106 protein-coding genes, 3 tRNA genes, 1 other RNA gene and 1 pseudogene are annotated in these 106,451 nt (G+C 39.5%); 47 read left to right on the forward strand and 64 right to left on the reverse strand.

The features are described 5' to 3' along the window. Positions 1 to 16: 16 nt before the first annotated feature. The 5 genes from GQR55_RS02495 to GQR55_RS02515 form a co-directional block, all read right to left on the reverse strand. Positions 17 to 745, reverse strand: a complete 729-nt coding sequence (locus GQR55_RS02495) for a restriction endonuclease (RefSeq protein ID WP_166419327.1) — start codon at positions 743 to 745, stop codon at positions 17 to 19. 335 nt (positions 746 to 1,080) lie between these two features. Continuing rightward, on the reverse strand, positions 1,081 to 3,972 hold the full coding sequence (gene gcvP, locus GQR55_RS02500; RefSeq protein WP_166419328.1) for an aminomethyl-transferring glycine dehydrogenase: 2,892 nt from the start codon (positions 3,970 to 3,972) through the stop codon (positions 1,081 to 1,083). 161 nt (positions 3,973 to 4,133) lie between these two features. After that, the gene (gene gcvH, locus GQR55_RS02505) at positions 4,134 to 4,523 is read right to left on the reverse strand and encodes a glycine cleavage system protein GcvH (RefSeq protein WP_165727660.1); all 390 of its coding nucleotides are present in this window, start codon (positions 4,521 to 4,523) and stop codon (positions 4,134 to 4,136) included. Between the two features lie 73 nt (positions 4,524 to 4,596). After that, the gene (gcvT, locus tag GQR55_RS02510) at positions 4,597 to 5,679 is read right to left on the reverse strand and encodes a glycine cleavage system aminomethyltransferase GcvT (RefSeq protein WP_166419329.1); all 1,083 of its coding nucleotides are present in this window, start codon (positions 5,677 to 5,679) and stop codon (positions 4,597 to 4,599) included. A 117-nt stretch (positions 5,680 to 5,796) separates the two neighbouring features. Beyond that, the gene (locus tag GQR55_RS02515; RefSeq protein WP_002958026.1) at positions 5,797 to 6,396 is read right to left on the reverse strand and encodes a hypothetical protein; all 600 of its coding nucleotides are present in this window, start codon (positions 6,394 to 6,396) and stop codon (positions 5,797 to 5,799) included. Positions 6,397 to 6,522: 126 nt separating this feature from the next. Between GQR55_RS02515 and GQR55_RS02520 the strand changes: the two genes are divergently transcribed. Next, entirely contained in the window at positions 6,523 to 7,374 is an 852-nt protein-coding gene (locus GQR55_RS02520) for a LysR family transcriptional regulator (RefSeq protein WP_024607170.1), read from the forward strand. Positions 7,375 to 7,562: 188 nt separating this feature from the next. Continuing rightward, a complete protein-coding gene (locus GQR55_RS02525) occupies positions 7,563 to 9,719 on the forward strand; it encodes a TonB-dependent receptor (protein ID WP_166419330.1) in 2,157 nt (718 codons plus the stop codon). A gap of 521 nt (positions 9,720 to 10,240) precedes the next feature. Here GQR55_RS02525 and rlmB read toward each other — a convergent pair. The 5 genes from rlmB to GQR55_RS02550 all read right to left on the reverse strand — a co-directional run bounded on the left by rlmB (position 10,241) and on the right by GQR55_RS02550 (position 16,611). Continuing rightward, complete coding sequence (rlmB, locus tag GQR55_RS02530; protein ID WP_166419331.1) at positions 10,241 to 10,984, reverse strand: 23S rRNA (guanosine(2251)-2'-O)-methyltransferase RlmB; 744 nt, start codon at positions 10,982 to 10,984, stop codon at positions 10,241 to 10,243. After that, the gene (rnr, locus tag GQR55_RS02535; protein ID WP_166419332.1) at positions 10,981 to 13,476 is read right to left on the reverse strand and encodes a ribonuclease R; all 2,496 of its coding nucleotides are present in this window, start codon (positions 13,474 to 13,476) and stop codon (positions 10,981 to 10,983) included. Before rnr ends, rlmB begins: the two co-directional genes overlap by 4 nt. Positions 13,477 to 13,899: 423 nt before the next feature. After that, positions 13,900 to 14,634, reverse strand: a complete 735-nt coding sequence (locus GQR55_RS02540) for an enoyl-CoA hydratase/isomerase family protein (protein ID WP_166419333.1) — start codon at positions 14,632 to 14,634, stop codon at positions 13,900 to 13,902. Positions 14,635 to 14,896: 262 nt separating this feature from the next. After that, complete coding sequence (locus GQR55_RS02545; protein WP_166419334.1) at positions 14,897 to 15,511, reverse strand: response regulator transcription factor; 615 nt, start codon at positions 15,509 to 15,511, stop codon at positions 14,897 to 14,899. Beyond that, on the reverse strand, positions 15,508 to 16,611 hold the full coding sequence (locus GQR55_RS02550; RefSeq protein WP_166419335.1) for a sensor histidine kinase: 1,104 nt from the start codon (positions 16,609 to 16,611) through the stop codon (positions 15,508 to 15,510). The genes GQR55_RS02545 and GQR55_RS02550 overlap by 4 nt, the downstream gene beginning before the upstream one ends. Positions 16,612 to 16,935: 324 nt before the next feature. On the opposite strand from GQR55_RS02550, the gene GQR55_RS02555 reads away from it, so the two are divergent. From GQR55_RS02555 to queG, 4 genes are all read left to right on the forward strand, one after another. After that, positions 16,936 to 17,802, forward strand: a complete 867-nt coding sequence (locus GQR55_RS02555; protein WP_166419336.1) for a DMT family transporter — start codon at positions 16,936 to 16,938, stop codon at positions 17,800 to 17,802. After that, positions 17,799 to 18,503 (forward strand): glycerophosphodiester phosphodiesterase family protein, encoded by a 705-nt coding sequence (locus tag GQR55_RS02560; RefSeq protein ID WP_166419337.1) that lies wholly within the window; start codon positions 17,799 to 17,801, stop codon positions 18,501 to 18,503. The genes GQR55_RS02555 and GQR55_RS02560 overlap by 4 nt, the downstream gene beginning before the upstream one ends. Positions 18,504 to 18,548: 45 nt before the next feature. Further along, on the forward strand, positions 18,549 to 19,769 hold the full coding sequence (locus GQR55_RS02565) for a methyl-accepting chemotaxis protein (RefSeq protein ID WP_166419338.1): 1,221 nt from the start codon (positions 18,549 to 18,551) through the stop codon (positions 19,767 to 19,769). 66 nt (positions 19,770 to 19,835) lie between these two features. Then, positions 19,836 to 20,969, forward strand: a complete 1,134-nt coding sequence (queG, locus tag GQR55_RS02570) for a tRNA epoxyqueuosine(34) reductase QueG (protein WP_166419339.1) — start codon at positions 19,836 to 19,838, stop codon at positions 20,967 to 20,969. A gap of 47 nt (positions 20,970 to 21,016) precedes the next feature. Here the strand turns inward: queG and GQR55_RS02575 are convergent, their stop codons facing one another. From GQR55_RS02575 to GQR55_RS02585, 3 genes are all read right to left on the reverse strand, one after another. Further along, on the reverse strand, positions 21,017 to 22,144 hold the full coding sequence (locus tag GQR55_RS02575) for a response regulator (RefSeq protein ID WP_166419340.1): 1,128 nt from the start codon (positions 22,142 to 22,144) through the stop codon (positions 21,017 to 21,019). A gap of 132 nt (positions 22,145 to 22,276) precedes the next feature. Continuing rightward, the gene (locus GQR55_RS02580; RefSeq protein ID WP_166419341.1) at positions 22,277 to 24,271 is read right to left on the reverse strand and encodes an ATP-binding protein; all 1,995 of its coding nucleotides are present in this window, start codon (positions 24,269 to 24,271) and stop codon (positions 22,277 to 22,279) included. A 119-nt stretch (positions 24,272 to 24,390) separates the two neighbouring features. Further along, the gene (locus tag GQR55_RS02585; protein ID WP_166419342.1) at positions 24,391 to 24,879 is read right to left on the reverse strand and encodes a GNAT family N-acetyltransferase; all 489 of its coding nucleotides are present in this window, start codon (positions 24,877 to 24,879) and stop codon (positions 24,391 to 24,393) included. Between the two features lie 81 nt (positions 24,880 to 24,960). Here GQR55_RS02585 and GQR55_RS02590 point away from each other — a divergent pair, with 81 nt between their 5' ends. The 6 genes from GQR55_RS02590 to GQR55_RS02615 all read left to right on the forward strand — a co-directional run bounded on the left by GQR55_RS02590 (position 24,961) and on the right by GQR55_RS02615 (position 30,417). Next, the gene (locus GQR55_RS02590) at positions 24,961 to 25,536 is read left to right on the forward strand and encodes a glutathione peroxidase (RefSeq protein WP_166419343.1); all 576 of its coding nucleotides are present in this window, start codon (positions 24,961 to 24,963) and stop codon (positions 25,534 to 25,536) included. Positions 25,537 to 25,622: 86 nt separating this feature from the next. Then, a complete protein-coding gene (locus GQR55_RS02595) occupies positions 25,623 to 25,904 on the forward strand; it encodes a peptidylprolyl isomerase (protein WP_002958009.1) in 282 nt (93 codons plus the stop codon). A gap of 64 nt (positions 25,905 to 25,968) precedes the next feature. Next, complete coding sequence (locus tag GQR55_RS02600; RefSeq protein ID WP_166419344.1) at positions 25,969 to 26,547, forward strand: glutathione S-transferase family protein; 579 nt, start codon at positions 25,969 to 25,971, stop codon at positions 26,545 to 26,547. 17 nt (positions 26,548 to 26,564) lie between these two features. Beyond that, positions 26,565 to 26,915: a DUF2750 domain-containing protein gene (locus GQR55_RS02605; protein WP_024599302.1), complete on the forward strand. Its 351-nt coding sequence runs from the start codon at positions 26,565 to 26,567 to the stop codon at positions 26,913 to 26,915. Between the two features lie 99 nt (positions 26,916 to 27,014). Further along, complete coding sequence (locus GQR55_RS02610; RefSeq protein WP_166419345.1) at positions 27,015 to 27,695, forward strand: hypothetical protein; 681 nt, start codon at positions 27,015 to 27,017, stop codon at positions 27,693 to 27,695. A gap of 148 nt (positions 27,696 to 27,843) precedes the next feature. Further along, positions 27,844 to 30,417, forward strand: a complete 2,574-nt coding sequence (locus GQR55_RS02615; protein WP_166419346.1) for a M1 family metallopeptidase — start codon at positions 27,844 to 27,846, stop codon at positions 30,415 to 30,417. An 80-nt stretch (positions 30,418 to 30,497) separates the two neighbouring features. Here the strand turns inward: GQR55_RS02615 and GQR55_RS02620 are convergent, their stop codons facing one another. Together GQR55_RS02620 and GQR55_RS02625 are read right to left on the reverse strand one after the other, a co-directional pair. Next, positions 30,498 to 30,863, reverse strand: coding sequence for a hypothetical protein (locus GQR55_RS02620; protein ID WP_007579906.1), 366 nt, complete (start codon positions 30,861 to 30,863; stop codon positions 30,498 to 30,500). 76 nt (positions 30,864 to 30,939) lie between these two features. Continuing rightward, positions 30,940 to 31,815 carry a hypothetical protein gene (locus GQR55_RS02625; RefSeq protein ID WP_166419347.1) on the reverse strand — a complete coding sequence of 292 codons (876 nt, stop codon included), beginning with the start codon at positions 31,813 to 31,815 and terminating at the stop codon, positions 30,940 to 30,942. Between the two features lie 157 nt (positions 31,816 to 31,972). On the opposite strand from GQR55_RS02625, the gene GQR55_RS02630 reads away from it, so the two are divergent. The 3 genes from GQR55_RS02630 (at position 31,973) to yjjG (ending at position 34,184) form a co-directional block, all read left to right on the forward strand. Continuing rightward, positions 31,973 to 32,872 (forward strand): phosphoribulokinase, encoded by a 900-nt coding sequence (locus tag GQR55_RS02630; protein ID WP_166419348.1) that lies wholly within the window; start codon positions 31,973 to 31,975, stop codon positions 32,870 to 32,872. Positions 32,873 to 32,950: 78 nt separating this feature from the next. Beyond that, positions 32,951 to 33,496, forward strand: a complete 546-nt coding sequence (gene yjjX / locus GQR55_RS02635; RefSeq protein ID WP_166419349.1) for an inosine/xanthosine triphosphatase — start codon at positions 32,951 to 32,953, stop codon at positions 33,494 to 33,496. A gap of 13 nt (positions 33,497 to 33,509) precedes the next feature. After that, positions 33,510 to 34,184 (forward strand): pyrimidine 5'-nucleotidase, encoded by a 675-nt coding sequence (gene yjjG / locus GQR55_RS02640; protein ID WP_166419350.1) that lies wholly within the window; start codon positions 33,510 to 33,512, stop codon positions 34,182 to 34,184. A gap of 92 nt (positions 34,185 to 34,276) precedes the next feature. Here the strand turns inward: yjjG and lpxC are convergent, their stop codons facing one another. From lpxC to mraZ, 16 genes are all read right to left on the reverse strand, one after another. Continuing rightward, positions 34,277 to 35,188, reverse strand: a complete 912-nt coding sequence (lpxC, locus tag GQR55_RS02645; protein WP_007582940.1) for a UDP-3-O-acyl-N-acetylglucosamine deacetylase — start codon at positions 35,186 to 35,188, stop codon at positions 34,277 to 34,279. A gap of 106 nt (positions 35,189 to 35,294) precedes the next feature. Continuing rightward, a complete protein-coding gene (gene ftsZ, locus GQR55_RS02650) occupies positions 35,295 to 36,542 on the reverse strand; it encodes a cell division protein FtsZ (RefSeq protein ID WP_007582938.1) in 1,248 nt (415 codons plus the stop codon). A gap of 21 nt (positions 36,543 to 36,563) precedes the next feature. Then, positions 36,564 to 37,796, reverse strand: a complete 1,233-nt coding sequence (ftsA, locus tag GQR55_RS02655; protein ID WP_165727677.1) for a cell division protein FtsA — start codon at positions 37,794 to 37,796, stop codon at positions 36,564 to 36,566. Next, positions 37,793 to 38,572, reverse strand: a complete 780-nt coding sequence (locus GQR55_RS02660; protein ID WP_007582934.1) for a cell division protein FtsQ/DivIB — start codon at positions 38,570 to 38,572, stop codon at positions 37,793 to 37,795. The genes ftsA and GQR55_RS02660 overlap by 4 nt, the downstream gene beginning before the upstream one ends. 1 nt (position 38,573) lies before the next feature. Further along, the gene (locus tag GQR55_RS02665) at positions 38,574 to 39,494 is read right to left on the reverse strand and encodes a D-alanine--D-alanine ligase (protein ID WP_024592944.1); all 921 of its coding nucleotides are present in this window, start codon (positions 39,492 to 39,494) and stop codon (positions 38,574 to 38,576) included. After that, positions 39,491 to 40,942 carry a UDP-N-acetylmuramate--L-alanine ligase gene (gene murC / locus GQR55_RS02670; RefSeq protein ID WP_002957994.1) on the reverse strand — a complete coding sequence of 484 codons (1,452 nt, stop codon included), beginning with the start codon at positions 40,940 to 40,942 and terminating at the stop codon, positions 39,491 to 39,493. Before murC ends, GQR55_RS02665 begins: the two co-directional genes overlap by 4 nt. Beyond that, on the reverse strand, positions 40,943 to 42,019 hold the full coding sequence (gene murG, locus GQR55_RS02675) for an undecaprenyldiphospho-muramoylpentapeptide beta-N-acetylglucosaminyltransferase (protein WP_166419351.1): 1,077 nt from the start codon (positions 42,017 to 42,019) through the stop codon (positions 40,943 to 40,945). Beyond that, a complete protein-coding gene (gene ftsW / locus GQR55_RS02680; protein WP_007582927.1) occupies positions 42,016 to 43,191 on the reverse strand; it encodes a cell division protein FtsW in 1,176 nt (391 codons plus the stop codon). Before ftsW ends, murG begins: the two co-directional genes overlap by 4 nt. Then, positions 43,188 to 44,522, reverse strand: a complete 1,335-nt coding sequence (gene murD, locus GQR55_RS02685; protein ID WP_166419352.1) for a UDP-N-acetylmuramoyl-L-alanine--D-glutamate ligase — start codon at positions 44,520 to 44,522, stop codon at positions 43,188 to 43,190. Before murD ends, ftsW begins: the two co-directional genes overlap by 4 nt. Beyond that, positions 44,523 to 45,605, reverse strand: a complete 1,083-nt coding sequence (gene mraY, locus GQR55_RS02690) for a phospho-N-acetylmuramoyl-pentapeptide-transferase (protein ID WP_166377013.1) — start codon at positions 45,603 to 45,605, stop codon at positions 44,523 to 44,525. Further along, entirely contained in the window at positions 45,599 to 46,987 is a 1,389-nt protein-coding gene (murF, locus tag GQR55_RS02695; protein WP_166419353.1) for a UDP-N-acetylmuramoyl-tripeptide--D-alanyl-D-alanine ligase, read from the reverse strand. Before murF ends, mraY begins: the two co-directional genes overlap by 7 nt. Continuing rightward, on the reverse strand, positions 46,984 to 48,462 hold the full coding sequence (gene murE / locus GQR55_RS02700; protein WP_166419354.1) for a UDP-N-acetylmuramoyl-L-alanyl-D-glutamate--2,6-diaminopimelate ligase: 1,479 nt from the start codon (positions 48,460 to 48,462) through the stop codon (positions 46,984 to 46,986). Before murE ends, murF begins: the two co-directional genes overlap by 4 nt. Next, positions 48,455 to 50,272, reverse strand: coding sequence for a penicillin-binding transpeptidase domain-containing protein (locus GQR55_RS02705; RefSeq protein WP_166419355.1), 1,818 nt, complete (start codon positions 50,270 to 50,272; stop codon positions 48,455 to 48,457). The genes murE and GQR55_RS02705 overlap by 8 nt, the downstream gene beginning before the upstream one ends. Beyond that, complete coding sequence (gene ftsL, locus GQR55_RS02710; protein WP_007582915.1) at positions 50,269 to 50,595, reverse strand: cell division protein FtsL; 327 nt, start codon at positions 50,593 to 50,595, stop codon at positions 50,269 to 50,271. Before ftsL ends, GQR55_RS02705 begins: the two co-directional genes overlap by 4 nt. Beyond that, complete coding sequence (gene rsmH / locus GQR55_RS02715) at positions 50,592 to 51,530, reverse strand: 16S rRNA (cytosine(1402)-N(4))-methyltransferase RsmH (RefSeq protein WP_008167099.1); 939 nt, start codon at positions 51,528 to 51,530, stop codon at positions 50,592 to 50,594. Before rsmH ends, ftsL begins: the two co-directional genes overlap by 4 nt. A 28-nt stretch (positions 51,531 to 51,558) precedes the next feature. Beyond that, positions 51,559 to 52,017 (reverse strand): division/cell wall cluster transcriptional repressor MraZ, encoded by a 459-nt coding sequence (mraZ, locus tag GQR55_RS02720; protein WP_007582904.1) that lies wholly within the window; start codon positions 52,015 to 52,017, stop codon positions 51,559 to 51,561. Between the two features lie 496 nt (positions 52,018 to 52,513). Between mraZ and GQR55_RS02725 the strand changes: the two genes are divergently transcribed. From GQR55_RS02725 to GQR55_RS02735, 3 genes are read left to right on the forward strand one after another with little or no spacing between them, the layout of a single operon-like run. Then, positions 52,514 to 52,852 (forward strand): hypothetical protein, encoded by a 339-nt coding sequence (locus GQR55_RS02725; protein ID WP_010554292.1) that lies wholly within the window; start codon positions 52,514 to 52,516, stop codon positions 52,850 to 52,852. Between the two features lie 6 nt (positions 52,853 to 52,858). After that, a complete protein-coding gene (locus GQR55_RS02730) occupies positions 52,859 to 53,305 on the forward strand; it encodes a hypothetical protein (RefSeq protein WP_024590208.1) in 447 nt (148 codons plus the stop codon). Between the two features lie 10 nt (positions 53,306 to 53,315). Then, entirely contained in the window at positions 53,316 to 53,558 is a 243-nt protein-coding gene (locus GQR55_RS02735; RefSeq protein ID WP_007582895.1) for a hypothetical protein, read from the forward strand. A gap of 3 nt (positions 53,559 to 53,561) precedes the next feature. Here the strand turns inward: GQR55_RS02735 and GQR55_RS02740 are convergent, their stop codons facing one another. Continuing rightward, complete coding sequence (locus tag GQR55_RS02740) at positions 53,562 to 54,536, reverse strand: glutathione S-transferase family protein (protein WP_166419356.1); 975 nt, start codon at positions 54,534 to 54,536, stop codon at positions 53,562 to 53,564. A 21-nt stretch (positions 54,537 to 54,557) separates the two neighbouring features. Next, positions 54,558 to 55,400: a pirin family protein gene (locus tag GQR55_RS02745; protein WP_166419357.1), complete on the reverse strand. Its 843-nt coding sequence runs from the start codon at positions 55,398 to 55,400 to the stop codon at positions 54,558 to 54,560. A gap of 355 nt (positions 55,401 to 55,755) precedes the next feature. Between GQR55_RS02745 and GQR55_RS02750 the strand changes: the two genes are divergently transcribed. Both GQR55_RS02750 and GQR55_RS02755 read left to right on the forward strand, forming a co-directional pair. Then, complete coding sequence (locus GQR55_RS02750; protein ID WP_346774250.1) at positions 55,756 to 58,770, forward strand: EAL domain-containing protein; 3,015 nt, start codon at positions 55,756 to 55,758, stop codon at positions 58,768 to 58,770. A 73-nt stretch (positions 58,771 to 58,843) separates the two neighbouring features. Next, positions 58,844 to 59,731 (forward strand): LysR family transcriptional regulator, encoded by an 888-nt coding sequence (locus tag GQR55_RS02755; protein WP_166419359.1) that lies wholly within the window; start codon positions 58,844 to 58,846, stop codon positions 59,729 to 59,731. Between the two features lie 8 nt (positions 59,732 to 59,739). Here GQR55_RS02755 and GQR55_RS02760 read toward each other — a convergent pair whose 3' ends face one another. Beyond that, positions 59,740 to 60,693, reverse strand: coding sequence for a YihY/virulence factor BrkB family protein (locus tag GQR55_RS02760; protein ID WP_007582878.1), 954 nt, complete (start codon positions 60,691 to 60,693; stop codon positions 59,740 to 59,742). A 117-nt stretch (positions 60,694 to 60,810) separates the two neighbouring features. Between GQR55_RS02760 and GQR55_RS02765 the strand changes: the two genes are divergently transcribed. Both GQR55_RS02765 and GQR55_RS02770 read left to right on the forward strand, forming a co-directional pair. Next, positions 60,811 to 61,890, forward strand: coding sequence for a mechanosensitive ion channel family protein (locus GQR55_RS02765; RefSeq protein WP_166419360.1), 1,080 nt, complete (start codon positions 60,811 to 60,813; stop codon positions 61,888 to 61,890). A gap of 593 nt (positions 61,891 to 62,483) precedes the next feature. Further along, on the forward strand, positions 62,484 to 64,283 hold the full coding sequence (locus GQR55_RS02770) for an ATP-binding protein (RefSeq protein ID WP_166419361.1): 1,800 nt from the start codon (positions 62,484 to 62,486) through the stop codon (positions 64,281 to 64,283). Between the two features lie 68 nt (positions 64,284 to 64,351). Here GQR55_RS02770 and GQR55_RS02775 read toward each other — a convergent pair. From GQR55_RS02775 to rsmI, 3 genes and pseudogenes are all read right to left on the reverse strand, one after another. Further along, positions 64,352 to 64,537: pseudogene (locus GQR55_RS02775) on the reverse strand (transposase domain-containing protein); the annotation flags it as partial. Positions 64,538 to 64,741: 204 nt separating this feature from the next. Then, positions 64,742 to 65,106: RNase P RNA component class A (gene rnpB / locus GQR55_RS02780), an RNA gene on the reverse strand. A 42-nt stretch (positions 65,107 to 65,148) separates the two neighbouring features. Next, positions 65,149 to 66,006, reverse strand: a complete 858-nt coding sequence (gene rsmI / locus GQR55_RS02785; protein WP_166419362.1) for a 16S rRNA (cytidine(1402)-2'-O)-methyltransferase — start codon at positions 66,004 to 66,006, stop codon at positions 65,149 to 65,151. 61 nt (positions 66,007 to 66,067) lie between these two features. Here rsmI and GQR55_RS02790 point away from each other — a divergent pair, with 61 nt between their 5' ends. From GQR55_RS02790 to dolP, 4 genes are read left to right on the forward strand one after another with little or no spacing between them, the layout of a single operon-like run. After that, the gene (locus tag GQR55_RS02790) at positions 66,068 to 67,945 is read left to right on the forward strand and encodes a penicillin-binding protein activator (protein ID WP_166419363.1); all 1,878 of its coding nucleotides are present in this window, start codon (positions 66,068 to 66,070) and stop codon (positions 67,943 to 67,945) included. A gap of 24 nt (positions 67,946 to 67,969) precedes the next feature. Continuing rightward, positions 67,970 to 68,341 carry a YraN family protein gene (locus GQR55_RS02795; RefSeq protein ID WP_166419364.1) on the forward strand — a complete coding sequence of 124 codons (372 nt, stop codon included), beginning with the start codon at positions 67,970 to 67,972 and terminating at the stop codon, positions 68,339 to 68,341. A gap of 32 nt (positions 68,342 to 68,373) precedes the next feature. Then, complete coding sequence (locus GQR55_RS02800; RefSeq protein WP_002957968.1) at positions 68,374 to 68,967, forward strand: SIS domain-containing protein; 594 nt, start codon at positions 68,374 to 68,376, stop codon at positions 68,965 to 68,967. Beyond that, positions 68,960 to 69,526 (forward strand): division/outer membrane stress-associated lipid-binding lipoprotein, encoded by a 567-nt coding sequence (dolP, locus tag GQR55_RS02805; protein ID WP_166419365.1) that lies wholly within the window; start codon positions 68,960 to 68,962, stop codon positions 69,524 to 69,526. The genes GQR55_RS02800 and dolP overlap by 8 nt, the downstream gene beginning before the upstream one ends. Before the next feature lie 58 nt (positions 69,527 to 69,584). Here dolP and GQR55_RS02810 read toward each other — a convergent pair whose 3' ends face one another. The 8 genes from GQR55_RS02810 to zapE all read right to left on the reverse strand — a co-directional run bounded on the left by GQR55_RS02810 (position 69,585) and on the right by zapE (position 76,110). Beyond that, positions 69,585 to 70,022 carry a ClpXP protease specificity-enhancing factor gene (locus tag GQR55_RS02810; protein ID WP_166419366.1) on the reverse strand — a complete coding sequence of 146 codons (438 nt, stop codon included), beginning with the start codon at positions 70,020 to 70,022 and terminating at the stop codon, positions 69,585 to 69,587. Continuing rightward, on the reverse strand, positions 70,022 to 70,648 hold the full coding sequence (gene sspA, locus GQR55_RS02815; RefSeq protein WP_165741632.1) for a stringent starvation protein SspA: 627 nt from the start codon (positions 70,646 to 70,648) through the stop codon (positions 70,022 to 70,024). The genes GQR55_RS02810 and sspA overlap by 1 nt, the downstream gene beginning before the upstream one ends. 80 nt (positions 70,649 to 70,728) lie before the next feature. Further along, positions 70,729 to 71,478: a cytochrome c1 gene (locus GQR55_RS02820; RefSeq protein ID WP_166419367.1), complete on the reverse strand. Its 750-nt coding sequence runs from the start codon at positions 71,476 to 71,478 to the stop codon at positions 70,729 to 70,731. Then, entirely contained in the window at positions 71,475 to 72,740 is a 1,266-nt protein-coding gene (locus tag GQR55_RS02825) for a cytochrome b N-terminal domain-containing protein (RefSeq protein WP_165741628.1), read from the reverse strand. Before GQR55_RS02825 ends, GQR55_RS02820 begins: the two co-directional genes overlap by 4 nt. After that, complete coding sequence (gene petA, locus GQR55_RS02830) at positions 72,740 to 73,330, reverse strand: ubiquinol-cytochrome c reductase iron-sulfur subunit (RefSeq protein ID WP_007580333.1); 591 nt, start codon at positions 73,328 to 73,330, stop codon at positions 72,740 to 72,742. The genes GQR55_RS02825 and petA overlap by 1 nt, the downstream gene beginning before the upstream one ends. Before the next feature lie 578 nt (positions 73,331 to 73,908). Then, positions 73,909 to 74,301, reverse strand: a complete 393-nt coding sequence (gene rpsI, locus GQR55_RS02835) for a 30S ribosomal protein S9 (RefSeq protein WP_024595789.1) — start codon at positions 74,299 to 74,301, stop codon at positions 73,909 to 73,911. A gap of 8 nt (positions 74,302 to 74,309) precedes the next feature. Next, the gene (rplM, locus tag GQR55_RS02840; protein ID WP_007378318.1) at positions 74,310 to 74,738 is read right to left on the reverse strand and encodes a 50S ribosomal protein L13; all 429 of its coding nucleotides are present in this window, start codon (positions 74,736 to 74,738) and stop codon (positions 74,310 to 74,312) included. A 283-nt stretch (positions 74,739 to 75,021) separates the two neighbouring features. Next, on the reverse strand, positions 75,022 to 76,110 hold the full coding sequence (gene zapE, locus GQR55_RS02845; RefSeq protein ID WP_166419368.1) for a cell division protein ZapE: 1,089 nt from the start codon (positions 76,108 to 76,110) through the stop codon (positions 75,022 to 75,024). Positions 76,111 to 76,245: 135 nt separating this feature from the next. Between zapE and GQR55_RS02850 the strand changes: the two genes are divergently transcribed. From GQR55_RS02850 to GQR55_RS02860, 3 genes are all read left to right on the forward strand, one after another. Next, complete coding sequence (locus GQR55_RS02850) at positions 76,246 to 76,689, forward strand: YhcB family protein (protein WP_165739989.1); 444 nt, start codon at positions 76,246 to 76,248, stop codon at positions 76,687 to 76,689. A gap of 131 nt (positions 76,690 to 76,820) precedes the next feature. Beyond that, positions 76,821 to 78,173 (forward strand): Do family serine endopeptidase, encoded by a 1,353-nt coding sequence (locus GQR55_RS02855; protein ID WP_165739991.1) that lies wholly within the window; start codon positions 76,821 to 76,823, stop codon positions 78,171 to 78,173. Between the two features lie 102 nt (positions 78,174 to 78,275). Next, positions 78,276 to 79,358, forward strand: coding sequence for a trypsin-like peptidase domain-containing protein (locus tag GQR55_RS02860; RefSeq protein ID WP_166419369.1), 1,083 nt, complete (start codon positions 78,276 to 78,278; stop codon positions 79,356 to 79,358). Positions 79,359 to 79,617: 259 nt separating this feature from the next. Here the strand turns inward: GQR55_RS02860 and murA are convergent, their stop codons facing one another. From murA to GQR55_RS02895, 7 genes are read right to left on the reverse strand one after another with little or no spacing between them, the layout of a single operon-like run. Further along, positions 79,618 to 80,877, reverse strand: a complete 1,260-nt coding sequence (murA, locus tag GQR55_RS02865) for a UDP-N-acetylglucosamine 1-carboxyvinyltransferase (protein WP_166419370.1) — start codon at positions 80,875 to 80,877, stop codon at positions 79,618 to 79,620. 13 nt (positions 80,878 to 80,890) lie between these two features. Further along, the gene (locus GQR55_RS02870) at positions 80,891 to 81,148 is read right to left on the reverse strand and encodes a BolA family protein (RefSeq protein ID WP_002957953.1); all 258 of its coding nucleotides are present in this window, start codon (positions 81,146 to 81,148) and stop codon (positions 80,891 to 80,893) included. 5 nt (positions 81,149 to 81,153) lie between these two features. Then, a complete protein-coding gene (locus GQR55_RS02875; protein WP_166419371.1) occupies positions 81,154 to 81,447 on the reverse strand; it encodes an STAS domain-containing protein in 294 nt (97 codons plus the stop codon). Then, complete coding sequence (locus tag GQR55_RS02880; protein ID WP_166419372.1) at positions 81,440 to 82,120, reverse strand: ABC transporter substrate-binding protein; 681 nt, start codon at positions 82,118 to 82,120, stop codon at positions 81,440 to 81,442. Before GQR55_RS02880 ends, GQR55_RS02875 begins: the two co-directional genes overlap by 8 nt. Before the next feature lie 5 nt (positions 82,121 to 82,125). After that, positions 82,126 to 82,674: an outer membrane lipid asymmetry maintenance protein MlaD gene (gene mlaD / locus GQR55_RS02885; RefSeq protein WP_002957950.1), complete on the reverse strand. Its 549-nt coding sequence runs from the start codon at positions 82,672 to 82,674 to the stop codon at positions 82,126 to 82,128. A gap of 13 nt (positions 82,675 to 82,687) precedes the next feature. Further along, positions 82,688 to 83,467 (reverse strand): lipid asymmetry maintenance ABC transporter permease subunit MlaE, encoded by a 780-nt coding sequence (gene mlaE / locus GQR55_RS02890; protein ID WP_002957949.1) that lies wholly within the window; start codon positions 83,465 to 83,467, stop codon positions 82,688 to 82,690. Beyond that, a complete protein-coding gene (locus GQR55_RS02895; protein ID WP_076915496.1) occupies positions 83,467 to 84,282 on the reverse strand; it encodes an ATP-binding cassette domain-containing protein in 816 nt (271 codons plus the stop codon). Before GQR55_RS02895 ends, mlaE begins: the two co-directional genes overlap by 1 nt. Before the next feature lie 255 nt (positions 84,283 to 84,537). Here GQR55_RS02895 and GQR55_RS02900 point away from each other — a divergent pair, with 255 nt between their 5' ends. From GQR55_RS02900 to GQR55_RS02960, 13 genes are all read left to right on the forward strand, one after another. After that, on the forward strand, positions 84,538 to 85,506 hold the full coding sequence (locus GQR55_RS02900) for a calcium/sodium antiporter (RefSeq protein ID WP_166419373.1): 969 nt from the start codon (positions 84,538 to 84,540) through the stop codon (positions 85,504 to 85,506). Between the two features lie 3 nt (positions 85,507 to 85,509). Beyond that, positions 85,510 to 86,481: a KpsF/GutQ family sugar-phosphate isomerase gene (locus GQR55_RS02905; protein WP_166377045.1), complete on the forward strand. Its 972-nt coding sequence runs from the start codon at positions 85,510 to 85,512 to the stop codon at positions 86,479 to 86,481. Further along, entirely contained in the window at positions 86,482 to 87,033 is a 552-nt protein-coding gene (gene kdsC, locus GQR55_RS02910; RefSeq protein WP_007580311.1) for a 3-deoxy-manno-octulosonate-8-phosphatase KdsC, read from the forward strand. Then, positions 87,030 to 87,584: an LPS export ABC transporter periplasmic protein LptC gene (lptC, locus tag GQR55_RS02915; RefSeq protein ID WP_149593485.1), complete on the forward strand. Its 555-nt coding sequence runs from the start codon at positions 87,030 to 87,032 to the stop codon at positions 87,582 to 87,584. Before kdsC ends, lptC begins: the two co-directional genes overlap by 4 nt. After that, entirely contained in the window at positions 87,574 to 88,119 is a 546-nt protein-coding gene (lptA, locus tag GQR55_RS02920) for a lipopolysaccharide transport periplasmic protein LptA (protein WP_166419374.1), read from the forward strand. The genes lptC and lptA overlap by 11 nt, the downstream gene beginning before the upstream one ends. Continuing rightward, complete coding sequence (lptB, locus tag GQR55_RS02925; protein WP_007580304.1) at positions 88,116 to 88,841, forward strand: LPS export ABC transporter ATP-binding protein; 726 nt, start codon at positions 88,116 to 88,118, stop codon at positions 88,839 to 88,841. The genes lptA and lptB overlap by 4 nt, the downstream gene beginning before the upstream one ends. A gap of 69 nt (positions 88,842 to 88,910) precedes the next feature. Further along, positions 88,911 to 90,410, forward strand: a complete 1,500-nt coding sequence (locus GQR55_RS02930; RefSeq protein WP_165739998.1) for an RNA polymerase factor sigma-54 — start codon at positions 88,911 to 88,913, stop codon at positions 90,408 to 90,410. A 26-nt stretch (positions 90,411 to 90,436) separates the two neighbouring features. Next, positions 90,437 to 90,724: a ribosome hibernation promoting factor gene (gene hpf / locus GQR55_RS02935; protein ID WP_007580301.1), complete on the forward strand. Its 288-nt coding sequence runs from the start codon at positions 90,437 to 90,439 to the stop codon at positions 90,722 to 90,724. A gap of 4 nt (positions 90,725 to 90,728) precedes the next feature. Beyond that, positions 90,729 to 91,181, forward strand: a complete 453-nt coding sequence (ptsN, locus tag GQR55_RS02940) for a PTS IIA-like nitrogen regulatory protein PtsN (RefSeq protein WP_165740002.1) — start codon at positions 90,729 to 90,731, stop codon at positions 91,179 to 91,181. A 19-nt stretch (positions 91,182 to 91,200) separates the two neighbouring features. Next, on the forward strand, positions 91,201 to 92,046 hold the full coding sequence (rapZ, locus tag GQR55_RS02945) for an RNase adapter RapZ (RefSeq protein WP_166419375.1): 846 nt from the start codon (positions 91,201 to 91,203) through the stop codon (positions 92,044 to 92,046). A gap of 42 nt (positions 92,047 to 92,088) precedes the next feature. Then, positions 92,089 to 92,361: an HPr family phosphocarrier protein gene (locus tag GQR55_RS02950; protein WP_166419376.1), complete on the forward strand. Its 273-nt coding sequence runs from the start codon at positions 92,089 to 92,091 to the stop codon at positions 92,359 to 92,361. A 132-nt stretch (positions 92,362 to 92,493) separates the two neighbouring features. Continuing rightward, positions 92,494 to 93,852, forward strand: a complete 1,359-nt coding sequence (gene mgtE / locus GQR55_RS02955; protein ID WP_010554268.1) for a magnesium transporter — start codon at positions 92,494 to 92,496, stop codon at positions 93,850 to 93,852. Positions 93,853 to 93,908: 56 nt separating this feature from the next. Next, a complete protein-coding gene (locus GQR55_RS02960; RefSeq protein WP_166419377.1) occupies positions 93,909 to 94,460 on the forward strand; it encodes a protein disulfide oxidoreductase in 552 nt (183 codons plus the stop codon). A 191-nt stretch (positions 94,461 to 94,651) separates the two neighbouring features. On the opposite strand, the gene GQR55_RS02965 is transcribed toward GQR55_RS02960, so the two are convergent. Next, the gene (locus tag GQR55_RS02965) at positions 94,652 to 96,829 is read right to left on the reverse strand and encodes a YgiQ family radical SAM protein (RefSeq protein WP_007580292.1); all 2,178 of its coding nucleotides are present in this window, start codon (positions 96,827 to 96,829) and stop codon (positions 94,652 to 94,654) included. Positions 96,830 to 97,277: 448 nt separating this feature from the next. Here GQR55_RS02965 and GQR55_RS02970 point away from each other — a divergent pair, with 448 nt between their 5' ends. Continuing rightward, a complete protein-coding gene (locus GQR55_RS02970) occupies positions 97,278 to 97,859 on the forward strand; it encodes an SRPBCC family protein (RefSeq protein WP_166419378.1) in 582 nt (193 codons plus the stop codon). Next, a complete protein-coding gene (locus GQR55_RS02975) occupies positions 97,828 to 98,715 on the forward strand; it encodes a TIGR03899 family protein (protein WP_166419379.1) in 888 nt (295 codons plus the stop codon). The genes GQR55_RS02970 and GQR55_RS02975 overlap by 32 nt, the downstream gene beginning before the upstream one ends. A gap of 33 nt (positions 98,716 to 98,748) precedes the next feature. Here the strand turns inward: GQR55_RS02975 and GQR55_RS02980 are convergent, their stop codons facing one another. The 8 genes from GQR55_RS02980 to GQR55_RS03015 all read right to left on the reverse strand — a co-directional run bounded on the left by GQR55_RS02980 (position 98,749) and on the right by GQR55_RS03015 (position 104,264). Beyond that, positions 98,749 to 99,519, reverse strand: a complete 771-nt coding sequence (locus GQR55_RS02980; protein WP_166419380.1) for a TIGR04219 family outer membrane beta-barrel protein — start codon at positions 99,517 to 99,519, stop codon at positions 98,749 to 98,751. A gap of 3 nt (positions 99,520 to 99,522) precedes the next feature. After that, positions 99,523 to 100,509, reverse strand: a complete 987-nt coding sequence (locus GQR55_RS02985) for a DUF2333 family protein (RefSeq protein WP_166419381.1) — start codon at positions 100,507 to 100,509, stop codon at positions 99,523 to 99,525. A gap of 8 nt (positions 100,510 to 100,517) precedes the next feature. After that, on the reverse strand, positions 100,518 to 101,030 hold the full coding sequence (locus GQR55_RS02990; RefSeq protein ID WP_081709148.1) for a copper chaperone PCu(A)C: 513 nt from the start codon (positions 101,028 to 101,030) through the stop codon (positions 100,518 to 100,520). A 76-nt stretch (positions 101,031 to 101,106) separates the two neighbouring features. Beyond that, positions 101,107 to 101,433: a hypothetical protein gene (locus GQR55_RS02995; protein WP_010554260.1), complete on the reverse strand. Its 327-nt coding sequence runs from the start codon at positions 101,431 to 101,433 to the stop codon at positions 101,107 to 101,109. Between the two features lie 11 nt (positions 101,434 to 101,444). Next, positions 101,445 to 101,651, reverse strand: coding sequence for a PspC domain-containing protein (locus tag GQR55_RS03000; RefSeq protein ID WP_166419382.1), 207 nt, complete (start codon positions 101,649 to 101,651; stop codon positions 101,445 to 101,447). Between the two features lie 10 nt (positions 101,652 to 101,661). Further along, positions 101,662 to 102,342 carry a PspA/IM30 family protein gene (locus GQR55_RS03005; protein WP_166419383.1) on the reverse strand — a complete coding sequence of 227 codons (681 nt, stop codon included), beginning with the start codon at positions 102,340 to 102,342 and terminating at the stop codon, positions 101,662 to 101,664. 245 nt (positions 102,343 to 102,587) lie between these two features. After that, positions 102,588 to 103,520 (reverse strand): tRNA dihydrouridine(20/20a) synthase DusA, encoded by a 933-nt coding sequence (dusA, locus tag GQR55_RS03010; protein WP_231615058.1) that lies wholly within the window; start codon positions 103,518 to 103,520, stop codon positions 102,588 to 102,590. Between the two features lie 123 nt (positions 103,521 to 103,643). Next, on the reverse strand, positions 103,644 to 104,264 hold the full coding sequence (locus GQR55_RS03015) for a MarC family protein (protein WP_166419385.1): 621 nt from the start codon (positions 104,262 to 104,264) through the stop codon (positions 103,644 to 103,646). A 95-nt stretch (positions 104,265 to 104,359) separates the two neighbouring features. Here GQR55_RS03015 and GQR55_RS03020 point away from each other — a divergent pair, with 95 nt between their 5' ends. From GQR55_RS03020 to GQR55_RS03030, 3 genes are all read left to right on the forward strand, one after another. After that, on the forward strand, positions 104,360 to 104,797 hold the full coding sequence (locus GQR55_RS03020; protein ID WP_024599240.1) for a transcriptional repressor: 438 nt from the start codon (positions 104,360 to 104,362) through the stop codon (positions 104,795 to 104,797). A gap of 75 nt (positions 104,798 to 104,872) precedes the next feature. Continuing rightward, complete coding sequence (locus GQR55_RS03025) at positions 104,873 to 105,340, forward strand: chemotaxis protein CheX (RefSeq protein ID WP_166419386.1); 468 nt, start codon at positions 104,873 to 104,875, stop codon at positions 105,338 to 105,340. Next, the gene (locus GQR55_RS03030; RefSeq protein WP_166419387.1) at positions 105,337 to 105,765 is read left to right on the forward strand and encodes a secondary thiamine-phosphate synthase enzyme YjbQ; all 429 of its coding nucleotides are present in this window, start codon (positions 105,337 to 105,339) and stop codon (positions 105,763 to 105,765) included. The genes GQR55_RS03025 and GQR55_RS03030 overlap by 4 nt, the downstream gene beginning before the upstream one ends. A 241-nt stretch (positions 105,766 to 106,006) precedes the next feature. On the opposite strand, the gene GQR55_RS03035 is transcribed toward GQR55_RS03030, so the two are convergent. The 3 genes from GQR55_RS03035 to GQR55_RS03045 all read right to left on the reverse strand — a co-directional run bounded on the left by GQR55_RS03035 (position 106,007) and on the right by GQR55_RS03045 (position 106,450). After that, positions 106,007 to 106,082: transfer RNA gene (locus GQR55_RS03035), tRNA-Gly, on the reverse strand. Positions 106,083 to 106,202: 120 nt separating this feature from the next. Further along, positions 106,203 to 106,278 (reverse strand) — tRNA-Gly (locus tag GQR55_RS03040). Positions 106,279 to 106,374: 96 nt separating this feature from the next. Beyond that, a tRNA-Gly gene (locus tag GQR55_RS03045) sits at positions 106,375 to 106,450 on the reverse strand. Between the last annotated feature and the right edge of the window lies 1 nt (position 106,451).

Genomic DNA, 106,451 nt, shown 5'->3' on the forward strand with positions numbered 1-106,451 from the left:
ATTCACTTACTTTAACTTACCGCGCCCTGTTTATTTGTAAATTAATTGAGGCGACAACTATCCTGACACAGGGGGTATCTTTAGGGGGTGTTGCACGGTATGGTCTATCAAATTCTAATATTCCAAATCTTCTTATGTAATAAGGAGTATGGTTTTTATGTAATTCGATTAGCTTCAACGATGGGATTTGATCAAAAATAGTGAAATCAACATTATGCTCAACAAATTTAAGAAAATCACCTTCTAGACTTACACTCTTCTTTTTGGTGATTTTGTCTTTACACTTTTTATCCCAACCAGAAATAAGGTCTGCTTTCAGCTTATTAGAATCTTTAAGGGCATTAAGGCTAGCACCATTTAAGCCACTTTTAGCAACAAAATAATATTTTACAGGCATTGAAAAATGCCCTTGATGTGAGTGGTAACAAAGCTTACCAATTTCTAAAAGAACATCTGACAAATTTAATGGTGAGCTGTAGTATTTGCACTGAAAATTTTCCCAATTTTCATCTGGGGTATAAGCAATAACATCACGCCCCATATCACCAGCCCCACCAACCCGATTGACTCGCGAATACTGTGTTTTCCAATATGTTGCTAGTTCACAAGTAAACTCTTCCCAATCGTCTGCGTCCATTTGCTGTAAACGCTTTAATGGCGATATGACTTCGCCAGCTAAAGCTGATACTGCCGATAAAGGAACATGGGCGCTTTTTGGGGAGGGGATCTCCGTTTCTAGTTCCATCTATATAAATCTTCCAAATGTAATACTATTTATTATTTTTATTGAGAGAATATAGCATCAAGACAAATATTCAACTCTAAACATTTTCTTACTTAAAAGTTAAATATAGCATTAATATCTTAATTACCAGCATCTCAATAAAGCTAAACGCTCATAGTATTGAATAATAGGAAAAAACCTCATGCTGCGTATTCACATACAAAAAAGGTGAGCTAATTTGCTCACCTTTTTCAATAATTATAGTTTGGGAATAGAGGTTGGATTCCCAATCTATAATAAAATTCCCAATCTATAATTTCATTCCCAAACTATAATGACTTTGATCATCTCAGCTCTTAATCGCGGTATGTCTCAACCGGTGGGCAAGCACACACTAAGTTACGGTCGCCGTATACGTCATCTATACGTGTAACGGTTGGCCAAAACTTGTTTTTAGCTACTGCAGGCACTGGGAATGCAGCGTAAAAACGGTCGTACGCGCGGTCCCATTCGTTACCTAACACGTCGCCTTGTGTATGCGGTGCAAATACTAGCGGGTTGTTTTCGATTGACCATTCGCCAGAGATTACTTTTTCAATTTCGCCTTTAATTGACACCATTGCTTCGATAAAGCGGTCAATCTCACCTTTAGATTCAGACTCAGTTGGCTCAATCATTAATGTACCAGCTACTGGGAACGACATCGTTGGTGAATGAAAGCCGTAATCTTGCAAGCGCTTAGCTACGTCCATTTCAGTAATGCCTGATTGCTCTTTTAGCGGGCGCAAGTCAACAATACATTCGTGAGCAACACGGTTGTTACGACCACGGTATAAAATTGGGAAGTGCTTGCTTAGCTCATGCGTTAAGTAGTTAGCATTAACAATTGCCATTTCAGTGGCTTGTTTTAAGCCCTCTGAACCCATCATGGTGATGTAAGCCCATGAAATAGGTAAAATAGCGGCTGAGCCGTAAGGCGCGGCCGATACCGCACCATTACCAATGTTAGTACCTGGTACGTTAATTACGCTGTGGTTTGGCATAAATGGCGCAAGGTGCGATTTAACACCAATTGGGCCAACACCTGGACCACCGCCACCGTGTGGAATACAAAACGTTTTATGCAAGTTTAAGTGCGATACATCTGAGCCAATAAAGCCTGGGCTTGTTACGCCAACTTGCGCGTTCATGTTTGCGCCGTCCATGTAAACTTGGCCGCCGTGCTCATGAATAATGTCACAAATTTCGCGAATTGTTTCTTCGTATACGCCGTGCGTAGACGGGTATGTGATCATGATGCACGATAAGTTTTCAGCAACTTCTTCAGCTTTCGCTTTAAGGTCGGCCATGTCTACGTTACCGTTTTTGTCGCAGTTAACTACCACAATTTTCATGCTCGCCATTTGCGCTGATGCAGGGTTAGTACCGTGCGCAGAGCTTGGAATTAAACATACATTACGGTGTGCATCCCCTCGTGACTCGTGGTATTTACGAATCGCGATTAAGCCTGCGTATTCACCTTGCGCACCAGAGTTTGGCTGAAGTGATACTGCATCGTAACCGGTAATGTTTACTAGCCAGTCGTGTAGCTCGCCAATCATTATTTGGTAACCCTCTGCTTGATCTAGCGGGCAGAATGGGTGAAGGTTTGCAAATTCAGGCCACGTAATTGGGATCATCTCTGCGGTCGCGTTTAGTTTCATGGTACATGAGCCTAACGAGATCATTGAGTGATTAAGCGATAAGTCTTTGCTTTCTAGTCGCTTAATGTAGCGAAGCATGTCTGTTTCGCTGTGGTAGCTGTTAAAGTTTGGATGCGTTAGTACTTCGTCGTCACGTACTAAACTTGCAGGAATTGACTCGCTGCCATTTGCTTCAACGTCGGCTGCAATAGCGTCAACACTTAGGCCATGGCCTTCGCCTAAAATAATATCGAATAACTCAGCTACATTGGCACGTGTTGTTGTCTCTGATACCGAAATTGAGTACTCGCCTTCGTGGTTTGTTGCAAAGTTTACGCCTTTTGCAATTGCACGCGCTATTATGTCGTCTTTGCTGTCGCTTACTACTGTTAGCGTATCAAACCAAGTGCTGTGCTTAAGTGCGATGCCTTTAGCTTTTAGGCCAGTTGCTAAAATATCAGCAAAGCGATGTATACGCTGCGCGATAGTTTTTAAGCCTTGTGGGCCGTGATACACAGCGTAAAACGCTGCCATGTTGGCAAGTAATACTTGCGCTGTACAAATGTTTGAATTGGCTTTGTCGCGGCGAATGTGTTGTTCGCGCGTTTGCATTGCCATACGTAGTGCGTCGTTACCTAAACGGTCTTTAGATACACCAATAATACGACCAGGTAATGAACGTTTGTATGCGTCACGTGTTGCAAAAAATGCAGCATGAGGACCGCCGTAACCCATAGGTACGCCAAAACGCTGAGCCGAACCAAGTACTACATCTGCGCCTAGTTTACCCGGTGCTTTTAATAGTAATAAACTCATTATGTCGGCAGCAACACAGGCAATGGCCTTTTTGCTTTGTACGCCAGCAATTAGGTCAGTTATGTCTACCACTTCGCCTGATGTAGTTGGGTATTGGAACAATGCGCCAAAAATGTCGTGGTTAACGGCATCTTCTGCTTTACCTACAATTATTTCAAAACCAAACTGCTCGGCACGCGTTGTTACTACGTCGATTGTTTGTGTGTGTACGTCGTCGGCGATAAAAAATGCATTGGCTTTTTTAGCTTTTGATACGCGTTTTGCAAGGCCCATAGCTTCTGCAGCCGCTGTTGATTCGTCAAGCAGTGATGCGCTTGCTAAATCAAGACCGGTTAAATCTAGGGTCATAGTTTGGAAGTTTAATAATGATTCTAAACGCCCTTGAGCAATCTCTGGCTGATACGGTGTGTACGCTGTATACCAACCTGGATTTTCTAGTACGTTACGTAAAATTACGTGCGGTACGTTAGTTGGGTGGTAGCCTTGGCCAATGTACGATTTGAAAACTTTATTTTTGCTTGCTACTGATTTTAGGTAGCTTAGTGTTTCAACTTCAGTACGGCTTTCGCCAACTGTTAGCGGTTGCTCTAGACGAATGCTAGCCGGTACAGTTTGGTCAATGAGCTCTTGCACACTCGATACTTCTAAAGCACTTAGCATATCGCTTACTTGTGCTGGGCTTGGCCCAATATGGCGGCGAATAAAATCTTGCTTTTGCTCTAGTTCTTCAAGAGATTTGGCGTTTGACATGAATCCAGATTCCTATGATCCTAAATGCTAATGGGTAACTAGCATTAATTAAAATATTTGACGATTTAACAGTTCACTCAGTATGGGGTGGTGAGCTGTAAAATCATAAAAGCCCCATTTTTATACATTAAACGGGGCTTTTAGTTATCTACAAAAAATGATTATTCTTCGTCGATAGTGTGCGAGTAACCTTCAGCGTCTAATAAGTTGTCTAGCTCAGACTCGTCAGATGCTTTAATACGGAATAACCAACCGTCGCCGTAAGCGTCGCTGTTTACTGTTTCAGGTGAATCTTCTAGCTCTTCGTTAATAGCAACAATTTCGCCACTGATAGGTGCGTAAATGTCTGATGCTGCTTTAACCGACTCTGCTACTGCACAGTCTTCGCCAGCGTCTACTTCGTCGCCAACTTCTGGTAATTCAACAAATACCATGTCGCCAAGAAGCTCTTGTGCATGCTCAGAAATACCAACAGTAAATGTACCGTCGCCTTCACTGCGAACCCACTCGTGTGAAGGTGCGTATTTTAACTCGCTAGGAATGTTGCTCATTTTATTTGTCCTTTGGTTTATATTGGGAGGATACCAATCGCAATAATTATTGTGATTGGTATAACCAAATTATTTAAATTATTGATTTACCGTTACGTACAAAGCTAGGCTTTACTACTTTAACGTTTACTAATTTTTTACGCATTTCTACTTGAGCTGTATCGCCTGTTGAACGTGGTACACGTGCAAGGGCTACACTAAAACCAAGTGTTGGTGAAAAAGTACCAGAAGTAATGATACCTATCCCACCGTCAACAATTACTTTAGAACCGCTACGCAAAACGCCTTTTTCTTCAAACACTAAGCCAACTAGTTTGTCAGTGCTTTTTTCTGCGCGTTGCTTAACAAGTACGTCACGACCAATAAAATCGCGATCTTCTGGTTCCCATGCAATGGTCCATGCCATGTTAGCAGCAAGTGGTGATACACTTTCGTCCATATCTAGGCCGTAAAGGTTCATACCTGCTTCTAAACGTAACGTGTCGCGTGCACCTAAACCAGCTGGCGCTACACCTGCATCTAACAGTTGTTGCCATAAATCGGCTGCTTGGTCGTTCGGTACTACTATTTCGTAACCGTCTTCGCCAGTATAACCCGTTGTGGCAATAAATAAATCACCTACTTGAACGCCAAAAAACGGCTTCATACCTTCAACGGCTGCTTGTTGCTCAGCATTTAAAAGTGTGGCTGTTTTTGCTTTAGCGTTAGGGCCTTGTACTGCAATCATTGCAAACTCTGGGCGCTCTGTAACAGTTACGTCAAAGTCGCTCGATACGTTAGCTAAATGTGCTAGGTCTTTTTCGCGCGTTGCTGAGTTAACAACTAGGCGGTAAAAGGTTTCGCTAAAGAAATAAATAATTAAGTCGTCTATTACACCGCCTTGCTCGTTAAGCATGCCAGTGTAAAGCGCTTTACCTGGTACGGTTAATTTTGCAACGTCGTTAGCTACTAGCTTACGTAAAAATGCTTGTGCTTGAGGCCCTTCAATATCAACAATAGTCATGTGTGATACATCAAACATGCCTGCGTCGGTGCGAACGGCATTGTGTTCTTCTATTTGTGAGCCGTAGTTGATTGGCATTTCCCAGCCATGAAAATCAACCATTTTAGCGCCCGCTTCTAGGTGCTTAGCATGTAGTACAGTTTTAGAAGTCATAACATTCCTTCACGTTTAAATTAACCCTGTTTAGGGCGTGGCTTAAATAGACTTTAATTGCTTAATCGCAATTAAAAACAGGTAAACATTGTTATGTTCACCTGTTGTTTGTATTCGTTATGCGGCTTCACTATGCATAAGTGCAAAACCTTGCGCTTGCATGTAGCTTTGCCATTTTTGTAATTCTTGTTGTTTAGCTACTAATACAAAGTGTTGTTCGTCGTTTTTATCAATGGCGGTAATAAATACATCACCACTTTGCGCACCGTAGCATAGTTGCGCGTCAGAAAGGCGCAAACCGGGTGTTAATTTAAAAGCATTTACTAGAGTATCAAACGCGTTGTCGCCACTTAAAATAAAGCTTGCTAGGTCGGTGCGTACTACATAATCAATATCAAAACGTAGCTGTTGCTCGTTTATAAGTGCTTGTAGTTGAAGGCTTGCGTTGTGTGGCAGTACAAATCTAAAGGCGGTTTCGCTAAAGTAATAAACAGCAAAGCTGTAGTCAGAATTATAGTCGCCATCAAGCGTGCCTTTTAAGCCTAAACCGCTGGCGGTAAGCTTAGTTAAATCAAGGCCTAAAATAGTGCTTAAAAATACACTGGTTTCGGTGCCGCTAAAATCCATTACAACGTGATTGTTGTTAGTTTGCAAAGCGTTAGTAACCGCACTACTTGCGTTGCTGTGGCGGGCAAACATTATTGGGTTAAAAGTCATAACAAACACCTGTGTATTTTCGATTACAAAAGTATATTGCCCACGCCTACCAACAACAAATTGTAATTTTTTATCAATTGATAAATAATACTTATATATATAGCTATATAAATTGTAATTTTAAATATGAAAAACATATCAACCGACGGTTTACGTACTTTTGTGATGGTAGTTGAAATAGGTGGCTTTGCTAAAGCAGGCGATTTACTTGGCCTTTCGCAACCTGCTGTAAGTTTGCAAATAAAGCGCTTAGAAGACGTGCTCGGATATAAACTATTTAAAAAACAAGGACAGCGCCAAGTATTAAACCAGTACGGCGAGCTATTATTGCCTATGGCAAAACAAATGATGCAACACAACGATGCTATTTTGCAGCAGTTCACCTCAGAGAACATTGCAGGTAAAGTGCGCTTGGGTATTCCGAGCGAATTTGCTGCGCGTATTTTACCTTCTATTATTGGCGACTTTGTGGCGCTCTACCCTGAGGTGTCGTTAGAAGTTAAATCGCGTTTAAGTAAGCATTTACTTTCGGCCTCTAGGCAAGATCAGTTCGATTTAGTACTTGCACTCAATGAGCGACTCAACTCTGATAAGTTTCCTATTTTTATGCAAGACGAATTAGTGTGGGTGGGCGACCTATCACTTGCGCAAAACGATGTGGTTACGCTAGTTACCGCACCAGAGGGGTGTATTTATCGTCGCCGTGCAATTGATGCATTAAAAAATGCGGGCATAAAATACCGTATCGTATACAGCAACGCCGATTTAACCGGCCTTATTGCGGCATTAAAAGAAGGCTTAGGTATTACGGTACTTGCTAAAAGCACAGTACCGAGTGAGCTTAACTACCAAGTTCAAACCAAACATTTACCCACTCTTGGTAATATTGGTATTAGTTTAATTAAAAGTTCGGGTGAATCTGACCATGCTGTAGATAAACTCGCGGAGTTTATAGCGCTACGCTTAGGTTATAGCTAATCAAAACTTTATAACTAGTTTATAAGTTATGAAGCAATACAAAAGAAACAATTTAGTTAACAAAGTTGCATAGGTTGTTGTTTTTAATTCTATTAAACTGAATAATTAAATACTTAATAACATTGATTCGTATTCGTTAACGTGTTCAAATTACGCCAATTTAGATAATTGACATGATTAGGAACACAATGAACCCTAAGTTTTTAGTATCTACCCTGGCAACTGCGGTTGCTTTGTCTTTTAGTGCTACTGCAATAGCAAAAGACACCAGCGATAAAGAACAACGCTTTGAACAAATTACTGTTATTGGCTCTCAGCAAGCAATTAACGATATTCCGGGTTCGGCTACGTTTATTTCTGAAGAAGAGCTTCAAAAATTCCAGTTTACCGATATTTCTCGCGTTTTAGCGTCTGTTCCAGGCGTTTACGTGCAAGAAGAAGACGGCTACGGCCTTCGCCCTAATATTGGTATGCGCGGTACAGGTACTGGCCGTAACGATAAAATATCGGTAATGGAAGACGGTGTATTAGTTGCGCCAGCACCCTATTCAGCACCATCTGCTTACTACTTCCCTACTACGGGTCGTATGGAGTCTATTGAAGTATTAAAAGGCGCGGCATCAGTTAAGTACGGCCCGCGTACTACGGGCGGTGTTTTAAACTTACTTTCGCGCAGCTTACCTACTGAGCCAAATAGCTCAAAAGGTATGGTAGATGCAGCCCTTGGTGGTGATGGTTACTACAAAGGTCACGCTTACTTCGGTAAAGAAAAAAACAACACAGCAGGCTTAATTGAAGTATTTACTTACGGCGCAGACGGCTTTAAAGAGCTGCCAGTAGGTAATGACAACACCGGCTTTGAAAAAACAGATTTACTATTAAAGTTTGGTCATACGTTTGGTCAAAACGATGCGCATAATCTTGAGCTAAAAATTAAGTACTCTGACGAAACATCAGACGAAACATACATGGGCTTAACTGACGAAGACTATCAAGAAAGTCCTTACCGTCGTTATGCTGCATCGCAAAACGATGAAATGAATACTCGCCATAACGCATACCAACTTAACTACGCGTACCGTTTTGGTGATGGCTATGAATTTTTAGCTACGGCTTACTTAAACGATTTTCATCGTAACTGGTATAAAGCCAGCAAAGTAAGCGAAAGCTACCTTGAACAATACAGTGAATTTGAAGCAAACCCTACAAGCGAAGGCATTGAAGGTATTGGTATTAAAGCTAATAACCGCGATTACCAAGCTAAAGGTATTCAGTCTGAATTGCATATTCCTGCAGGCGATCACTATGTGACTGTTGGGGTACGTTACCACGAAGACGAAATGGATCGTTTTCAATGGGAAGACAAATACACACTTAATCAAGACCTAAGCTTAACGCTTACAGAGCAAGGCGTTCCGGGCTCTGACAGCAACCGTGTAGATAGCGCAGAAGCAAGTACCTTGTTTATTCAAGACGAGTGGACAATTGATGCATTAGTAGTAAGTGCAGGTCTTCGTTATGAAGACATTACTATTACGCGTGAAGAGTGGTCTAAATCAGATCCAACACGCAGCAACGGTTTAACTAAAGATGTGTCGAACGACACTGAAATTTTAGTTCCGTCGTTAGGTGCTACTTACACGCTTAACGAAAACGTAACGCTACTTGCGGGCATTCAAAAAGGTTATGCACCAGCAGCACCTGGTAATGCTGACCAAGAAGAAGAAGAAAGTGTAAACATTGAGTTTGGCTCTCGCTTTAATATGGATGGCTTTAGCGGTGAAGTAATTGCGTTTTACTCTGACTACAGCAACATGCACGGTAACTGTACTGCAGCGGTTGGTTGTAGCGACGACAACATTGGCGACCAATACAACTACGGTGAAGTAGAAGTAGCGGGCTTTGAATTTAGTGCAGCACGTACGTTTGCAACTGATACAGCTATGTTCCCAGTTAAATTAACGTATACCTACACAGACTCTGAGTTTAAAAACGATTTTGATTCAGAAATTTGGGGCACGGTAGAAAAAGGCGATGCAATGCCTTACGTACCAGAAAACCAAGTAGCGTTATCGTTAGGTGCTGAGTTTTCTGCGTTTGTAGTTAACAGCCAAATACGTTACGTATCTGATGCGCATGCTAACTTAACGCAGTCGGGCTTAAACGCAATTGATAGCCGCGTAGTATGGGATTTAGCTGCTAAATACTTAATCGATGAGAATCAAAAAGTATACCTAAGCGTTGATAATTTGTTTGATAAAACATACGTTGCTAACCGTTCAAACGGTGGCATTCAACCAGGTAAGCCACGTACTGTACAAATGGGCTACACTTACTCATTCTAAATTAAAAGCTGGTTAAACGGTTCACTAACTACGTTAATAATTTTTTATGTAAGAACACTACACATCTAAATTATTGCCTTGTTATTAAACCGTTTCCCTGCGCTTTGTATAGGATAAGTGGTTCACTAACAGCGTTGATAATTTTTTATGTAAGAACACTACACATCTAAATTATTGCCTTGTTATTAAACCGTTTACCTGCGCTTTGTATGAGATAAACGGTTCACTAACAGCGTTAATAATTTTTTATGTAAAAGCACTACACATCTAAATTATTGCCTTGTTATTAAACCGTTTACCTGCGCTTTGTATAGGAGAAATGGTTCACTAGCTACGTTAAAAATAACTCATATAAGAACAACTATATTTCGTTATTTTTGCCTTGCTATAGGGTTATTTTCCTATCGCTATGATAGAGCATCAATTGATGTAAAGTTAAAAGCGTAAGTTACAGATACAAAAAAGCCGAGATTGAATTTCAATCTCGGCTTTTTTAATACATAAAACTTATAGTTTATATATTAGTTATTTGCGTTACGTTGGCGTAATACTTCAAACAAACAAATACCCGTGGCTACCGATACGTTTAAGCTTGAAACTGTACCCGCCATTGGAATTTTAACGAGCATATCGCAATGCTCACGCGTTAAGCGTCGCATGCCTTCGCCTTCTGCGCCCATAACAATAGCCATTGGGCCTGTTAAGCTTGCATCAAATACGTGGTTATCAGTTTCACCAGCAGTACCTACAACCCATACGCCTGCATCTTTAATTTCGCGAAGCGTGCGTGCAAGGTTAGTCACTTGAATTAGCGGTACTGTTTCGGCTGCGCCACAAGCAACTTTACGTGCTGTACCGTTAAGCTTTGCAGAGCGATCTTTAGGTACAATGATAGCGTGAACACCGGCAGCATCTGCACTACGTAAGCATGCGCCTAAGTTATGCGGATCGGTAATACCATCAAGCACAAGTAAAAACGGTGTGTCTTCACGGGCAATAATCACATCAAGATCTTTTTCATTAAATGTAGGAGCAGCTTTTACGTTGGCAATAATACCTTGATGCTGCTCACCTTTTGATTTGCTATCAAGAGCTTTACGCTGCATAAACTGTACTGAAATGCCAAATTTACGTGCTTCATCAATAATCGGAGTTGAGCGTTTGTCGTCACGGCCTTTAAGGGCGTAAATTTCTACAAAGCGCTCTGGCTCGCTTTCTAAAATTGCTTCAACAGAGTGAAAGCCAAAAATTAATTCATTACTCACGTATTATCTGCTCCTGGGCTAGTACTTTTACGGGCATTTTTGCCAGCTCTTTTAGGCTTTTTAACTGCCTTCTTTTTCGGCTTTTTCTTTACGGCAGTGTCTGTTACTTTTTTATCTGCGGGTTTAGTTGCAGACTTATTTGCCGGTTTACCTTTGTCTTTATTCGCTGGCTTTTTTTTACCTTTTGGCTTGTCATCGCTGTGCGACTTTTTACCCGGTACTTTGCCTGCTTTTAATTGCGAACGCACACTTGCTGGCGCATGCTCAGATTTACCTGAACCTTTTTTTGGTGCACGACGACGTGAGTATCTGTCTTGTGCTACATCGCCTTTAAGCGTTAAATTTATACGACGGTCGTCTAAACTAACCGACGTAACTTTTACTGTTACTTTATCGCCAAGGCGATAAACTTTGTGAGAGTGCTCACCTATTAGGGTATGTTTTGCAGCGTCATGTGCAAAAAACTCGTCGCCTAAATTAGTAACGTGAACAAGCCCATCAATTTGTAAATCGTCTAAACGAATAAACAAACCAAAGTTAGTGACCGATGAAATAACACCGTCAAACTCGTCACCTACGTGATCTTGCATAAACTCACATTTAAGCCAATCCGCTACTTCGCGAGTTGCATCATCGGCGCGGCGCTCTGTGGTAGAACACTGCTCACCAAGTTGATCAACTTCGTCGTCGGTATAAGCGTATTCGCCAGACGTTTGCTGACCTTGTGCTTTTATTACTGCTTTAATAGCACGATGTACTACTAAATCTGGGTAACGACGTATTGGCGATGTAAAGTGCGCATAAGCCGATAACGCTAAACCAAAGTGACCAATGTTATCTGGCTGATATACAGCTTGTTTCATTGAACGCAGTAGCATAGTTTGAATAAGCTCGGCTTCTGGGCGGTCACCTAGTCGCGCTAGTACTTGCGTTATTTCTTTTGGTGTTGGCTCGTCGCTTAATGTGCTTTCAATACCTAACTCGCCTAAAAACTTAGTAAAGTTACCTAGTTTTTCACTGTCTGGTTCGTCATGTACACGATAAAGCGCGCTTGCTTCGTGCTTTTCAAGAATTTTAGCCGCTGATACGTTGGCTAAAATCATACATTCTTCAATCAGTTTATGCGCATCGTTACGAATAACAGGCACTATTGATTCTATTTTACGCTGAGCGTTAAATACAAAACGTGTTTCTAGGGTTTCAAACTCAATGGCACCACGCTCTTGACGTGCTGCTTTAAGTGCCATGTACATTTGCTGTAAATCAGTTAAATGTGGCACAACGGCTGAGTATTCTTCGCGTAGTTTTTCGTCGTTTTGTAAAATGGCATTTACTTTGGTGTAAGTTAAACGTGCATGCGAGTTCATTATCGCTTCGTAAAACTTATAACCCGAAAGTTTACCCGCGCTCGACACGGTCATTTCGGCAACCATACATAAGCGATCTACTTTTGGATTAAGCGAACATAATCCGTTAGAAAGCACTTTTGGTAGCATCGGAATAACTTGCTCAGGAAAATACACTGAGTTACCACGCAAAATTGCTTCTTTGTTAAGCGGCGTGTTCATTCCTACGTAATGCGATACATCGGCAATGGCAACCCATAAGCGCCAGCCACCCGATTTTTTAGGTTCACAGTATACGGCGTCATCAAAGTCGCGAGCGTCTTCGCCATCAATAGTTACAAGTGGTAAGTCACGTAAATCTACGCGGCCTTGTTTGTCAGCGTCTTCAACAAACTCACCTAGGTGAGCAACTTGTGCTTCAACTTCTTCTGGCCATACATGTGGAATATCGTGATTGCGCAGTGCGACTTCAATTTCCATACCTGGGGCTAAATGCTCACCAAGTACATCAATAATTTTACCTACCGCGTTCATGTTGCGGCTTGGATTTTGAGTGATTTTAACCTGCACCATTTGGTTATGGCGGGCACCGTTTTCGTTGCCTGGTAAAATCATTATGTCTTGCGTTATGCGCGGGTCTTCAGCTACTACAACAGCAACACCATGCTCTACAAAGTAACGGCCAACAATTGGCGCGCGCTCGTTAGTAAGCACTTTTATAATACGTGCATCGCATTTTGAGCCAGAGCCACGTTTAGTGCCTTTAGCTAGTACAATGTCGCCATGTAACACCATATTCATTTGGTGCTTAGCAATAAACCAATCTTTACTCTCGCCTTCAACTTCTAAAAAGCCAAAACCGTCTCTGTGGCCTATTACTTTGCCTTTGGTTAAACCGGCTTCGTCAATTAGGGCATAGCATTTAAATTTATTAAAATACAGCTGTCCGTCACGCTCCATAGCGCGAAGGCGGCGTTTAAATGCTATTTGGCGTTCGTCATCGTTTACTGCTAGTTCTTCACATAATTGCGCGTAGTTAGCAGGCTTTGAACGCTCTTGAAGGTGAGTAAGTATAAACTCACGACTAGGGACTGGGTTTTCGTACTTTTCTTGTTCTCGACTGAGATTTGGATCTTGGTTTGACATTCACTATCTTGTTAGTTGGTTATGTAGGTATTTTAACCCATATAGTTATAATGAGACAGGTAAAAGCGATTAAACTTTTAAGAAAGCGCTTTTACCCTGCTGTTTACCTTGCTGTATAGTTTAAAAATCTAGCGCAATGGGGCTTAACGACCCCTTAACTGCAAAGTGTTTAATCATCTCGTAGCAATGCTAAAACCCTTTCGCGCTAAATATTTATTTATAACCTGAGCTCTGGATAATAAATCTATCTCGAGCAGCTATTTTCAGCGCTAACAGCGTTGAATATACTTACAATAGGCCAGCTATTGACGCGTAAATTCGCCTTGTTTTCACCGAAAATCTCTGGCTAGAGAAAATAAATTTAAATATCAACATGATTCAATACGTCAGTAAATCTCTTAACCAGAGTTCAGGTTATTTATACTATTTTTTTTGTAGGTTTTTCCAGAGCAATTTACTTATATTATCAATAAAGCTTGGATCTTCTTCTTTCATTGTAAGCAAAATTTGTTTATTCATTTGTGTTTTGTTTTGAGCGTAAATCCAACGGTTTTTATTAAACTGCTGGGCAAACTCAAGTACACCGGCTTGTAGTTCGTCGTTATTTGCAAACACAGCTTCAACCACTTTATTGTCTAGCAACTGCTGTGCACCAACACGCTCTCCTGACATAGCTAAACGATTAAAGAATGTTTGCGCGATAGCTTTATTAATTATAGGAAACATCGACGGTACAAAAGGCACCATTACATCAACTTCAGGAAAACAAAAGAAGCCTTTGTCTGACTTCATAAATCTAAAATCACACGCACATGCAAGCACAGAACCATTACCGTAAGTATGGCCGTTTAATGCCGCAATAATGGGCATAGGAAACGTAACAATACGTTTGAACAAGTCACTTATTTGAATCATAAAGTCAGAAATTGCTGCAGGTAAAATACTGGGATTAGACATCCATTGAAGGTCGATACCCAATGACCAGTTTTTATCACTCGAAGAGGTTAAAATAACAGACTTAATGTTTTGATCTGCTTCAATATGGTCAAGATGTAAATTAAACTCAGTCAAAAATGCTGGGTTGTGGCGGTTTTCAGCGGTATTCATAGTGAGTATTGCAGTACTATTTTTAGTTGTTAGTTCTATTAAATTTGCCATTAAACCCTCTTTTAGCGCTTTTTAAGCTAACTTTAAGCGCTGTTCGTTACTTTTATAAGTAATACCAACCTGCATAAATCTTTGATCAATTTAACGAATTAAATTTCACTATAACGTCGTTAAAAAATTTTTATTTAGAACAACTAGATACAAAAATTTTTGCCTAGTTCTAGCGTAATTTTCTTAACGTTAAATAGACCCCATATATAAGCAGATTGGTATAACATAGTAATACTTTGTTTATAATTTATAAACCCACTATTTAAAGCCACCCTTTTTGCTTTGCAATACGCGCTGCATCTATTCGATTTGTGGCATTTAATTTAGCAATGGCGTCTGATAGATAATTACGTGTGGTGCCTTCGCTTATAAATAACTGCTTGGCTATTTCGCTTGTTTTAAGGCCATCGCTTGCAAGTTTAAGTGCTTTGCGTTCTTTATCGGTAAGTGGATCTGCGTCGTCTAATGCATTAATAGCAAGCTCTGGATCAATTACCTTTTGCCCCTGCATTACTTTTTTAAGCGCATTTATTAGCTCTTCACTCGGCGCTTCTTTTAGTATAAACCCTTTAACACCCGCACTTAATGAGCGCCTTATGTAACCAGCGCGAGAAAACGTGGTCATAATAACCATTTTTATAGCGGGAAACTTAGCGGCCATTTTTTCGCTGAGCTCTATACCATTCATGGTTGGCATTTCTATATCGGTTAAAATTATATCTGGCAGTAAATCACTATCAAGCGCCTCAATTGCATTAAGTGCATCTTGCCCATTACTTGCTTGCCCAATTATCTCTATATTAAAATCGAGACTTAATAGTGCTGCGATTGCATCACGAACAAGCGCTTGATCTTCCACTAAATAAACTTTAATCATTGTAAATCCTTAGCTGTGATTGGCAATATCACATTTAGCGTAAAAGTATCACCACAAGTAAATTTAGCACTGCCCTTTAATTGCTCTGCTCGCTCTGTAATGCCATTTAAACCATTACCTACTTTTAATGTATTGCATGGCGCGTTATCAATCACTTTAATAAGAAGCTGTTGCGCTGTTTGATCTATGCTTATTTCGCAATTTTTTGTGCTGCTATGGCGTAATAAATTAGTCACAGCTTCTTTAATTATCAGACCAGCGAACCCTTCTACCTTAGCGGGCAGAGTATCTAAATTTACGCTCACTTTTACGTTAAAACCTTGCTCTATTAATCTTTGTTTTAGCTGTGCTATTTGACTGACAAGGTTAAGCTGTTTTAAATCACTTACTGCGTTTCTTACATCGCTAAGCAATTGCCTTGCAAGCTCTGCTACTTGTGCAATTTCGTTATTTGCTTGAGCGTAACGCTCACCTTGGTTTAATTTATTAGCAAGCTCAGCCTTTAAAGCAATAGATGACAATGAATGCCCTAAAATGTCATGTAAATCGCGGGCAATGCGCTCGCGCTCAGCAATAGCAGCTAGTTGCTCTAATTGGTTAGCACTTTCTTGCTCACGCTTTTTATATAAGCTTTCTCTTTTTGCTGCAATACCGTAACTAAATAACGCGGCGCATAAAATCAAAGCAACAGCTAAAAAGTATTGAATCTTCCCTATATCACCAATATATGCGCTTAATAAAACCGTAGATATAATCGCGAGTGCAGCATAAATTCTTTGATGATAGCTATATGCGTAGCCCGCTACATAAGCTGTAAAGCCAAATAAAGTAGGAGTGCCCGAGCTGTAAAAAGTAGCGCAGAAACAAATTAATAGCATGGCTACAAACAACTTGGTCACACCTGTGCTTTTGCAGTTTATTGCTTTTACATACAAAAGAATAAAGGCAATATAAAAAGCTAAAGACATCGTGATTTGGTTAGCCGTAAAACTAGAATAATTAATTATGAGAGGGAGTAAATAAAAGCCGGTAAAAATTAAATGACCGTATTTCCAAAAACCTTTATCACTTTGTTGAGAGAAGGTGTTGAGCGAACTCATATTAATACCTCTGCCATATTATTTTTATTTATAGCACTATTTTTATTGGTAAATATAAATAACACAAAAATGCAGAGCAGCATAAAGCAATCTGCATAAGTGATCGTGAAACTTAACGTCTCTAGTACTTCATTAATAGCTAAGCTGATTAGAATTAAAGAATTCATAATTATCTCCTGTTGAGTAAGATAACTATGCCTGCGTACAAAAATAATAAGAGTGTGAAGTGTCATTAACTTTAATGACATTTGTCATATTAGGAAAATTTCATCTTGTAAACGTGGCCTCAATGATAAGATATTGAAAAAAGGAGATAACGTTTTAATGCAACCACAACAGCAAAGCCTGATTTACTTACACATAGCTGTATTACTTTTTGGCGGAACCGCTCTATTTGCCAAGCTTATTGGTTTAAATGCTTTAGATATTACCGTTTACAGAACTGCAATTGCAGGAATGGCTATTTTAGCCATGCTGTATTTTCAAAAAAAACAAATTAAGCTAAATAAACCTAAAGACTACTTTATTGCGTTATTTTTAGGTGTTGCGGTGGGTATACACTGGGTAACCTATTTTGCAGGTATGCAAATGGCCGGTATAACAATTGGAATGTTGGCATTTTTTAGCTACCCCGTTATGACGGTATTTTTAGAGCCCTTATTTAATAAAAGTAGGCCAAAAGCAAAAGATATAATAAGTGCGGCCGTGGTTGTTTTAGGTATTTACTTATTAGTCCCAAGTGCAAATTTAGGCGACGATGTGACCCTCGGTGTAATAACAGGTGTTATATCGGCATTGTTTTTTTCAATCAGAAACATTACCCATAAACGCTACTTTAGCCAATATGGTGGCCCGCAAACGATGTTTTATCAAACCTTAGTGGCAAGCATTATGCTGTGCGCATTTATAGAAGTGCCGGTATATGAAGTTAGTAATCACGACCTAATTTTAATTGCTGTAGCGGGTGTTATATTTACAGCTACACCGCACTCGTTATTTGCAGCAAGTTTAAAGCATTTATCGGCGGCAACTGCGGGGTTAATTTCTTGCTTACAACCACTTTATGGCACCATACTGGCTATAGTAATTATTCATGAACGTCCTACTGTTATGACGTTAGTTGGTGGAGCACTTATTGTTAGTGCCGCTTGTTTTGAAACGTGGTCAATCACTAAAAAGGCTCAACAATGAAAGTATTTGCACACCGTGGTGCCAGTGGGGATTTTCCTGAAAACACCAAAAGCGCTATTTTAGAAGCGTTAAAAGTAGGTGTTGATGGTATTGAAGTAGATATTCAAAGTTCCTTCGATGATTACATGTTAATACACGACTCGTGGCTCGATAGAACCACCAGCGGTAAAGGTCGGGTGAGTGATTTTACTGCACATGAACTCTCTAAACTTGATGCTGGAAATGGCGAGAAAATTCCCACTCTTCAGCAGTTATTTGATTGGAATAATAATAAATCTTTATTAAATATTGAGCTTAAACATACTTTTGAGCTGGAAAGGTTTGTGGCTCAACTTGAAAAAAATATTGAGGCTAACAAAATATCGAAAGCAAATATTTTAGTGTCATCGTTTGATCATCATCAACTACAGTGGCTCAAAAACAGACTACCATGGCTTAAAATAGGTGCCCTGACGTCTTCTATTCCAATTAACTATGCAAAGTTTGCAAGTGATTTAAACGCTTTTAGCGTGCATGTAGATAAAACCTTTATAAATAAGGCTTTTGCAGATGATGCAAAAAAAAGAGGTCTAAAGATTTATGCTTATACGGTCGATAGAGAACAAGATATAGCGTTAATGCTTGAGTACGGTATAGACGGAATTTTTACAAATTACCCAGCGCGAACTAAAGCTTACTTGTTATCGTTACAAAAAAGCTAACTTACACCTCCCTAACTAAAATTATAATTACAGGGCTTAAGCATAATGAGTGGTTTTATGAAAATTTATAACTATATAGAGCAAACATTCTTTTTTACGTTAACGCGTAAAATAGTTGGCAACTTAAGCTTTGTATTATTGTTGCAAGCAATTACGTTATTTTGGCTGCATCAGAGCTTAAGCGAACAACAGCAAAGTACAGGGCTATTTTGGCTGCTTACGCTTGTTATTATATCTGGTTTTATTTTTACTCTTTTTTATATGCGCTTTTTAATTGTTCGCCCTGTTACTGCTATGCGCGATACTTTGATACAAATAAACCAACAAGATGCAAATTTAGCAGCAAAACTTCCCCACTTTTCGTATGACGAATTTAAAGATTTAAGTACCCAGTACAATATGTTTACTGCTCATTTAAGTGAATTACTCAGCACAACATATAATAGTGCTCAAGCTAGTGCACACAGTAATACGCAAGTCACTCAATCAATGCAAAACACTGAGCAATCTAGCGAGCAACAAATACAGTTAAGCCACAGTATTATTAATGCCAGTATGCAAATAACCCAAAGCCTACAAAACATAGTAAATAATACAGATAGCGTGCATAACGTTAATAATGAACATCTTAACTTTGTAAAACTCTCTGCATCCGAGCTCGCTGCTTTAGTGGAACAAGTTAAGCTAATTACTAATATGCTGGGTAGCTTTTCAAATACAATTGCGGGACTGAAAGAGAACAGTGAAAATATTCGTAGTATTTTAAAAATGGTTGAAGAGTTTTCTGATCAAACTAATTTGTTAGCCCTTAACGCCGCAATAGAAGCAGCTAGAGCGGGTGAAGCTGGCAGAGGGTTTGCCGTAGTTGCAGATGAAGTACGCACGCTTTCAATAAAGGTCAGTGGCGCAACCAGGCAAATAAGCGACTTCATAAATCAAATGAATGATTTGGTGAACGAAACAAATGAAGAGTCAGAGCAATTAATAACTCACTCTAATAATGCACAAAGCTCAATTAGCGCCACCTCAGATGGTTTTACTAAAATGCTGAGTGAATTTGAGCACAACCAACAGCAGTTACAACAAATAGCCAACGCGGTGCATATGCTCGAGGATACTCAAACCCATACTCACCAATCGGTAGAACAAATTGTAGCGCTAGGTGAGCACGCTAAACAGCAAATAGATACAGCCCTTAGTGATTGCCAACAATCCCAGCAGCTAAGTATACAAACTCAACAACAGTTAAAACGCTTTGTGCACTAAGAAGCGTTTTCGGGCTTAGAGAAATATGGTAAATTACGCAGCTATTAATTTAAGTGTGTAAAGCGTGTGAGCAACCCTACCCCAGACTATGAAAAATTAGCCCTGCAAATAAAAACCTGGGGGCAAGAGCTTGGCTTTAGCGAAGTAGGTATTACTGATATTGACCTATCTAAGCACGAAGCCCAATTACAACGCTGGCTTGATGCGGGCTATCACGGCTCGATGGATTATATGGCTGCGCATGGCATGAAACGTGCTCGCCCTGCTGAATTAGTACCTGGTACACAACGTGTTATATCTGTAAAAATGAACTACCTCCCACCTGATGCAGGCTTTGCAAAAACCTTAAAAAATAAAGAAAAAGCATACATAAGTCGTTATGCACTGGGTCGTGATTACCATAAATTAATGCGTAATCGTTTAAAAAAACTTGGCCAAAAAATAGAGCAAGAAATTGGCGAGTATGGCTTTAGGCCCTTTGTAGATTCAGCCCCGGTACTTGAGCGTCAACTCGCAGAAAAAGCCGGTTTAGGGTGGCGTGGTAAGCATTCGTTATTAATTAATCAAGAAGCAGGATCGTGGTTTTTTTTAGGCGAGCTATTTATTGATTTACCCCTGCCAATAGATACAGAAAACACGTTTGAAGGCTGTGGAAAATGTGTTGCTTGTATTACGCTTTGCCCAACAGGAGCAATTGTAGAGCCTTACGTTGTTGATGCACGTAAATGTATATCGTACTTAACAATAGAGCACCAAGGTCCTATTCCAGAGCAGTACCGAACTTTATTAGGCAACCGCATTTATGGCTGCGATGATTGCCAGTTAGTATGCCCTTGGAATCGTTATGGGCAAATAACTGACGAAAATGATTTTCATCCTCGTACTCAATTAAAAGATAAAGACTTACTTGAGCTATTTGCTTGGGATGAGACTACATTTTTAAAAAATACCGAAGGCAGCCCTATTCGCCGCATTGGTCACGAACGTTGGTTACGTAATATAGCGGTCGGTTTAGGTAATGCAGAATTTAGCCCCGCTATTATTCATGCCCTAGAAGATAAATCTCAAGTATGCAGCGAGCTTGTTTTAGAACATATTGAATGGGCCCTTGCTCAACAAAACGATAAGCAACGATTACAAATTCGTAAAACGGCTAGGTTAATCAGAATTGTAGAAAAAGGCTTACCCAGAGACGCATAATGCGATTGGTGTAAGCCTTTGAAGTAACATTATTTAGTTAAATATATTTAACTTTTCAAAAGTAACGATAGATCTTGCTCTATTTCTGTAAAGGCTGCTTTCACTTGTTTAACAGACTCCTCTCTTGCTACTGATTTTTGGATAGTTTCATCTACTTTTTTATAAATAAACACCTCCTGATCTTCATCTAACCCCATTGTTGGGATACGCTCTTCAAGCTCTTCTTGTAACTGTTTAAAAACTTTTTCGTTGTTTTGACGGTTGTCATTCAACAAGCTAATTAAGCCATGAAACTTACTGTGAACCGTACTTGCTACGGCATTAAGTTTTGCTTGTTGCGATTCAAGCATTTTCTTAGTCATGATGGCGCGTAGCTGCTGCTCGGTAACACTGACAATAAAACATACGTGGTCGCGTATACGCCCGTGTTTATCTGGATCGTGATCAGGCATATTTAAAATAAGTAAGCTAATCAATTCATAGTTAACTAAAATTCGGTGCGAAAATTCATGTAAGCGCCCTTTGTTTTTAAGCATTTCGAATAGTTCCACCACAATAGGTGAACACACGCCGTTTAGTGCAAAGTGGCTAATTTCATCGCTTTCTCTAAACTCTACATTACTTTGTAAATCAAAAGACTGCAGACAATCTATAAGCGCTTTACCTAGTTCTTGAGGGTCATTAATAAAACCTATGTTTTCAACGTAGTTAACTATTTGCCCCATTTCGCTGCTGTTAGCCATGGCATTAAATGCAGTTGATGTTGCATCTTCAACTTGCTTTTCAAGGCTTTGTTTTTCAACGAGTACTTGATTTAAATTTTTAAGCTTTGATTTAAGTTCATCATGGCCAAAGGGTTTTACAATGTAGTCTTCTGCGCCAACTGAGTAGCCTTCCATGCGCTCCTCAACAGTGCCACGAGCAGATACAAACATAACAATTATATGTGCCGTATTTGGGTTTGCTTTAAGTGCCTTACATACTTCATAGCCATTCATTTGCGGCATACTTACGTCAAGTAATATAACCTGAGGCATATAACCTTCAACCATGCTTAAACATTCAGGCCCACTCGCTGCTACTTGTAATTCAAAATCAAGCTCCTCTAAAATCTCCTCAATAATTTCAAGGTTAAAGGGTTCGTCATCAACGGCAAGTATTTTAGTTAAGGCCATAATTTATCATCCATTCAATTCTCAAAAAGTTACTTGGCTTGCCAAAAAACAATTAATTACTGTGTTGTATTAATTGATCTTCAGCCAAATGCTCATCTAGATTTATTTCCAATTTGGTATGCCCGTTAGCAATTAATTACTGTGCTGTATTAATTGATCTTCAGCCAAATGCTCGTCTAGGTTTATTTCTAATGGCACTTGTATAGATATAGTCGCGCCACCATTTTCGTTATTGTGCGCAGTGATCTCTCCTTGATGTAAAGATACAAACTCTCTACACAATGCAAGGCCCAATCCTGTACCACCGGCACCGCTATTTGTTTTACTGCTTTGTACAAACTTAGTAAAAATATGCTCCAGCTCATCTTCTGGGATGCCGATCCCATTATCGGTAACCTTTATGGTGGCAAGTTTATTATCTGACTCTAAATTTACCTGTATTTTACTTTTGGGTTCACTAAATTTAAGTGCATTACCCAGTACGTTTCGAAGTAACTGATTTATTTGCTCTTCATCACATTGCGCAATTACAGGTAACGGCTGCGCGGTGAATACAATCTCAATTTCTTTTTCCATTGCCGTACCAGATACATCATCAATACTTGTTTTAATGATGTTAGCTAAATTATACGGACGAGGATTAAATGGAAACTTACCCACATCTAACTTAGATAGATCGAGTAAATTATTCAGTAACGACAGTAAACGCTCACCACTACTTTCTATTCGCGATAGGTATTTTATGAGTTTTTCTTTTGCAAAATCTCCAGCATCTAATTTATTTAGACCAAAGCGAGAAAAGCTTAAAATTGAGTGCATAGGCGTGCGAAGTTCATGCGACATATTTGCTAAAAACTCTGATTTACTTAAGTTTGCAGCCTCAGCCACGTTTTTAGCATGCTCAAGCTGTGAAGTACGTGCTCTAACTTGCTCTTCAAGGACATCTTTTGCTTCAAGTAGTAAATCTTCTTTTTGCTTAAGATGGGTTACATTTTTAAATATGACGGCAAGTGCTATTTCGCCATGGTGATCTATCTCATTAAAAGATCCCACTAGCGGTATATAACCCCCTGCTGTTTTAGATAAACGTAAGTCGCAGCTAAATTGGCGATTGCTGTTTAGTGTCGAAATTTTATCTTTAATGCCTAACGTTGAATCATCATCTAAAAAATTAAATACTGATTTACCTTCAAGTTCGTTAAACGGTAAATTAAATAGTTTTAAACAAGCATCATTAGCTTCTATCACTCTACCGCATTTCTCAAACAACATAATTGCATCGGGCGTATGCTTATAAATAACCTGAAGTAGGCTGTCTTTTTCAATCAGGGCATCAACCGTATCTTGTAGCCTTTCTACAAGCTCTGCGTTATGACGTTTTAATAACTCTGTTTGCCACAGTTTATGTATTGATTGTAATAGTGAGCTATCGTTTAGTGGTTTTATGAGTACGTCTTCTACGCCTTGACGAATTGCGTCAATCATTGAAACTTGATCAGGGCGTGAGGTAAATAATAAGCAGCGGCAATGTGGTTGCATTATTTTTAAGTTTGAAAAAATTTCTAAACCGGTTCCGTCGTCTAAAACAAAATCACTTATCAGTATATCGATTTGCTTTTCTTTCGTAATTTCTAAAGCTTCTGCAGAGGTGGTTGCTGTATGGGTCTCGATATGAGCACCGATCAAGCTGTTTTTCATTTTTTCGAGGCGCTCAGGAACATGATCGACGAGTAAAATAGTGGGTAATTGCAAAATATGATTAGAGCCTAATTCTAGTAGGCTCTCTAAAAGAGAAGTAATTTCTTTATTAGAAAAAAACGGGTAGATCACGGTTGCGTCAGGCGCAATATGATTTAATTCACTAAACGCAGTTAGTTGCTCACCGCTTTGTGCTTTTGGAGCAAGCAGCATAAAACGCTCTTGCGCTATTTCACTAACAAGTGGTTTTATTGGTTCAACAGGCACACCATGGGAAACAACAACTAAGTCGTAGTCGCCTATATTGGTATACATGTCTAGCATGCTGAAATGAATTAATTCGACTTCACATCCTATTAATTCTAAAAGCACTTTCACACGCATTGCGATGACACTGCTACTATCAACAATTAATATTTTTCGAATCATCAAGCTACACTTCAAATTAATAAACTTAATATGTTAATAGCGTAGACTATTTTTATTTAATTGGCATAAACCCTTCGTCTTATTTTGTAAAAAAATATTACAACATTATGAAAAATAATTTATTCCAGATGTTTTCCAAAAATAGTAAGGCTGTACGCCTTATCATCCATTATGGCAACGCTTGGCAACTCACCCCATATTGCAAAATCAAAATGCTTAAACAATTTAACACTCGGTAAGTTATGACTAAAAATGAAGCCGAGTAATACTTTAATATTTAATTGCTTAGCTTGTGTTTGAGCAAATATCATTAGCTTTTTACCAAGCCCTTTACCTTGCGCTTTACTGGTAATGTAAATGCTCATTTCTACTGTGCCGTCGTAAGCTGGGCGCCCATAAAACGACTTATAACTTACCCAAGCAAGTACTTGGTTATTTTCGCAGTAAACGTAAATAGGCCTTTTATCGTTGTGGCTATTAAACCAGTCACGCTTTTCGTCAACGGTTACCTCTTCGGTATCTGCAGTGACCATTCGCCCTGCAATGGTTTCGTTATAAATGGCTACAATTTCATTAAGGTCATCGATAGTTGCTAAACGCGTTGTCATAGGTCATTAGAAGGTTGATCAATTTGTTCCATATTAGCGTATGATTATCCAATCAAACAATCGTAAAGTTTAGGTAATGTAATGCTAAAAAAAATTATAATAGGATTAACGGCTTTATTTATTAATGCTCCCCTTCAAGCTGAAACATCATCAACTATTAACCAAACCTCTGCCCAAGACTGTCAAGATTTTACTAATGTAGATATACGAAAGCTTCGCTCAAAAGAATCTATTAACTTGTGCAAATTCAAAAATAAGCCTTTATTAATAGTAAACACGGCGAGTAATTGTGGCTTTACGCCTCAATTTAAAGGCCTTGAAGCATTATATCAACAATACAAAAACCAAGGTTTAGTAGTATTGGGGTTCCCTTCTGATGATTTTTTTCAAGAAGAAGATAGTGAAAAAGAAACTGCAAAAATATGCTTTGTTAATTATGGTGTAACTTTTCCCATGTTTGCCACAAGCGAAGTTCGTGGAAATGAAGCAAACCCAATTTTTAAATATTTGAACGAGCAAACTAGTTCTCCAAATTGGAACTTTTATAAATACTTAGTGTCTGCTGATCGTAAAACAGTTTTACGGTTTAACAGCAAAGTGGCACCTAATTCAGAGCAAATGATTGCAGCAATTGAAACTGCGCTTTCTGAAAAATAAGTTTATACTGGTACAATTAGTTGAAACTAACTAGAATGACATTTCAATTCGGTTAAAAAAACACCACACTATATTTGGGAGATTTTATGACAGTAGCAAGCGCACGACATATACTTGTAGACAGTGAAGCACAATGCTTAGACTTAAAAACAAAAATTGAGCAAGGCGAAGACTTTGCTGAATTAGCAAAAGCACATTCTAATTGTCCTTCAGGTCAGGATGGCGGTGCTCTTGGTGAGTTTGGCCCTGGTATGATGGTTCCAGAGTTTGATAAAGTTGTGTTTTCTGCGCCAATTAACCAAGTTCAAGGCCCTGTACAAACTCAATTTGGTTATCATTTACTTGAAGTTACTAGCCGTTCAGAATAAATTTAACTGTACTGTAAGTAACATTTTATAAAAGCCGCTTATGCGGCTTTTTTATGGAGTAATTATGCAATTAATTGGTTCTGTACCTTCACCTTACGTACGTCGAATTAGAATTTGGGCGCAAGAAAACGACTGCAAGCTAGAACTTGTAAATTTAGACATATTTTCAGATCAAGACCGCCCCACTATGGCCAGTAAAAACCCAGCCCGAAAAATCCCGATTTTGGTAGATGGCGACTTAACACTTAGTGACTCTAATTCCATATTACGCTATTTACTTGAAAAAACAGGTCAGCCAAAACTGACTTGGCCTCAAGAGCACTTACTTACGACTATAAATGCCTGTAACGATTCGCTAGTAGAGATGGTGTTATGTAAACGCTCTGGGTTTGACACCAAAAGCGACAAATTATTTTTTAACCTGCAAAACGAACGTATTGAACAAACATTAAGCTTTTTAAATACCCATTTAAGCGATGAAGAATTTAAAAGCTGTGAATACCTCAACATCAGTTTATACTGCCTGCTTGATTGGATTTGCTTTCGTGAATTAGCTGACTTTAGTCAGTATTCAGAGCTTGTTGCTTTTCATAAGCAATATGGTGAGCGTCAAGCAGCAATAGACACTAATCCTCGTCACTAATTTAAAAGGGTAAACACATGAGCGATATCGAAATTGAATCACAACTAGTTAGCTTCGTAGAAAAAGTACGTGTTAGCGAAGTAATTTGGGCACTTGGTGCAGAAGATAATGGCTTTGTAGTGTGCGATTCTAACCAATTTGACGAAACTGACGTGTTACTGCTGTGGGAAAGTGAAGCAGCAGCTAAAGCACAGTGTAAAGAAGAGTGGAAAGATTACAGCCCAGTAGAAATAAACCTAGATGAATTTTTAGATGCATGGGTTGAAGATTTAAACGAAGATAACGCACTTGTTGGCATCAATTGGAATGACGACCAAGTATGTGCAGAGATTGAACCTACAGGTTTAGCTCGCGCATTAAGTGAATAATACTTTATACGCTTTACTCTAAAAGCGGATAAAACCCGACTAGCATCTACTGCTAGTTGGGTATAAAATAAAACACATCATTATTTTCAAGGTATTACGTTGAAAACCCATCTTGGTCGCCGGCCCTTTTCAGCCATGGAACTGCATACTCTTTATAATGGATATATATACGGTGATTTTAAAGTTGCACGAGAGCAACCAAAACACTGGCATTTTTGGCTTCCGTTAATTGCTTATTACAGTGGTGCTTATAGCGATGAGGTTGGTTACTTAACGCTTGATGATCTGTCTTTTGAAAAAAATGTATTATGTTTTAATTTTCATACCCACGGTAAAATAAAACCTCGTTTAGTCCCTGTACATCAGGCACTTATAAATGCTGGATTTAATGAATATATAGCGTTTATAAAATCAAAAAATCAATACAGATTAATGTTCGACTTACCTGCTAAAACTGGCAGATACAGTGAAAAAGTCCGTATTTGGTTTTCAGGGGAAGGTGAGCGAGCCGGTTATCTGCAAAAATGTGATATACCAAACGTTGATCAACTTGGTATGAAAACAGCAATAAGCAGTCTTCGTCTTAACTTTGAGCAACAAGTTCGTATATACGCCATACAAGCCAACTCTAAAGACGCATTTAATTACTTGATGGGTTTTAACGAGTATCCACACGATGTATTTAACGATACCCACTTATTAAATACCGTTGTCCAACAAATACGTATTATTAACTCACACTTGCATTGGCAACGCTTTATAGCACGCGAAAGCCACTGACAAACTTTGTTACTATTTCCCCTTAAAGTCACCGTTATAATCAATTACTCTATTTAAAAAAACTGTTAGGATATCTAACCCCCTAATTATATGAGCATAAAAAAGCCTATTTAGGGTCGTTTCTAACAACAACAATCTAGGGATCACTATGTTTCTTAAAAGCCTCTTAACAGTGAGCGTTGCTTTGGCAATGGGTGCTGCAAACGCTAACGAATTCGTTATTGAAAAACTCGCAAAACCAAGTTCACAAAAGGTGTCGTTAACACTCGACCCTAGCCAAGATACATTTACAGGGATGACAGAGATTTCCCTAGAAGTACTAAAACCAACAAAATACATTGAGTTAAATGGCGTAGCTTACGCTGTTAAAATGGCGCAACTGCTTGGTGAAGAAAACTGTGATTTAAACAACGAAATGCTTAAAACGGGCAAAGTTAAATTTAGTTGTGATGAGCAAATTCAACCGGGTAAATACACACTTAAAGTTGATTTTTCAGCGCCGTATAACCGTCAAAGCGTTGGTTTATACAAAACATTAGACCAAGGCACTCCTTACTTATTTACTCAATTTGAAATGAGTGATGCACGCCGTGCATTTCCTGTTTTTGACGAGCCAAGTTACAAAATTCCATTTCAGTTAACGATTACTGCGCCTACATCACAAAAAGTATATTCAAATACGCCAGAGTTAAAAACAACAGTTAATGGCGATATGACCACACACTTTTTTGATAAAACACCGCCAATCCCTTCATACCTAGTAGCGATGGCTGTTGGCCCGTTTGAAGAATTAGAAATTAAAGGCATGCCAATTCCTGGTCGTGTAATTACCCCTCAAGGTAAAATTCACTTAGCCCAATACGCAAAAGAAAACATTCCAAAAGTACTGGGCGCACTTGAAGCGTATTTTGGTATTCCTTACGTTTACAAAAAATTAGACTCAGTAGCAGTGCCAGAGTTTCCATTCGGCGCAATGGAAAATTCAGGCTTAGTAACCTACAGAGAAGATATTTTATTAGTTGATTTAGCTGCCGCTACACGCAGTAAAAAACAGCGTAATGTATCTATTATTGCCCACGAACTGGCTCACCAATGGTACGGTAACTTAGTAACCATGAAATGGTGGAACGACTTATGGTTAAACGAAGCGTTTGCTAGCTGGATGGCTGCAAAAATCACTAAGCAGCTTAACCCTGAGTTTGAATCGCACTTAGACTTACCACAAAACAACGTAATGGCACTTGATGCACGTTTAAGCACCAAGCCTATTCGTAAGCCAATTAAAACCGAAGCCGACATTATGGACGGTTTAGGTCTTGCTTACAGTAAAGGTAGCTCAGTACTAGCTATGGTCGAAAATTGGATTGGCGAAGACGCTTTCCAAAAAGGTATTCAAAGCTACTTAAAAGAGTTTTCGTATAAAAATGCTGAAGCGGCAGATTTATGGGAAGCACTTGGCAAAGCATCAAACAAAGATGTTGCGAGTGTTTTAAAATCGTTTATTGAACAGTCTTCTTTCCCGCTAGTTAAAGTAGCCCAACAAGGTAGTAAAGTAACAATTTCACAAAGCCGTTTTGTAAATGCAGGCGTTGATGCGCCAGAGCAGTTATGGAATGTACCGGTTGCAATTAAATATGGTGCTGGCGATAAAGTAAAAACAGCAAACGTATTGCTTAATAAACAAAGCCAAACGCTAGACTTAGACTTTGAACCAGAATGGATTTATCCTGACCAAGGTGCACTAGGCTACTATCGCTGGGTAATGGATGATGCACAATTTAGCGCGCTTGTTAAAAAGGCGCCTAGCGTACTGAGTGACCGTGAACGCTTAGCGTTATTATCGGCTACTGATGCACTACTTGATGCAGGTGTTATATCTGCGGCTAAATTAATGCAAACACTTGAAGTGTTCGTAAGCGATAGCCACCCTCGCGTAGCAAATACCGCACTTGGTTACTTAGTATCGCAACAACGTACTTTTAAAGACGATAGCAATAAAGATTTATGGCCTGAATTTATTCGTAATGCGGTAACGCCTGCGGCTAAAAAATATGGACTAGAAGCTAAAGCGGGAGAAGACGGAGCTATTGCACAACTTCGTGCGGCCGTTGTGTCACGCTTAGGTTTTGATGGTGAAGATCAAAACGTAATCAAAAAAGCGAAAGAACAAACACAAGCTTATTTAAATGATCCACAAAAAGTAGACCCTTACTTAGCAGGAACATACTTAACACTTGCCGCTTATCATGGTGATAAAGCACTGCTTGATCAATTCATGACTACGTTTAAAACGACTAAAGATCCACAAGTACGCACTAACATGCTTGCTGCAATGGGCTTTTTTGGTAAGCCTGAGTTACAAAAAGCCGTACTCGCTTATAGCTTAACGGATGAAGTAACGGCCTCTGATATGCGCACTATTTTATCTGGTCAAAGTTACACCGACGAGCGCCAAGCGTTATTTATTGATTGGGTTTACAGTAACTACGATAAAGTAACCGCAAGCTTACCGCCGTTCTTTATTCCTAACTTACCGTACTTTACAACTGCAAGCTGTAATGCAGAAAGCCTAGCTAAAACAAAAGACTTTTTTAACGAAAAAGTAGCTGATGTAGCCGGTTATGCTCGTACATTAAGTAAGCTTGAAGAAAGTACTAATGATTGTATCGCGCTTAAAACACGTGAACTAGAATCGGTTAATAGCTTCTTAAAAAGTAAGTAACCCTTAGGTTTATTAAGCTATAAAAATACAAAAGCCGCTGAATATAAATTCAGCGGCTTTTTACGTTTTGCTTTACTTTATTAGTTACCAATAATCATTGTAAGTTTGGCTATAAAGTCTTTTGCAGCTTGCTCAGAATTTATTTTAAATGCCACACCATAGTGAATAGGTTGGGCGCTTTTAAAAATGCGCGTAGGAAAGCGTGTCATCTCGCTGCTATGAAAGTACCCTTGAGCACGAGTTACGCCATCAATATCACTAAAATCATCACTAAACACTTCAAATGCCGGGCGAATAACTATTTTACCCTTGCCGCTTTCGCTATGGGTATAAAATGCTTCTTTAGAGTTTACTAACATGTACTCTGCAATGTTTTTAATTTTAAAATTACTTCTACATTGTAATTTAATAAGCTGCTCTGTCAGCTCGTCTGCACTATAAGCCACGTGTAATCCCTATTAGTTAAATTTACGCATTAGATTAACGTATACACACAATAAAATCTGAATTTATTTGTCTGCTTTAGTTCTTTATATCACATACAAAAGCGAGCTTTTCATTGTTGTAGCTCATTCTTGTTATATTTGTTTCGCAGTAGGTGCTTAAATCAAGCCATTGCGATACTTCATCACTTCTATCAAGTTTACGCTGATAAACGCGGTTTTTAATAGCATAAGCGATAGTTGCATCATCTTTCAAAATAAAATCTTGAACTTGAACCGGTAATCTTAGTAAGTCTTCAACTTGTTTATTTTGTGGATTAAAACTCGCTAAAATGTGTTGATCGTTTTTAGTGTAACTAAATAAAAATGTTGCTGTTGAGCTATTATAAATAAGCGTACGGCCAATATTACTTGCGACCACTTGCCCTTTAGCAGCTTCTACAGAAGTATATTGTAGGGTATGTGGCTGGCCTAAAATAAACATTACTAAATCATTTTGAACACCCCATGCATGGTACCCAACAGGTTCAATCCAATCAAAAATACGGCTTGGCGCATCTTCACTGTTAAGTGGGTATTGCCACAATTTTTGCTTGCCGTCCGCTTCAACCACAATAGCTGATAGTGCATCACCACTTGGCATAACCGTTGGTGAATATTCGCTTACAGGAGAATTACTTATATTGGTAACTTGCTTTGATGTTAAGTCATAATAAGCAATATCGGTTTGGCTTTGCCCATCAGTAATCATTTCATGAGTAAAGTATAAACCTGTACTTGTTAAGTGCGGTTGGTTGTTATAACTGTTTTTATCACTCACTATACTAACTTGTACCCCATAAGGCGTATTTAAATCAGCAAGTAATACTTGGCTTTTTGGCATGCTAGCCTGCGCCATAATTGGGCTAAGCGCTGCTATAGAAAATAATCCAAGTAATGGTTTAAAAAGTTTCATGCTTTCTCTCGTTTTAATTTTAAGCACCTCATGATAACGTTATTTGCTGATGGCGTCACTTGAGCTAAATCAGTCAACTCTTAAGATACCCAAACGACTTAAAATAATGTTAAGTTTAGTCTGGTTATAAAATCGGGTCCTAAAAAAGAGAATTAACATGTCAGCTAAAAATCCTATTATTGCAATTACGGGTTCGTCTGGTGCAGGTACAACAACGACAACGAATGCAATTAAACATATTTTCCGTAGCCTTAATATTCAAGCGGCTTTCGTCGAAGGAGATAGCTTTCATCGTTACACTCGCCCCGAAATGGATAAAAAAGTACGAGAAGCACAACAAGAAAGTAAACACATTAGTTACTTTGGCCGAGAAGCCAATGACTTTGGTGCATTAAAAGCATTGTTTGAAAACTATAGTGAAACAGGCCAAGGTAAGTTACGCCGATACTTACACACCTTTGATGAAGCCGTACCTTACAATCAATTACCTGGCACCTTTACCCCTTGGCAAGATCTTGATCACAATACCGATATTTTGTTTTATGAAGGGCTGCATGGTGGCGTAGTTGATCAAGATGTGGACGTGGCAAAGCATGTTGATTTATTAATAGGAATGGTGCCTATTATTAATCTGGAGTGGATACAAAAACTAATACGTGACACCTCAGAGCGCGGACATTCTCGCGAAGCCGTTATGGGCTCTATTGTTCGCAGTATGGATGATTATATAAATCATATTACCCCGCAGTTTTCTCGCACCCATATTAATTTTCAACGCGTGCCGACTGTTGATACATCAAATCCGTTTAGCGCAAAAGACATTCCATCGCTTGATGAAAGCTTTGTTGTTATCCGCTTTAGGGGAATTGAAGATGTTGATTTTCCTTATTATTTGCGCATGATTGAAGGCAGTTTCATGTCACGTATTAATACGCTTGTTGTACCCGGCGGTAAAATGGGTTTAGCTATGGAGCTTGTACTCACTCCACTAATTAAAGATATTATTTTAAAAAAGCGTGCACTTGAAAACTTAGCCCCGCTTGATTTGCCTATTTAATATTAAGTTAGTCGTATTGCTCTTTTTTGTTAAAGCTAACTCACGTACACTGCTGATTTTGCTCAAGGTGAGATCAGCATGCCACAACAATTAAAAATTATTGTCGGTTCTAAAAATCCTGTAAAAATAAATGCAGCTAAGCATATTTTTACCATGTATTTTCCAGATCATATTATTGATTGTGAGGGTGTTAACGCCCCTTCTAATGTTCCTGATCAACCTATTGGTGAAGACGAAACCCGAACTGGCGCTCAAAATCGAGTGAATTACTGTAAAACTCACCATCAGGCTGACTATTATGTAGCCATGGAGGGCGGTGCAGAGCAATTTAGCTATGGGCCTGCAACATTTGCTTATGTTGTTATTGATAACGCCTTAAATCAAGTTGTAGGACGCAGCAGCAATCTTCCCCTCCCCCAAGTTCTCTATAACGCATTACTCAAAGGAGAAGAGCTTGGTGATGTAATGGATAAAGCATTTAATACCATCAACGTTAAGCAAAAAGGGGGCGCTATTGGTCTACTTACAAACAATCATGCCACGCGCGAAAGCACTTACACACAAGCACTTACTTTAGCAATGTCACCTTTTCTACACGCAGAGCTTTACAGCCAAACAAATTAATTTAGGAAGTTTAATGAAATACAATTATGTATTGTTTGATGCAGACGAGACCTTATTTAGGTTTGATATTTTAGCGGGCATGACTCGCATGTTTAAAGCTTATGGTGTCAATTTTAGCCAAGACGATTATATTCATTATCAAAAAACCAATAAGCAGCTGTGGGTGGATTATCAAAACGGTTCTATAACTGCTGATTATTTACAAGTAACACGCTTTAATGAGTGGGCTTCAAAACTTAATGTGCCAGCAAAAGAGCTAAACGATGCTTTTTTAGATTCTATGGCGCAAATTTGCGAGCCATTACCTGGTGCTATTGAGCTTTTAAATAAACTTAAGCCAAATGCTAGATTAGGTATTATTACTAACGGATTTGCCCGCTTACAAACCGTACGCCTTGAGCATACTGGCTTAAAAGATATGTTTGAATGGTTAGTTATATCTGAACTTGTAGGTATAGCAAAACCGAATAAAGCGATTTTCGAGCACACATTTGAGCTAATGGGTAACCCAGATAAAAGCGAGATACTTATGGTGGGTGATACTGCTGCAAGTGACATACTTGGCGGCAACAATGCAGGTATTGATACTTGCTGGTTACAGCACCCTGGTGAGCAATTAGCCGACGGAATAAAGCCAACCTATACCGTAGCTAGTTTAAATCAGTTACAAGCTCTTTTGGAGCTATAATAAAGTATAGAGCTATTAAATTTCACACAAAAAAATGACGCTAATTAGCGTCATTTTTTATAACTGTTTTTCGAGCTGCTCTTTTACTGCTTTTAGGCTGGAGCTAACTCAAGACCGGGTGCAGGCATCGTCACAGGCGTTTCAAATGTTGCCCACTCCCATGCTGACTCTGTAGCCATAATTTTACGAAGTAATTTATTATTTAAATCATGACCCGATTTAAATGCAGTTACTTTACCTAAAAGGTTATGGCCTGTCATAAACATGTCACCAACACAGTCTAATATCTTGTGCTTAACAAACTCGTCGCTATAACGTAAACCGTTAGGATTTAACACTTTGAACTCATCAAGTACCACAGCACTATCCATGCTACCACCTAGCGCTAAGTTGTTTGCATGCATGTATTCAATATCTTTCATAAATCCAAAAGTACGCGCACGGCTAATTTCTTCAATAAAGCTTTGCGTTGTTATATCCAACCCAATACGTTGGCGACTTTCATTGATAGCTGGGTGGTTAAATGCAATCTCAAAGTCGATATGAAAACCATCATATGGTTCAACTTCAGCCCACTTATCACCTTCTTCAATGCGTACTTTTTCTTTAATACGGATAAAGCGTTTAGCAACGTTTTGCTCTTCAATTCCGCCTTTTTGTAACAAATATATGAATGGTAATGCACTACCATCCATAATCGGCACTTCTGAGCTATCTAATTCTACAATTAGATTATCAATGCCCATTGCAGCAACAGCTGCAATAAGATGCTCAGTAGTCGATAAGCGAACACCATCTTTGTTAATTAAACAGGTACACAACTGCGTATCACCAACGGCTTCAGGTGTTGTTTCAAAATCAACAACCGGATCAAGGTCGACACGACGAAATACAATCCCAGTATTTGCGCTCGCAGGTCGGAGAGTTATTGTGACCTTCTCACCTTTATGAAGTCCAATTCCTATGGCTTTGACTACTTCTGCAATCGTACGCTGTTTAATCATAGGTATGCTCACTTTTAAATCAGTTACAGTTATATGGCGGAGTTTAACATAAATCCTTTTGCCTTTCAATATTCGTACATATTTCAAACAAAAGTATTATTAAATGTTAATCAGCCTGCTTACGTAAAAAAGCGGGGATATCAAAATAATCACCACCTTCTGATTTATCCGCTTTTTTACTATTTTGTGCTGAAGAGCTTGATGCACTGCTTGAACTAGTTGTAGGCGCTTTTTCTTTGCTTTGCGTTTGCGCTTTAGCAGTGTTTTCTTCAGTGTTTGTATCTTGGCTTGCAAAGCTTGGTACGTACATACTGCTCGTTTGGTTTGATGTGCTTGCAACATCAGAACCTGATGCTTTTTTAAAGCCGTTATCAACAATACCAAACTGTGGACGACGATCGCCGCCTAACCCAGTTGCAACAACCGTTACACGTAGCTCATCAGTCATTTCTGGGTCGATTACCGCACCAACAACAACCGTTGCGTTTTCTGACGCAAGTGCTTTAACGTGATTACCAACAATTTCAAATTCTTCAATCGCAATGTCCATACCTGCGGTGATATTAACTAAGATACCTTTAGCACCTGTTAAATCAACGTCTTCTAGTAGTGGGCTTGAGATAGCCGCTTCTGCTGCTTCTTGTGCACGATCAGGGCCTGACGCAGACGCAGTTCCCATCATTGCAGTACCCATTGCAGACATTACAGTTCTAACATCGGCGAAATCCACGTTAATTAAACCAGAACGTGTAATTAGCTCTGCTATACCTTGTACCGCACCAAATAATACGTCATTAGCTTTAGCGAAGGCATCTAGAAGTGTAGTCCCTTTTCCTAAAACTTTAAGCAATTTATTGTTCGGAATTGTAATAAGTGAATCTACAATTTCTGACAATTCGTTAATGCCTTGTTCAGCGGCTGCTGCACGTTTTTTACCTTCAAAATCAAAAGGACGTGTTACAACTGCAACGGTTAAAATACCGAGTTCTTTAGCAATTTTAGCAACTACCGGTGCTGCACCAGTACCTGTACCGCCGCCCATACCGGCTGCAATAAATACCATATCGGCGCCTTCAAGGCTGGCACGAATTGTATCTGCATCTTCTTCAGCCGACTTACGGCCTACTTCAGGGTTTGCGCCCGCACCCAACCCAGAGGTTATTTGCGTGCCTAGCTGAACTGTAATATCGGCAGCAGAGTTACGTAATGCTTGCGCATCCGTATTAGCGGCTATAAAACGCACGCCTTCTATTTGTTGTTTAACCATGTGCTCAACAGCGTTACCGCCACCACCGCCCACGCCGATTACTTTTATTACAGCTTCTTCGCTGTGTTGTTCCATTATATCAAACATGTTTACTCTCCGACTTGAGTCTTAAAACTCGCCTTGGAACCATTTAGTAATGCGGTTCCACCAATTATTGTTATCCTCTGCTTTCGACTTTTGTGCATTCATCGATTGCATGGTACGCCCGTATTGTAACAAACCAACAGCGGTTGCGTACGAAGGATCATCTACGTAGTCTGTCAAACCAACCATCCCGATTGGTTTGCCTATCCTTACTGGCATTTGGAAGATGTCTTCTGCCACTTCCATCGCGCCAGTCATTTTAGCAGTTCCGCCTGTTATAACGAGACCTGCCGCAATTTGGTCTTCTAAGCCTGAACGACGAATTTCTTCCATCGCAAGCTCAAATAATTCTCTAAAACGAGGCTCTACCACCTCAGATAATGTATGGCGCGACATCAGTCTTGCTGGTCGTCCGCCTACACTAGGTACTTCAATCGTGTCTTCACTACTAGCCATTTGACTACTAGCACATGCGTATTGTACTTTGAGTGACTCTGCATGTGATATAGGTGTACGAAATATTTTTGCAATATCACCAGTAACTTGGTTACCAGCCACAGGTATAACGGCAGAGTGACGAAGCGCACCATTAATATAAATGGTGATATCCATAGTACCGCCGCCAATATCAAGTACTGCAACACCAAGCTCTTTTTCGTCATCTGTTAGTACAGAATAACATGACGCTAATGCAGTAAAGATAAGTTGATCGACTTCAAGACCACAGCGCTCTACGCATTTCTCGATATTTTTTGCCATATCGTTTGAGCACGTAATAATGTGTGCACGCGCTTCCATACGAACACCACTCATGCCCAATGGGTTTTTAATGCCCTCTTGCATGTCGATACTGTATTCTTGCGGCAATGCATGCAGCATTTTACGCTCTGCCGAAATAGGCACAGAACGCGCAATATGAATTACATTTTCAATGTCTTCTTCAGTGACTTCAGTGTTATTAATTGCCACCACGCCACTTTCGTTTTGACATTGTATATGCTTGCCAGAAATACCCAAATACACAGAGCTAATACGACAATCAGCCATTAACTCGGCTTCGTCTATTGCTCGGCGAATAGACTCAGACACTAAGTTTAAATCGTTAACGCCGCCTTTATCCATACCATGAGATACTTGGCTGCCCACACCAACAATGCTGAGCTTGTTATCTGCGGTGATTTCACCTACCGTGGCAACCACTTTCGAGGTGCCAACGTCTAACCCTATTACTAGGTTTCTTTCTGCTGACTTAGTCATGCCTTACTCTTATTTTGTAATTGTTCTTCTTGCACTGGCTTAAAGCTGACTGCAAGGCCGGTATCATACCGTAAATCTATTGTATCTACTTGTGCATCTGCACGTTGTTCCATTCGTGGATAAACGTCTATAAAACGTTGTACACGCTTGGCTTTATCTTTACGTCCTAAATTTAAACGTATTCCGTTATCTAACCATAGTTGCCACGAAAAGCGCTCCGACAATGCCAAACTTGTTAACGTTAAGCCGTTAACTTTTAGCATTTCATCAAATTGCTTAAAAGCAATCCACGCTTCTTCTTCGCTGCCTTCTGGGCCGTATAACTGCGGTAAGTCATCATCTAACTTATCGCTGCTGGCTTGAAATGCTTGACCACTTTGGTTGAGCAATAAGTCGCTATTCCAATGTGCTACTACTTCATGTTCAACAACATATACTTGTATAGTATCAGGCCATTGTTTACGCACCGAAGCGGTAGCAACCCAGGGTAAGTCTTGAACTAGCTGCTGCACATGCTTAACATCAAGTTCAAAAAAACTACTTAAATCGGCTTTTTTAATCGCTTTTATAATTGCCGTTTCATCTGTGTATTTAGGCTGCCCTTGCACTGTAAGGTGCTTAATTTGAGCATCTTTGTTTTCAACTAACCAATCCGATACACCTGTCGTAATTTGCACTAAGCCAATTACAACTATCAGAAAAAAGCTCACACCAAAAATCAGAGACCAATTAAGTTTCAGTTTGATTTCCTGAGCTTTTTCTAAAAGGGGATGCATATTAAAGCGTTTGCTCTAAAATGCGAACAACTAATTGTTCAAAAGTTGCCCCATTCGCTTTTGCTGCCATTGGCACTAACGACTTTTCAGTCATGCCAGGTACTGTATTTACTTCAAGCAGGTAAAAGTTACCTTGCTCGTCTTGCATCGCATCAACACGGCCCCAACCACTTGCGCCCACTAAATCAAATGCATCTAGCGATATAGCTTGTAAGTACTTAGTATCTTGCTCTGATAAATCTGCAGGGCAATGATACTGCGTTGTATTTGATTGATACTTAGCTTGGTAATCGTAAAAACCATTTGGTGTCGTCATCTCGATGACTGGTTGTACTTCATCGCCAAGCACTGTAACTGTGAATTCACGTCCCGTGATCCACTGCTCTACAAGCACTTGATTATCAAACTTAAATGCATTAGCTAGTGCGTCTTCAAGTTCTTGTGCTGTACTTGCTTGCGCCATACCTATGCTTGAGCCTTCGTGCGATGGCTTAACCATTACCTTTTTAAACTCACCCATAATAGCTGCAGCATCAAAGCCTTTTTTAGCGTCAACTACGGTATAAGGTGCAGTGCTTAAACCCGCTGATTTAAATAAGTGCTTACAACGTACTTTATCCATAGCAAGTGCTGAACCCAGTACATTACTGCCCGTGTAAGGCAGGTTCATAAACTCAAGCGCACCTTGTACAGTTCCGTCTTCGCCACCACGACCATGCAAAGCAATAAAAACGCGCTCTACATTTAATTCTTTTAACTCCCATAAAGAACGACTTTGCGGGTCAAATGCAATAGCATCAATGCCACTATTTTGCAGCGCATTTAAAACAGCCTGACCCGATCGTAAAGACACTTCACGTTCTGCTGAGTTACCACCTAGCAGTACCGCTACTTTACCAAATTGTGTGTTTACCTGAGTCATACTTCACCTTGCTTAAGTTTTTCTATCGACATACCCGTCGCAGCTAATGTTTTAACTAACTGACCTATATTACCAGCGCCTTGGGTTAATACTAAATCATTATTTTGTAAATTTGCGGCCAAAACGCCTGCAAGCTCTGCATTTGTTGCTACATGTAGCGGCTCTTTGCCACGTTGACGAAGGCTACGGCATAAGCTTTTGCTATCTGCGCCAACAATTGGATCTTCACCAGCGCTATACACATCAAGCAATAGCAACTGATCTACATCAGCAAGTACTTTTACAAAATCTTCGTATAAGTCGCGTGTACGAGAAAATCTATGAGGTTGATATACCATTACTAAACGCTTATCAGGCCAACCTTCACGTACTGCTGCAATTGTTGCTGCAACTTCTGAGGGATGATGCCCGTAATCATCAACTAACATCACATTGCCACGCTCGTTTTCAAATTCACCATAGTGTTGAAAACGACGACCAATACCTTCAAACTTCTGCAGCGCTTCTAAAATTGCATGATTCGCAATGTTTTGATCTTTTGCCACAGCAATCGCAGCGGTTGCATTAAGTGCGTTGTGTCTACCTGGCATATTCAACGTGGCAGTTAAACACTCACCTTGTTTGTTAGTTACTGTAAATGTGCATGTATTAGCTGATTGGCTAAAGTCGCTCATGCGGTAATCAGCATCCTTCGATTCACCATACGTGATAACTGGGCGACCAAAACGCGGTATTAGCTCAGCTGCAACTTCAGAATCAATACATACAACAGCTAAACCATAAAACGGCAAGTTATGAATGAAATCTACATACGTGTCTTTCATTTTTTCAAGACTGCCGCCATAAGTATCCATGTGATCTTCTTCAATATTTGTGATCACCGATACCATTGGCTGTAAGTGTAAAAACGACGCATCGCTTTCATCAGCTTCTGCAATTAAAAAATCACTTTTGCCTACTTTTGCGTTACTACCTGCGCTATTTAACAAGCCACCAATAATAAAGGTTGGATCAAGCCCTGCTTGTCCATAAATACTCGCAATTAAGCTTGTTGTCGTTGTTTTACCATGCGTCCCCGCAATTGCTATACCGTGGCGAAAACGCATTAATTCAGCCAACATTTCTGCGCGGCGCACAACGGGGACTCTTGCGGCTTTAGCTGCAATAATTTCAGGATTTGTTTCATCAATCGCACTTGAAACAACGACTACATTGGCATCTTTCACGTTATTTTCATGATGGCCAATAAATACTTCTGCACCGGCTTTAATTAAACGATCTGTCATAGCGCTATGGGCAATGTCAGAACCTGTAATACGGTAGCCTTCAAAAGCGAGTACTTCAGCAATACCGCCCATACCTGCTCCACCAATACCAATAAAGTGAATGGTTTCTATTCGGCGCATTGCAGGACGTGTGTGTTTTTCTTGTACTGACGTTTCTTTCACTTATTTTCTCTTATTTGTTACTTGCTCACAGTGCGTTGCTACGCTTGCTGTGGCATCTAAAATGGCTTGTTTTTTTGCATTTGTAGCCATTTCAGTAATTAATGAAGGTTGGGCTAAATACGGGCTTAATAGTTCAAAAATTGATTGTTTATTAAACTGCCCTTGTGGCATTAATAATGCGCCATTAGCCATCACTAAATATTGTGCGTTCGCTGTTTGATGGTCGTCCACAGCATGGGGAAACGGAACAAAAACGGCCATTTTACCTGCAGCTGCAATTTCGCTAACAGTTAACGCACCAGCACGGCAAACAACAATGTCGGCCCAGCTATACGCTGCGTCCATATCATCAATAAATTCAGCTATTTTTGCATTACTGCCTGTAAAAGCATGCATTTTATAAGCGGCTTCTACGGTAGTTAAATGACCCTTACCTGTTTGATGCCATACACTTATTGGAGCTGTATTATTTAGTGCTTTAAATGCTTCTGGTAATGTTTGATTAAGCACTTGTGCACCAAGCGAGCCGCCCACTACTAAAATATTAATAGGGCTTGATACATCGCGTTTGGCTATATTCATAACGCTTTGGCGAACTGGGTTACCTACTAGCTCGGCTTGACCCTGTGCAAAAGCACTTGGAAATGCAGCTAATACTCGTGTAGCCACCTTAGCTAGCAGTTTATTGCTCATACCCGCTACAGCGTTTTGCTCGTGAATAACCAGCGGGATACCTAAACTTTTTGCGGCAATTCCCGTTGGACCCGTAACATAACCGCCCATTGCAAGTACTACATCAGGACGCTGTTCTTTCAATACCTTACGCGCCTGCAATACTGCATTAATTACCATGAATGGGGCTTTAATAAGACGCTTTAATCCGTTACCACGAACACCTTTAACGTTAATAAAATCAATATCTATATTGTGCTTAGGTACAACGCTCGCTTCCATTCGATCTGGTGTGCCGATCCAGCTAACTTGCCAGCCCTGCTGTTTTAAATAATCGGCTACTGCAATACCGGGAAAAATGTGTCCGCCAGTTCCACCAGCCACTACTACTAATTTTTTACTCATCGCTTACCTCCGCGTGAGGTGGCTTGTTTGGTTGCCATTTTGGTTTCAAAATCTACGCGTAATAAAATACCCGTGGCAATCGTCATAATTAATAAGCTTGAGCCGCCATAAGAAATAAACGGCAGGGTTAAACCCTTCGTCGGTAAAATACCCGCGCTCGCACCTACATTCACCATGGTTTGAAATGCAAACCAAATACCAATAGCAAATGAAAAGTAGCCTTCGTATTCCTTGCCGCACTTAAGGGCTTGTTGGCCTATTAATAAGGCTCTAAATACTAAAGTAGCTAATACAGTTAAAATACTTACAACGCCTATTAAGCCAAGTTCTTCACCTATAACGGCAAAAATAAAATCGTTATGTGCTTCAGGTAAATATTGTAGCTTTTGTACACTGTTACCTAAGCCTTGGCCAAACCAACCCCCCTGGCTATATGCCATTAGCGATTGCACCAACTGATAACCCTTTCCAAAAGGATCATCCCAAGGGTCTAAAAAGCCTACAACACGCGCCATACGATATGGTTCAACAATAATAAGTAATACAACCAGACCAACGCCCGTTAAAATAAGTACAAAAAACTGCCATAACTTAGCACCAGCTAAAAACAATAAACCAACCGTTGTTACAAACATAACAACCACTGTGCCTAAATCTGGCTGCAGCAGAATAAGCAGTGCATACACTGCAAATACAGCAATTGGCTTTGCAAAGCCTTTAATATTTTCTTGTACTTCTTCGCGTTTTCTTACCAAATAACCCGCAATATAACTAAAAAAGTACAACTTAGCGGCCTCAGCCACCTGAAAACCAACAGGTCCAATAGGTATCCATCGTTTAGCGCCGTTTACTTCACGCCCAATAATCAATACCGCTATTAATAGCACCATACCTAGTATTAATAGATAAGGGTTTGATCGTTTCCACCACTCCATTGGCACACAAACACTTATCCAAAAAAGCACAAAAGCCATTGCCAAAAACATGCTGTGGCGAATGGTAATATGGTACGGGTCATCAAATAACCGCTCTGCGGTAGGCATTGATGCGCTGGTCACCATGATAAAACCAACACCAATGAGCATTATTACGCAGTACAATAGCGGTACATCGTATAACTGCGCCGAAGGCTTAGGTGTTAATGCGTCTCTTATATCGGCAAAAGCAATCATAACGCCCCTGCCATTACACACTGAACAAAGTCATCACCGCGTTGCATATAGTTGTTATACATATCAATACTGGCACATGCGGGTGCTAATAAAACAATATTGCCTGTACTACTAAGTACTTTGGCCAAAGTAACGGCTTCTTCCATATTGTTAGTTAAATAACTCTTATTGGTAATCGCAGCTAAGTCACTTGCATCTTTACCAAAACAAATTAATGCTTTTACATGCTGTTCTATGTAAGGTTTAAGCGCATTTAAATCAGCGCCTTTGGCATCGCCACCAGCAATAACAATCAGATTTTCACCGTCACTAGCTAAACTATCTATTGCAGCAATGGTCGCTCCAACATTAGTTGCCTTTGAATCGTTAAAATACTTTACACCGTTAAGCTCAGCTACAAATTGGCAGCGATGAGCCAACCCATTAAATTGACCTAACGCATTTTTATATTGCTCTTTGCTTACTTCAAACGGACTTAAGAGCGCCATTACTGCAAGCGTATTTAAATAATTGTGCTTACCCACTACCGCAAGTGTATCAACAGGTAAAAAGGCATCGCCTTTAACCATAAAGTGAGTTTCGCCATTGTGCTGCGCTAAATGGTAATCACCTTGTTGAGCACCAAAGCTAATTAGAGGAGCCGTACCACGCTCAACAGGATGTGTTTGACTATCGTCTGCATTGACAACAATAAGCTCTGCGAAATTATAAATACTAAGCTTTGAGTCTATATAAGCTTGGTAACTGTCGTAGCGGTCAAGATGATCTTCAGACACATTTAATACCGTTGCACTTACTGGTTTTAAACTCGTTGTGGTATCTAGCTGAAAACTCGATAACTCAAGCACATACACATCAAAATCATCATTGAGTAAATCAAGTACCGCTGTGCCAATATTCCCACCCAAAGCAACTTTATAGCCGGCTTCTTTTAACACTTCATAAGCGAGCGTAACCACGGTTGATTTACCGTTAGAGCCCGTTACTGCAACAACAGGTTTTGAATTAATACGTGCAAATAACTCAACGTCGCCAATCACTTCAACACCTGCGTTAATTGCATTTGCAACAGCTGGTATTTTTAAGCTAAGCCCAGGGCTTATAATAATCATATCGCTTGAACAAAGCTCTGCGTCATCCAAATTACCGAAGTGGGTATCTAGAGTTGGCGCGTGCTCTTTTAACCAATCAATCCCCGGCGGGGTTACTCGGCTATCAACGACCTTTGGTGTTAGCCCATGAGATAATAGAAAACGCACAATGCCCAGACCGGTTACACCGAGTCCGAGCACTGTTATTTGTTTGTTTTTTATCTCGTTTAAATACTGCATTTATCGAATCTTTAAAGTAGCTAAGCCAGCAAGCACTAGCACAACAGAAATAATCCAAAAGCGCACAATAACGCGAGGTTCTGGCCAACCTTTTAATTCATAATGATGATGAATTGGCGCCATTCTAAAAATGCGTTGTCCGCGTAATTTATACGACCCCACTTGTAATATCACCGATAGTGCTTCCATTACAAATACACCGCCCATAATAATAAGCAGTAACTCTTGGCGTACTAAAACAGCAATAATACCTAATGCGCCACCAAGTGCTAATGAGCCAACATCGCCCATAAATACTTGTGCTGGGTAAGTGTTAAACCATAAAAAGCCAAGCCCTGCGCCCACAATGGCAGTACATACAACCACAAGCTCACTCGCCAGCGGTAAATGTGGAATATGTAAGTAAGCCGAAAAGTTAATATTACCTGTTAAGTAAGCAATAATTGCCAATGCCGAAGCCACTAAAATAATTGGCACAATCGCCAAGCCATCTAAACCATCGGTCAGGTTTACCGCGTTTGATGTACCTACTATGGCAAAATACGTAAGCACGATATAAAACAAACCTAATTGCGGTAATACGTCTTTAAAAAATGGAACAACAAGTGATGTTTCAGATGCTTGTGCACTGGTAAAATACAAAGCAGTGGCTACAACTAATGCAATGACCGATTGCCAAAAGTACTTCCATTTAGCAATTAAACCTTTTGGATCTTTACGAATAACTTTACGGTAATCATCAACAAAGCCAACAATACCTAAAGAGCCAATTACAAACAGTGTTGCCCATACGTATTTATTTGATAAATCAGCCCAAAGTAGCGTGCTGGTAAAAATGGCCGCTAAAATAAGTAAGCCGCCCATAGTCGGCGTACCCGACTTAGATAAATGCGATTGCGGACCGTCGTCTCGAACTGTTTGGCCTATTTGCATACGTTGCAAACTACGGATTAATTTAGGCCCTAAATAAAGAGACATAATTAGCGCAGTTAAAATACCTAAAATGGCACGTAGCGTTAAATACGAAAAAACATGAAAACCACTAAAATACTGTGTTAAATACTCTGCCAGCCAAACTAACATTTTGATACTCCATTGATGGCTTGTTGCTGGCCATTAACTAAATCGGTTATTAATAATTCCATGCGAGAACTGCGCGATCCTTTCACTACTATTGTTGTTTTTGTATTCACTTTATTAATACTGTCTTGAATTTTTTGCTGCATCTGTTCACGGCTCGAAAAATGGCGATTAGGTAGCTCAAACACATCACTTGCGTATTTACTTAATACACCTAATGTAAATAACTCATCAATCCCTTGCTCAAGTGCATACTCGCCCACTTCTTGATGGTACTTACGTGCGTCTTCACCTAGCTCACCCATATCTCCGAGTGCTAAAATGCGGTGACCTTGCATATCACTTAACAAGTCGATTGCAGCCTTTACCGACTTAACATTGGCATTATAGGTATCATCAACCACGGTCAGTAAATCAGACACTTCAATTAAATTAACGCGCCCTTTTACATCACCCATTGTGGCAAGTGCGTTGGCTATTTCTTCAAGGGTTACGTTAAATTCACTGGTCAGTGCAGCAGCGATAAGTGCATTACTAATATTGTGCTTACCCGGAAGTGCCAAAGTAACAGGTACTTGCTTGTTTTTAGTGCAAAGCGTAAAGCTTGCACGCGCATTGGCATCAAGCGTGATGTTCTCTGCCCAAATATCTAGTTTTTCAGTTGTAGAAAAACGTTTAACATTACGCCCTTCAAGCTTATCTAACCAATATTGGCTAAATTCACTATCGCAGTTAACAATCGCAACACCATCATCTTTAAGGCCATCAAAAATCTCACCTTTAGCTTTTGCGACGCCCATTAAACTACCAAAACCTTCTAAGTGGGCTGCTGCAACATTACATACAACGGCTACATCTGGTTTTGTCATTGCAGTAGTGTAAGCAATTTCACCTAAGTGATTTGCACCTAGCTCAATCACCGCAAAGCGATGTTGAGGCTCTAAACGCAGTAACGTAAGTGGTACGCCAATATCATTATTAAAATTACCTTTAGTAGCTAATACATCACCGTGAACCGACAAAATTGCTGCACACATTTCTTTTACGGTGGTTTTGCCTACACTCCCTGTAATTGCTATTGTTTTAGGCGCCACTTGCGCCATAACAGCAGTACCAATTACACCTAGCGCAATACGTGTATCGCTTACTATAAATTGTGGAATATCGACATCTACTTTGTGCTGAACAATAACGCCAATAGCGCCTTTTTGTTTAGCCTCAGCTATAAATTTATGGCCATCAAAATTTGGCCCTTTAAGTGCTAAAAACACCTCGCCTTCACACACTGTGCGAGTATCAGTATTTATATTAAGCACGTGTTGATTATCACCTTGATAATCGGTTGTTAGCACATTAGCTAACCAATCAAAATCCATTGGGATCATTGTGTTATCCCTCTTACTGCTTTTTTTAGTTGTTCTTGTACATAACGGCGATCGCAAAAGTCGATGCGCTTATCGCCTATAATTTGATAATCTTCGTGGCCTTTGCCTGCAATCAAAATAACGTCATCTGCAGTCGCGTTTTCAATAGCAAAACGAATTGCAGTTGCTCTATCAGCTTCCAAATGTGCGTTTTGTGGATGGGTTAAACCCGCTGCCACATCTGCAATAATGTCATCAGGATTTTCTGAGCGAGGATTATCACTGGTAATAATCACTTTATTCGCATTTTGCTCTGCAGCTTGCGCCATTAATACGCGCTTACCTTTATCTCTGTCACCACCGCAACCAAATACACAACTTACACCACCTGGCACATGCTGCTGCAATGCTTGTAACGCAAGGGCAAGTGCATCGGGCGTATGGGCGTAATCAACAACACACGTTGGCATACCTGCTTGACTAAATGCTTGCATTCGACCAGCGACTGGCTGTAACTGCGCACAACCTGCAACTAATTGCTCAAGCGGATAACCTAGCCCTAGTAATGTAGCGAGCGCTGCCGTTAAGTTATATAGGTTGAATTCGCCATACAGAGGCGATTTAATTGAAATATCACCCCAACTTGTCGATAACTGAGCCGAAATACCTTCACTGGAATATTTCACATCAGAAAAGTAAACATATTGACTGTTTTTAGGGGCTAAGTTTTTACGCCCATAACAAATTAGGTTATTAAAATCATACTTTTCGAGCCATTGCTCAGCTTGAGAATCATCTTGATTAAGCACTACAACTTGCGGCTCAAAGTCGCGGAAAAGCATTAGTTTCGCATCACCGTAACTTGCCATATCACCATGGTAATCTAAGTGATCGCGCGAAAGATTAGTAAATACAGCCGCTTTAAACGCGCATTTAGCAACACGTTGCTGCACTAACCCATGAGATGATACTTCCATGGCTACTAGCTTTTTATGCTGCGAATTTAAATCACTCAAAATATGTTGTAAATCAACCGCAGAAGGCGTGGTATTAATCAGTGGAATTAAATTATCAGGGTGGCCGTAACCTAAAGTCCCTATAATGGCCGACTCTGTACTACAAAATTGCGCCAAGTGAGCAATCATTGCTGTCGTGGTCGATTTACCGTTTGTACCTGTCACGCCAATTAAATCAAGAGCCTGACTTGGCTGGCTATAAAAGCGACTTGCTAATTCTGGAAGCTTTTTATCAAGCTCCGAAACTAAATATAGTGGCTCAAAACTTGTTTCAAATTCACATAATCTGTCAGCAATAATAGCTGTTGCGCCATTTTCAATTGCTTTATTAATAAATTGTCCGCCATCAAGTGCATGGCCTTTAATAGCAACAAATACATCACCTGGCGTTACTTCACGACTATCAAGGCGTAAATGTTTTACCAGCTGCGAGGGCGCATCTATTTCGATGTATTTTAAAATGTCCTTTAAATCACGCATCGTTGTCCTTACCTTTTACGTACGCAACCTCTTCCTTGTCAGGCGCTACGTTTAATATTCTTAATGCGTTAGAGATGATTTCTGCAAATGCAGGGCCAGCGGTGGCACCTCCATAGTACACATCACCACCTGGTTCATTAATCATAACTACCACGGCTAAACGAGGATTACTTGCCGGCGCTACACCTGCAAAATAACCTACATATTCATCACCATAACCACCTGCTACGGCTTTTTTAGATGTACCTGTTTTACCAGCTGCACGATACCCATCAACTTTTATGTTGCGAGCAGTACCGTCTTTTTCAAATACACTTTCCATCATGTGGACTACGGCTTCTACGTCTTTTTGTTTAAAAATACGTTCGCCTTCAGGTATATTGTCTTGCTTTAAAATAGTCAGTGGTCGGTTAACTCCACCAGCGCCTAACATGGTATAAAAGCGCGCCATTTGCGCAGTACTTACCGAAATCGCATAACCAAATGATAAAGTGGCAATTTCAAAGTCAGACCAACGACGATTTGGATAAAACAAACCGCTGCTTTCACCTACCATTCCAGTACCAGTATCACTGCCAAATCCTACTTTTTGGTATAAGCCAACAAGGTAATCTTTAGGCACTAACTGAGTAACCTTCGCAACTCCCATGTTTGAGGAGTACTTTAGTATTTCGCGCAGTGTTAGTTCGCCGTGATTACGAGTATCTCTAACTAAACTACCACCTAAACGCATCCAACCTGGGTAGGTATCAATCGTGTCATCTGCCTGAATGGCGCCGTAGTCTAGCCCAGCCAAAATGGCTAGAGGCTTAACAGTTGAGCCTGGTTCAAACAAATCTGTAATTGCGCGGTTACGACGCTTATGAGGTGCAGCATCGCTTAAGTTATTTGGATTAAATGAAGGGCTATTTACCATTGCCAGTACTTCACCGGTTTTAACATCAACTACCATAGCTGAGCCCGATGTGGCTTTATAAGTCAGTACAGCTGATTTTACGGCCTTGTACGCAATGGCTTGAATTCGTTGATCAATGCTTAGCTCTATACTTTCTGGCTCTACACGTTCACGTTCGTCAAGTACTTCTACCTCACGCCCTTGTGCGTCTTTACGAATGGTACGGCGGCCTTCCTCGCCCGTTAAAGCGTTTTCGTATAGCTTTTCAATGCCTTCAATGCCTTTGCCATCGATATTGGTAAAACCAATAACATGCGCGGTAACTTCACCTGCAGGGTAGTAGCGTTTAGATTCATCTAGTAAATGGATACCAGGGAGGCGTAAATCACCAATATAATTTGCTACAGCAGGAGTAACTTGGCGTTTTAAATACACAAAGCGACGCGAAGGATCGTTTAAAAGTCGAGAGTTAATCTTTTTAGGATCAATACGCAGCACATCGGCAAGCTCGCGCCAGCGTAAATCGTTTTTATAATAAAGAGCAGTACGCTTATCAAGTTCAGCAGTGTTTTCAGTTAAAGATAAGTGATCTTCGCCGCTTTTACGTGCTTGTTTGATTACTTTAGTGACAAGCGACTTATGCAATGCTTTAGGGTCTGCATATACGCTCACAACCGGCACACTTACCGCTAGTTCTTTACCATTACGGTCAAAAATCATTCCGCGTTGCACATGCAGTTTTTCAACACGCACCGTGCGTTTATCACTTTCTGAACGTGCTTTATCAGGTTCTATCACTTGTAAATAAGCAGCGCGAGATACGAGTGTTACAAACACCATAAACACAACTGTACACACCAGCATAAAGCGCCATGTGATTAAATTAGTGACTGGTTTTTTGCCTCTATTTCTCATTGTACTATTATTACCTGCTCATCTTGACTCGTAGGTCGTTTCATTTTTAATTGTGATATAGCAACTTCTTCAATGCGTGCATGTTGCGAATAAAATTCTTCTTCAACAAGTAAGTAGCGCCACTCTAAATCGAGTTCATCACGTTCTTGTAATAATTGATCTTGCTTTATAAGTTGCCCACGAGCTAAATGTGTTGTTTGCACAACAGCTAAACTAGAAGCGAATATCACAACCAACAAGGCCGAGGTTAGCTTGTTAGCACCTAGGCCTTTTAATATTTCAAAGAATAAATTGGGTTGACGATAGCTCGCTTTTTTACTCATCCCAACCTCTGTGCAATCCTAAGTACAGAACTACGAGAACGTGGATTACGTTCTACTTCAACAGTACTTGGCTTAATAGCCTTACCCACTGCTTTTAACGTCAGGTTTTTATTTATTTGTGCATCAGTTAAAGGCAGACCTCTGGGTAACACTTCTCCCCTACTCTGTTTTCTAATAAACTGTTTTACAATACGATCCTCTAGTGAGTGAAACGAAATCACCACTAAACGTCCGCCTGGCTTTAGCACTTTAACTGCAGACTGTAGCGCTGTTTGAATCTCTTCAAGCTCGCTATTAATGTAAATACGAATCGCCTGAAAAGTACGTGTTGCAGGGTGCTTAAACTTATCTTTTACAGGTACTGCTTCATCAACAAGGTCAGCAAGTTGCTTGGTTGTTGTGATTGGCGTGTGCTCACGAACTTCGAGTACTTTGTGTGCAATGCGTTTACCAAACTTTTCTTCGCCCAGTTTTTTAATTACGTGGGTAATATCATCTAACTCGGCTTCTGCTAACCACTGTGCAGCACTGCGACCTGTTGTTGGGTCCATACGCATATCAAGTGGCCCATCTTTCATAAAACTAAAACCACGCGCAGCGTCATCCAGTTGTGGCGACGAGACACCAATGTCTAATAAAATGCCATCCACTTTACCAATTAGATCGTTCTGCTCTGCTACTTCGTATAAATTTGAAAAACGAGTATGTGCAATCGCAAAACGTGGATCATCAGCAAATTTTTCGGCTGATTGTATCGCTTGTGGATCTTGGTCAATTGCTTGCAGGCGACCTTCATCACCTAGGCGTGCTAAAATTTGTCCAGAGTGGCCGCCACGTCCAAACGTACCATCCATGTATATACCGTCTGGCTTAATTGCGAGGGCATCGATGGTTTCGTCCATTAATACGGATACGTGTTCAAATTGCGCTGTCATTAGCTATTATTTGCCTTTTTTTGTGCTGTTAGAGTGTAAAATTATCTAAATCTTGGTTAGGTTCAAAATCACCAAGCCTTTCAAGCTCAGTATCTTGCTGCATTTGCTCGTGCCAACGCGCCTCATCCCAAATTTCAAATTTATTCATCAAACCAACTAGCATGATTTTTTTGCCAAGTGATGCATGAGCCCTCAGTGACGGCGCAAGCAAAATTCGACCATTTTTATCAAGTTGATATTCAGTAGCATTCCCGAGCAACATACGCTGCATTCGACGGGCTCGTGGGTTCATATTGGAGATTTTAGCTAAACGGCTTTCTATTTCTAGCCACTCAGCCAGCGGATACAACCATAAACACGGCTCATTTAATGCGACGGTACAAATAACCGTTCCCTGATCTTCAGACAATAGAGATTCTCGGTACTTAGTCGGTACCGCAAAACGCCCCTTATCATCCAAACTCAGTGAACTCGCGCCACGAAACATAAAAAACCTACTTTAAAATTGTTTTATTCAACTTTTGTTTATTTTTATCCAGTGTGATCCACTAAAAACCACTTTTTACCACAGTGCTCCAGTTTAGGGCTTGACAAGCCATTTTGTCAAGTAAGCTGACCAGCTTTAGTAAGTCCCAAAGCTAGAAAAAATAAGGGCTCAAGCGAAGCGTTTGAATTACGTGGGAAAAAGTGGGATTGTGATGAAAAAAATATCTATTCTGTTTTTTATAACTTTCTGTTTACACGCTTTGCTTACTGAATAACCAATGAATATTTACAACTTTTTAAGCATTTTTACTCCCTTTGTAAAATTTACCTAACCGTGTAGTAATAGTTACTGTTTACTTTAAATTACCAAATATGAAAAGTTACATACAAACAATAAAAGACAATAAACTCAACAACTTAAAATAAATAACAGTTTTGGTTTAATCATTGCATCATCTAAATCACTATTTAAATTTTTAACTTATTAAGGATTGATTATGGCTACTGCAACAAATACGAAACCAAACACAACTTCAGATGTTAAGCCTGACGTTAAACTAACAAATACTGAATCACCTCTTACAGAGAAAGCAACATCAGCAGCGCACGATGCGGTAGATGCACTTTCTAGCAAAGCAGCAACAGCTGAAAGCAGTGTTCGTAAAGGCGCTTCGAGTTCAGCAGAAGCACTAAGCGAAAAACAACTTATTGCACGCGAAAAGTTAAGTGAATGTACAGCTAAAACCCGTGCATTTGCTTCTGAAAATCCATTAGCAACCGCGGGTATTGCTTTTGCTGCGGGTATGCTGATTACATCACTATTTCGTCGTAAGTAATCAGTGATGAATAACCCACAAACAAGCGCAGCCAAGGATGGTGAAGCGCAAAACCAAACAACTGAGCAGCAGAGCCAAAAGGACGATTGGCAAGATCATATTGCAAAGCTTTTAGAGTACTCTAAGCAGCTCAAGGATGATTACCAAACTCAAGGAAAGATCACCCATCAGCTTGCTAAAGCTGAATGGCGGTTATCGCTTAGATCGCTTGCATTGATCACTATATTTTTAGGCTGTTTTGCCAGTGGTTTGGTTTTGTTGTGGGCAGGATTTCTAGGTGCTGTTGGATACGGTGTATATGATCTTTTTGGGTCAGTATGGCTAAGTATTGCAACAGCTACTTTGCTGCAAGTTGCTTGTTTAGCATGGCTTTGGAAAAATACGGTTTACCTAAGCAATAAAATTGGCTTTAGTAAAACACTTAAAAGCTTAAAACAACTGTTTAACTTATAAGGAAATTAATATGTTGGTTAACTACTTAATTAAAGCACCTAATGAAAACGTTGATGCTCTGAGTAAGCAAATGGATACGCGCAGTGAGTTAAAACGCCAACATCATGCAGCGTTTCAATATAGACTAAAGCGTTTTGCCGCAACTAAAGTGGGACTAACAAGTGCCTTTTTAGCCGGCGCAGCTGTACAAGCAGGGAAAGGCGAAACCAGCTTGGTAAGAAAATACGGCTGGCTTGTTAGGCTGTTTGCTTAAACGCTAAACATTTCTACCGTGATCAGATAAGTAATCAATACTTGGACCACTTGGCACAACTTGTGTTGGGTTGATCATTGTGTGACTAAAGTAGTAATGACGCTTAATATGATAAAAATCAACTGTCTGTGCTACTCCCTTAACCTGGTATAGCTCTCTGAGGTATCCGCTCAGTGCAGGATAGCTTTCAATTGTGCGTAAATTACATTTAAAGTGACCAACGTACACACTATCAAACCGAATGAGAGTGGTGAATAATCGCCAATCTGCCTCTGTGAGTTCATTTGTGGCTAAATAACGCTGCTTTCTCAGTATCCCCTCTACTGTATCGAGTGCTTTAAATACATCATTAAATGCCTCTTCATACGCATCCTGAGTTGTTGCGAACCCTGTACGATAAACACCATTATTTATACTTGGATAAATCAACGCGTTTAATTCATCAATTTTTGGTTGCAGCGCCTCAGGGTAGTAGTCATCGTTATTACCTGTTAACTCATTAAACGCACTATTGAACATACGTATAATATCGGCAGACTCATTACTGACAATTTTATTGAGCTTTTTATCCCACAATACGGGAACGGTTACTCGCCCGGAGTACTTTGGATTATTTTTTGTATAAACTTGATGTAAGTAGTTACTATTAAATAAAGCATCACCAGTACTGTGGTTTTGCGTATCAAAAGCCCAACCACTATTAAGCATATCAGGACTAACAACCGACACCGTAATTAAATCTTGTAACCCTTTTAATGCTCTAAATATAAGCGTTCGATGCGCCCAAGGACACGCAAGTGACACATATAAATGATACCTGTTCGCTTGAGCTTTAAAACCGGCCTCGCCCGTTATTCCAGCGCTACCATCAACAGTTATCCAGTGACGTAACTGCGCCGCCTCGCGCTCAAACTTACCATTACTTGAATCAGTGTCGTACCATTTATCTTGCCATTGACCGTTAACTAATAATCCCATAAAACTCTCCTAAAAATACCGTTAAATTTTGCCAAACTCGCCGTTTTGATAATCACGCACTGCTTGCTGTACTTCAGCTTGAGTCGTCATTACAAACGGCCCCATATGAGCAATCGGCTGATTAAGTGGATCGCCAGCTAAAACCAAAACACCAGCGCCGTGCTCAGAGCTAATATTAATGTCACTCCCTGGTTCCAAAATAAGTAACTTACCCGCTGGTATTGTTTGATTGTCGCTCATTATTAGTGAGCCGCTATGAATATAGAGCATTATTTTTTGTTGGCTAAGAGGCCCTAAAAAAATGCTTTTACTGGCTGGTAAAGTAATATCAGCAAGCGCCGCATTAGCCGCTAAACTTTGCAAACTACTTGTAAGCGCTTCGCTTTCAAACTGCCACGATCCCGCCAGTGCTTTTAACGTCACACCTTGTGTGTTAGTAAAACTCGGAGCTGGATTTTTCGTCGTATCTTGATAACGTGAATCACGCATTTTTTCTGCACTTGGCATGTTTATCCAAATTTGAAAGCCATGCAAACCGTCAACAGCATCTGCGAGTGGCATTTCACTGTGCATAACACCGCGCCCTGTACTCATCCATTGCACATCGCCTGCTTTAATTGCCTCTCTGTTGCCCATTTGGTCACGATGTTCAAAGCCACCTTTTAGAATATAAGTAAACGTTTCAATTCCTCGGTGCGGGTGTTCAGGAAAGCCTCCCATATAATCTTTTTTGTCGTCTGACTTAAGTTCATCAATCATTAAAAAGGGATCTAAATATTTACCATCAAACCCTGGTATACGACTAATGCTTACGCCGTCGCCATCTTGAGTTGCATAAGCTGTAAGTATTTTTGATATTTTCATTTTTTAATTCACTCGAAAGAATAAGTTGATAGAGTTATTAAATCATTCATTAAACAAAACAACTATGTCTTTAAATCGAGCTAACCATTCTATTTTTTAGAATTTAAAGCTACTGCACATATTATTTATGTATTTAGGACAATGATTTACCTTTTTTAAAATGCCATATTTATAGATAAACACTTAAATATTAATAACTCTTGAATACAACCCTATATATTGTATGGTTATTTTTATCATTATTGACTACAATCATTTTTTAGGAATTGAGCTTAGGGAAAAACTTATTTTTACTTCATCACTTAAAAGCCAACTTTACAGGTTGTTAATTTTACTCAGTATCCCCGGTGCAGTCGTGACTGTATTGACACTGTGGTTTGATCGCGACGCTGCGATTGAAAAAAGTGAAAAAAGAATAGTTAATATCGCTAAGCACTTGACCCATCATCAAAAAACAATGGTCGATGATGTACAGCGGTTAACTATTTTTCTGGCAAATAAAGCGGCAAACACTGAAGAGTTACCGACCACCTGCCCTAGCTATTTTTTTGAAATAAAAGCTCTTTACAGCAATATTGCAAATATAGGTATTGTTGATAAAAACGGCGACCTAAAATGCGTAACAAATGGCCGTAGTAATAATATTAATATAAGCGATAGACACTATTTTCAAAATGCCATTAATAATAAAAACTTTTCTGTTGGGTACTTTCAGTACGATAGAAGTATTCAAGCTCAAAGCGTTAACTTTGCGTACCCTATAATAAATAGTAATAACCAAGTACAAGGTGCACTTGTTACTGTAATTGCATTAAATTGGTGGAACATTGCGTTAAGCCAAGCTGAGCTACCTAACAATGCTAAGGCGGTTATTGCTGACTCTAACGGCTTAATACTCGCTAATTACCCTAAGCGCCCAATCGAATTGGGTAAAAAAATCACAGATACAGATTTACTTCACGACAATAGTGCATTAGCTGTTTTCAAAAATGCGAGCGGCGAAAACCAAGTTTTTCACCGATCTGTTATCTATAACGACAAACACAATAATAATTTAGATATCTACATCGCGGTCTCAGTAGACGATTTTATTAACGAGGTTAATGCTAATTTTGCCAAGACAATCATCGCATTTTTAGTCGCGATTCTATTACTCGTATTACTTGCCAGACGACTTATTAAAATAAGCATATTTGACCCTATCACTGATTTGTCACATGCAACCGACGAACTTGCTAGCGGCACAATGCCTAAGCACGTAAAAAAACCAAATAGCCCCGAATTACACACACTTTACGACCGTTTTGAAGTAATGGCTGTGACTCGCTTATCGGCAGAAGCTAAATTAAAAAATAAACACAATGAATTAATGAGCTTGCTCAATGCACTACCTGACACCTATTTACGTATAAACGCGCTTGGAAAAATACTTTATATCGGTGGTAATATTAATTCGCTATTTGAAATAGAAGCAGGATCAACCTCAAAGCTCTCTGACTTATTATCGAAAGCGAATACCCAATTACTCCTTGCACATTTAGACAGCTCGCAAACTATTGAATTTAAGGTAAGAGAAGGTGTAACAGAGCATTTTTTTGAAGCTCGTATTAATGCGCTTAAAAACAATAATGAATACATCGTTGTGCTTAGAGATATTAGTCAGAAAAAAACCAATGAAAAAGCACTTCACTTAGCATCGCTTGTGTACAACAACAGTAGTGAAGGCATGACGATAACCGACCCTAACGGCATTATTTACGATGTAAACCCCGCTTTTTGTACAACAACCCAATACAGTAAAGAAGAAGTCATTGGTAAAACCAGTCATATTTTGTCATCCGGCAAGCACACTAAAGAATTTTATCAAAAAATGTGGGCAGAACTTAAAAATACTGGCCGTTGGCAAGGTGAAATAGTAAATCGTAAAAAGAACGGTGATATTTATACTGAGTGGCTAAAAATAGATACCGTATACGATGAGAAAAATATTCCAACCCGTCGCGTGGCTATTTTTACGGACATAACAGAAAAAAAACAAGCTGATGAAACCATATGGCGACAAACTCATTTTGACCATCTGACTAGCTTACCCAATCGTTTAGAATTAAAAGAGCGCTTAAATCAACGCTTTTTAAATATAGGTACCCCTGATAATCAATTGGTTGTCATGCTTTTAGATATTGATCACTTTAAAGATATTAATGACACATTGGGCCATCACTATGGCGACAACTTATTAAAACTCGTATCGCAACGTATAGTGCAGTCGGCAAAAAATGCGTCATTTGTAGCCCGAATTGGTGGTGATGAATTTGTTATTGTATTTAATCACATTAAAAGTACCCGCCATACAAATCAAATTGCCAGTAATATTTTACAAAGTATCTCATCAGTACTACACATAGACAATGAAGAGCAATTTATTAGTGCAAGTATGGGTATTGCCTGTGCGCCAACCGATGGTGAAAGTACTGAGCAACTTTTAAAAGCAGCCGATCAGGCAATGTACAAAGCAAAAAGTAACGGCCGTAACTGTTTTGAATTTTTCTCAGAAGATATGCGTATTCACGCACAAGCGCGTATGCAGTTATTGAAAGATTTACGAATAGCCATAGACCTTGAGCAATTTGAATTATTTTATCAACCGATTGTTGCTTTAGACGATTTACATATACACAAAGCAGAAGGGCTTATTCGTTGGAATCACCCTAAAAATGGTTTAGTAACCCCCGCCTCGTTTATTCCGCTTGCTGAGGAAACAAGACAAATTAACTCATTAGGTCAGTTTGTATTTACTCAAGCAATACAAACCCTAAAAGAAATTAAAGCAACTACTGGTGAGCAATTTCAAATAAGCGTTAATGTATCGCCTGTACAACTATCCACTGTCGATAGTGGAATAGATGATTGGTGCGATATGCTCAGTGCCGCAAAATTGCCAGCATCATCTATTGTTGCAGAAATTACTGAAGGCCTTATGGTAAATCCAGAGAAACTCACGCAGAGCCGATTAAAAAAATTAGTTCAGTCGGGTATGCAATTAGCACTTGATGATTTCGGCACTGGTTACTCATCACTTGCCTACTTACAAGAAATGGATGCTGATTACCTTAAAATAGATAAACGCTTTGTTGATAACATCCAGCAAGGTAGTCAAGAGCTTGCCCTTTGTGAGGCAATTATAGTGATGGCTCACCAACTCGGGCTTAAAGTGATTGCTGAGGGAATCGAGACATCACTGCAAATGGAGCTATTACTAAACGCAGGTTGCGATTATGGGCAAGGTTATTTATTTTCAAAGCCACTTCCTAAAAATGAGTTTATGGCACTGCTTAGCAGTAAAAAAGTGGTTATTTCAAACAATAAATAAACTGTTATGCAATAAATATACTGTGTATGCGGTCAGTTAAGCAATCAGATATAAAGTAGTAGCAGGATTTAAAATGGCAAAAGCAACATTAGAGCAATGGCGAATGTTTAAAGCGGTTGTGGATCATGGCGGGTTTGCAGGCGCAAGCGCAGCTGTACATAAAAGTCAGTCAACCGTACACCACGCTGTGCAAAAACTTGAAGCCGCCTTGCAAATTAAGTTGCTTGAAGTAAAAGGTCGTAAAGCATTTTTAACCGATAGCGGTAAGCTCATTTTACGCAGAGCTGAATTTTTAATTGAAGAAGCGACTAAAATAGAATCGGTAGCCAGCACTCTTAGCGAAGGCGTAGAAAGCACATTGAAAATAGCCGTTGATGAAGTGCTCCCACACGCTATTTTATACCAAGCACTTGCTAAAACGAGTGAACTTTATCCCCTTTTAAAAATTGATTTAGTTGAAAGCGTGCTAACAGGTGCAAACGAATTATTACATAACTCAGTAGTTGATTTAGCCATTTCGTCAATTCCTATCTATGGAATTAGCTGTAGTACGCTGTGCAATATAGAGTTTATAGCGGTTGCGCATAAAGACCACGTTTTACACCAGCATACTGAACAACTCAATTTTCGTGATTTAAAGCTGCACAGGCAAATAGTAGTGCGCGATTCAGCAACCCACACTAGTCACAATGAAGGCTGGCTAGGTGCTGATATGCGCTGGACAGTAAGCCACTTACGCAACTCTATTGATATGGTTAGTCAAAATTTAGGTTACGCTTGGCTGCCAAAAACACAAATTGCACACTTAATTGAAGATCAAACCCTCATTGCACTTAATTTAGACCAAGGTACAACCCGCACTCTTAACTTATATTTAATGTGCAACGATAACGACAGGCTTGGTCCTGCTGCACAAGAATTTAAAGAGCAAATTACTGCACTTACTAACTTAGCTAACTAATCGGCAATTTATTCGTTTTTTACATCGAGGTGATCTGCTACATAGGCGCCTCGCTGCCCACGCTCTTTAGCTGGGCCTACAGTGCTATCTTTACCTGTTTGCTGCTCAGTAGCTGCATTAATTACAGCACCTAATGTGATTATATAAGCGCTGATATACAACCACATCAGCATGATCACTACACCACCTAGTGAGCCATACGTTTCGTTGTAACTAGAAAAACGCGACACATAAAATGAAAAACCTATAGATGCTAAAATCCACAGCACGGTAGCAATAGACGACCCCATTGTGATCCAACGCCATTTAGCAGGTTTACGATGTGGGGCATAACGATATAAAAGTACCAATGCAAAATTAAAGGTAAAAGCCAATAATGGCCAAGAAATGAGTTTAATTAATAAATCTATACTTTCTTTTAGTCCCACTAAATTAAGTACAATAGGTAAAATACCAATAATTAATAGCGCAAAAATTGCGACTACAATCGCTCCTACCGAAAATAAAAAGCGCACTAGTTGAGCCTGAAAAAATGAGCGTTTTTCATATTCACGATAACTAATATTACATGCAGTAATAAGTGCTTGGCTGCCCTTTGAACTACTCCAAATAGTAAGTATGAGCGTACCAATTGCACTTAAGCTCAAGCTTGCACTTGATGTTTTAGCAAGGCTAGAAACCTGAGATAAAATCAGTTCACTGGTGCTTGGTGGAAGCAAAGTAACTATTTTACTTAAGTGCTCACTTATATCTGTTGGGGATGAAAAGTACGCATACACTGATACCATCGCCGCAATGGCTGGAAAAATAGCAAGTAACGCATAAAATGCCACACCGGCTGCCACTATAGATAAGTTATCTTCACTCATTTGCTTAAAAATACGTTTAACAATATCCCACCAACCTATAAAAGGGATATGTGCAGGCTGCTCTGCTTGCTGTCCTCGTTTAGCTTCTTTCATTCTAAACCTCAATATTTGTATTACGTTACTACAGCAAAATATTTGCCAAGTTATAAGCATTTGGTACCAAACTTGCTAATATTTATCTACAAATGACTCTAACACGGAAGATAAGCCATGCTCGGTACCCTAAAAAGCAGTGTATCGCTAAATAATACAACACCAATAACTGAAGTGCTCAAAGTTGATACACTTTCGTGGAATTTCTTTTATGAGCAAGGCGTGCAATTACTTCACGTAACAGCGCAAATATTACCCACTCTTTTACTCGGCATAATGCTTTTAATACTCAGTTACTTAATTTCAGGACCACTTTCTCGATTGCTTATAAAGCCCATTGACTATATGACTGACAGTAAACTGGTTCATTTAGTTGTAAGGCGCAGTATAAGCACTTTAATTATTTTATTTGGCGTGTACTTATTTTTACGTTTAGCAGGGCTTACTCAGTTTGCTGTTGCTATTATGAGTGGGACTGGGTTAATAGGTTTAATACTCGGCTTTGCTTTTAGAGACATAGCAGAGAACTTTATTGCCAGTTTATTACTGAGCGTACAAAGACCTTTTAAAATTGACGATGTAATTGAAGTGGATGGCCGATTAGGTATTGTTAAAAAAGTAACCGCAAGAGCAACCACGCTTGTTGATTACGATGGCAATCATATTCAAATACCCAATGCGACTGTATATAAAAATACTATTAAAAACCTGACTGCCAATCCAAAAATGCGCGGCAAAGTAGAAATTGGTATTGGCTACGATAACGATATACGCAGCGCACAAACTCTTGCGCTAGATATTGCCAATCAACAAAATGCGGTACTTAGCGACCCACCTGCGCAGGTTTTAATAAAAAACTTAGGCTCATCAACAATTAACTTTGTTTTGTATTTTTGGGTTAATAGCGAGCAGCACAGTCCATTAAAAGTAGGCTCACAACTTATGCGAGAGCTGGTCAATGAATTTACAACACAAAATATCAGCATGCCCGATGACGCACGAGAAAGAATTATACTCACAGCCCCTAATGAAAGTGTTTCTAGCTTAGAGCAAAAACAACCATCGCAAATACAAAGCGGAAAGAATGAAACTGTTAAGCAAGCTAAAACACTTGATGATGTAAGCAGTGATACCGATGAAATACGCGAACAAGCAGAGCAGTCTCGCGATCCAGAACAAGGTAAAAATATTATTTAAGGAAGTGTAAATTGTATTGGCCACTACAGCAATAAACTATAAATCTAGACCTTTGATATATGAAGTCAAGATTTGACCTTGAGGGGTCATTACTGTGAAAATTAAAACAGAAAACAGCGAGCAAATATCAGCAACTTCGAAAAGCTACTGTCATAAAACTTAAACTACTCAGTAAAACTATTCATTAAAAAATTAAAACCGCAATTATTTAGTCATTTTCATGCGTGTAATTTAGCTTTAAGGGTGCTAATGACTTACCTTAATGGGTGAAACGTGAGTAATTATATAAAAAAGATGAGCGCTCGACTCAAAAAAGTAGATTTAGTGGCACAACTTTGTTTGTTCAATTAGAGTAGCTGTCTAGTTTAATTATTTAGGTCTAACCAGTGGTAATGACTTATTTAACGAGTGACGTACGAGTAATGATAAAAAATGAACACTTGGCTCAAAAAAGTAAATTTAGTGGCTCTGCTTTGTTTGTGCAATTAAAGTCATTGTCTAGTTTAATTTCCTAGCTAGCAAATAGACAAACCTTATACGGCACAGAATATCTATCAATAGCGCTAGGTCATATCGAAGAAAAGGATTATTAAATGGAAGCGGAAACAGTCTCAATAGTAAATGATTTAAAGAAAGTTACTGTTAACCAAGTAGTTTTTGAGGCCATTACTAATTCAATACATGCAAAAGCAAACTTAATAGAGCTTTCGATAAATAGCCTAAATGAAGATTATGATGATTTTGACAATCAATTCGTAAGCGAAATTGACGTTTTAGATAATGGACATGGCTTTACCCCTAAAGACTTAATTTCATTTCAAAGATATAGAAGCTTACATAAAAAACATTTAGGTGCGAAAGGTATTGGAAGGTTTTTATATTTAAAATCATTTGAAAAAGTACATATATTATCACTTAAAAAAGAAATAAATTTCGATCTTGAAAATGACGTTTCAATTTCAGACAGTAAAAAGTTTTTTGAAAAAACTCAATTGCACTTAAAAACCCCAAAAGATGGATACCAAGTTAATAAGCGCAATTTTGTTCAAAGTATAAAGCTTCATTTCCTTCCATTCTTCCAGCTAATAAATAATGATACTGAAAAGGAAGTGGTTAAAATAACAATTAATTTTAATGGACAACTGTTTACTACAATCAGAAGTGATGACATTCCAGACTTTAGAGAGAGTGAGTTCAACATTCATGATCATACATTCAAGATAAGTTATCTTTTGAATGATCCTGATTACACTAGTGGAGATGGAGCATATTGCGCTGGAGGGCGTGTTGTTAGCTTTAACAGCCAAATGGAGAGCATTAAACGCTTCAAGGCGTTCAAAGGGGTAAACTTTTTTTATTTATTATCAGCTAAATATTTTGATGAGAACTTAAATGATGAAAGAGACGAGTTAACTATTAATGCAAAAAGAAAATCGCAGAAAGATTGGCATAGTGCTCTTTCATGGGAAGATATTCACTCATCGCTCGGTGAAGAAATAAAAAACATCTGTTTGGAAAATGGAATAAACATCTCTGAACAGTCAGACGAATACCTAAGAAAAGCAGTAGATAAAGCTCCATATCTATCAAACTATTTTAAAAAAAATGAGTTAATGCTCTCTGAAGATACTTTATTAAAACAAGCTCAAAAAGAGTTCAATGATGATAAAGATAAAATTAGATCAACAAAATCAAAACTCCCCTCATCAGAAGTTCAAATAATTCTAAATAGAGTTGTTCAAGCTGAATTAGCTGAATACGTATTTGACCGCCAGAAAACAATTAATAAGTTAAAGTCACTTGAAAACTCAAATGCTTTAGAAAAAGAAATCCATAACTTGTTTATGCAGCAATACACCAAAGATGAGGTTTGTGACTTTAGAACGAATAATTTGTGGTTGTTTGATGACAGGTTTATGACCTATGACAAAGTTTTCAGTGATAAACAAATTAAAGAGATCTTTCCCGAACTTCACGATCATTTGGATAAACCAGATATACTTACTATTTCTAGTAACACTTTTGAAAAAGAAGAAATTACAGATGTTGTGATAATTGAACTTAAAAGGCCTGAAGCACAAAATGATGTCGCTATTGCTGAGTCTGAACTTCTCAGATATTCACGCTATGTAAGAACAAGTGACCATTCAAATATCCGGATCTGGACATACGCATTTATTAGTTTTGATGATGAAGCTAAGTTAGCATTAGATGATAAGAGTTATAACATGATACCAGTTCAAGGTGGATGGCCGATTCGTTATAAATACCATGATAGACCAAATACAATAATCAATTTTATTGATTATAAAGCTTTGGCATTTGATGCAGAATCTCGAAATAATACGTTCCTTAACATTCTTAAGGCTAAACACTATAAAAAGAATAGTTAGGGGAAGGAAGTGAATCCAGACGTATTTCATATTACCCACATCAACAGTAAGCGTCTGGGGAAAGGCGTCTAGCCTTGCTTGATATTCCAAGGCAACAGATACTCTAGGCACTCTGGCTTTTTAGCTAGCTCATTTAAGCAGAACTGCAAATAGCTATCTACTAGCAAGCCATTGGCCTTGGCAGTTTCAACAAAGCTGTAGAGTATTGCACTCGCATTACTCCCGCGCGATGTATCTGAGAACAACCAATTTTTCTACCAAAGAGATTCGTCAGGGTCACCCATTAGAGCCAATTGGGTCAAATATTGACTTCATACATCATAATTTCTCACTGCCCGGTTATCACTCTTTGTTGAAATTCTAACGAGTACTGCAACAGATAGCCAAAAACTAATGGCTTACCTTAATTTTTAAACACAAAAAAGCCCGCAGCGTTAACTGCGGGCTTTTTATTGAATGAGTGAGTCAGCCGTATAAGCCGGGTTTTGTCCTTTCCGAAGAAAGTGATAATCATTCGTCTAGGCCATAAATCGCTCTATGGCTCAAGCAACCTACCCGGTTCCAACGTGGGCCACGCCATAAGGAACCCTATTTGGTCTTGCTCCGAGTGGAGTTTACCTTGCAACCGACTATTACTAGCGGCCCGGTGCGCTCTTACCGCACCCTTTCACCCTTACCAACCCGAAGATTGGCGGTCTCCTCTCTGCTGCACTTGTCGTGGGCTCACGCCCCCCAGCCGTTAGCTGGCACTCTGCCCTATGGAGCCCGGACTTTCCTCCCCCTGATCATTTTCGTCACAGGCAGCGATCATCTTGGCTGACTCGGCGCGCAGTATACATGAGGCTAATACCAAGCGCAGTAAAATTTACTCTTTTTCTTCAATAATTGTTTTATATAAAGCGTTTTTCTTCATTCCAAAGTATTCGGCTACAACGCCACATGCCTTTTTCATTGGCATTTCACTTTCAAGAAGTGCCAGCATTTTGCGCGCTTCTGGCGGAACATCGTCTATCTGCTTTGGTTTACCTGGAAGCATCAGCACTATTTCGCCGCGCTGCTTAGTAGGATCATCCGTCAAAAACTGTTTTAGCTCGCTTACGCTACCGTTAAAAAATGTTTCAAACGTTTTAGTTAGCTCTTTAGCAAATACAACTTGTTGCTCATCGCCAAGGGCTAGCGCTAAATCATCAAGGCTTGCCATAATACGGTGCGTACTTTCGTACATTATACTAGTAATGCCCGAGTTAACTGCTTCGGTAAAAAAGTCTTGGCGAGCTTTACTTTTAGCGGGCGTAAAACCAATAAACTGAAAGCGGTCGGTTGGCAAGCCTGAACAACATACGGCTGTAATTGCAGCACATGCACCGGGTACGGGTGTAACATTAGCGCCTTGTTCGCGGCATAAGTTTACAACGGCATAACCTGGGTCACTAATAAGCGGTGTACCAGCGTCGGATACTAAAGCAATATTTAAACCTTGATTTAGTTGATCGATAATTTGCTGTGCTTTTTGCTTTTCGTTGTGGTCATGTAATGCAAACGTTTTTGCCTTAATACCAAAGTGGCTAAGTAGCTTGCCAGTATGGCGAGTGTCTTCAGCAGCAATTAAGTCAACTTGCGATAATGTCGCAATGGCACGGTGACTTAAGTCGTCATAATTGCCAATTGGGGTGGCAACAATGTAAAGAGTGCCAATTTTCTGTGAATTCTCCTCATTTAACATTGAGGTCTCCTGCGTCAGTCAGTAATATAAGCAAATCGCGTTAACGTATTGGGAAATCATTGTGCGACTTAAACTAGTTAGTCTATTAATTATATTGTCAGGGTTATCGGCGTGTAGCACAACCGAAAAACCAACTAAAAACAGCGATAACGTAAGTAACCGCACTAATGCACTGCAAAATCAGGCAACCAGTGCGCAATCTATCTATCAATTGGCGCAAAACCGCCAAGGTGCCGATAAAATACAGTTATTGTATAGCGCCCGTGATGCAGCAATTAGTGAGCAAAACTGGCCTTTATTAGAGATAATTGGGAATGAGCTTGAATTAACCGCAAGTGTTGATCAAATTCAAAACCGTCTTTATATTGCATTTGCACAAAAACAACAAAATAAAAACGACCAAGCCTTAGTGATTTTACAATCGCTAGACGGACAACTTACTCAACCTGAGCATTTTGCATGGCACCAGTTTTTAACTGCCACTATTTACGCATCACAAAATTTTCCTAAAAAAGCAGCACCCTACTTTTTTAGAGCCTCTGAAACAGCAGCAAAAAACAACATAGAAATCCCTCAGCTTAATCAAAGTTTATGGGATAACTTAAAACAGCTCTCTTCTTATGCGCTTGAGCGCTTTAACCGTGGCTCGGTTATTCAGCAAGGCTGGACTAACCTAGCGTTATACCATCAAGTATATGCAGGTAGCGGTGTAGAGTTAGATCAAGCAATCAATAATTGGCGAAGACGCTATATTGGGCACCCCGCTTTTAGTGTTTTACCTAAACAAGATGAAATGCTTACTGAATTTGCGCCTCTGAATATAGAGCGCTTAGTTGTATTGTTCCCGCAGTCAGGACCTAACGAACGTTTAGGTGATGCGCTTAAAGCCGGTGTATTGGCTGCGCTTGATACGCAAAATATCAACGACACTATTTTTATTGATGAAAACTTAAGTACAGAAGAAATTGCAGCACAACTTGAAGAAATAAAGCCTGATTTTGTAATTGGCCCTCTACTTAAAGCAAATATAGATAAACTAGCTAATGCGCAAACGTTTATCGATACGCCAGTACTACATTTAAACACCTTTGATGGTGAACGCATTTCGCTTCAGCATTATTACTTTGCACTAAATCCTGAACACGAAGTAGAACAAGCCCTAGAGCACTTTTTAGCAATGGGTTACCAAAAGCCGATGCTACTTGCACCTAATAACGCTAACGGGCAACGTCTTGTTGATTACTTTAACTTGCAGTGGCAACGCTATAGCGAAACTAAGCCGCAAATAGGTTTTTATAACGATAAAAAAGATATGCCAAACACGATTACAAGCTTGCTGGAAGTAGATAAATCAAAAGATCGCATAAAAACGGTTAAGGCATTATTTAAACAAGAAGTAGAAAATGAAACGCGCTCACGCAGTGATATTGATGTTATTTATATTTTAGGTGATGCAATAGAAACACGCTTAATTAAACCTTATCTTGATGTAAACGTAAGTACATTTGCAGATCGCATTCCACTTTACGCCAGCTCTAAAAGCCACAGCAAACAGATTGACAGTACTGACAAAGGCGACTTAGACGGCCTATACTTCACTGAATTGCCGTGGATGCTCGATTCGCAAATTAAACAGCATAATTTACGCCAGCAATATGATTCGTTATGGCCAGAACAAGTAGATATTAGCCAACGCTTATTTGCTATGGCATACGATGCAGTCTCTATATTACCTGATATTAGGCAGTTAAGCGTAATGCCAGGTAATCAATACAGTGGTTTAAGCGGAAAATTATCAGTTAATACAAGCGGTCATATAGAGCGTATGCTTGACTGGGCTCAATACACAAATCGCCGTATTGAACCCGTGCAATTAAAAACACAGCGTCCTGTGCCATTGTTTATGCAATCAGCAAGTGAGATGCAAACTATAAATTAAACTTAATTAAGTTGAGGGGGCGGCATGTCGTGGTTTAAAGAGCTGTGGCACAATAGTCGCGAAAAAGGCCAGTATTATGAGCTTGAAGCGCAAAAATACTTAGTTACTCAAGGGTTAACGCCTATTGAACGTAATTATTACTGCCCCTTTGGTGAGCTTGATGTCATTATGAAAGAAGGCAACACCCTTGTATTTATTGAGGTTAAGTTTCGCAAAAATAATGCAAGGGGCGGCGCTAACTATGCGCTTAGTCCACAAAAGCAAGCTCGATTAAAACGTAGTATTTATCATTACTTAGCAGCTAAAAATTTGACTAACCAAGCACTAAGAATTGATTATGTAGCCATTACAGGAGAAGCATCTCCTAATATTAATTGGCTGAAAAATGTATTTTAAACACAAATACAAAGATAAATTATTGGTAGGCTATGCAAGATACAATTAAAGAAATTTTTACAGAGAGCATTCAAGTTCAAATCGCTGCGGGTGAAGTACTACCGAGTGCACTTGAGTCAGCTGCATTTACTATTGCACAAAGTCTGATCAACGGAAATAAACTCATTTGCTGCGGTACTGCAAATTGCCACATGCTCGCACAGCATATGGCCGGTGTATTGGTTAATCATTATGAAACCGAACGCCCCTGCTTACCTGCAATTGCTCTATCGCAAGAAAACGTTAACCTTGGACAAAGTACTCAGGTAGACGATCACGATACATTTGCTCGTCAAGTCCGCGCTTTTGCCCAGCAAGGCGATTTATTGCTGGTACTGGCTATTAACGGTAACGAAAAACATGTTATTTCTGCCGTTGAAGCTGCACTAACTAAAGATATGAAGGTCATAGTGATGGTTGGTGATGATGGTGGCGAGTTGGTTGGCCTACTTGGGCCTAATGATGTTGAAATTAGATCGCCATCTAAACGCCCTAGCCGCATTATCGAATCCCATTTAGTTAACTTACATTGTTTAAGCGAACTGGTTGATTTAACGCTTTTCCCTCAGGATGAAAATTATGTTTAAACGCTCTCTTATTGTTTTAGGTACTGTTGTATTACTGCAAGGCTGCGCAGCCGCTGTTGTTGCAGGTACAGCCAGTGCAGTAACTGCAGCGAACGACCGCCGTACCATTGGCTCTCAAATTGACGACAACAATATTGAAATAAAAGCCAGTATTGCACTTAGCGAAGTAGAACGCCTTGAAAAGTTTGCCAATATAAGCGCTGTAAGCGTTAATGGTATTGTTTTACTTGTTGGCCAAGTTGCTAATGAAGAAATGAGAAACGAAGCGCAGCGCACCATTGAGGGCGTTGCAGGCATTCGTAAAATACATAACCAAATTCGTATTGGCTCAAATATTGGCATTACTACACAAACTCACGACTCTTGGCTTACTTCTAAAGTAAAGGCCCAATTACTAACAGCAAAAGACATTAGCAGTAATAATATTAAAGTGGTTACAGAAAACGCTGAAGTATTTTTAATGGGTTTAGTGTCTGACTCTGAATCTACCCAGGCGGTAAATATTGCCCGTAATGTATCAGGCGTAGAGCGTGTAATTAAAGTGTTTGAATATATGTAAAGTTAAACACAAACATAAAAAAACCGCTTATTAAGCGGTTTTTTTTGGCATTTACTTATTATTTAATAACGCGTAAATGTGAGCCTTTTTTCTTCTCAGGTTTTTCTGGTGGCGTTTCATCAATAAACTCAGCTGATGTATCAACACTTTCAAGCTCTGGCACAAAATCGTCTTCGTCCTCTAAAAACTCATCTGCGGTAAAGACTGTTCCTTCGCCATTTTCACGCGCGTATATTGCAAGCACAGCACCTAGAGGTACATAAACTTGCATTGGCTGACCACCAAAGCGCGCATTGAAGCTAAGTTGGGTTAAGTCTAACGAAAACTGTGTGACCGCTGATGGACTTATGTTTAAAACAATTTGTCCATCTTGAACAAATTGTGTTGGCACTTGTACATTTGCAAATCCAGCGTCTACCACTAAATGCGGTGTACACTCGTTATCGACTATCCAATCAAAAAAAGCACGTAATAAATAAGGACGATTAGGCGTCATTATAAACGGATCTCACGCTCAGCTTCAGTTAAAGAGGCTTGGAATGACTCACGTTCAAATAAACGGATCATGTACTCTTTAAGTTCTTTAGAACCTGCACCATTAAGCTCAATACCAAACTCTGGTAAACGCCATAATAGTGGAGCTAAATAGCAATCTACTAAGCTAAACTCTTCACTCATAAAGTAAGGTGCTTCGCTAAAAATAGGTGCTACAGCAAGTAATGCTTCTGTTAGCTCTTTACGAGCTTGAGCTGCATCTGATGTGTTGTTACTGATTTTGTCAGCTAGGCTGTACCAATCTTTATCAATACGATGCATCATTAAGCGGCTACGACCACGCATTACCGGGTAAACAGGCATTAGTGGAGGATGAGGAAAACGCTCATCAAGGTATTCCATGATGATGTTTGCCTGGTATAAACCAAGCTCACGGTCAATCAGTGTTGGCACTGTACCGTAAGGGTTAATTTCGTGAAGTGCTTCTGGCAAATTATCTTTTTCAGCCAAATGAATATCTACACTTACACCTTTTTCCGCAAGTACAATACGTACTTGGTGGCTATACATACAGTTAGCACCAGAAAAAAGGGTCATTACAGGGCGCTTATTGGCAGCTACGGCCATGCCTATACCTCCATTAAATAACTAAAACAGCAATAGGGGCTTAAGCCCCTATTGCAAAATTACCTTTAAAAATGTTCAACTTAATGAACATCTCTCCAGTATTCTTTCTTAAGCATAAATGCCAAGATAAATAGGATGATTAAAAATCCAATTACCTTAATACCTAGCGCTTCCGATTCAAGACGTGAAGGTTCACCCACGTATTCAAGGAAGTTCGTTAAATCACGAGCCGCATGGTCATATTCATCTACGCTTAATTCACCCGAACCATCTGTTTCAGTAGCAATAACTTTGGTCACAGTGTGACCATGTTCTTCTACTTCTTTAGTGATAGGCGTTGGTAAACCTTGTAGTTCTTGAAGAACGTGAGGCATACCTACCGATGGGAAAACAATATTGTTAACACCAAACGGGCGAGATTCATCTTTATAAAACGATTTTAAGTACGTGTAAATATAATCTGGTGATTTTACACGAGCAATTAGTGTTAAGTCCGGCGGAGCCGCACCAAACCATTTTGCTGCATCGTCTTTTTTAATCGCATTTGTAATATGGCTACCTACTTTAGAACCGTCAAAAATCAACTGCTCTAAACCAACTTCTGTTGGGATACCAATATCACGAAAAGTACGTTCATAACGTTGATACTGCATTTGGTGACAACCAAGGCAGTAGTTCATGAACAACTTTGCACCGCGTTGTAAAGATGCCTGATCAGTAAGGTCGTTATTCGCTTCCATTAAAGGAACCGACGGACCTGCTGCCATAACCATGTTAGGTAACAAGTTTACTGATAAAGCAAATAAACCAATAATAAGCTTTTTCATCATTTCGTTAACCTCTCTGGCAATGGCTTAGTTTTTTCGTTCTTACTGTATACAAATAACAGTACGAAGAACATAAAGTAAGTCACAGTACAGATTTGAGAAATAATCGTTTTCAGATCAGTCTGTGGAGTTGCACCCACCCAACCTAGAAGAACGAAAGTTACAACAAAACCTGCAATGTTCCATTTATGGAAACCACAACGGTAACGAACCGATTTAACTCTACCACGGTCTACCCAAGGTAGTAACGCAAGTACCACAATCGATGCACCCATCGCTGCAACACCGATTAACTTATCAGGGATTGCACGTAAGATTGCATAGAATGGCGTAAAGTACCAAACCGGGAAAATATGCTCAGGTGTTTTAAGTGGGTTAGCTGCCTCGAAGTTTGGACCTTCTAAAAAGAAGCCATTCATCGCAGGCATAAAGAACACAACCCAACAAAACAATATTAAGAAACCAACCACACCCACAATATCTTTAACTGTGTAGTAAGGGTGGAACGGTATCGCATCAACAATATCTTTCTTGTCAGTGTAATACTCGTGAAATTTAAATTTAGGCTTATCTTCTTCAGCTACTGAGCCTTTCTTACGCTTAATCTCAATACCTTCAGGGTTGTTTGAACCCACTTCGTGTAGAGCAACAATGTGTAAGAAAACTAAGATTACAATAACCAGTGGTAGTGCAATTACATGTAATGCAAAGAAGCGGTTAAGCGTTGCACCAGATATTACATAGTCACCACGGATCCAAAGTGTTAAGTCATCACCAATTACCGGAATCGCCCCGAATAATGAAATGATTACCTGCGCACCCCAGAACGACATTTGCCCCCATGGTAATAAATACCCCATGAATGCTTCAGCCATTAGCGCTAAGAAAATAAACATACCAAATAACCACAATAACTCACGAGGCTTTTGATAAGAACCGTAGATCATGCCACGGAACATATGCATATATACAACGATGAAAAACGCTGATGCACCTGTTGAGTGCAAGTAACGTAGTAACCAGCCATAAGGTACATCACGCATGATGTACTCTACTGAGGCGAATGCGCCCTCAGAAGATGGAACAAAGTTCATCGTCAACCAAATACCAGTTAGTATTTGGTTTACTAGTACTAACATGGCTAATGAGCCAAAAAAGTACCAGAAGTTAAAGTTTTTAGGTGCTGGATACTGTGCAATATGCATGTTCCAAACACGTGTCATTGGGATACGGTCGTCGATCCAACCAATAATCTTACCAAACATTAGGCTGCCCCTTTTTCTTCGCCCACTAAAATAGTGGTCTCATCAAGAAAAGTATAAGGTGGTATTTCTAAGTTTAATGGAGCAGGTACCGATTGAAATACACGGCCAGCCATATCAAATTTAGAACCATGACACGGGCAATAGAAGCCATCATCGGTTCCTTCAACTTTTTCACTAAAGTTACCTTGGAAAAAGCCAGGTGAACACCCTAAATGCGTACAAATACCTACAGCCAAAAAGATCTCTGGGCGTAATGAACGGTAATCATTTGTTGATGATTCTAATTGTTGTGGCTCTTGCGAATGCGGATCACGAAGTTGACCTTCATGTTCTTTCATTTGCTCAAGCATTTTTGGGGTACGTGATACAACCCATACAGGTTTACCACGCCACTCGACACGTATTAATTGTCCAGGCTCAAGTTTGCTGATATCTACTTCTACAGGCGCACCCGCAGATTTAGCTCGCTCACTTGGATTCCAAGACGCAATAAAAGGAACAGCAGCCCCAGCCGCACCAACACCACCTACAACAGAGGTAGCTATGGTTAAAAAGCGACGTCGGCCATTGTCTACAGGCGCATTGCTCATCCACTTATCTCCACTATGATTCTCAACACTTGCTATATTGAGAACATCAGTTACAGCAGGTTAATTATTCGAAATTTTTAAAATAGAAGCGATCATAATTAAAACCCTTGATTAAAACAAGGTTATTCAAAGCCCCATGCTCATAAACCTGACTTGATCAAAAATTTGATTAAGCTAGCTCGAGAATAAAGCCGAACGACTATAATAACGCTTCTGTAAAAACAATATACTGACCAAGATCAACACCACTAAGAAGAAACAGTAAAAAACTGTACATAGTGTTGTTAAACCGCTCATTTTACTTACCGGACAATTGTAGCAAAAAATTCCACCAATTAACTGATGGATTTAAACTAATTACGATAATTATTTAACTTTTTTGCAGCTATCTGAGTGTTTTTTAACTTTCGTTTAATTAATACGCAGTTATTAATTAATTTGATCATCATTAATTGCTGCAATCACCAAGTATGGCAGCGATATTGAAAAATCGCATTAAGTTGCAAATGTAAATATTTTGATTTAAAAACAAAAAACCCAGCATAAGCTGGGTTTTTGAATTCTTGATAACGTATAGATTAACGTTTTGAGAACTGTGGACGCTTACGCGCTTTCTTAAGACCCACTTTCTTACGTTCAACTTTACGTGCATCACGTGTAACAAAACCTGCTTTACGAAGTTGTGGACGTAATGACTCGTCAAACTCCATAAGTGCACGAGTGATACCGTGACGGATAGCACCAGCTTGACCAGTTGTACCACCACCAGAAACGGTGATGTAAAGGTCAAATTTTTCAGTCATATCAACTAGCTCTAGAGCTTGATGAACAACCATGCGTGCTGTTTCGCGACCAAAATACTCTTCTAGAGAGCGTTTGTTGATTACGATGTTACCAGTGCCTGGGCGTAAGAATACGCGAGCACTTGAACTTTTACGACGACCTGTACCGTAGTATTGATTTGCCATGATGGTGCTCCTTAAATGTCTAGAACCTGAGGCTGTTGTGCAGCATGGTTGTGCTCAGTACCTGTGTAAACTTTAAGTTTACGGTACATAGCGCGGCCTAAAGGACCACGTGGCAACATGCCCTTAACAGCCTTCTCGATGATCATTTCAGGCTTTGCAGCTTGAAGTTTATCAAAAGTAGTAGACTTAAGACCACCTGGAAAACCAGAGTGTGAATAGTACACTTTGTTTTTGAATTTGTTACCAGTTACAGTAACTTTTTCAGCGTTGATAACGATGATATAATCACCAGTATCTACGTGCGGTGTATATTCAACTTTATGCTTACCGCGTAGGCGATGAGCGATTTCAGTAGCGATGCGACCTAAAGTTTTACCTTCAGCGTCAACTACGTACCAGTCACGTTTTACTGTTTCTGGTTTAGCAACAAACGTTTTCATTTATAAAAATCCAATGTTTTTCAATTAAAACCACAAGTAGTTAATATTAACTACTGCTCTAAGTTTGCTATAACCCCTTCGAGTTTTAGACTTTTGCGCCGCTCACAAGTGGCTAGACTATATGAGGGCATAGAACGCAACGTGGCAGACGCGGGAGTATACCAGCACTTAAAACACATTGCTACTCCCGGTTGTTTTTTCCACAAGAAATTTTAAAATAAGAAGTACTATATACAAACTTCTTATTTTTAATGGCCGACCTATTACACTTTTGCCTACTTATTTAAACTAAGTGTTCTCTAGCTAAATACTCTAAAGACTGCATTTCTTGCAAGCGGCTTATACAGCGCTTAAATTCAAAGTTTAAATTACCTTGAGTATAAAGTTCGGTAATAGGCTTTTCGGCCGATATAATTAAAGTTACATGACGCTCGTAAAATTCATCTACTAAAGCAATAAAACGCCTAGCTGCGTCATCATTAGTTTGCCCAAGCTGTTTTACGTTAGAAATAATAACCGTATTATATAAACGGCTAATCTCCATGTAATCTACTTGGCTACGTGCCGTTTCACATAACTCACTAAATTCAAACATTACAACGCATTTAGCTACTTTGCGTGTTTTGATTAGGCGTCCTTCTACTTCTATAGGCTCATCTAATTGCCCAGGCTCTGGCGATAGCTTATCGAAGTATTCAAATAGGTTCTTATCTGCATCTTCATCTAACGGACTATGAAAAATTTCGGCTTGCTCTAAAGTACGTAACCGGTAATCAATACCTGAATCTACATTAACTATTTCTGTATTGAGCTTAACCAGCTCTATAGCAGGTACAAATCGTGCGCGCTGCAAGCCATTTCTGTAAAGATCATCAGGCACTATATTAGAGGTAGCAACAAGTACAATACCGCGAGCAAATAGCGCTTCCATTAAACCACCAAGTAACATGGCATCGGTAATGTCTTGAACAAAAAATTCATCAAAACAAATTATGTCTGTTTCAGCTTTAAAAGTGTCGGCTATTTTTTCTAATGGATTAGCCGTGTTGTTTAATTTTTTAAGCTCGTTATGGACTCGATGCATAAATCGATGAAAATGCACTCGCATTTTACGTGTGCCCGGCAGTGATTCGTAAAAAGTATCAACTAAATAGGTTTTACCACGCCCTACTCCGCCCCAAAAGTACAAACCTTTAATAGGCGTTGGCTCATCATTGTTAAATAACTTAGCAAAAAAACCTTTTGGTGCTGGCTTTGCCTGAGTTAAGTCATCGTATAGGCGTTGTAAATGGCGCACAGCATTTTCTTGCGCTGAGTCATGTACAAAGTCATCTCGCTTCAAATCTTGTTGGTATGTTTGCCAAGGAGTCATATCTATTTACAGTAAAAACGCAGTTTAATTTGTAAAGCATATTAACACGCATCTTAACTCGGGGTATATTACACTTAATATGATTTATAATTGAATCAAGCATTCGTTAGTTATTTTCCCAAAGGGGTAGTTTTTATGGGCACAGTTATGTGGGTAGGTTTAATTGTTATTGTTGCTGTTGTAGCATTTTTTATTGGTGCATTTGTTACTAAAAAACAATTCAAGCAAGATGAACTAAAAGAGCAAGCTGAACAAGCACAAAGCGCGCTTGAGCAGTATCGCCAAGATGTCGCTGATCATTTAGCGAATACAGGTAAGCTCGTAAATAAGATGAAAGAGAACTATGACCAACTGCTTAGTCATGTTGAGGACACAAACCAGCTTCTTTTAGAAGATAGAAATAAAGCACCAGCAGAACCTTATTTCTCTAAAGAAACAACAGAACAATTACAAGCATCTTTAAAAGAGCGTCGTTCAGACCGTTCTTCTGCAGAAGCACAACCAGCTGATTACGTATCGGGTGAATCTGGTTTATTTGCTGGTCAAAATAAAGTTTCAGAACATTCTAAAGCATCTTGATGAACTTTTTTTAGACCCCATAGTCTTTAGATATAACAGCTTTGTTGTTTTATCTTAACAAACCAAAAAGGGCTGCTGCAAAGTAGCCCTTTTTGGTTTTTGCTTTATCTTAAGTGGAGTTATCCCTGACTATGAAAATGAAATTATCACTTATCAGCGCAGCTATTTTATCTACAAGCTTATTAATGAGCCCTGTAGCATCTTATGCAAAAATGCCAATTGCAGTAAATGGTCAACAACTACCCACTCTAGCCCCTATGCTAGAGAAAATATCTCCTGGTGTTGTCAGTATCCAAGTTTCAGGCTCTAAAGAAGTACGCCGCCGTGCAGATCCACTCGAATACTTTTTTGGACAACAGCAGCCTCGTAGCCAAAAACGCCAATTTAGTGGCCTGGGTTCAGGAGTTATTATTGATGCCGATGAAGGTTATGTAGTGACTAATAATCACGTTATTCAAGACGCCGAAAAAATGGTGGTTACCCTTGAAGATGGACGTGAATTTGAAGCAACTAAAATTGGTACCGATACAGAGTCTGATATCGCTCTTTTACAAATAGACGCTGATGACTTAACTGAAATAAAACTCGCAAACTCCGATAGCTTACGCGTAGGCGACTTCGCGGTTGCGATTGGTAACCCATTTGGACTTAGTCACACAGTAACCTCTGGTATTGTTAGTGCGCTTGGTCGTAGTGGTTTAAACATTGAAGGTTACGAAGATTTCATTCAAACCGATGCTGCTATTAACCAAGGTAACTCTGGCGGTGCACTCGTTAACTTAAATGGTGAGTTGATTGGTATTAATACCGCTATTTTAGGTGCTTCTGGTGGTAACGTGGGCATTGGTTTTGCCATTCCATCTAATATGATGAAAAATCTAGTTGATCAAATTATTGAGCATGGTGAAGTACGTCGTGGCTCGCTGGGTATTTCTGGTCGTCCACTTGATGCTGGACTTGCCAAAGCACAGCAGCTTGACGTGAAACAAGGTGCTTATGTAATGCAAGTAATGGATGACACTGCCGCAAGTAAAGCTGGTATTGAAGCTGGTGATGTTATTGTTAGTATTAACGGTGGCGATATTAGTGGTTTCCACGAACTACGCAGCAAAATTGCTACGCTAGGTGAAGGCCGTGAGATAAAACTAGGTATTTACCGCGATGGTAAAATTAAAACAGTAAAAGTAACGCTTGATGGCGCATCTGGTGTTACAGCAACAGGCGAAGAACTACACCCCGCATTCCAAGGTGCAGAGCTCGAAAACGTGCAAAAAAACAGTAACAAAGGTGTTGAGATTACTTCTGTAGATCCTCGCTCACCTTCTGCCCGGGTTGGCCTTGAAGAAGGTGATATTATTATGCAAGTGAATCGTCAACGAGTAGAAACGATTCGCGACATGAATAAAATCATCGACAGTACAAAAGGTAATATAGTACTTGGCGTGCAACGTGGTCGTGAGTCTATATTTATTTTAATTCAGTAATAAATAGCACTATTAATGTAATAAAAATAACAGTGGCACTTGCCGCTGTTATTTTTTTTATGTCATCATAAAGAGATTGCTCACTTACATAATAAGAAAATCGTGCTGAAACTAATAAAATTTATTCTTCCCCCTTTATTTGCAGGCCTAAGTATTGCTTTTTTAGTGGTTTTTTTCAGCCCTAATATGCGAGCGGCTTTACTTCCAAATGTTCCCCTGCCAAGCGCAATGAGTGCGAGTCATCTGAGTTTTTCTGATGCAGTTAAACGAGCGGCTCCTTCTGTGGTTACTATTTTTTCAGAAAGTATTTCCAAAGAACCTCGTTATAAAAGAAAAAACACGGTACAAGAGCTAGGCTCTGGCGTCATCATGTCGCAAGACGGTTACATTCTTACCAACTACCATGTTGTTAATAATGCAGATCAAATTATGGTTATTCTAACCGATGGTCGACGCTTTTTTGATGTGCAGCTAATTGGTTTTGATACCATTACTGATTTAGCTTTACTTAAAATAAATGCAGATCACCTTCCGGTAATTCCTGTAAACGATAGCTATGTATCGAGCGTAGGCGATGTGGTACTCGCTATAGGTAACCCGCTTAACTTAGGTCAAACAATCACCCAAGGCATCATTAGCGCAACGGGTAAGCAAAAAATTACAGACAGTCCGTACAATAACTTATTACAAATGGATGCGGCTATTAACGTGGGCAACTCTGGCGGCGCATTAGTTAACTCCAATGGTGATTTAGTCGGTATTACTTCTGCGCAGTTTAAAACGCGTGAAAACTTAAATATTCAAGGAATATTCTTTGCGGTTCCTTACTCACTTGCTAAAAAAGTAATGGGTAAGCTCATTCGTCATGGTCGCGTTGTACGTGGCTATTTAGGCTTTGAAGGCACTGCAGTAGATAGCACAGGTAAAGAAGTAAACGACAGTCTAACCCCGGTTACTGGCATGCGCATTACGAACTTAGACCCTTTAGGTCCTGCATGGCAAGCGGGTATTGAAGAGCAAGATATTGTTATTAAAATTGCAGGGCTTTCGGTAGCAAATCCACAAAAAGTGCTTGAAGAAATAGGTAATACAGAGCCCGGTAAAGAAATAGAATTTGAGCTTTACCGGAATGGTAAAATAGAAAAGATTATGGTGACTGTCGCAGAGCTTGAAACAAAGCTTTAATAAAAAAAACACCAATTCCATTAAGTATGTGATCTGAATTTTACGCCGAAAAAACAATTCAGTTCTAGGCGTAAATTGATGTAAATGGTTGTTCCCTTTACGAAATTGACAACAAATAAATGGGTTGTTTTAGCAAGTAAAATAGATCAGCTATTTATTGGAATTGGTATAATACCAAGCTGCATAAATCGTCAATAAAAAGGTCGGATAGCAATTTGCATATCCGACCTTTTTAAAAATAGCCTAGTTAAATATCTACTTAACTACTTCGACGTTTAATATTTGCACCCAACGCACTTAGCTTATCTTCAATGCGCTGATAGCCTCTATCAACGTGATAAATACGATCAACAACCGTTTCACCCTGTGCCACTATACCCGTTAAGATTAAGCTAGCTGAAGCGCGTAGATCGGTTGCCATCACTTGCGCACCTGTTAGGCTCTCAGTCTCACCACAAATTGCGGTATGCCCTTCTAAACGAATATTAGCACCCATGCGCTGCAACTCAGGTACATGCATAAAACGGTTTTCAAAAATCGTTTCTGTAATAGTCGCACTACCATTTGCTACTACATTTAATGCTGTAAATTGAGCTTGCATATCGGTAGGAAAACCTGGGTGTGGGGCTGTTTTAATATTTACGGCTCTAAGTTCACGACCGCGCATATCAAGATAAATACTGTCGTTATGCACCTCTAGGTGTGCATTCGTTGCACGTAATTTTTCAATCACAGGCTCAAGGGAATGAAAGTCAGTATTTTTACAAAGTACTTCACCGCCTGCCATTGCTGCAGCGACTAGAAACGTACCTGTTTCTATTCTATCTGGCAAAATACTGTGCTCACAACCAGCTAAACGCTCAACGCCTTCAACTTCAATGCGACTTGTACCTGCACCTGTAATTTTAGCACCCATTGCAATTAAGCAATTAGCTAAATCGATTATTTCAGGTTCACGTGCAGCATTGTCTAGTATGGTTTTGCCATCAGCGAGGGCTGCTGCCATCAATAGATTTTCGGTAGCGCCTACGCTTACCATTTCCATAAAGATTTCAGCGCCTTTTAAGCGCCCGTTTACCTTGGCATTAATATAACCATTTTCAACGTTAATTACCGCGCCCATGCGCTCCAAACCCTGAATATGAATATCAACTGGGCGAGCACCAATAGCGCACCCACCAGGCAAAGACACTTGAGCTTCACCAAAACGTGCAACCAAAGGCCCCAACGCAAGCACTGAGGCACGCATTTGTTTTACTAAGTCGTATGGCGCTAGTGTTTTATCGACCGTTGAACCATCAATCACTAGCGTATCGCCATGCCAATTAACATCTGCACCTAACGTTTTTAATAATGCTTCAGTAGTCACTATGTCGCGAAGACGCGGTACATTAGTAAATATACTTTTACCATCAGCTAACAGTGAAGCAAATAAAATAGGAAGTGCAGCATTTTTAGCGCCTGAAATAGTCACCTCACCAGCAAGTGAAGTACCACCTTGAATTACAAATTGATCCATTAGGAGGCCCTATTTATTGCGGTAAAATAAATTTTTGTTCGCGCTTCCACTCTACAGGAGTAAAGGCACGAATGGATACTGCGTGAATTGTGCCATCTGAAATTGTATTCATTAATGGACCATAAACTAGCTGCTGCTTTTTAACTCGGCTTAAACCGTCAAAGCATTCGCCTACTGCAACAACTTCATAATGGCTACCATTGGCTTTTACATGTACTTCAGCTAATTGAAGTTCTTCGCGTAATAATGTTTCGACTTGGCTAGTTTCCATAACTCTCACTCAAATAGGGTTGTAACCTGGCCTAATTGCATTAAATTTTGCAATTGCTCAGGTAGGTTTTGCAACTCAAGGCGAATGCCTTGCTGCTTTAATTCTGCAAAAGAGTGAATTAACCAAGCTAAGCCCGCTGTGTCAACCCTAGATACCTCACTTAGGTCAAAATAGATGGTTTTATGCTTAGTTAATAACTTGTTGTTCAGAAGTTGTTCGTCGCCAATTGAATTTCGAGTAAGCTCACCGCTTACTCGAAAATGTTGTCCATCAACTTGGCTTATTGCCAATTTAGTCATTCGAGTTACTGCCTCTAAACTGAACTGGTAGCTGACTCTTTTGCTCTAAAAGGTTACTTACATTATCAATACCTTGCTGACGCAAAATACCTTGTAGTTCACTTTGTTTTGCATCTAGTAAACTAATACCTTCAGCAATCATATCGTACGCGCGCCATTCACCATCGCGGTCTTCACGTACTTTAAAATCGATTCTGATATCAGGTTTACCATCTTCAATAATTTTAGTTTTAACGACAACGACATCTTTGCCTTTAAATGCTTGCTCGGCACCAAACTCAACTTTTTGGTTTGTATATTGAGTAAACACACCGGCATAAGTAGCTACTAAGTACTCTCTGAATACACCAATGAAGCGTTGAATTTCTTTAATTGCTTTGGCTTTTTCAGCTTCGTCGGTAATTGCACGTACTTTAGATACTTCACTACCTAGTACGCGAAGTGCTGCATATTTGTAGTCGATATAAGGCATTAATTCTTCTTCAACGATTACGCGAAGATGCTCTTGATCTTTAACAATTAATGGCTGATCTTTTTTAATGCGCGCGAATGTATTATCGGCAACTTGGCGTACCATTTTGTTCGGATCGACCAATTTCACATCTGCTGCACTTACGCTTTGAGTTAGCGTCATTGTGCCTATTGCTACAATAGCTAAAAACTCTTTCAACATAATAATTACTCACTACCTTGGTTGAATAAAAACTGCCCGATTAATTCTTCAAGTACAATGGCAGACTTAGTATCAGTGATTGAATCGCCATCACCTAGTGCTTTACTTTCTACACCAAATAAATCGTCAATTGCTTCATCTTGCTTGTTTTCAGTCACTGTTTCGCCTAAACAACGTTGCTTAGCTGAATCTGGAGAAATTACAGGGTGAATACCTAAGTACTGCTCACCTAAAATACCCGACGTTAAAATAGAGATTGAACTCGTGTCTGAAAAACGACATAAGTACTGTGCATCAATGGTCATATTTACCACTGGTAAAAATTCTTGTGGGTGAACATAAATTGATTCAACACGACCAATTACAACACCACCTACTTTTACTGGCGCACGCGCCTTTAATGAGCCGATGTTTTCAAACTTGGCATTAAGCGTATACGTTTCGCCAGAGCCACTAATACCTGAATTGGCAACTTTAAGTGCAAGCATCGCAAACGCTAAAATGCCAAGTGCTACAAAAAAACCAACTAAAATTTCTAATTTCCGTGAATTCATTATCTATACCCTATTAGCTGGTAAACATTACCGCTGTCAAAATAAAGTCAAAACCTAAAACTGCTAATGACGAATGAACAACCGTTTCGGTGGTTGCTTTGCTGATCCCTTCTGAGGTCGGCACACAATCATATCCTTTATAAAGCGCAATCCAGGTCACCACTATGGCAAATACAAAACTCTTAATAATACCGTTTAGTATGTCTTGCTGAAACGACACTTGTGATTGCATGATTGACCAAAAGCTACCTGTATCAACTCCCAGCCAATCTACACCCACTAAGTGAGCGCCTATAATTGCTACGGCTGAAAATATTAAGGCAAGCAATGGCATGCTTATAAAACCTGCCCAAAAGCGTGGTGCAATAATACGTTTTAGCGGATCGATTGCCATCATCTCAAGTGATGATAGTTGCTCTGTTGCTTTCATTAAGCCAATTTCAGCAGTCAATGCGCTACCTGCGCGCCCTGCAAATAGTAATGCAGTAACAACTGGGCCCAGTTCTCGCAATAAACTCAGTGCCACTAACGGCCCTAAACTATCCTCAGCGCCATAACCAACTAATACGGTGTAACCTTGTAGAGCCAACACCATGCCGATAAACAAACCCGACACCATAATAATCAGCAACGATTGCGAACCGACCATATAAAGTTGGCGAACAAGTAACGGTGTGCCTTTTTTGAAATTAGGAACATGCGCAAGCGCACTAAACAGCATATAAGCCGAACGGCCAAGAGCCGCAAAACGTCCTAGCGTTTTATGCCCTAGCTTTTGAAATAAATCCAACATTATGCTTTTTCTCCAAGCAGTTCATCTGCATAAGCTTGAGCCGGAAAATGAAATGGTACTGGACCATCCGACAAGCCTTTTAAAAACTGTTGAACTAAAGGAGATTCATGATTGCGCATTTCATCAGGAGTACCACAACCAATTACCCCTTGATCGGCGATAATTATAACGTGATCGGCAATACTCATTACCTCTGTCACATCGTGTGTCACAATTAAAGACGATAAACCCAATACTTCGTTAAGCGACTTAATTAGCTTAACCAATACGCCCATTGAAATAGGATCTTGCCCTGCAAATGGTTCATCGTACATGATTAGCTCTGGATCAAGTGCTATAGCGCGCGCAAGTGCAGCACGTCTTGCCATACCGCCCGATAACTCAGAGGGCATTAAATCTTTAGCGCCACGTAGTCCAACCGCTTGTAATTTCATTAATACAACTAATCGAATAAGGTCTTCACTTAGCTTTGTGTGCTCTCTTATAGGAAACGCAATATTGTCAAATACCGACATATCAGTAAACAACGCACCACTTTGAAAAAGCATGCTCATTTTAGTACGTGCTTCGTATAGCTCTTTGCGAGACATTTTAGGAATGCTGCCACCTTCAAATAAAATATCACCTGAATCTGGTTTAAGCTGACCACCAATTAAACGCAACATAGTGGTTTTGCCAATTCCGCTTGGCCCCATGATCGCAGTAATTTTACCTTTAGGAACGCTAAAACTCATATTTTTATATATGGTTCTATTGCCTCTCGAAAAGCTAACATCCTTGACTTCTACTATTGATTGCGACAAGTCGCTCTCCATAAAAATGTTCACTAGTGCACCTATTTTAAAGCTTTTTTGTCAAAGATGGAAAAAACAATTCGTAAGATTTTGTAATACACCCATAAAAAGGATTATAAGACTCGCTCAAAACAGCTTAACCCCGGCTTAAATTTTTAAATTAGCTGTTTTAAAGCAATGTTGCCACCTAGTTGACCTTACTCTTTTATTTATACTTTCATCTTGGCTTTTGTTACTATTCGCGCCATCTGTATTTTGTATAACTGGCTTAACACAATGGTTACCTCGTTTGTTATTTTAATTCTTGGTTTTGCAGCTCTTGTTTGGAGTGCAGACAGGTTTGTTTATGGCGCTGCGGCTCTTGCTAAAAACTTTGGAGTGCCTACACTTATTGTTGGTTTGACCGTTGTAGCAATGGGTTCTTCAGCACCCGAAATGATGGTTTCGGCATCTGCTGCACTGGCTAACAAAACAGACACAGCCGTTGGTAATGCTGTTGGCTCTAATATTACAAATATTTTACTTGTGTTAGGTATCACGGCTTTATTTCGCCCTCTTTCAGTTTCATCTAGTACGTTAAAACGCGAAATGCCATTGGTGATGCTCGTATCTTTAGTTACTTGGTATGTGTTTTCAGATAACTACTTTTCATTTAATGAAGGTGTTGCGCTTTTAGTTGGCTTTATCGTATTCATCGGTGGGTTAATTATTGTATCTATGCGTGCAAAAAACCAAGATGACCCATTTGTCTCAGAAGCCTGCGACGACGTACCTAGCAATGTACCTACAAAAAAGGCCGTATTTTGGTTAGTAGTCGGCATGATACTCCTACCTGTTAGTTCTCATTTTTTAATAGGTTCAGCTGTCGATATTGCTAAATACTTTGGCTTAAGCGACCTAGTCATTGGTTTAACAATTATTGCCATTGGTACTAGCTTGCCAGAACTTGCCGCTTCTATTGCGGGTGTACTTAAAAATGAAGACGATTTAGCACTAGGTAATATTGTTGGCTCAAACATATTTAATATTCTAGCTGTATTACCACTGGCTGGTATTATCAACCCTTCTGCAATTGACCCGTCATTAGTAAGTCGAGATGTATTAATTATGATTGGTGCAACACTTGCCCTAATTATTATGTCATTGAACTTTAGAGGCACCCAACGTATCAATAGAGTAGAAGGCGGCTTATTGCTAATAGCGTTTTTGGGTTACCAAGGGTATATTTTTAGTCAAGTAGGGTAAATAATGGCAACGCTAAATTTTATTGAACAAGGCCTTCGCGTTTTAGATGTTGAACGCCAAGCACTTAGTGATATTGCACAATATGTAGATGAGAATTTTCATAACGCATGCCAATTAATGTACGACTGTGAAGGCCGTATTATTGTCATTGGTATGGGTAAATCAGGTCATATTGGCAATAAAATAGCAGCAACCCTTGCAAGTACTGGCAGTCCTGCATTTTTTGTTCACCCTGGTGAAGCAAGTCATGGTGATTTAGGTATGATCACTAAAAATGACGTGGTTATGCTTATTTCTAATTCAGGTGAGACCAGCGAAGTTTTAAATATCATTCCCGTTTTAAAACGACTTGGTGCCAAAATGATATCGATGACTGGCAATACGCAATCAACTATGGCGACCCTTGCTAATGTGCATGTGTGCATTAAAGTAGAAAAAGAAGCCTGCTCATTGGGTCTAGCTCCTACATCAAGTACCACTGCAACACTTGCGATGGGCGATGCCATGGCAGTTGCATTATTAGAAGCTCGCGGCTTTACTGCTGATGACTTCGCGTTATCTCACCCTGGTGGTAGTTTAGGCAAGCGCTTATTACTCACTTTAAAAGATGTTATGCACGGCGGCGTAAATACACCTATTATTAGCGTTTCACAAACAGTTAAAGACGCCCTTATTGAAATGTCTGCTAAAGGTTTAGGCATGACAGCCATTGTTGATGATAATCAGCAATTAGTAGGCCTATTTACCGATGGCGATTTGCGTCGTATTTTAGAGCAAAGAATTGATATTCATACAACACAAATAGATGTTGTTATGACTAAGTCATGTACTACGGCTACGCAAGATATTTTAGCCGCTGAAGCGCTTAATATTATGGAACACAAACGTATAAATGGCTTAATCGTTGTCAATGAGCTAAATCAGCCTATTGGCGCATTAAATATGCAAGACCTATTAAAGGCAGGAGTGTTATAAATGCAATTTGAAGAACTCTATCAACCGCTGAGCGATGATGCAAAAGCACGCGCTAAAAAAGTAAAGCTACTTATATGCGATATTGATGGTGTATTTTCTGATGGCCGTATTTATCTTGGCAATCAAGGTGAAGAGCTAAAAGCATTTAATACAAAAGATGGTTTTGGCATTAAAGCGCTTATAAACAGTGGCTTTGAAGTGGCTGTAATTACTGGTCGTCATTCACAAATAGTGCAACAACGTATGAGCAGCTTAACCGTACAGCATATTTATCAAGGCCAAGAAAATAAGCTCATTGCCTATCAAGAGCTAAAAGATAAACTCAACCTTAGCGATGAACAAATTGCTTATATAGGTGATGATGGTCCTGACATGCCCGTTATGGAATTAGTCGGCTTTGCTGTTGCAGTAAATGATGCTCATCCGCTTATAAAGCGTTTATCACACTATGTAACGCAAATGCCTGGCGGCTTTGGCGCAGTAAGAGAGCTTACCGACTTGCTCATGCTTGAAAATGGTAAAGCATTGACTACACAAGGCACTAGTTCATGAATGCAGCGCGCATAATATTAAGCGTTTTATTCATTAGCTGTATGGTTTGGCTTTGGTACCCTTATTTTACACAAACTAATGTTGCACCTCAGGCTGAGCCTGAAGTTATTGCCAAGCCTGATTACATAGCCATAGAACTCAAACAAACAGCCTATGACGAGCAAGGTAAAATTAGCCACAAAGTAACTGCGGCTAAAATGGAGCTATATCAACAATTAGGTTTTACGTTTTTTGAAAAACCTATTTTTACTTTATATAACGAAAAGCAAACGTGGCAAATAAATGCAGACGAAGCAACATTATACGAAGACAAACAATTAATTTTAGAAGGTAATGTGGTTGCCAAAAACTTAACCGATAACGCCATGATAGACAAAATCAATGCTGATAATATTCAGGTAGATATAAAGCTATTAACAATGCGTTCGGAGCAACCCGTTATCATCACCGGACCCAATTTAAAAATCACCGGTAAAGGCCTAGAAGCCGACTTAAAAACCGAAGTGATAAAACTAATTAACCATACGCGAACCATATACTATGACCAATAAAATATTAAAATCACTTATTATTCCTACACTTATAATAGCGTTTAATAGTAATGCTGCAGAACAAAACTCGCAACCTGCTGCAAATCAAATTTCAATAAGCGCCGATAAGCAAGAAGGCCAATTAAAAGCTAACGTGGGTATTTTTGAGAAAAACGTTGAGATTATTCACGGTAATCGCCGAATTACAGCAGACCGCCTCGAAGTACATAAGCGCGATGAACTTGGTGATAACCAGCAACTATTAATTGCCACGGGTAGCCCTGCTCGCTTTGAAGAGAAGCAATCAGATGGCACAACTATGAGCGCCAGTGCAGACGAAGTTCGTTACGATGTATCTAAACGTTTTTTAACGCTCGTTGGTAATGCAGAAGTATCGCAAGCAGGACAAAAAATTAATGCTAAAAGTATTACCTACGATATAGAACAACAGTTAATCAGTGCCGAAAAAGATGAAAACTCAACTGACCGCGTTCACACGATTTTAGTGCCTATCGAAACTAAAAAAAGTAAAAAAGACGATAAAGGTCAACCATGAGTACATTAAAAGCAGAACTATTAGCAAAGAGCTATAAAGGCCGTGAAGTTGTCAAAAACGTCGGTCTTGAAGTAAAAGCTGGCAGTATTGTTGGCTTACTTGGCCCTAACGGCGCAGGTAAAACCACCACGTTTTATATGATTGTGGGACTTGTACCTAGCGACAAAGGTAAAATTTCTATCGATGATAACGATATTACTCTTTTACCTATGCATAGTCGTGCTAGATTAGGCATTGGCTACTTACCACAAGAGTCTTCAATTTTTAGAAAACTGACTGTTTATCAAAACTTAATGGCAATTTTAGAAACACGCAAAGAGTTAAATAAGCAAGCCCGAGAAGACACGCTCGATAAATTATTAGATGAATTTAGCATACAACACATTCGTGATAGCCAAGGTATGGCATTATCGGGTGGCGAACGTCGCCGCGTGGAAATAGCACGTGCGCTGGCAGCCGATCCTAAATTTATATTATTGGATGAACCATTTGCAGGTGTTGACCCGATTTCGGTATTAGATATAAAGAAAATAATAGAACATCTCAAAAATCGTGGGATTGGTGTATTGATTACCGATCATAACGTAAGAGAAACCCTTGATGTTTGTGAAAAAGCCTACATTGTTTCTCATGGGGAGCTGATTGCATCAGGTACTCCAGAACACGTATTAAATGATAAAACAGTACGCGATGTTTACTTAGGCGAGCAATTTAGGCTGTAACATTTACGCCATGTCTTTAAGCATCTGCTAGTATTAATTATAACAACATAAAAGGATTGTTAGAGATACATGAGGCAATCACTACAGCTGCGCATGGGCCAGCAACTTACAATGACTCCACAGCTGCAACAAGCTATTCGTTTGTTGCAACTCAGTACATTGGATCTCCAGCAAGAAATACAAGAAGCTCTCGACAGCAACCCGCTATTAGAGGTTGAAGAACCAGACTATTCCGAAGACGCTGCAGGTAAAAACGAGCAAAAAGCAGATACAGATGACATAACTGTTAGCGCATCTGCCGATGATGCTCCAAGCGAATACGAACAAGATAGTGGTGAAGCACTTGCAAAAGACACGCTAAGTGACGACATGGCTATGGATGTTAGTTGGGATGAGTACATGAGTGCCGCCCCTGCAGCATCATCAGGTCCAATGCCTGAAGACGAATCAATATACCAAGGCGCCTCTACTGAAACGCTTCATGAGTATTTAATGTGGCAATTACAACTAACGCCATTTAGCCCTACCGATGAAGCCATTGCTATTGCTATTGTAGAAGCCGTCGATGATTCAGGCATTTTAACACTAAGCTGCGAAGAAATTTTAGAAAGCTTTAATCAAGAAAACGAAGAAGATAACGAAGTTGAACTTGATGAAATTGAAGCAGTATTAAAGCGCATCCAACTGTTTGATCCTGTCGGTATTGCTGCACGTAGTTTACAAGAGTGTTTATGTATTCAACTTAACCAGTTTGATAAAGAAACACCTTACATTAATGAAACGAAAATGATTTTAACCGAGCATATTGATTTATTAGCAGCTCGTGACTATCGTACATTAATGAAGAAGACTAAGCTCAAAGAAGAAGAGCTTAAAGAAGTAATGACATTAATACATACTCTTAGCCCTAAGCCTGCAGATACTATTGTAAGAGAAGAGTCTGAGTATGTTATTCCTGATGTGTCAGTTAAAAAAATTAAAGGCCGCTGGGTTGTTGAGTTAAACCCAGATAGCATGCCTAAAATTCGTGTTAATAGCCAATACGCTGCAATGTCTCGCACTGTAAAATCCAGTGGTGACAGCCAGTTTATTCGCTCACATTTACAAGAAGCTAAATGGTTTATTAAAAGCTTAGAAAGTAGAAACGACACACTATTAAAAGTAACTAATTGCATTGTTAAGCAGCAACAAGGCTTTTTTGAACACGGCCCTGAAGCCATGAAACCAATGGTCTTAAATGATGTTGCTGAAATGGTAGAAATGCACGAATCAACAATTTCGCGCGTAACAACTCAAAAATATATGCACACACCCCGTGGTATATTTGAGCTTAAATACTTTTTCTCAAGCCATGTAAGCACCGAAAATGGAGGTGAATGCTCATCTACAGCAATACGTGCGCTTATCCGAAAATTAATCGCAGCAGAAAACTCAGCAAAACCATTGAGTGATAGCAAAATAGCGGATATATTGGCTGAGCAAGGAATTAAAGTAGCGAGACGTACAATCGCAAAATACCGCGAGTCTCTGGCTATTCCACCGTCAAATCAACGTAAAAGCTTGATTTAAGACGCTAAACAAAGAGGGTAATGCTTATGCAACTAAACTTAACTGGTCGTCACGTAGAATTAACCGATTCATTAAGAGACTATATTAATACTAAATTTGCGAAGCTAGAAAGACACTCTGATCATATTAATAATGTTCATGTCATTCTTGATGTAGAAAAACTAAATCAAAAAGCAGAAGCGACAATACACGTAAGTGGCGCCGAACTCTTTGCCTCTACAGAACATCAAGATATGTATGCCGCCATTGACTCGTTGATCGACAAGCTAGATCGCCAAGTAATTAAACACAAAGAGAAGCTTGCTCGACACTAATATGATGAAATTAAGCTCACTTATATGCCAGGACTGCAGCAAAGCTGCGGTCCTTTTTAATAGCAAAAAAAGGATTTTAGAGTTCATTAGCGAACTTGCTCACGCTAAACTTCCATACCTACCGCAACAAGACATTCTAACTGCTTTAATGAGTAGAGAGAAATTGGGTAGTACAGGTATAGGGCGTGGCATTGCGATTCCTCACGGAAGAATGAGCGGTGCAGAAGAGCCTTTGGCTTTAGTGCTCGTTAGCGAAACGCCAATAAATTTTGATGCTATAGATAACCGCCCTGTTGATATTTTCGTCGCACTCATCGTACCAGATGGAGATAACCAGCAGCACTTAAAGACTCTAGCTACCATTGCTGATAGACTCAATAACAAAGATTTTTGTAAGCAGTTACGTAGTGCAAAATCAGATGCTGAACTTTACCAAGTTATTGTTGATCAATCGTAGTTTTATTAAAGGGTGATAAATGGAGTTAATTATCATAAGTGGCCGTTCTGGTTCTGGGAAATCGGTTGCTTTACGCGTTGTAGAAGATTTAGGTTATTATTGCGTAGATAATATTCCAGTAAACCTACTGCCTTCATTAGTGCGCAGTGTATCTGATAGCTACGATAGAATTGCTGTCAGCATTGATGTTCGAAACATTCCTAAAGAGCAGGAAGAATTTAACGATATTCTTGAATACCTACCTGATTTTGCAAAACCTACATTATTTTATTTAGACAGCGACGATCAAACATTGATCAAACGCTTTTCTGAAACACGCAGATTACACCCATTATCAATAGATTCACTGCCTCTGGATTTAGCCATCAAAAAAGAAAAAGAATTACTTGATGTATTAATCACCCGCGCCGACTTTATGATAGACACGACTGACTTAAGCGTTCATCAACTCGCTGAATCTATTCGTGAAAAGATTTTAGGTAAAAAAGATAAGCAACTTATTGTCACGTTTGAATCGTTTGGTTTTAAACACGGTATCCCAAAAGAAGCAGACTATGTATTTGATGCACGCTTTTTACCAAACCCTCATTGGGAGCCTGAATTAAAGCCTTTAAATGGGTTAGATCAACCTGTTAAAGATTATTTGGCTAGTCATAGTATTGTGCAAAAGTTCACATGGCAAATTCAAACATTTGTACAAACGTGGTTGCCGCACTTAGAGAGAAATAACCGCAGTTATTTGACCATTGCCATTGGGTGTACGGGCGGTCAACATCGCTCTGTATATTTAGCGCAAACTATTGGTGAAAGTTTTGCAATGACACACCCCAATGTAAAAATTCGCCATCGCGAACAAGAAAAATAATATAGCTGAATAATCACCTGTTCAGCTTAGGTAGAGTAACTTATGCATTGTGAAGACACTTTTTTAATAAAAAACAAATTAGGATTACACGCCAGAGCAGCCACCGTACTTGCCCAATTGGCAGTGCAGTTTGATGCTACAATTACATTATTTCAAGATGACAAAGAAGCCGCAGGCGATAGCGTACTTGCACTCATGTTACTTGAAAGTAGCCAAGGCAAAGAAGTTAGAGTTGTATGTAAAGGCCCTGATTCTGAGCAAGCTTTACATGCTGTTGGAGAATTGATAGCACAACGCTTTAATGAACAAGAGTAATCTGTTTTATAAAAACAACACTCGCATTACTAATGCCTCAACTAAAACAGATATATAAAATAAATATGGTTAGTGACGCCAGTTAACTCACCTCCCCTCATAAAGTAATATAAAAATTTATAAAGGACGCCAATGCCTGAAGCTTTTGAACAAGATTACCCACTACAACAACTAAAGCAGGTGACTAAGTCACTTAATAGTGGTCAATTTGTTCAAGTTAGGCGCATGCTCGCAAAAACAGCTCCTTGTGATACCGCACTACTATTAGAGTCATCACCGCATAAAATTCGCCGACTACTTTGGCAGTTGGTTGATCCCGATGTACAAGGTGATGTTCTTGAAGAACTATCAGAAGATGTACGTTTAGGCATTATTGCCCAAATGGAACCTAAGCACATTGCAGCCGCAACCGAAGATATGGGCCATGATGACTTAGGTGAAGTATTACGTAGCCTGCCTGACACCGTTTACAAAGACGTTGTTAGCGCGATGGACATTCAAGACCGTGAACGTGCAACACAAGCACTTTCGTATCAAGAGCGTTCTGCTGGCGCGCTCATGAACACCGATACGGTGACCATTCGCCCTGACGTTACGCTTGATGTTGTACTTCGATATATTAGGCTACGTGGCGAGTTACCAGAAGGTACCGATGACTTATATGTTGTTGATAAGCATAACTGCTTTATAGGCGCTTTATCACTCAGTACATTATTAACTAATCCACCAGAAAAGATTGTTCGCGATTTAATGGATGAAGATTGTGAGTCTATCCCAATCTCAATGGATGAAAGTGAAGTAGCTCAATTATTTGAGCGTCATAATTGGATATCGGCCCCCGTCGTTGATGATAACGATCAGCTCCTTGGTCGTGTCACTATCGATGACATCGTTGACGTAATTCGAGAAGATGCTGAGCATAGTTTATTAGGCTTAGCCGGTCTTGATGATGAAGAAGATACTTTTGCTCCCGTACTAAAAAGCTCTAAAAAACGCTCAGTTTGGTTAGGTGTTAACTTGCTGACTGCACTTGCAGCTGCTTTTGTAGCTAGCTTTTTTGAAGGTACTTTAGATGTGCTCCCTATTTTGGCTGTACTTAACGGTATTGTCCCTTCTATGGGTGGTGTTGCTGGTAGCCAATCGTTAACGCTTGTTATCCGTGGTATTGCAGTAGGTCATATAAATCAAACAAACCAACGTTTCTTGATGATGAAAGAGCTTGCCATTGGCGCACTAAACGGCGTTTTATGGTCGCTGTTAATTGCAGGTGTTATTGCCCTATGGCAATGGGACTTTATGCTTGGTGGTGTACTCGCCTTCGCTATGTTTATGAATTTAGTTGTAGCGGGAGTTGCTGGTGCAAGTATTCCAATAATTCTTAAAAGAATGAATATAGATCCTGCGCTTGCAGGTAGTGTAGTACTGACTACAGTGACAGACATTGTAGGTATATTCGCCTTTTTAGGTACTGCTACCTGGTTGCTGGTGTAAATTAGAAACTTTTGCAAATAACTAAAGTAAAAAACACTTAGGGTAAAGCTGCAACTATGAAAACGGATACCAAAAATAAAAAAGACACACCTAAAAAAACGCCAAAACAAAAAGGCCTATCAATATTAAAAAGTGTGTTGATATATGGCTCTATATTTTTCGTTATTTACACTGCTGTTAATTGGTGGCGACAACCTGTAATGCCAGCTAATCCGCAATTGCAATTAACAGATTATAAAGGGCAAAACATTGATTTAGCAGCAATGAGCCATGATAAACCAACACTTGTCTATTTTTGGGGAACTTGGTGTCCTATTTGTAGTATTACCTCCCCTGCCATAAACGAACTCTCCGCAGAAAATAATTATCCCGTAGTCACCATCGCAATAAAGTCAGATTCAGCTCAAGAACTACATAATTATTTAAATGAGCATGGCTACAGTTTCACCACTGTCAACGATCAACACGGTGAGATATTTACCGATTGGCAAGGACAAGTCACGCCATCCTATATAATCTTAAAAAATAATAAAATGACGCAAGGGCTAACAGGCATTCAGCCGCTATGGTCACTTAAGTTGCGTTTGTGGTTATCATCAACGTTTTAAGAAAAAACTAACTGTAAGTATATAGGCACTAAATACGTGCTATCTCAAGAGGGGTTTCTAAAAGCTCGCTCTTTATCACCTACAATAATATAGATAATAAAGAGCAAGGTTTACTTAATTTACGCATTAAAAGGGTTTAAAAAACCTTAGCGTAATTAAACTAATCTACTAGTTATTATTAGATTGAATCACTAACGTGTACTTTGACGATTACCGCCTACTTTTGGTTTAGTGTTTGCCTTTTTAAATTGGCTAAAACCAGTATGTCGCGTTAGTGCAGGACGTCCGCCTTTACTGCCACCTTTACCTGCTTTTTCATCACGCCCTTCCTCAGGCACTAAACAGTTAGGCCCTTTACCAATTAAATTAGCTTTACCCATTTTACGTAGAGCTTCACGTATCATTGGCCAACCAGCTGCATCGTGGTAGCGTAAAATAGCTTTATGTAATCTACGTTGGCGCGCACCTTTAGGTACTGGAACAACTTCCGTATTATTTTTAATATTACGTAAAGAGTTCATTTCTGTGTGGTAAATAGTCGTCGCATTAGCCATCGGTGATGGGTAAAAATTTTGCACCTGATCCAGCTTAAAGTCGTTTGATTTAAGCCATAAAGCCATGTTTACCATGTCTTCATCTTTTGTCCCTGGATGAGCCGAGATAAAGTAAGGGATCAAATACTGCTTTTTACCTGCTTCTTTAGAGTACTTATCAAATAATTCTTTAAATTGATCGTACGCGCCCATACCTGGTTTCATCATTTTTGATAATGGACCGTCCTCTGTATGCTCTGGCGCTATTTTTAAGTAGCCGCCCACATGATGGGTTACTAATTCTTTAACGTAACGCGGGTCGCGTACAGCTAAGTCGTAACGAACACCAGAAGCAATCAATACCTTTTTAATACCTTTAACTTCACGTGCTTTTTTATACAAGTCTATTGTTGGTGTATGGTCTGTATCCATGTGCTTACAAATTTCAGGATACACACATGATAAACGCCTACAGGTACTCTCTGCCTTTTTGCTCGTACAACGCAGTTTATACATGTTAGCCGTTGGACCACCTAAATCAGAAATAACACCAGTAAAGCCCGGTACTTTATCTCTAATCTGTTCAATTTCTTCAATAATTGATTCTTGCGAACGGCTTTGAATAATACGCCCTTCATGCTCCGTAATTGAGCAAAACGAACAACCACCAAAACAACCGCGCATAATATTAACCGACGTTTTTATCATGTCATAAGCAGGTATTTTAGAGTCGCCGTAACTTGGGTGAGGAATACGCTGATACGGTAAACCAAACACAGCATCCATCTCATGTGTTTCTAGTGGGTATGCTGGCGGGTTTACCCAAATAGAACGATCGCCGTGTCGCTGAAACAGCGCTCTTGCACAACCAGGGTTTGTTTCTTGATGTAGAATACGTGAAGCATGGGCGTATAAAGGTTTGTTAACACTTACTTGTTCATAAGCAGGTAACTTAACATAGGTTTTTTCCCACGGCTTAGGACGCGCAGGCTGAACCATAATTGGTTTTGCAGCTTCCGCTTTTAAATCAATACCCGCTTGTTTAAACTCTGATTTACTACAGCCAACATCATCAGCGCCGTATGGATTTGGAATAGGATCAATTTTACCAATTTTATCAATAGCGGTAGAGTCGCTACCACGCCAACCCGGTAAAGGTTCTTTTCGAATAACAGCTGTGCCGCGAATATCTTGAATAGTATCCATTGTTTCGCCTGCGGCAATGCGGTGTGCAACTTCAACTAACGGGCGCTCTGCGTTACCGTAAATTAAAATGTCAGCTTTTGCATCAAACAAAATACTACGACGTACTTTTTCTTGCCAGTAATCATAATGAGCAATACGACGAAGGCTAGCTTCAATACCACCAATAACAATCGGTATTCCTTTGTAGGCTTCACGGCATTTTTGTGAGTAGATCATTACGGCGCGATCTGGGCGTTTACCGCCTACGTTATCTGGCGTGTAAGCATCATCGTGGCGCATACGCTTTTCAGCTGTATAGCGATTGATCATCGAATCCATGTTACCGGCTGTTACACCAAAAAATAAATTTGGCCTGCCGAGTTCCATAAATGCGTCTTTAGAATCCCATGCAGGCTGGGCAATAATACCCACTCTAAAACCCTGCGCTTCAAGTACACGGCCAATTACAGCCATACCAAAACTAGGATGATCGACGTACGCGTCGCCACTAATTATTATTATGTCGCAGCTATCCCAGCCAAGTGCATCCATTTCTTCACGTGTAGTTGGTAAAAATGGCGCGGTGCCATAACATTCAGCCCAGTACTTAGGGTATGAAAATAAGGCGCGCTTAGCTTTGAGAGTGCTCATAATTGTGGCCGTAGAATAACAAAAGGCGCGAATTATACCCTACTAAATTGTTTATATATACAAAGTAGTCAAAGCATATTGCGCCTTAAATTCTAAATCGTTCATTATCTTAAATAATAATAAGTTAATCTTTTTTAGCGTTTATTTATAAGTTCGATTTTTAAAATAAGTATGCATACATAAAACACTCTCCACTTCCCCAAGTCTTTAAGCAATTTTACTGATTCTATGCTTCAACATCTTATTGGTTCATTTTACAAAACCAAGAAATGTAGAATCAAAACTTTCAACAAGTGTATTTATTTTATAGCTTCATTAAAAATATAGCTCTAACGGTATTCATGCAACTAAGTAACAATTAATAAATTATTTTTGGTTTATAATCTAATTCATACTATAGTCCATTAATAAAAGTTGTTGTATTTCAGCTCAAAAAACGAATAAAGGTGTGCTTATTAAGCTATTAAAAATATTAATTAAAGGCGTACTGTTATTACTATTAGTACTCGTACTGATAGGACTGATACTCCCTCAAAGTTATAGTGTGAATAAAACAATTGAAATCAATGCAAATATAGAAGTAGTAAAGCCGCTTGTCACCGACTTTAGTCAATGGCAAAAATGGTCTCCGTGGGAAAAGGTAGACTCCAGCATACGCTTTACTCTAGGCGAACCTAGTTCTGGCTTAGGGGCTCATCAGTCTTGGAAAGGGAAATGGGGTTATGGTGAAATGATCATAACGTCGATAAGTCAAAATAAGGTCAGCTTTAACATACTTTTAAATGCTGAACATATTATCAGAGGAACATTTAATTTTAGTGAGCAAAACGGTATTGTTACTTTAATATGTAATATTGAAGGGCAAACAACCGCTCCTTTGATATCTGGCTACACCGCAATTTTGAGCGAGTATGTGCTGCGTAATACAGTTTCGCTGGGATTAAATAACCTTCAAACCGTTGCACAACTTAGTGATCCACAAAGGATAATGCAAAGTCATGACAGTCAAAACAGCACAAGCGAGAATTAACCTTGCCAACATCATTGAATCCTTACTTGGCTATCCTATAACTAAAGTAGGAAGTAACGGCGTGCTACCTACTAACGAGCAAAGTTACGATATTAAAGGCCAAATTAAACCGCTTTATCATATCAACAGTGAAAACTCTGTTTTAGCTCGCGCCCAAAAGCGCCAAGATTTGCTACTAATAAAACAGCAACAAAATATAGAGTCAATTTTAGCAATGGCTATGGGGTTTTGCCCTGATGTAGCAAGTAGTAAACAACCTGATGTAGATTGGGTAGAGCATTTTATAGCGCTGTGTGAAGATACTTCAAATGAGTCAATGCAAACTTTATGGGCTAAAATTTTAACGGGAGAAACGCTTAACCCGGGGACGTTTTCAATTAAAAGCCTGCAAACGTTAAAGCACATGACACAGCGAGAAGCGGACTCTTTACAAAAGTGTGTTTCGCTTTCAGGTTACAACGAAAAAGACGATAGTCACTTCATTTTACTCGGCTTTTATAAAAAACCATCTTTGTTCGATTTACTACGAAAAGGCAATAAAGTATCTCTAAATTTAGGAAAAACAGGCATTAGCTTTCCTGATATTTTAACGCTCATGGATCTTAATTTACTGTATAGAAAAGAGATTGAATCTGCAGTGCTTAAAGCAGGGCAAGAACTTACGCTTTCATTTTTATCGCAAAAAGTAACGTTAAAAGCAAAGAGTAGCGATTTGGTATTAAGCTATTACAAATTTACTCAAACAGGTGATGAGCTATCTAAACTTATTAACTTCCCAGTAAATAAGGTCTATAAGCAACTGATTAATAATGCGTTGGAAGGAGAGTTTGATTTAGCGTGGCACGCTATAAAATAATATGCCACGCTTTGTTCAATTAGAGGTAACTAATTAAAAATGAACCTGAATACCCGCAAATGGGCCAGATGCATCAATATCAGTAGTAATATCATCTACATCATCAAGTTCTAATATCATAGAGCGGTAACCTGCTTTAATTGCAACATCTACCGCTAAATTATCAATAAGTTCATACGCTACGCCGACTTGATAATCTTGTACTTTGCTATCGTCAATAGCCAAAAAGCTACCTTCAAAAAATACACTTAAACCAGTAAACGGTAAGCCTGCTTCAGCACGGCCATATGCAAGAGGAACAAAACCAGAGAAGTCTTTGGTTTCGGTAAAGTCAGTGCCACCATTTTGGGTAGTGCCACTTACAACAATATCACCATCAAATTGTTTAACGTTTAAACCTAAGTCAATCGAGATTAAATCGTTATCGAAAATCTCGTAGTAAAAGATGTAATCAATATGCGTTAAATCACTAACTGTATTTACAGTAGAACCCACAACATAATCAGAGCCATTAAAGCTAAATGTATCTGTAAGCTGTGCAGAACCATTTAGCTCAAGCTCTGTATACTTTAGTTTAATGTTTGGAACTAGTGGCACTGGGTGCTCAAGTGCCGCGTAGTAACTTACAAAAGTCTCATCCTCAAAATCAAAATCTTGAGATGATTTATCTTTATAAGAAAATTGACCATCGTTATCTGACTTCCACCCATCAACACCTACGTATAAACCTAGTAGAGTGTCAGCTTGCGCTGCGGGTGCTAAACATGCCATTGAAAGGGCTGCTGCTAAACAATACTTTTTCATTTTTTATCCTTGAGCTAATAGCTCGCTAAGTTCGATTAAAGCCGCATTGGCTCTAGAAATATAATTTGCCATAACTAAAGAATGGTTAGCCACATAGCCAAAACCATTCCCGTTTAAAATAAGTGGGCTCCACACTGTTTCTTGGGTTGCCTCAAGCTCACGTATAATTTGCTGAACACTTACACGTGCATTTTTCTTTTCAAGCACATCATTAAAGTCATACTCTATCGCTTGTAAAAAATGCAGTAACGCCCAAGTAGCGCCGCGCGATTCGTAAAACACATCGTCAATTTCTAACCACGGTGTTCTTACTTGCTGCTGTAACGGCGCAAGAGTTGCTTGTTTATTAGATGAGTTACCCGCTAAATCGGTATTCACTTTTTCTTGGCCTACACTGGCACTTAAACGCTGGCTTAAGCTACCCAAACGTTTTTCAGCTTCTTTAAGCCAACTACGTAAGTTATCTGCTCGTGCGTAAAACTGGCTATCGCGTTCATGTTCATTAGCAATTTGTCCACGATATACCATTAAATAATCAATACCTTTTTGGTACTCACCTTCAGCGCTTGGCCACGCCCATGCTTCAGAGCTTATATTAAACTGTGGCTGTGCCTTTTTAAGTGCTTCATGCTCAGTTGATTGTGATTGCGAACGACTAAAATCTTTACGCATAGAAAGCGATAAATCACGCACCATTTCAAGTGCGCCATATTCCCACGCTGGCATATCATCCATAATAATACTTGGCGGTATCACATCATTTGATAAGTAGCCACCTGGTTTATCAAGCAAAGTGCTAGCAACTGTAATAAGCGTTGATGTAGTTACATAACCCGTTACTATTTTTTCATTATGAAGCTGCGCTTGCTCTTTCGCGTTTGCAACAACATCGAAACGTGCAGGCTCTGTGCTCCAATAAACAGCAATTGCGTAAAATATAATAAGCAGTAAAACAACTATTCCTGCTATTTTTCCTTTGTGTTGCGACATGTGTACTCCTAGTGATGAGCGTGTTGAGTAGATGGTTTTGACTGCGTAGCTTGCGCTTCAAGCGATACGACTTGAGCATTAGTGAACAAGCGATTACCGTCACTAAAATATAGCGTGAGTTTGCGTTCTTGCCCTACTTTTAATGGCTCTTGTGGTTCAAATACCATTAAATGATAACCGCCAGGTTGAAAACTGACACTTTCGTGCGCTTTAATTTCAACTGATTCAACTTGTTGCATTTTCATCATGCCGTCTACATGTGAATGCTCGTGTATTTCAACACGGCCTAAGCCATCAATAGTTGCCTTAGTTAAAGTTGCTGCGGCTCCACTGTGATTTATTAGCGTTAAATAACCTACAGTTGAAGTACTGCCAGGTAAAAACTCTCTAATTTGCGCGTTAGTTACTTCGAGCACAGCCACATCAGAACCATGATCGTGCCCTGAGTGCGCCGCCAACGATGACGAAAAAAAACTAAATATTAATGCAGAAGCCATCGAAAAACATAGTTTCGTCATCATTCTTATCCTTATAAAAACTTTAAATTACAGGCTAAATTTAACATAGTTAACCTATAATAGTCAGTCAAATTAAGGATTAAGAGGCTACTTTTTTGTTATCGGCAACAAGCCAACACAACACTGCAACAAATAGTAACGGCCATGCAATCATTATAGATCCGAATAAAAGCGCTAAAACAGTCCCTGCTAATGCCACAACACCCGCTCCAACTAATCCCATAGTAATTAAAGCCACTACCGCAACCACAGCAACAATTGCGGCCAAAGCACCTACAAGCTCGAGCCCTGCCCAGCTAATATCAGCAATCCATAACGGCAACTGCCAAGAATCAATCTGCACAAACGTTATTAAATCAGTAAACAGTAATAAATAGATAATTACGCAGACAGCTAAGGCTTTCATGGTGATACTCCTTAATATACTTTGTCTTCAAGACAGCAATGCGCTATAAAATAACCAAGTGCAATTGCAAACGGAAAACTCAAAAATAATAAAATAGTAACTACACGTGTTGCCCATACAGGAAAATCCAATCGATGAGCTAAACCACTACAAACACCCGATATTTTTTTATTCAGAGTATCTTTATACCAACCTCGTTGACGATTAAAGCTATTCATAATATTCCCCTTAAGCAGTCTGTTTTAAATCAGTTTTTAAACTTGTTTTTAACTGGGCTAACTCAGCATCTATTTTTTCATTTTTAACTAAAGTTTCAATTTGTGAAGCCGTCGTATTTGCAGAGTCAGTTAACTCATATGCTTCTATTTGCGCTTCAATACTTTCTACACGCTGCTCTACCTGATCAAATCGAGATAGTGCATGAGCTACTTTATCGCTTTGTAATTGTGTACTGATTCGCCCTCTAGCAATAACAACATTATGACGCTGCATCAATTGAGCTTGCTTAGTTTTAGCCATAGTCATTTTTTGCTGTAAGCGCTCGCAATCAGCTTTAATTTTTGCGATAGACTCTTGCAAAGTTTCTAATTGCGTTTGCCTATTTACAATGCTTTCGCTAACACGTTGCTTTTCAAGTAAGGCAGACTTAGCAAGGTCATCATTGCCTTTTTTAATCGCATGCTCTGCTTTAGTTTGCCAAGCTGCTAATTCTATTTTTTTAGTATCAATTTGACGATTAATTATTTTTTCTTCACACAATAAAGCGGCAGCTGTAGTACGACACTTATTTAATGCATCTTGCATGTCGGTAAGCATTAGGTTTAAAAGCTTTTCAGGGTCTTCTGCTTTATCAAGCATGGCGACAATGTTTGATTGAATAACATCATTTACGCGGTTAAATATTCCCATGGTATTCTCCTGTTAATTTTTAATTGATTACAACAAGAGGATTCCAAGAGTTGTGCCAAGTCCATAAAAACTAAAATAAACTATTTTATATCAATGAGATGAATTAAAAACACTTAAGAACTTAGTGACTTCCAGCTGAACATAATAGAGTGTAATTGGCCAATAAATTATGCTTTTGACTAATTTTTAGGATCAAAAAAGCCACTCGAAAGTGGCTCATATTTAGATCATTTTAAACCTAAGCTTTATTCTGGTACAAAGCTCAATGCTTTATCCATTACCGTTAAATCGGCCTGCTTACCATGGCCACTTTCAGAAAGGTGACGTCTAAAACCACGTGCGCCAGGTTGCCCCTGAAAAATACCGAGCATGTGTCGAGCTATATGCCAAAAATTAGCACCTAAGCGCATTTCTTCTTCAATGTAGCTGTACATTGAGCGTACTACATCATGGCGAGATTGTGTGTTTGCAGCATCACCATAAATTTTTTCATCAACGTCATTAAGCATAAATGGATTACTGTAAGCTTCACGGCCAATCATTACACCATCGATATGCTGTAAATGTTCTAGGCTCTGCTCAATTGTTTTAACACCGCCATTTAAGCTTAAATCGAGTTGCGGATAGTCTTTTTTAAGTTGGTAAACACGAGGGTAATCAAGCGGTGGAACTTCACGGTTTTCTTTTGGGCTTAAGCCATTGAGCCATGCTTTACGAGCATGAATAATAAAGTCATCACACCCTACCTTATGAGACGCCTCAATAAGTGCACATAAAAACTCATACGAATCTTGCTCATCAATACCAATGCGCGTTTTAACGGTAACCGGAATGCTTACTTCGCTTTTCATTGCTGCAACACAGTCAGCAACTAACTGAGGTTCAGCCATTAAGCATGCGCCAAATCGGCCATTTTGAACTCGGTCTGACGGGCAACCTACATTTAAATTTATTTCGTCATAGCCACGCTCACCTGCGAGCTTTGCACATTGCGCAAGCGCTTTAGGATCAGAGCCACCAAGTTGTAGCGCAACGGGGCCTTCGTGTTTATTAAAATGTAAGTAGTCGCCTCGACCAAATAAAATAGCCCCTGTGGTTATCATTTCAGTATAAAGCACAGTATGTTTAGTCATTTTGCGATGAAAAGTACGACAATGGCGATCGGTCCAATCAAGCATTGGGGCCACAGAAAAGCGTCTATCCAAAGTACATTTATTCAAAGCAAACCTCAGGGTATTAAAGTTATTAAGCACAGCTTAAAAGGCGCTGCATTTTACACAAAAGCCTAACGGGCATCAATGTTAAGAGAACACCTGCAAGCCAAAATAATGGGCTATGCCATTTAAAATATTAGTTACTGCAACAGAGCTTAAAATAAGCCCCATTATTCTACTTATTATACTTGCGCCACTGTCACCAATTAATTTATGTACATGCGTTGCAAGGAGTAATAAAACCAGCACAACTGCTAATACAGCGAGCATCATAGAAGACGTTAATAATTGCTCCACCCATGTATATTCCTCATTACGAGTCATTAACACAGCACCTAACATGGCACCCGGGCTCGCAATAGACGGAATAGCCAGAGGAAAAATGGCAGTCTCCATGCTGTCGCGTACACTGTTAATTTCGGCCTCTGGCTTGCTTTCACCAAATATCATTGAAAGCGCAAAAATAAGTAATATGATACCGCCAGCTATTTGAAAAGCAGAAAGTGGTATTTCAATTGCGTTAAGTAATTGCTCCCCTGCGAGAACAAAAAACAAGAGCACTAATGCAGATACACCTACCGCTTTAAATATAACTTTGCGCTTAAACTTTTCATCCTCACCACGCGTAACTGCAATAAATACAGGTACAGTGCCAATGGGATCAATAACTGCAAAAAAGAAAATAAATATAGCTAACAGTTCATGCATTACCGGGTTTCCTAGGTAAAAAGCGTTTAATAAAAACGCTGCAACTACAACACAGTATGTTAGTATATCACGGCAGCATAAGGATAAGAGTAATGATGAATATAGAATCACTCGTAAGTAAAGCAAAACAAGTTTGTGACAACCGTGGTGCGCGTTTTACGCCAATCCGCGAGAAAGTATTTCGCCTGCTAGCCAGTGCACAAGGTGGTGTTGGTGCATACGATTTGCTTGAGCAATTAAAAGTAACTGAAACAGGTGCTAAACCTGCAACTATTTATCGTGCATTAGACTTTTTAGCTGAACTAGGTTTTATTCATAAAATTGAAAGCACAAATGCATTTATGCTGTGCCATCACTTTGATCATATACACCCAGTACAATTATTAATTTGCGATACCTGTGGTTTTGTAAAAGAGTTACATTCGACCGTTATCTCTCATGAGCTAAATAACTTAGCAGCTGAAGGTGGTTTTGTTGTTTCTGGGCAAACAATAGAAGCACATGGTAAATGTGAGTCTTGCAGAGCATCATAATTCCCCGAAGTTATCCTTAGTGGCTATACTCACACTATATAGCCATTTCTTAGCACCAATTTAAGAGTACCCACTATGAATGTAGAGTTCATCAATCCGTTTTTATCGTCTTTAATTAATGTTTTAAGCACTATGGCTCAAACTCAATTAAAACCAGGTAAACCACGCATTAAAACTGATGAAATAGCCTGTGGTGATGTATCCGGTCTGATTGGTATGGTTGGCCCGCAAACTCGTGGATCGTTTTCAATTACGTTTGATGAAGAGTTAGCGTTAACCATTATGGAACGTATGCTTGGCGAACGTCCCGACACTATAGACGAAGAAGTAACTGACATGGTGGGTGAAATTACCAACATGGTCACTGGCGGCGCTAAAAACTTACTAGGCGAAAAAGGGTTTGATTTTGATATGGCTACACCTATTGTTGTATCAGGTAAAGGTCATACAATTACTCATAAAAGCCAAGGTAAAAAAATCATCATGCCATTTAGCTGTGATGCAGGTAATGCAAATATTGAAGTTAGTTTCGATAAATTATGAGTTGGCAGCAAAAACAAATTACATTAAAACCCCGCACTCGGGGTTTTCATTTAATTGACGACGAAATACTGTCTCAGCTCCATGAAGTTACCAATTATAAGGTGGGTTTACTGCATCTTTTTATTCAGCATACTTCAGCGAGCCTTACTATAAACGAGAATGCAGATCCCACTGTTCGTATGGACATGGAAAGCCATTTCAATAAATTTGTTCCTGAACGTCAGCCTTATTATCGTCACGATTATGAAGGTGACGACGATATGCCGGCACATATTAAAACCAGCACATTAGGCTGCGAGTTAAGTATTCCTATCTCAAATGGCTATTTAGCGCTAGGTACATGGCAAGGTATTTACTTGGGTGAGCATCGTGACTCTGGTGGCTCAAGACGAATTATAGCAACCATTCAGGGCGAGCTGTTTTAGAAAACGTTTCTAATGCTTAAAAGTATTAACCCCTACTTCACTCCAGCTATTTATCCATAACTTCAAAGTACAAAACCTTTCTTGTAGGCGAAAAATCTTACGTCCGCGAAGCGATAGCTTTTAACATCTAAAACTTCAATGCTGAATATTACACATAGAATAAAGTAGATAAGAGAGATTTGAGATTATAATTTTGTTTATGATTTTTAATACAGAAAATTTTGAAAGGATATAAAAAGATTGGAGCGGTACACGAGGCTCGAACTCGTGACCTCGACCTTGGCAAGGTCGCGCTCTACCAACTGAGCTAGTACCGCATTTTTACTTCTTCAGTTATTTTACGTTGGTGCGCGACAGGTCGCGTTCAACATTCTAGCAACTGAGCTAGTACCGCATTTTACTTCTTTTAATCACTACAATTTCTTTTGGTCAGAAATTGGAGCGGTACACGAGGCTCGAACTCGTGACCTCGACCTTGGCAAGGTCGCGCTCTACCAACTGAGCTAGTACCGCATTTTTCAGTTATTTTATTGATGTGCAATAAATTGCGTTCAACATCCTAGCAACTGAGCTAGCTTTTATTCACTACAATTTCTTTTGGTTAGAAATTGGAGCGGTACACGAGGCTCGAACTCGTGACCTCGACCTTGGCAAGGTCGCGCTCTACCAACTGAGCTAGTACCGCA

Origin of the sequence: Pseudoalteromonas sp. Z1A8 (assembly GCF_011378855.1) — a bacterium.
In the GTDB taxonomy this organism is placed as follows: domain Bacteria; phylum Pseudomonadota; class Gammaproteobacteria; order Enterobacterales; family Alteromonadaceae; genus Pseudoalteromonas.

Excerpts from the sequence above, each read along its gene's own strand:
- GQR55_RS02495 (WP_166419327.1), bottom strand. The coding sequence starts at position 745 with ATGGAACTAGAAACGGAGATCCCCTCCCCAAAAAGCGCCCATGTTCCT.
- gcvP (WP_166419328.1), bottom strand. The coding sequence starts at position 3,972 with ATGTCAAACGCCAAATCTCTTGAAGAACTAGAGCAAAAGCAAGATTTT.
- gcvH (WP_165727660.1), bottom strand. The coding sequence starts at position 4,523 with ATGAGCAACATTCCTAGCGAGTTAAAATACGCACCTTCACACGAGTGG.
- gcvT (WP_166419329.1), bottom strand. The coding sequence starts at position 5,679 with ATGACTTCTAAAACTGTACTACATGCTAAGCACCTAGAAGCGGGCGCT.
- GQR55_RS02515 (WP_002958026.1), bottom strand. The coding sequence starts at position 6,396 with ATGACTTTTAACCCAATAATGTTTGCCCGCCACAGCAACGCAAGTAGT.
- GQR55_RS02520 (WP_024607170.1), top strand. The coding sequence starts at position 6,523 with ATGAAAAACATATCAACCGACGGTTTACGTACTTTTGTGATGGTAGTT.
- GQR55_RS02525 (WP_166419330.1), top strand. The coding sequence starts at position 7,563 with ATGAACCCTAAGTTTTTAGTATCTACCCTGGCAACTGCGGTTGCTTTG.
- rnr (WP_166419332.1), bottom strand. The coding sequence starts at position 13,476 with ATGTCAAACCAAGATCCAAATCTCAGTCGAGAACAAGAAAAGTACGAA.
- GQR55_RS02540 (WP_166419333.1), bottom strand. The coding sequence starts at position 14,634 with ATGGCAAATTTAATAGAACTAACAACTAAAAATAGTACTGCAATACTC.
- GQR55_RS02545 (WP_166419334.1), bottom strand. The coding sequence starts at position 15,511 with ATGATTAAAGTTTATTTAGTGGAAGATCAAGCGCTTGTTCGTGATGCA.
- GQR55_RS02550 (WP_166419335.1), bottom strand. The coding sequence starts at position 16,611 with ATGAGTTCGCTCAACACCTTCTCTCAACAAAGTGATAAAGGTTTTTGG.
- GQR55_RS02555 (WP_166419336.1), top strand. The coding sequence starts at position 16,936 with ATGCAACCACAACAGCAAAGCCTGATTTACTTACACATAGCTGTATTA.
- GQR55_RS02560 (WP_166419337.1), top strand. The coding sequence starts at position 17,799 with ATGAAAGTATTTGCACACCGTGGTGCCAGTGGGGATTTTCCTGAAAAC.
- GQR55_RS02565 (WP_166419338.1), top strand. The coding sequence starts at position 18,549 with ATGAGTGGTTTTATGAAAATTTATAACTATATAGAGCAAACATTCTTT.
- GQR55_RS02575 (WP_166419340.1), bottom strand. The coding sequence starts at position 22,144 with ATGGCCTTAACTAAAATACTTGCCGTTGATGACGAACCCTTTAACCTT.
- GQR55_RS02580 (WP_166419341.1), bottom strand. The coding sequence starts at position 24,271 with ATGATTCGAAAAATATTAATTGTTGATAGTAGCAGTGTCATCGCAATG.
- GQR55_RS02585 (WP_166419342.1), bottom strand. The coding sequence starts at position 24,879 with ATGACAACGCGTTTAGCAACTATCGATGACCTTAATGAAATTGTAGCC.
- GQR55_RS02590 (WP_166419343.1), top strand. The coding sequence starts at position 24,961 with ATGCTAAAAAAAATTATAATAGGATTAACGGCTTTATTTATTAATGCT.
- GQR55_RS02595 (WP_002958009.1), top strand. The coding sequence starts at position 25,623 with ATGACAGTAGCAAGCGCACGACATATACTTGTAGACAGTGAAGCACAA.
- GQR55_RS02600 (WP_166419344.1), top strand. The coding sequence starts at position 25,969 with ATGCAATTAATTGGTTCTGTACCTTCACCTTACGTACGTCGAATTAGA.
- GQR55_RS02605 (WP_024599302.1), top strand. The coding sequence starts at position 26,565 with ATGAGCGATATCGAAATTGAATCACAACTAGTTAGCTTCGTAGAAAAA.
- GQR55_RS02615 (WP_166419346.1), top strand. The coding sequence starts at position 27,844 with ATGTTTCTTAAAAGCCTCTTAACAGTGAGCGTTGCTTTGGCAATGGGT.
- GQR55_RS02625 (WP_166419347.1), bottom strand. The coding sequence starts at position 31,815 with ATGAAACTTTTTAAACCATTACTTGGATTATTTTCTATAGCAGCGCTT.
- GQR55_RS02630 (WP_166419348.1), top strand. The coding sequence starts at position 31,973 with ATGTCAGCTAAAAATCCTATTATTGCAATTACGGGTTCGTCTGGTGCA.
- yjjX (WP_166419349.1), top strand. The coding sequence starts at position 32,951 with ATGCCACAACAATTAAAAATTATTGTCGGTTCTAAAAATCCTGTAAAA.
- yjjG (WP_166419350.1), top strand. The coding sequence starts at position 33,510 with ATGAAATACAATTATGTATTGTTTGATGCAGACGAGACCTTATTTAGG.
- lpxC (WP_007582940.1), bottom strand. The coding sequence starts at position 35,188 with ATGATTAAACAGCGTACGATTGCAGAAGTAGTCAAAGCCATAGGAATT.
- ftsZ (WP_007582938.1), bottom strand. The coding sequence starts at position 36,542 with ATGTTTGATATAATGGAACAACACAGCGAAGAAGCTGTAATAAAAGTA.
- ftsA (WP_165727677.1), bottom strand. The coding sequence starts at position 37,796 with ATGACTAAGTCAGCAGAAAGAAACCTAGTAATAGGGTTAGACGTTGGC.
- GQR55_RS02660 (WP_007582934.1), bottom strand. The coding sequence starts at position 38,572 with ATGCATCCCCTTTTAGAAAAAGCTCAGGAAATCAAACTGAAACTTAAT.
- GQR55_RS02665 (WP_024592944.1), bottom strand. The coding sequence starts at position 39,494 with ATGACTCAGGTAAACACACAATTTGGTAAAGTAGCGGTACTGCTAGGT.
- murG (WP_166419351.1), bottom strand. The coding sequence starts at position 42,019 with ATGAGTAAAAAATTAGTAGTAGTGGCTGGTGGAACTGGCGGACACATT.
- ftsW (WP_007582927.1), bottom strand. The coding sequence starts at position 43,191 with ATGATTGCTTTTGCCGATATAAGAGACGCATTAACACCTAAGCCTTCG.
- murD (WP_166419352.1), bottom strand. The coding sequence starts at position 44,522 with ATGCAGTATTTAAACGAGATAAAAAACAAACAAATAACAGTGCTCGGA.
- mraY (WP_166377013.1), bottom strand. The coding sequence starts at position 45,605 with ATGTTAGTTTGGCTGGCAGAGTATTTAACACAGTATTTTAGTGGTTTT.
- murF (WP_166419353.1), bottom strand. The coding sequence starts at position 46,987 with ATGATCCCAATGGATTTTGATTGGTTAGCTAATGTGCTAACAACCGAT.
- murE (WP_166419354.1), bottom strand. The coding sequence starts at position 48,462 with ATGCGTGATTTAAAGGACATTTTAAAATACATCGAAATAGATGCGCCC.
- GQR55_RS02705 (WP_166419355.1), bottom strand. The coding sequence starts at position 50,272 with ATGAGAAATAGAGGCAAAAAACCAGTCACTAATTTAATCACATGGCGC.
- ftsL (WP_007582915.1), bottom strand. The coding sequence starts at position 50,595 with ATGAGTAAAAAAGCGAGCTATCGTCAACCCAATTTATTCTTTGAAATA.
- rsmH (WP_008167099.1), bottom strand. The coding sequence starts at position 51,530 with ATGACAGCGCAATTTGAACACGTATCCGTATTAATGGACGAAACCATC.
- mraZ (WP_007582904.1), bottom strand. The coding sequence starts at position 52,017 with ATGTTTCGTGGCGCGAGTTCACTGAGTTTGGATGATAAGGGGCGTTTT.
- GQR55_RS02725 (WP_010554292.1), top strand. The coding sequence starts at position 52,514 with ATGGCTACTGCAACAAATACGAAACCAAACACAACTTCAGATGTTAAG.
- GQR55_RS02730 (WP_024590208.1), top strand. The coding sequence starts at position 52,859 with ATGAATAACCCACAAACAAGCGCAGCCAAGGATGGTGAAGCGCAAAAC.
- GQR55_RS02735 (WP_007582895.1), top strand. The coding sequence starts at position 53,316 with ATGTTGGTTAACTACTTAATTAAAGCACCTAATGAAAACGTTGATGCT.
- GQR55_RS02740 (WP_166419356.1), bottom strand. The coding sequence starts at position 54,536 with ATGGGATTATTAGTTAACGGTCAATGGCAAGATAAATGGTACGACACT.
- GQR55_RS02745 (WP_166419357.1), bottom strand. The coding sequence starts at position 55,400 with ATGAAAATATCAAAAATACTTACAGCTTATGCAACTCAAGATGGCGAC.
- GQR55_RS02755 (WP_166419359.1), top strand. The coding sequence starts at position 58,844 with ATGGCAAAAGCAACATTAGAGCAATGGCGAATGTTTAAAGCGGTTGTG.
- GQR55_RS02760 (WP_007582878.1), bottom strand. The coding sequence starts at position 60,693 with ATGAAAGAAGCTAAACGAGGACAGCAAGCAGAGCAGCCTGCACATATC.
- GQR55_RS02765 (WP_166419360.1), top strand. The coding sequence starts at position 60,811 with ATGCTCGGTACCCTAAAAAGCAGTGTATCGCTAAATAATACAACACCA.
- GQR55_RS02770 (WP_166419361.1), top strand. The coding sequence starts at position 62,484 with ATGGAAGCGGAAACAGTCTCAATAGTAAATGATTTAAAGAAAGTTACT.
- rsmI (WP_166419362.1), bottom strand. The coding sequence starts at position 66,006 with ATGTTAAATGAGGAGAATTCACAGAAAATTGGCACTCTTTACATTGTT.
- GQR55_RS02795 (WP_166419364.1), top strand. The coding sequence starts at position 67,970 with ATGTCGTGGTTTAAAGAGCTGTGGCACAATAGTCGCGAAAAAGGCCAG.
- GQR55_RS02800 (WP_002957968.1), top strand. The coding sequence starts at position 68,374 with ATGCAAGATACAATTAAAGAAATTTTTACAGAGAGCATTCAAGTTCAA.
- dolP (WP_166419365.1), top strand. The coding sequence starts at position 68,960 with ATGTTTAAACGCTCTCTTATTGTTTTAGGTACTGTTGTATTACTGCAA.
- GQR55_RS02810 (WP_166419366.1), bottom strand. The coding sequence starts at position 70,022 with ATGACGCCTAATCGTCCTTATTTATTACGTGCTTTTTTTGATTGGATA.
- sspA (WP_165741632.1), bottom strand. The coding sequence starts at position 70,648 with ATGGCCGTAGCTGCCAATAAGCGCCCTGTAATGACCCTTTTTTCTGGT.
- GQR55_RS02820 (WP_166419367.1), bottom strand. The coding sequence starts at position 71,478 with ATGATGAAAAAGCTTATTATTGGTTTATTTGCTTTATCAGTAAACTTG.
- GQR55_RS02825 (WP_165741628.1), bottom strand. The coding sequence starts at position 72,740 with ATGTTTGGTAAGATTATTGGTTGGATCGACGACCGTATCCCAATGACA.
- petA (WP_007580333.1), bottom strand. The coding sequence starts at position 73,330 with ATGAGCAATGCGCCTGTAGACAATGGCCGACGTCGCTTTTTAACCATA.
- rplM (WP_007378318.1), bottom strand. The coding sequence starts at position 74,738 with ATGAAAACGTTTGTTGCTAAACCAGAAACAGTAAAACGTGACTGGTAC.
- zapE (WP_166419368.1), bottom strand. The coding sequence starts at position 76,110 with ATGACTCCTTGGCAAACATACCAACAAGATTTGAAGCGAGATGACTTT.
- GQR55_RS02850 (WP_165739989.1), top strand. The coding sequence starts at position 76,246 with ATGGGCACAGTTATGTGGGTAGGTTTAATTGTTATTGTTGCTGTTGTA.
- GQR55_RS02855 (WP_165739991.1), top strand. The coding sequence starts at position 76,821 with ATGAAAATGAAATTATCACTTATCAGCGCAGCTATTTTATCTACAAGC.
- murA (WP_166419370.1), bottom strand. The coding sequence starts at position 80,877 with ATGGATCAATTTGTAATTCAAGGTGGTACTTCACTTGCTGGTGAGGTG.
- GQR55_RS02870 (WP_002957953.1), bottom strand. The coding sequence starts at position 81,148 with ATGGAAACTAGCCAAGTCGAAACATTATTACGCGAAGAACTTCAATTA.
- GQR55_RS02875 (WP_166419371.1), bottom strand. The coding sequence starts at position 81,447 with ATGACTAAATTGGCAATAAGCCAAGTTGATGGACAACATTTTCGAGTA.
- GQR55_RS02880 (WP_166419372.1), bottom strand. The coding sequence starts at position 82,120 with ATGTTGAAAGAGTTTTTAGCTATTGTAGCAATAGGCACAATGACGCTA.
- mlaD (WP_002957950.1), bottom strand. The coding sequence starts at position 82,674 with ATGAATTCACGGAAATTAGAAATTTTAGTTGGTTTTTTTGTAGCACTT.
- mlaE (WP_002957949.1), bottom strand. The coding sequence starts at position 83,467 with ATGTTGGATTTATTTCAAAAGCTAGGGCATAAAACGCTAGGACGTTTT.
- GQR55_RS02895 (WP_076915496.1), bottom strand. The coding sequence starts at position 84,282 with ATGGAGAGCGACTTGTCGCAATCAATAGTAGAAGTCAAGGATGTTAGC.
- GQR55_RS02900 (WP_166419373.1), top strand. The coding sequence starts at position 84,538 with ATGGTTACCTCGTTTGTTATTTTAATTCTTGGTTTTGCAGCTCTTGTT.
- GQR55_RS02905 (WP_166377045.1), top strand. The coding sequence starts at position 85,510 with ATGGCAACGCTAAATTTTATTGAACAAGGCCTTCGCGTTTTAGATGTT.
- kdsC (WP_007580311.1), top strand. The coding sequence starts at position 86,482 with ATGCAATTTGAAGAACTCTATCAACCGCTGAGCGATGATGCAAAAGCA.
- lptC (WP_149593485.1), top strand. The coding sequence starts at position 87,030 with ATGAATGCAGCGCGCATAATATTAAGCGTTTTATTCATTAGCTGTATG.
- lptA (WP_166419374.1), top strand. The coding sequence starts at position 87,574 with ATGACCAATAAAATATTAAAATCACTTATTATTCCTACACTTATAATA.
- lptB (WP_007580304.1), top strand. The coding sequence starts at position 88,116 with ATGAGTACATTAAAAGCAGAACTATTAGCAAAGAGCTATAAAGGCCGT.
- GQR55_RS02930 (WP_165739998.1), top strand. The coding sequence starts at position 88,911 with ATGAGGCAATCACTACAGCTGCGCATGGGCCAGCAACTTACAATGACT.
- hpf (WP_007580301.1), top strand. The coding sequence starts at position 90,437 with ATGCAACTAAACTTAACTGGTCGTCACGTAGAATTAACCGATTCATTA.
- ptsN (WP_165740002.1), top strand. The coding sequence starts at position 90,729 with ATGAAATTAAGCTCACTTATATGCCAGGACTGCAGCAAAGCTGCGGTC.
- rapZ (WP_166419375.1), top strand. The coding sequence starts at position 91,201 with ATGGAGTTAATTATCATAAGTGGCCGTTCTGGTTCTGGGAAATCGGTT.
- GQR55_RS02950 (WP_166419376.1), top strand. The coding sequence starts at position 92,089 with ATGCATTGTGAAGACACTTTTTTAATAAAAAACAAATTAGGATTACAC.
- mgtE (WP_010554268.1), top strand. The coding sequence starts at position 92,494 with ATGCCTGAAGCTTTTGAACAAGATTACCCACTACAACAACTAAAGCAG.
- GQR55_RS02960 (WP_166419377.1), top strand. The coding sequence starts at position 93,909 with ATGAAAACGGATACCAAAAATAAAAAAGACACACCTAAAAAAACGCCA.
- GQR55_RS02965 (WP_007580292.1), bottom strand. The coding sequence starts at position 96,829 with ATGAGCACTCTCAAAGCTAAGCGCGCCTTATTTTCATACCCTAAGTAC.
- GQR55_RS02975 (WP_166419379.1), top strand. The coding sequence starts at position 97,828 with ATGACAGTCAAAACAGCACAAGCGAGAATTAACCTTGCCAACATCATT.
- GQR55_RS02980 (WP_166419380.1), bottom strand. The coding sequence starts at position 99,519 with ATGAAAAAGTATTGTTTAGCAGCAGCCCTTTCAATGGCATGTTTAGCA.
- GQR55_RS02985 (WP_166419381.1), bottom strand. The coding sequence starts at position 100,509 with ATGTCGCAACACAAAGGAAAAATAGCAGGAATAGTTGTTTTACTGCTT.
- GQR55_RS02990 (WP_081709148.1), bottom strand. The coding sequence starts at position 101,030 with ATGATGACGAAACTATGTTTTTCGATGGCTTCTGCATTAATATTTAGT.
- GQR55_RS02995 (WP_010554260.1), bottom strand. The coding sequence starts at position 101,433 with ATGAAAGCCTTAGCTGTCTGCGTAATTATCTATTTATTACTGTTTACT.
- GQR55_RS03000 (WP_166419382.1), bottom strand. The coding sequence starts at position 101,651 with ATGAATAGCTTTAATCGTCAACGAGGTTGGTATAAAGATACTCTGAAT.
- GQR55_RS03005 (WP_166419383.1), bottom strand. The coding sequence starts at position 102,342 with ATGGGAATATTTAACCGCGTAAATGATGTTATTCAATCAAACATTGTC.
- dusA (WP_231615058.1), bottom strand. The coding sequence starts at position 103,520 with ATGCTTGATTGGACCGATCGCCATTGTCGTACTTTTCATCGCAAAATG.
- GQR55_RS03015 (WP_166419385.1), bottom strand. The coding sequence starts at position 104,264 with ATGCATGAACTGTTAGCTATATTTATTTTCTTTTTTGCAGTTATTGAT.
- GQR55_RS03020 (WP_024599240.1), top strand. The coding sequence starts at position 104,360 with ATGAATATAGAATCACTCGTAAGTAAAGCAAAACAAGTTTGTGACAAC.
- GQR55_RS03025 (WP_166419386.1), top strand. The coding sequence starts at position 104,873 with ATGAATGTAGAGTTCATCAATCCGTTTTTATCGTCTTTAATTAATGTT.
- GQR55_RS03030 (WP_166419387.1), top strand. The coding sequence starts at position 105,337 with ATGAGTTGGCAGCAAAAACAAATTACATTAAAACCCCGCACTCGGGGT.